Source organism: Massilia aurea (genome assembly GCF_014200505.1).
Classification (GTDB): domain Bacteria; phylum Pseudomonadota; class Gammaproteobacteria; order Burkholderiales; family Burkholderiaceae_D; genus Telluria; species Telluria aurea_B.
This window is the reverse complement of the sequence record NZ_JACHBX010000004.1, coordinates 169387-284729: the sequence shown is the minus strand read 5'-3', so window position 1 is coordinate 284729 and position 115343 is coordinate 169387. Positions and strand designations below refer to the sequence as shown.

The 115343-nt window shown below is 63.1% G+C and carries 97 protein-coding genes, 1 tRNA gene and 1 pseudogene (2 of these 99 only partly in view); 49 read left to right on the top strand and 50 right to left on the bottom strand.

Annotated elements, in window-relative coordinates:
• The 3 genes from HD842_RS18335 to HD842_RS18325 all read left to right on the top strand — a co-directional run.
• On the top strand, positions 1–164 hold the end of the coding sequence (locus HD842_RS18335) for a hypothetical protein (RefSeq protein WP_183556193.1). The gene continues 304 nt to the left of window position 1, outside the view; the window shows 164 of its 468 coding nt (coding positions 305–468); the start codon falls outside the window, past its left edge; it ends in the stop codon at positions 162–164.
• Positions 165–273: 109 nt separating this feature from the next.
• A tRNA-Leu gene (locus HD842_RS18330) sits at positions 274–358 on the top strand.
• Positions 359–1032: 674 nt separating this feature from the next.
• Entirely contained in the window at positions 1033–1338 is a 306-nt protein-coding gene (locus tag HD842_RS18325) for a hypothetical protein (protein WP_183556192.1), read from the top strand.
• Between the two features lie 6 nt (positions 1339–1344).
• Here the strand turns inward: HD842_RS18325 and HD842_RS18320 are convergent, their stop codons facing one another.
• On the bottom strand, positions 1345–2397 hold the full coding sequence (locus HD842_RS18320; RefSeq protein ID WP_183556191.1) for a hypothetical protein: 1053 nt from the start codon (positions 2395–2397) through the stop codon (positions 1345–1347).
• Between the two features lie 323 nt (positions 2398–2720).
• Here HD842_RS18320 and HD842_RS18315 point away from each other — a divergent pair, with 323 nt between their 5' ends.
• Positions 2721–3686: a hypothetical protein gene (locus tag HD842_RS18315; RefSeq protein ID WP_183556190.1), complete on the top strand. Its 966-nt coding sequence runs from the start codon at positions 2721–2723 to the stop codon at positions 3684–3686.
• 336 nt (positions 3687–4022) lie between these two features.
• On the opposite strand, the gene HD842_RS24485 is transcribed toward HD842_RS18315, so the two are convergent.
• Positions 4023–5273, bottom strand: a complete 1251-nt coding sequence (locus HD842_RS24485; protein WP_183556189.1) for a sensor histidine kinase — start codon at positions 5271–5273, stop codon at positions 4023–4025.
• Entirely contained in the window at positions 5270–6811 is a 1542-nt protein-coding gene (locus tag HD842_RS18305; RefSeq protein WP_183556188.1) for an ATPase domain-containing protein, read from the bottom strand. Before HD842_RS18305 ends, HD842_RS24485 begins: the two co-directional genes overlap by 4 nt.
• Positions 6812–7045: 234 nt before the next feature.
• On the opposite strand from HD842_RS18305, the pseudogene HD842_RS24170 reads away from it, so the two are divergent.
• The 3 genes and pseudogenes from HD842_RS24170 to HD842_RS18295 form a co-directional block, all read left to right on the top strand.
• Positions 7046–9076: pseudogene (locus HD842_RS24170) on the top strand (O-linked N-acetylglucosamine transferase, SPINDLY family protein); the annotation flags it as partial.
• Between the two features lie 138 nt (positions 9077–9214).
• Positions 9215–10381: a DegT/DnrJ/EryC1/StrS family aminotransferase gene (locus HD842_RS24165; RefSeq protein WP_370660861.1), complete on the top strand. Its 1167-nt coding sequence runs from the start codon at positions 9215–9217 to the stop codon at positions 10379–10381.
• An 18-nt stretch (positions 10382–10399) separates the two neighbouring features.
• On the top strand, positions 10400–11584 hold the full coding sequence (locus HD842_RS18295) for an FkbM family methyltransferase (RefSeq protein WP_183556186.1): 1185 nt from the start codon (positions 10400–10402) through the stop codon (positions 11582–11584).
• On the opposite strand, the gene HD842_RS18290 is transcribed toward HD842_RS18295, so the two are convergent.
• The 8 genes from HD842_RS18290 to HD842_RS18255 form a co-directional block, all read right to left on the bottom strand.
• Entirely contained in the window at positions 11581–12231 is a 651-nt protein-coding gene (locus tag HD842_RS18290; protein ID WP_183556185.1) for a hypothetical protein, read from the bottom strand. The genes HD842_RS18295 and HD842_RS18290 overlap by 4 nt on opposite strands.
• On the bottom strand, positions 12221–13369 hold the full coding sequence (locus HD842_RS18285; protein WP_183556184.1) for an aromatic ring-hydroxylating oxygenase subunit alpha: 1149 nt from the start codon (positions 13367–13369) through the stop codon (positions 12221–12223). The genes HD842_RS18290 and HD842_RS18285 overlap by 11 nt, the downstream gene beginning before the upstream one ends.
• On the bottom strand, positions 13369–14016 hold the full coding sequence (locus HD842_RS18280) for a PglD-related sugar-binding protein (protein ID WP_183556183.1): 648 nt from the start codon (positions 14014–14016) through the stop codon (positions 13369–13371). Before HD842_RS18280 ends, HD842_RS18285 begins: the two co-directional genes overlap by 1 nt.
• The gene (locus HD842_RS18275; RefSeq protein ID WP_183556182.1) at positions 14007–14759 is read right to left on the bottom strand and encodes an SDR family NAD(P)-dependent oxidoreductase; all 753 of its coding nucleotides are present in this window, start codon (positions 14757–14759) and stop codon (positions 14007–14009) included. The genes HD842_RS18280 and HD842_RS18275 overlap by 10 nt, the downstream gene beginning before the upstream one ends.
• Positions 14756–15502: an SDR family NAD(P)-dependent oxidoreductase gene (locus HD842_RS18270; protein WP_183556181.1), complete on the bottom strand. Its 747-nt coding sequence runs from the start codon at positions 15500–15502 to the stop codon at positions 14756–14758. Before HD842_RS18270 ends, HD842_RS18275 begins: the two co-directional genes overlap by 4 nt.
• 7 nt (positions 15503–15509) lie before the next feature.
• Positions 15510–16547, bottom strand: coding sequence for a ketoacyl-ACP synthase III (locus tag HD842_RS18265; RefSeq protein WP_183556180.1), 1038 nt, complete (start codon positions 16545–16547; stop codon positions 15510–15512).
• 4 nt (positions 16548–16551) lie between these two features.
• A complete protein-coding gene (locus HD842_RS18260) occupies positions 16552–16776 on the bottom strand; it encodes an acyl carrier protein (RefSeq protein ID WP_183556179.1) in 225 nt (74 codons plus the stop codon).
• A gap of 114 nt (positions 16777–16890) precedes the next feature.
• The gene (locus HD842_RS18255; RefSeq protein WP_183556178.1) at positions 16891–17646 is read right to left on the bottom strand and encodes a substrate-binding periplasmic protein; all 756 of its coding nucleotides are present in this window, start codon (positions 17644–17646) and stop codon (positions 16891–16893) included.
• 253 nt (positions 17647–17899) lie between these two features.
• Between HD842_RS18255 and HD842_RS18250 the strand changes: the two genes are divergently transcribed.
• Positions 17900–21262, top strand: a complete 3363-nt coding sequence (locus HD842_RS18250) for an MHYT domain-containing protein (RefSeq protein WP_183556177.1) — start codon at positions 17900–17902, stop codon at positions 21260–21262.
• Complete coding sequence (locus tag HD842_RS18245) at positions 21259–22254, top strand: response regulator (protein ID WP_183556176.1); 996 nt, start codon at positions 21259–21261, stop codon at positions 22252–22254. The genes HD842_RS18250 and HD842_RS18245 overlap by 4 nt, the downstream gene beginning before the upstream one ends.
• 382 nt (positions 22255–22636) lie before the next feature.
• On the opposite strand, the gene HD842_RS18240 is transcribed toward HD842_RS18245, so the two are convergent.
• From HD842_RS18240 to HD842_RS18220, 5 genes are all read right to left on the bottom strand, one after another.
• Complete coding sequence (locus tag HD842_RS18240; protein ID WP_183556175.1) at positions 22637–23815, bottom strand: glycosyltransferase family 4 protein; 1179 nt, start codon at positions 23813–23815, stop codon at positions 22637–22639.
• A 12-nt stretch (positions 23816–23827) separates the two neighbouring features.
• Positions 23828–24967 (bottom strand): glycosyltransferase family 4 protein, encoded by a 1140-nt coding sequence (locus tag HD842_RS18235; RefSeq protein ID WP_370660852.1) that lies wholly within the window; start codon positions 24965–24967, stop codon positions 23828–23830.
• Complete coding sequence (locus tag HD842_RS18230) at positions 24964–25893, bottom strand: GDP-mannose 4,6-dehydratase (RefSeq protein WP_183556174.1); 930 nt, start codon at positions 25891–25893, stop codon at positions 24964–24966. The genes HD842_RS18235 and HD842_RS18230 overlap by 4 nt, the downstream gene beginning before the upstream one ends.
• 1 nt (position 25894) lies before the next feature.
• Positions 25895–26935, bottom strand: coding sequence for a GDP-mannose 4,6-dehydratase (gene gmd / locus HD842_RS18225; protein ID WP_183556173.1), 1041 nt, complete (start codon positions 26933–26935; stop codon positions 25895–25897).
• 288 nt (positions 26936–27223) lie between these two features.
• Positions 27224–29536 (bottom strand): NADP-dependent malic enzyme, encoded by a 2313-nt coding sequence (locus HD842_RS18220; RefSeq protein WP_183556172.1) that lies wholly within the window; start codon positions 29534–29536, stop codon positions 27224–27226.
• 148 nt (positions 29537–29684) lie between these two features.
• On the opposite strand from HD842_RS18220, the gene thiL reads away from it, so the two are divergent.
• Together thiL and HD842_RS18210 are read left to right on the top strand one after the other, a co-directional pair.
• Positions 29685–30653: a thiamine-phosphate kinase gene (thiL, locus tag HD842_RS18215; RefSeq protein ID WP_183556171.1), complete on the top strand. Its 969-nt coding sequence runs from the start codon at positions 29685–29687 to the stop codon at positions 30651–30653.
• 119 nt (positions 30654–30772) lie between these two features.
• Positions 30773–32653 carry a hypothetical protein gene (locus HD842_RS18210; protein ID WP_183556170.1) on the top strand — a complete coding sequence of 627 codons (1881 nt, stop codon included), beginning with the start codon at positions 30773–30775 and terminating at the stop codon, positions 32651–32653.
• Here HD842_RS18210 and HD842_RS18205 read toward each other — a convergent pair.
• Together HD842_RS18205 and HD842_RS18200 are read right to left on the bottom strand one after the other, a co-directional pair.
• On the bottom strand, positions 32643–35270 hold the full coding sequence (locus HD842_RS18205) for an EAL domain-containing protein (RefSeq protein ID WP_183556169.1): 2628 nt from the start codon (positions 35268–35270) through the stop codon (positions 32643–32645). The two genes, HD842_RS18210 and HD842_RS18205, sit on opposite strands and share 11 nt — an antisense overlap.
• Positions 35267–37303: an ATP-binding protein gene (locus tag HD842_RS18200; protein ID WP_183556168.1), complete on the bottom strand. Its 2037-nt coding sequence runs from the start codon at positions 37301–37303 to the stop codon at positions 35267–35269. The genes HD842_RS18205 and HD842_RS18200 overlap by 4 nt, the downstream gene beginning before the upstream one ends.
• Before the next feature lie 401 nt (positions 37304–37704).
• On the opposite strand from HD842_RS18200, the gene HD842_RS18195 reads away from it, so the two are divergent.
• From HD842_RS18195 to HD842_RS18180, 4 genes are all read left to right on the top strand, one after another.
• Positions 37705–38187 carry a CinA family protein gene (locus HD842_RS18195; protein ID WP_183556167.1) on the top strand — a complete coding sequence of 161 codons (483 nt, stop codon included), beginning with the start codon at positions 37705–37707 and terminating at the stop codon, positions 38185–38187.
• Between the two features lie 165 nt (positions 38188–38352).
• On the top strand, positions 38353–41187 hold the full coding sequence (locus tag HD842_RS18190) for a M16 family metallopeptidase (protein WP_229424825.1): 2835 nt from the start codon (positions 38353–38355) through the stop codon (positions 41185–41187).
• A gap of 93 nt (positions 41188–41280) precedes the next feature.
• Positions 41281–41631, top strand: coding sequence for an ArsR/SmtB family transcription factor (locus tag HD842_RS18185; RefSeq protein WP_183556166.1), 351 nt, complete (start codon positions 41281–41283; stop codon positions 41629–41631).
• Positions 41628–42626 carry a cation diffusion facilitator family transporter gene (locus HD842_RS18180; RefSeq protein WP_183556165.1) on the top strand — a complete coding sequence of 333 codons (999 nt, stop codon included), beginning with the start codon at positions 41628–41630 and terminating at the stop codon, positions 42624–42626. The genes HD842_RS18185 and HD842_RS18180 overlap by 4 nt, the downstream gene beginning before the upstream one ends.
• A 41-nt stretch (positions 42627–42667) precedes the next feature.
• Here HD842_RS18180 and HD842_RS18175 read toward each other — a convergent pair whose 3' ends face one another.
• Together HD842_RS18175 and tcdA are read right to left on the bottom strand one after the other, a co-directional pair.
• Positions 42668–43195: an FKBP-type peptidyl-prolyl cis-trans isomerase gene (locus tag HD842_RS18175; protein WP_183556164.1), complete on the bottom strand. Its 528-nt coding sequence runs from the start codon at positions 43193–43195 to the stop codon at positions 42668–42670.
• 48 nt (positions 43196–43243) lie between these two features.
• A complete protein-coding gene (gene tcdA / locus HD842_RS18170; RefSeq protein WP_183556163.1) occupies positions 43244–44128 on the bottom strand; it encodes a tRNA cyclic N6-threonylcarbamoyladenosine(37) synthase TcdA in 885 nt (294 codons plus the stop codon).
• 86 nt (positions 44129–44214) lie between these two features.
• On the opposite strand from tcdA, the gene pdxH reads away from it, so the two are divergent.
• Positions 44215–45447, top strand: coding sequence for a pyridoxamine 5'-phosphate oxidase (gene pdxH / locus HD842_RS18165; protein ID WP_183556162.1), 1233 nt, complete (start codon positions 44215–44217; stop codon positions 45445–45447).
• Between the two features lie 104 nt (positions 45448–45551).
• Here the strand turns inward: pdxH and msrA are convergent, their stop codons facing one another.
• Positions 45552–46091 carry a peptide-methionine (S)-S-oxide reductase MsrA gene (msrA, locus tag HD842_RS18160; RefSeq protein ID WP_183556161.1) on the bottom strand — a complete coding sequence of 180 codons (540 nt, stop codon included), beginning with the start codon at positions 46089–46091 and terminating at the stop codon, positions 45552–45554.
• A 154-nt stretch (positions 46092–46245) separates the two neighbouring features.
• Here msrA and HD842_RS18155 point away from each other — a divergent pair, with 154 nt between their 5' ends.
• Together HD842_RS18155 and HD842_RS18150 are read left to right on the top strand one after the other, a co-directional pair.
• Entirely contained in the window at positions 46246–46758 is a 513-nt protein-coding gene (locus tag HD842_RS18155; protein WP_183556160.1) for a flavin reductase family protein, read from the top strand.
• Positions 46759–46850: 92 nt separating this feature from the next.
• Positions 46851–48044 (top strand): acyl-CoA dehydrogenase, encoded by a 1194-nt coding sequence (locus tag HD842_RS18150; protein WP_183556159.1) that lies wholly within the window; start codon positions 46851–46853, stop codon positions 48042–48044.
• Positions 48045–48081: 37 nt separating this feature from the next.
• Here HD842_RS18150 and HD842_RS18145 read toward each other — a convergent pair whose 3' ends face one another.
• Positions 48082–48987 (bottom strand): LysR family transcriptional regulator, encoded by a 906-nt coding sequence (locus HD842_RS18145; RefSeq protein ID WP_183556158.1) that lies wholly within the window; start codon positions 48985–48987, stop codon positions 48082–48084.
• A gap of 84 nt (positions 48988–49071) precedes the next feature.
• On the opposite strand from HD842_RS18145, the gene HD842_RS18140 reads away from it, so the two are divergent.
• The 4 genes from HD842_RS18140 (at position 49072) to HD842_RS18125 (ending at position 53796) form a co-directional block, all read left to right on the top strand.
• The gene (locus HD842_RS18140) at positions 49072–50031 is read left to right on the top strand and encodes a 3-hydroxyacyl-CoA dehydrogenase family protein (protein WP_183556157.1); all 960 of its coding nucleotides are present in this window, start codon (positions 49072–49074) and stop codon (positions 50029–50031) included.
• 2 nt (positions 50032–50033) lie between these two features.
• Positions 50034–50726, top strand: a complete 693-nt coding sequence (locus HD842_RS18135) for an aspartate/glutamate racemase family protein (RefSeq protein WP_183556156.1) — start codon at positions 50034–50036, stop codon at positions 50724–50726.
• 52 nt (positions 50727–50778) lie between these two features.
• Positions 50779–51744, top strand: a complete 966-nt coding sequence (locus HD842_RS18130) for a Bug family tripartite tricarboxylate transporter substrate binding protein (RefSeq protein WP_183556155.1) — start codon at positions 50779–50781, stop codon at positions 51742–51744.
• A 90-nt stretch (positions 51745–51834) separates the two neighbouring features.
• Complete coding sequence (locus HD842_RS18125; RefSeq protein ID WP_183556154.1) at positions 51835–53796, top strand: phosphatase PAP2 family protein; 1962 nt, start codon at positions 51835–51837, stop codon at positions 53794–53796.
• An 81-nt stretch (positions 53797–53877) separates the two neighbouring features.
• Here the strand turns inward: HD842_RS18125 and HD842_RS18120 are convergent, their stop codons facing one another.
• Together HD842_RS18120 and HD842_RS18115 are read right to left on the bottom strand one after the other, a co-directional pair.
• Positions 53878–54225: a hypothetical protein gene (locus HD842_RS18120; RefSeq protein ID WP_183556153.1), complete on the bottom strand. Its 348-nt coding sequence runs from the start codon at positions 54223–54225 to the stop codon at positions 53878–53880.
• Between the two features lie 69 nt (positions 54226–54294).
• Positions 54295–56571 (bottom strand): hypothetical protein, encoded by a 2277-nt coding sequence (locus HD842_RS18115; RefSeq protein ID WP_183556152.1) that lies wholly within the window; start codon positions 56569–56571, stop codon positions 54295–54297.
• A gap of 276 nt (positions 56572–56847) precedes the next feature.
• Here HD842_RS18115 and HD842_RS18110 point away from each other — a divergent pair, with 276 nt between their 5' ends.
• On the top strand, positions 56848–58944 hold the full coding sequence (locus HD842_RS18110; RefSeq protein WP_229424824.1) for a putative bifunctional diguanylate cyclase/phosphodiesterase: 2097 nt from the start codon (positions 56848–56850) through the stop codon (positions 58942–58944).
• Positions 58945–59045: 101 nt separating this feature from the next.
• Here HD842_RS18110 and HD842_RS18105 read toward each other — a convergent pair whose 3' ends face one another.
• The 11 genes from HD842_RS18105 to HD842_RS18055 form a co-directional block, all read right to left on the bottom strand.
• Complete coding sequence (locus HD842_RS18105; RefSeq protein WP_183556150.1) at positions 59046–59729, bottom strand: OmpW/AlkL family protein; 684 nt, start codon at positions 59727–59729, stop codon at positions 59046–59048.
• 69 nt (positions 59730–59798) lie between these two features.
• The gene (locus tag HD842_RS18100) at positions 59799–61160 is read right to left on the bottom strand and encodes an SGNH/GDSL hydrolase family protein (RefSeq protein ID WP_183556149.1); all 1362 of its coding nucleotides are present in this window, start codon (positions 61158–61160) and stop codon (positions 59799–59801) included.
• Between the two features lie 259 nt (positions 61161–61419).
• Complete coding sequence (locus tag HD842_RS18095; protein ID WP_183556148.1) at positions 61420–62451, bottom strand: L-threonylcarbamoyladenylate synthase; 1032 nt, start codon at positions 62449–62451, stop codon at positions 61420–61422.
• 2 nt (positions 62452–62453) lie between these two features.
• Positions 62454–63653, bottom strand: coding sequence for a 5-(carboxyamino)imidazole ribonucleotide synthase (locus tag HD842_RS18090; RefSeq protein ID WP_183556147.1), 1200 nt, complete (start codon positions 63651–63653; stop codon positions 62454–62456).
• A 4-nt stretch (positions 63654–63657) separates the two neighbouring features.
• Positions 63658–64155 carry a 5-(carboxyamino)imidazole ribonucleotide mutase gene (gene purE, locus HD842_RS18085; RefSeq protein ID WP_183556146.1) on the bottom strand — a complete coding sequence of 166 codons (498 nt, stop codon included), beginning with the start codon at positions 64153–64155 and terminating at the stop codon, positions 63658–63660.
• A gap of 3 nt (positions 64156–64158) precedes the next feature.
• On the bottom strand, positions 64159–65055 hold the full coding sequence (locus HD842_RS18080) for a phosphoribosylaminoimidazolesuccinocarboxamide synthase (protein WP_183556145.1): 897 nt from the start codon (positions 65053–65055) through the stop codon (positions 64159–64161).
• Between the two features lie 275 nt (positions 65056–65330).
• On the bottom strand, positions 65331–66395 hold the full coding sequence (gene fba / locus HD842_RS18075) for a class II fructose-bisphosphate aldolase (protein ID WP_183556144.1): 1065 nt from the start codon (positions 66393–66395) through the stop codon (positions 65331–65333).
• 110 nt (positions 66396–66505) lie between these two features.
• Positions 66506–67954: a pyruvate kinase gene (pyk, locus tag HD842_RS18070; RefSeq protein WP_183556143.1), complete on the bottom strand. Its 1449-nt coding sequence runs from the start codon at positions 67952–67954 to the stop codon at positions 66506–66508.
• A gap of 52 nt (positions 67955–68006) precedes the next feature.
• Positions 68007–69221: a phosphoglycerate kinase gene (locus tag HD842_RS18065; protein WP_183556142.1), complete on the bottom strand. Its 1215-nt coding sequence runs from the start codon at positions 69219–69221 to the stop codon at positions 68007–68009.
• A 38-nt stretch (positions 69222–69259) separates the two neighbouring features.
• Complete coding sequence (locus HD842_RS18060) at positions 69260–69604, bottom strand: AzlD domain-containing protein (protein WP_183556141.1); 345 nt, start codon at positions 69602–69604, stop codon at positions 69260–69262.
• Positions 69597–70355: an AzlC family ABC transporter permease gene (locus HD842_RS18055; protein WP_183556140.1), complete on the bottom strand. Its 759-nt coding sequence runs from the start codon at positions 70353–70355 to the stop codon at positions 69597–69599. Before HD842_RS18055 ends, HD842_RS18060 begins: the two co-directional genes overlap by 8 nt.
• A 222-nt stretch (positions 70356–70577) precedes the next feature.
• On the opposite strand from HD842_RS18055, the gene HD842_RS18050 reads away from it, so the two are divergent.
• Genes HD842_RS18050 through HD842_RS18040 form a run of 3 tightly spaced genes read left to right on the top strand, consistent with a single transcriptional unit; the run spans position 70578 to position 72395 of the window.
• A complete protein-coding gene (locus HD842_RS18050) occupies positions 70578–70772 on the top strand; it encodes a zinc-finger domain-containing protein (protein WP_183556139.1) in 195 nt (64 codons plus the stop codon).
• A gap of 47 nt (positions 70773–70819) precedes the next feature.
• Positions 70820–71803, top strand: a complete 984-nt coding sequence (locus HD842_RS18045) for a YheT family hydrolase (RefSeq protein ID WP_183556138.1) — start codon at positions 70820–70822, stop codon at positions 71801–71803.
• Between the two features lie 4 nt (positions 71804–71807).
• Positions 71808–72395 (top strand): DUF2946 family protein, encoded by a 588-nt coding sequence (locus HD842_RS18040; protein ID WP_183556137.1) that lies wholly within the window; start codon positions 71808–71810, stop codon positions 72393–72395.
• Between the two features lie 205 nt (positions 72396–72600).
• Here HD842_RS18040 and HD842_RS18035 read toward each other — a convergent pair whose 3' ends face one another.
• Positions 72601–74139 (bottom strand): M48 family metalloprotease, encoded by a 1539-nt coding sequence (locus HD842_RS18035; protein WP_183556538.1) that lies wholly within the window; start codon positions 74137–74139, stop codon positions 72601–72603.
• 124 nt (positions 74140–74263) lie between these two features.
• On the opposite strand from HD842_RS18035, the gene moaC reads away from it, so the two are divergent.
• On the top strand, positions 74264–74770 hold the full coding sequence (moaC, locus tag HD842_RS18030; RefSeq protein WP_183556136.1) for a cyclic pyranopterin monophosphate synthase MoaC: 507 nt from the start codon (positions 74264–74266) through the stop codon (positions 74768–74770).
• Position 74771: 1 nt separating this feature from the next.
• Here the strand turns inward: moaC and HD842_RS18025 are convergent, their stop codons facing one another.
• On the bottom strand, positions 74772–75704 hold the full coding sequence (locus tag HD842_RS18025) for a MerR family transcriptional regulator (RefSeq protein WP_229424823.1): 933 nt from the start codon (positions 75702–75704) through the stop codon (positions 74772–74774).
• Positions 75705–75871: 167 nt separating this feature from the next.
• On the opposite strand from HD842_RS18025, the gene HD842_RS18020 reads away from it, so the two are divergent.
• Positions 75872–76327, top strand: coding sequence for a fasciclin domain-containing protein (locus HD842_RS18020; protein WP_183556134.1), 456 nt, complete (start codon positions 75872–75874; stop codon positions 76325–76327).
• Positions 76328–76483: 156 nt separating this feature from the next.
• Positions 76484–78550 (top strand): S9 family peptidase, encoded by a 2067-nt coding sequence (locus HD842_RS18015; RefSeq protein ID WP_183556133.1) that lies wholly within the window; start codon positions 76484–76486, stop codon positions 78548–78550.
• 66 nt (positions 78551–78616) lie between these two features.
• Here the strand turns inward: HD842_RS18015 and HD842_RS18010 are convergent, their stop codons facing one another.
• From HD842_RS18010 to recA, 6 genes are all read right to left on the bottom strand, one after another.
• On the bottom strand, positions 78617–79087 hold the full coding sequence (locus tag HD842_RS18010) for a pilin (protein ID WP_221290711.1): 471 nt from the start codon (positions 79085–79087) through the stop codon (positions 78617–78619).
• 306 nt (positions 79088–79393) lie between these two features.
• Complete coding sequence (gene sucD, locus HD842_RS18005) at positions 79394–80275, bottom strand: succinate--CoA ligase subunit alpha (protein ID WP_183556132.1); 882 nt, start codon at positions 80273–80275, stop codon at positions 79394–79396.
• A 19-nt stretch (positions 80276–80294) separates the two neighbouring features.
• Entirely contained in the window at positions 80295–81464 is a 1170-nt protein-coding gene (sucC, locus tag HD842_RS18000) for an ADP-forming succinate--CoA ligase subunit beta (RefSeq protein ID WP_183556131.1), read from the bottom strand.
• A gap of 66 nt (positions 81465–81530) precedes the next feature.
• The gene (locus HD842_RS17995; protein WP_183556130.1) at positions 81531–82094 is read right to left on the bottom strand and encodes a DUF2889 domain-containing protein; all 564 of its coding nucleotides are present in this window, start codon (positions 82092–82094) and stop codon (positions 81531–81533) included.
• A 440-nt stretch (positions 82095–82534) separates the two neighbouring features.
• Positions 82535–82999: a recombination regulator RecX gene (recX, locus tag HD842_RS17990; protein WP_183556533.1), complete on the bottom strand. Its 465-nt coding sequence runs from the start codon at positions 82997–82999 to the stop codon at positions 82535–82537.
• Positions 83000–83073: 74 nt separating this feature from the next.
• Complete coding sequence (recA, locus tag HD842_RS17985; protein ID WP_183556129.1) at positions 83074–84147, bottom strand: recombinase RecA; 1074 nt, start codon at positions 84145–84147, stop codon at positions 83074–83076.
• Positions 84148–84448: 301 nt separating this feature from the next.
• Between recA and HD842_RS17980 the strand changes: the two genes are divergently transcribed.
• The 5 genes from HD842_RS17980 (at position 84449) to HD842_RS17960 (ending at position 91242) form a co-directional block, all read left to right on the top strand.
• Positions 84449–85189 carry a response regulator gene (locus HD842_RS17980; protein ID WP_183556128.1) on the top strand — a complete coding sequence of 247 codons (741 nt, stop codon included), beginning with the start codon at positions 84449–84451 and terminating at the stop codon, positions 85187–85189.
• Positions 85186–86736 carry a sensor histidine kinase gene (locus tag HD842_RS17975; RefSeq protein ID WP_370660851.1) on the top strand — a complete coding sequence of 517 codons (1551 nt, stop codon included), beginning with the start codon at positions 85186–85188 and terminating at the stop codon, positions 86734–86736. The genes HD842_RS17980 and HD842_RS17975 overlap by 4 nt, the downstream gene beginning before the upstream one ends.
• A complete protein-coding gene (locus HD842_RS17970; protein ID WP_370660850.1) occupies positions 86726–87040 on the top strand; it encodes a DUF4212 domain-containing protein in 315 nt (104 codons plus the stop codon). The genes HD842_RS17975 and HD842_RS17970 overlap by 11 nt, the downstream gene beginning before the upstream one ends.
• A complete protein-coding gene (locus HD842_RS17965) occupies positions 87037–89103 on the top strand; it encodes a sodium:solute symporter family protein (RefSeq protein ID WP_183556127.1) in 2067 nt (688 codons plus the stop codon). Before HD842_RS17970 ends, HD842_RS17965 begins: the two co-directional genes overlap by 4 nt.
• A 120-nt stretch (positions 89104–89223) precedes the next feature.
• Positions 89224–91242, top strand: a complete 2019-nt coding sequence (locus HD842_RS17960) for an alpha/beta hydrolase family protein (protein WP_183556126.1) — start codon at positions 89224–89226, stop codon at positions 91240–91242.
• A gap of 15 nt (positions 91243–91257) precedes the next feature.
• Here HD842_RS17960 and tssK read toward each other — a convergent pair whose 3' ends face one another.
• Positions 91258–92589: a type VI secretion system baseplate subunit TssK gene (gene tssK, locus HD842_RS17955; RefSeq protein WP_183556125.1), complete on the bottom strand. Its 1332-nt coding sequence runs from the start codon at positions 92587–92589 to the stop codon at positions 91258–91260.
• A 196-nt stretch (positions 92590–92785) separates the two neighbouring features.
• Here tssK and tssE point away from each other — a divergent pair, with 196 nt between their 5' ends.
• From tssE to HD842_RS17910, 10 genes are all read left to right on the top strand, one after another.
• A complete protein-coding gene (gene tssE / locus HD842_RS17950) occupies positions 92786–93268 on the top strand; it encodes a type VI secretion system baseplate subunit TssE (protein ID WP_183556124.1) in 483 nt (160 codons plus the stop codon).
• A gap of 20 nt (positions 93269–93288) precedes the next feature.
• Positions 93289–95130, top strand: coding sequence for a type VI secretion system baseplate subunit TssF (gene tssF, locus HD842_RS17945; RefSeq protein WP_183556123.1), 1842 nt, complete (start codon positions 93289–93291; stop codon positions 95128–95130).
• Positions 95130–96200, top strand: coding sequence for a type VI secretion system baseplate subunit TssG (gene tssG, locus HD842_RS17940; RefSeq protein ID WP_183556122.1), 1071 nt, complete (start codon positions 95130–95132; stop codon positions 96198–96200). Before tssF ends, tssG begins: the two co-directional genes overlap by 1 nt.
• 112 nt (positions 96201–96312) lie before the next feature.
• Complete coding sequence (locus HD842_RS17935) at positions 96313–99081, top strand: type VI secretion system Vgr family protein (RefSeq protein ID WP_183556121.1); 2769 nt, start codon at positions 96313–96315, stop codon at positions 99079–99081.
• A gap of 33 nt (positions 99082–99114) precedes the next feature.
• A complete protein-coding gene (locus tag HD842_RS24160) occupies positions 99115–99861 on the top strand; it encodes a hypothetical protein (RefSeq protein ID WP_229424821.1) in 747 nt (248 codons plus the stop codon).
• Positions 99862–99933: 72 nt separating this feature from the next.
• Complete coding sequence (locus HD842_RS24155) at positions 99934–101142, top strand: phospholipase D-like domain-containing protein (protein WP_370660849.1); 1209 nt, start codon at positions 99934–99936, stop codon at positions 101140–101142.
• A gap of 83 nt (positions 101143–101225) precedes the next feature.
• The gene (locus tag HD842_RS24150; RefSeq protein ID WP_183556120.1) at positions 101226–102773 is read left to right on the top strand and encodes a tetratricopeptide repeat protein; all 1548 of its coding nucleotides are present in this window, start codon (positions 101226–101228) and stop codon (positions 102771–102773) included.
• A 42-nt stretch (positions 102774–102815) separates the two neighbouring features.
• A complete protein-coding gene (locus HD842_RS17920; RefSeq protein WP_183556119.1) occupies positions 102816–104444 on the top strand; it encodes a tetratricopeptide repeat protein in 1629 nt (542 codons plus the stop codon).
• 41 nt (positions 104445–104485) lie between these two features.
• On the top strand, positions 104486–105628 hold the full coding sequence (locus HD842_RS17915) for a tetratricopeptide repeat protein (RefSeq protein WP_183556118.1): 1143 nt from the start codon (positions 104486–104488) through the stop codon (positions 105626–105628).
• A 197-nt stretch (positions 105629–105825) separates the two neighbouring features.
• Positions 105826–106083 (top strand): PAAR domain-containing protein, encoded by a 258-nt coding sequence (locus HD842_RS17910; RefSeq protein ID WP_183556117.1) that lies wholly within the window; start codon positions 105826–105828, stop codon positions 106081–106083.
• 169 nt (positions 106084–106252) lie between these two features.
• Here the strand turns inward: HD842_RS17910 and cysC are convergent, their stop codons facing one another.
• Both cysC and purM read right to left on the bottom strand, forming a co-directional pair.
• Positions 106253–106864 (bottom strand): adenylyl-sulfate kinase, encoded by a 612-nt coding sequence (gene cysC, locus HD842_RS17905; RefSeq protein ID WP_183556116.1) that lies wholly within the window; start codon positions 106862–106864, stop codon positions 106253–106255.
• A 5-nt stretch (positions 106865–106869) separates the two neighbouring features.
• The gene (gene purM, locus HD842_RS17900) at positions 106870–107913 is read right to left on the bottom strand and encodes a phosphoribosylformylglycinamidine cyclo-ligase (RefSeq protein WP_183556115.1); all 1044 of its coding nucleotides are present in this window, start codon (positions 107911–107913) and stop codon (positions 106870–106872) included.
• A gap of 190 nt (positions 107914–108103) precedes the next feature.
• On the opposite strand from purM, the gene hda reads away from it, so the two are divergent.
• The 5 genes from hda to HD842_RS17875 all read left to right on the top strand — a co-directional run bounded on the left by hda (position 108104) and on the right by HD842_RS17875 (position 112003).
• The gene (gene hda / locus HD842_RS17895) at positions 108104–108787 is read left to right on the top strand and encodes a DnaA regulatory inactivator Hda (RefSeq protein WP_183556114.1); all 684 of its coding nucleotides are present in this window, start codon (positions 108104–108106) and stop codon (positions 108785–108787) included.
• Positions 108784–109458 carry an HAD family hydrolase gene (locus HD842_RS17890; RefSeq protein WP_183556113.1) on the top strand — a complete coding sequence of 225 codons (675 nt, stop codon included), beginning with the start codon at positions 108784–108786 and terminating at the stop codon, positions 109456–109458. Before hda ends, HD842_RS17890 begins: the two co-directional genes overlap by 4 nt.
• Positions 109451–110914, top strand: coding sequence for a polynucleotide adenylyltransferase PcnB (gene pcnB / locus HD842_RS17885; RefSeq protein ID WP_183556112.1), 1464 nt, complete (start codon positions 109451–109453; stop codon positions 110912–110914). Before HD842_RS17890 ends, pcnB begins: the two co-directional genes overlap by 8 nt.
• Complete coding sequence (gene folK, locus HD842_RS17880; protein WP_183556111.1) at positions 110911–111384, top strand: 2-amino-4-hydroxy-6-hydroxymethyldihydropteridine diphosphokinase; 474 nt, start codon at positions 110911–110913, stop codon at positions 111382–111384. Before pcnB ends, folK begins: the two co-directional genes overlap by 4 nt.
• A 79-nt stretch (positions 111385–111463) precedes the next feature.
• Positions 111464–112003 carry an NUDIX hydrolase gene (locus HD842_RS17875; RefSeq protein WP_183556110.1) on the top strand — a complete coding sequence of 180 codons (540 nt, stop codon included), beginning with the start codon at positions 111464–111466 and terminating at the stop codon, positions 112001–112003.
• 568 nt (positions 112004–112571) lie between these two features.
• Here the strand turns inward: HD842_RS17875 and HD842_RS17870 are convergent.
• From HD842_RS17870 to HD842_RS17855, 4 genes are all read right to left on the bottom strand, one after another.
• Positions 112572–113675, bottom strand: coding sequence for a S41 family peptidase (locus tag HD842_RS17870; RefSeq protein ID WP_183556109.1), 1104 nt, complete (start codon positions 113673–113675; stop codon positions 112572–112574).
• A 277-nt stretch (positions 113676–113952) separates the two neighbouring features.
• Positions 113953–114480, bottom strand: a complete 528-nt coding sequence (locus HD842_RS17865; protein WP_183556108.1) for an SMI1/KNR4 family protein — start codon at positions 114478–114480, stop codon at positions 113953–113955.
• Positions 114481–114683: 203 nt separating this feature from the next.
• Complete coding sequence (locus tag HD842_RS17860; protein WP_183556107.1) at positions 114684–115082, bottom strand: ASCH domain-containing protein; 399 nt, start codon at positions 115080–115082, stop codon at positions 114684–114686.
• A gap of 224 nt (positions 115083–115306) precedes the next feature.
• Positions 115307–115343, bottom strand: the 3' portion of a protein-coding gene (locus HD842_RS17855) for a GNAT family N-acetyltransferase (RefSeq protein WP_183556106.1). 452 nt of this gene lie beyond the right edge of the window; the window shows 37 of its 489 coding nt (coding positions 453–489); the start codon falls outside the window, past its right edge — the gene reads right to left on this strand; it ends in the stop codon at positions 115307–115309.

The following is a 115343-nucleotide window of genomic DNA, read 5'->3' as shown; positions in this document are numbered from 1 at the left end:
ACCGGCGCACGGCCGCTGACAGCACCAGCATCCGTTACTTCCGTCCACGCCCCTGGCTGCGTGGGCAGGAAGGCGCGATCGATGTCGCGGTGCGCGAGCATGTGCTGGAGATTGTCGGGCCGATGGGGAGCTTGCGGTTGTTGCAGCATCGGATGACTTGTTAGCCAGCGTGCGCTTGCCGCTGGAGTGTCCATCTGGCAGCCCGCACACCGAATTTCGCGGCGCACTGGCCAGCTGAGCAATCGATGTGCTAAGATGCCCGCCTGCGATTGGGCCTCTGTGGCGGAATTGGTAGACGCACTTGACTCAAAATCAAGCGCCGTAAGGCGTGCCGGTTCGATTCCGGCCGGAGGCACCACCTACTCGCATCACGCATTCGTAGTACGCTAAAAACCCGCAATCTTCCCAGGAAGTGCGGGTTTTTTGCTATCTGGCCTTGGCATCACACAAGCGCCGTCAGCCTAGCGCACCCCTACCGGCAATCGAATTGCATGGCACTGTGGGGCATGGCCTTCTGGGGCACCCACTCTGGATCAGGTCTGACATTTGGACACCAATTCTGATGTAGTCAACTCATTCGCTTTTCAAGGCGTAGCTGAGGAAATATCAGCTTTTCCAAGTGACGTCACCTAGCATTGGAGCCGGGGCAAAACATAAATCCAGACTCTGCACTTGACTCATACAAAGCTGAGGCTGTGTCCAAATGTAAGACCTGACACCATCACGCTTGACAAACCAAACTACCAATTCGCCGCAGCAGTCGCTGCGCACGCTGATCGCAGACGACGCGTACGTCGCAGGGTTCCAGACGGTGGGGTAGTACCGCCCTGCCCTACTGCAGCAAGCCGATGACGACGCAAAGGACGCTGTGCGCTATCGCTGGTTACGAGACAAGAGCGAGCCGGGGATCTGCGCCTTCTACATGTCTGTTGGGCAGGCGTTCAAGGGCGTCAAGTTCGCGCGAGAGACGGTGGACGAATCTATAGACGCAGCGCGTGCCGCCCAGATCAATAACAGCCAGGGAGAAGATGCATGAACACCTCAATCACCGCAGGAAGTGCGTCAATGTACAGTGACAGCGATCTGATCACTCGACTTGCCGCCGAGCTGGCAAAGCAGCTTCAGCCGACTCTGCCAATCGAAATCGACTTGTGGGACATCGCGACCATCGCGACGTATCTGAAACGTAGCGAGTCAGTCGTGCGCGAACGCATGGCCTGCTTACCCGACTTCCCGAAAGCTATTCGGCTACCCTCAACACGCTCCGTGCGCGGACAGGCGCTATACCGGGCTAAGGAGATCATCCAATGGGCATCCCGGTACCAAGACAAAAACTGATTCGAATTAAGGACGTTTAGAATTTTTCCAGTTCAGATCAGGGATGCGAACGATTGTGGACAGTGAAGAAAGTATTTCATCTAAATACGGGACTGCATCCAACTCGTGCCTATGGTCGTCTGTGCAGAATTTTGCCCAGCATGGTAACCCTTCCGACTTCAACTCCTTGCCAACACGCCATGGCGAGGAATCATTAGTGACGATCATGCCAACACATGGAAAGCCTTTCTCGCTCCAAGATTTTCTATCAACGCGTTTCCAAGCTGCGTCGATCTCTCTTTCAAGAGTGGGCTGCATCTCTTCAACTCCATGCGGCACATTTGCGTCGATAAAGATAAGTAGCGGGTCAATAGGATTTTTTGCCAAAGCCCGAGAAATTAGATGTGAGAAATCTACTCTAAGTGGTACTGAAGAGACAGATTCGGAACCTTTAGCTAACACCCCTTCGCGATGACGGCTTTTTGCTTCCACTGCAAATCTTTGCCCGGTATTAGAATGTGTCGCGATAAATTCTACATGCTTCCCACTTCCGTCCGGTTTTAACCAGTCAATTTTATGTCCCGTACAGATCATCATTGCCGCGACTTGAATCTCATAGCGAGCTCCCTGAAACTGCTTTGAATCACGTAATCTTTGTAACAAATCAGGCGGTATGGAAGAATGTTCCTCAAGGATATATAACTGATAAGCCAACATTGCCCACGCTATAGACTCGCCAGATTCAGAATTCTGACCGCCAGCATTACGGCTAAGCAAAGCGTCCCAAATAGAAAGAGGATGCCGATCTCCCATTTCAAGATTTCTTTGGTTGTCAAAGAATTCTCGTGTAACCAATTCAAATAAGAAATACGAAACAAACTCCCGAAAAGAGATTAGAAACTCGTGTGTATAAAAGCTTCTCCCAATACCTAATGCTGCATTTCCAGTTACCAAAACTGTCAAACTTGGTACATTAGTAAAACCATAATGTCCACTTATATGCTTTTGGATAAATTCATCCCAACCATTAGGCTTCTGATATGGCCCTACAGAGTACGGTGGGGTCGATGGGATGGTCATTCTCTGCATGTTATCCTAGCCAGCAAGCATATAAAGTTGCTTTAATGAAATTATCTTGATAAATTCGTGAGTGCCAGTGTACTATAACCTACATAACATCCCCGGAAAAAGCTTCATTGTTTCTATGAAGCGCTATTCATCATTATGCATATATCGCAAATATATTATTTTTATAAAGCAACACTTCCGGCCGCATACACCTCAGCCGACCGGTATTCGCGAAGAGTGTATGCCCCCAGAGGACGCTAAAAAAGGGCGTTACTCGGCTCGGTGCCAGCTGCAATAGCAAAGGCTTCTCCAACCTTAGACCTTTCGATCACGTCATGAACATCACGAAACGCAACCATTACAACCCTTGTTTTTGGACCGCGCTCTGGAATCTTACATACTACGAAAAGTCCATCGCAGGTACTATTTCGGAAGAGTCCGCGCGCAAGCAGGTTGTTCACGTGCTTAACGCCAAGTCGCAGAAAATATATCCTGCAAGCGTTGAGGTCGTTCACTTTGATAAAAACTTGGGTGTCGCTGAAATATCCAAATCTGCTGCAGAGGATTTCGTGCGGCGCCATCACCCAAATCGGTATAAGCAGTTTATCTCTGAAAATGCGACAGCGTCTTATCCGATAAAAATTGATTTCGAGAACGTTTTTTCCGGGATCGAAGCAACGCCAGCGTACCCAACTTTGATCAAGGTCGCTACCACACAGACGGTCAACAATTTAATAGAGAAGTGCTACCTCGCGTCATTCGTTGTATTACAAAATCTTCGTAGTCACTCAATGATGAAAGCCATGATTGACTTCCACGAAGCGACTGGACGCGAGAAATTTGAGCATCTCATCACGTTTAAGTGGAAGCTGGGTGACTCCGATTTCCTATTCGGGTTAGTTCACCCGTTAATCAACTCTCAATGGAACCTTTACACATCTCCCGACCACTGTCTTCCCCTCTGTGACTCTCCAATTCTTGTGGAACCAGGGAGCGTGATGGTTGCTCTCTCACCTCGATTGCTGCTTGACATTCGAACTGATACCCCAGCGGCAGAAGGCATGATGCCTACCTCTCAAAGAATCGACAGTTCTACACTGGAGGAATATCGTTTGCGAACTATCGGCAACACCTTTCGAGAAATCATTGGAGAGCCGAAGCAGCTTGAGGCGTGGAAAGCAAGTGTTGATTTTCAGCGCCGCAGTGAGATAATCAAGGACATTAAGCTGTACAACGCAATGGTTCAAGCCACGGACAACCGAGAACTGTGGCACCTGAATGCTTATGGCAATCGTCGATAGCGGAGACGCCTAGGCACTGTGATACTACTGCTAGCTAATGTACCCAAGCTGCCTTTGGCGGCTCGGCATCAACGTTTATGTCCGCTTAGGTCAAAGTCAGACGTTGGTCGCTATAGCATTAGAAGAGTGTATGGATCTCACACTTCTTTCGCGGCTTACTGCATTACACATAAATTACGCAATCAGCGCACAACCCATTGATTATAAATATATTTGGATTCCGGCCGGAGGCACCGCCTACTCGCATCATGGGGTCGTATCACCGATTGGTACCGCTTTTAAACCTGTCCTTTTCTCAGGAAGCGCGGGTTTTTTTACTATCTGCCGTCAAGACTCTCAGGCGCGGGCAATGCAGTCCCCCCCAACCGGCAACCGAATCGCAAACGTCGCCCCGCGTCCCCGCCCTTCACTACTGACACTCAGCGTCCCCTCATGCAGCTCCACAATCCGCCGCGCGATATACAGGCCCAGTCCCAGCCCGGTCGCATTGTCATGCTGCTGCAGCTTGAACGCGCCAAACACATGCGGCAGATCGTCCGCCTCGATCCCCTGCCCTGAATCGGCGATATCGATCTCGACCCATCCGGCACTGCGCCGGATGCCGATGCGAATCACCCCGCCCACCGGCGTGAACTTGACCGCATTGAACAGCAAATTCCAGCACACCTGCTGCAGCCGCTGCCCATCCGCCTCGAAGCGGATGTCCGCGCCGTAATCGGCGGGCGTCACCTGCATCAGTATCTGCTTGGCATGCGCATGCGGCTCCACCGTGGCGATGGCTTCGCGCAGCACTTGCCCCAGCACGATCGGCTTGCGCACGATGGACATCTGCCCGGTCAGCGTGCGCGCCGCGTCGATCAGGTCGTCGACCATGCCGGCTTCCTGGCGCACGTGCACGCGCATCGATTCAAGGCCGCTGACGGCCTTCTCTGGCAGGTCGGGGATCGTGCGCAGCATCAGCTCGATGCGCATCGACAGCGCCGACAGCGGCGTGCGCATCTCGTGCGAGACGGTCGCCAGGAACAGCTCGCGCGTGCGGTTCACGCGCGTCAGGTCGTCGATGGTTTCGCGCTGCCGGTCGAGCGTACTTGAGAGCGTGAGCAGCAGGGTTTCGTACGTGGCCATGCGCTGCGCCGATACGGGCGCGTCAAGCCGCACTTCGCTCCACAGCAGGTGGCCCGACACGCCGATCTGCCGGCCGATGCGCTCGCAGGCCAGCGGGGAGCTGAAATCGGCAAAGCGCCAGCCGAACACCAGCACCCCGTACACGTCGCCATGCAGCAGCAGCGGCAACGCACGCACGCAAAAGCCTTCACTGAATTCGCTCACCGCCGGCGTACCCTGTCGGCAGACGTCGCGCGCCAGGCTGCGCTCGAGCGCCGTGCCGGGACCGTCCTCGGCCCACAGCGTCGACTGCTCGGCGAGGAAGGTCGACATGCGCGAGCCGGTCAGCGGCCCGATGCGGCGCTTGCCGGCCGCATCGTACACCGACGTCACCAAGCCGGTCGCCTCGGTGTACTGGCGCAGCGGCGCGCGCCAGTCGTCCCAGTCGATGGGCGGCTTGTCGGGCAGGTCGACGGTGATCACCGGTCGGTTTCAGCCGGCTGGTGGGTCGACTCGGGCATGGGGTCGCCATGGGCGACGGCTTCCTCGATCATCGGACTCTGGCGCGATGGTGAACGCGACAACAGGCCGTAATACGACGAGAACGGCAGTTGCGGGACGGCCTGGTTATTGTTGTCGCTTTCGTCCAGCAGACTCAGGCCGCCCACGCCGATCGTGTATTCGCGCGTCACTTGCAGGTTGCGGCTACCGCGCACTTTCGGCACCGCCAGCGCACGGCGCAGCACGGTGGAGATTTCAACGTAATTGAGCAGGATGATGTTGTCGACCAGGTGCGAGCCCTTGAGCTCTTCGCTGATCTGCGACACGCCCAGCAGTTCGGGGCTTTCGTAGTTGAACAGCGTCGTGGCCAGCCTGTTCTTGAAAAAGCTCGCCAGTGCGTACAGGTAATCGGCCACTTCGCTGCGGCTGGTCATTTCATACACGGCAATCGAATCGAACACGACGCAGTCGATGCCTTCTTTTTCCACGAGTTTGACGATGCGGTCGAAGTGCACGTCCAGCTCGAGTTCGAGCGGCGACTCATAATGGATGAACAGGTCGCCCGCATCGACCAGCGCCTGCAGGTCGAAGCCGAGGGGCTTCGCGTTGCGCATCAGCTGGCGCGCGTGTTCGTCCAGGCTGACCAGCAGCGCCTTGTGGCCCTTCTTGATCGCGTCGCTCAGGAACTGCACGCTGAGCACCGTCTTGCCGGTGCCGGAAATGCCGCTGACCAGCGTCACCGAGCCCTTGTAGATGCCGCCGTCCATCATCTTGTCGATCGCGGGCGAGCCGGTCGACAGGCGTTCTTCCGAGGTCGGCTGGTCGGGCGAGATCACCGGGCGCGACTGGGCGCGGCGGTACACGTGCACGCCCTGGTGCGCCTCGATGCGCATGGTGTGGCTGCCGCCGATGAAATCCTGGCCGCGCGACTTGGCCACCGTCAGGCGGCGATGCACGCGGCGGCGCGCTTCTTCGAGCGTGAGCGAGATGATGGTGTCGAACACGAAGCGTTCATGGGCCAGCACGCCGCCGAGCGATGCGTCCTTTTCGGCCGTGACCATCGTCGTCACGCCCAGGCGCGTGAGCCCCTCGATCAGCAGGTGAACGTCTTCGCGGAACGGGATGTCGTTGCCTTCGGCGTACAGGCGCAGTGGCGTCAGGCCGTCGATCAGCAGGCGCTTGGCGCCCATCGCCAGCAGCGCCGCCGAGAATGCGCCGTCGCTGCTGCGAAATTCGCTCATCAACACGGCCGGACTGGTCTGGATGATCTTGATCCGGCCCTGGTCGATCATGCCCTGCAGGTCCCAGTCGAAGCCGGCGGCGTCGCGCAGCAGCTTGGCCGGGTCGAGCTCGAACGAGACGATGGCGCCCGGCTCGTCGAAGTCGACGGCGCCGCGGTAGATGAAGCCCAGTCCCAGCGTCGTCTTGCCCGCACCGGGCGGCCCTTCGACGAGCAGGTTGTTATTGCGTGGGATACCACCGTGCAGGATCTCGTCCAGCCCCACAATCCCTGTCTTCACCAACCCGCTCATGAACTCACCTTTTTTGCAGAATGAACCAGCTTATCATGTGTACAAGCTGCGCTCCAGCAGTAGCGGCACGTGGCCGATTCTTGACCCTGGCAAGCCCATGATCTATTGTGTCGAATGATGCTGTAGAACAATCCTGCCTGCGCTCTCTACTACCCCGCGCCGGTCGTCATATCCGTACTTCCTGTACGCTCTCCCGATACGCAAAGGCCGCCGCTCGCATCCATGGAACAACAGCACACTCCCCTCAGCGACGCGGTCCGGCACATCGTCGATGAAGCATTGCAGGCCGCCGCACATGAAACCGCCGCCGGTCAGCCGGCGCAGGCCGAGGCGCTGTACCGCGCCGTGCTCGACCTTGCTCCCGGCTATCCCGATGCCCACTTTGGCCTTGGCATGCTGGCGCGCCACGCAGGCGACCTGGCCACCGCGATCCCGCACCTGACCGAGGCCCTGCAGGGCGCCACGGACGAAGGCCGCTACTGGCTCGCCTACATCGAGGCGCTGATCGCCGCGCGCCAGTTCGCCACGGCGACCGACTTGATCGCCCTGGGGCGCAGCCATGGCCTGGCCGGGCCAGAGGTCGATGCGTTCGAACAGCAACTGGCGACGACCGGCACGCCAGACCCCGACACCATCGACGCCGCCACCGCGCTGTTCGCATCCGGGCGCCTGGACGAAGCCGGCTATGCGGCGCAGTTTCTGACCGAGCAGTTTCCACAGCATCCATTCGGCTACAAGCTGCTGGGCGGCATCCACCACTTGCAGGGCAATCTGCAGCAGGCGCTCGAGTCGATGGAAGTCGCCGTGCAGTACGCGCCGGACGACGCCGAGGCGCTGAGCAACCTGGGCTTGCTGCTGCGGGGCGCAGGCCGGCTGGCCGACGCGCAGGCCGTGCTCGAACGCGCCGTCGCACTGCGGGCCGACGATGCCCACGCCCACAACCACATGGCGCTCACGCTGCTCGACGCTGGGCGCCTCAACGAAGCCCATGCCAGCGCCAGCACCGCGCTCGCGCTCGATCCAGCGCATGCGCAGGCCGGTAATACCCTTGCGATGATCCTGCAGCACCAGAGCCGCGCCCTCGAAGCGGTAGAGGCTTACCGCAGCGTGCTGGCACGTGATCCGCACAACACCGATGCGCACAGCAATATGCTGTTCTGCATGAGCCAGGTGAGCAGCATCGGTCCCGATGCCCTGTTTGCTGCGCACCGCGCGTTCGGGCAGCAGCTCGAAGCGCGCATCGGCGCGTCGCGCACCACCTGGGACAACACGCCGGACCCCGAGCGCCCCCTGCGCGTCGGCCTCGTCTCGGGCGACCTGCGCAACCATGCGGTGGCCGCATTCATCGAACCGCTGCTGGCGCGCCTGGCGGGCCGGCCCGGCCTGGCGCTATACGCCTATTACAACTATCCGGTGCACGATGTGGTCACGGCGCGCCTGCGCGGCCACATGGCGCAGTGGCACGACGTGGCGGGCCTGGACGACAGCGCGCTGGACGCGCAGATCGTCGCCGATGGCATCGATATCCTGATCGACCTGGCTGGCCACACGGCCCACAACCGGCTGCCCGTGTTCGCGCGCAAGCCGGCGCCGCTGCAGGCCACCTGGATCGGCTACCCGGGCACCACGGGGCTGGCAGCGATGGATTACTACCTGACCGACCGCTTCATCCTGCCGCCCGGCCAGTACGACCACCTGTTCACCGAAAAACTCCTGCGCCTGCCGGTCTCGGCGCCGTTCCAGCCGGCCGCTGGCGCGCCCGATGTCGTCGCGCCCCCGGCGCTGGCCAATGGTTACATGACGTTCGGCAGCTTCAATCGCCTCAGCAAGATCAGCCGCGACGTGGTCGCCGCCTGGGCCGGCCTGCTGCGCGCCGTACCTGCTGCGCAGCTGCTCGTGGCCGGCCTGCCCGATCACGGCCACGAAAGCCTGCTGCCATGGTTCGCCGAAGAAGGCATCGCGCCGGAGCGCCTGCGCTTTCATGGCCGTACCGGCATGCACGACTACCTGGCCCTGCACAACGAGGTCGACATCTGCCTCGATACCTTCCCGTACTCGGGCGGCACGACGACGCTGCACGCGATGTGGATGGGCGTGCCAACGCTGACGCTCGCGGGCGAGACCGCTGCCGGCCGCCAGACGGCCTGCATCCTCGAACACAATGCGCTGCCGCAGTTCATCGCGCACGACGCCGCCGCCTTTGCCGCACAGGGCGCGGCCGCGTGCAGCGACCTGCCCGCACTGGCCGCGCTGCGCGCCGGCATGCGCGACCGTTTCCCGCCCACCACGTCCGGCCCCATGAACCGGATCGCCGACAGCGTCGAGCACGCGCTGCGGCTGATCTGGCGGCGCTGGTGCGCAGGCGAGCCGGCCACCAGCTTCGACGTGCCGATGCCGCCGAAGCGCAAGCCGCCTCAGACGCTGAATGCGCAACCGGAGAATGTGCCGGTGCCGGCCGCAACCCTGATCCGCGTCACCCAGCCCCACCTGCCGCCGCTGGACGATTTCATCCCCTACCTCGAGCAGATCTGGGAGAGCAAATTCCTGACCAATGGCGGCCAGTTCCACCAGCAGCTCGAGGCGGCACTGTGCGAGTACCTGGGCGTCGCGCATATCTCGCTGTTCGCCAATGGCACGCTGGCCCTGATGACGGCCTTGCAGGCGCTGGGCATCGAGGGCGAGGTGATCACCACGCCGTATTCGTTCGTCGCCACCAGCCACGCGCTGCTGTGGAACGGCCTGCAGCCGGTCTTTGCCGACATCGACCCCGTCACGTTCAACCTCGATCCGGCCCGCATCGAAGCGGCGATCACGCCGCGCACCACGGCCATCATGCCGGTGCACTGCTACGGCATCCCGTGCGACGTGGCGGCGATCGAGCGCATCGCCCGCAAGCACGGCCTGAAGGTCATCTACGACGCGGCCCATGCGTTTGGCGTGCGCCAGAATGGCGCCAGCATCCTGCGCCACGGTGACCTGTCGGTCCTGAGTTTTCATGCGACCAAGGTATTCAATACCTTCGAGGGCGGCGCGATCATCTGCCACGACGCTGCCACCAAGCGCCACATCGACCTGCTCAAGAACTTCGGCATCCAGGACGAGCAGACGGTCGTGGCGGCCGGCATCAACGGCAAGATGAACGAGGTCAGCGCCGCCTTCGGCCTGCTGCAACTGCGCGGCATCGACGCCGCGCTCGCAGGGCGCCGCCAGATCGCCGCGCACTATCGACGCCTGCTGGCAGCAGTTCCCGGCATCGATCCGATGCCCGACCTGGGCGACGAGGCCAACAACAGCTACTTCGCGGTGCTGGTGCGCGACAACTACCCTCTCAGCCGCGATGCGCTGCACCAGAAGCTGCACGACGCAGGCATCCACGCGCGCCGGTATTTCTACCCCCTGATCAGCCACTTTCCGATGTACCGTGCCATCCCGTCTGCGGCGCCCGCGAATCTGCCCCACGCCAACGTGATCGCACATCAGGTCATCTGCCTTCCCATTTATCCAGCCCTCGCCGCGCAGGACGTCGAGCGCATCGTCGGCCTGCTCGCTTCATCCTGACGAACCACAGGACACCCCATGACCATCCAGCCATTTCGCCATGCGACGCTTGCCGACTTCAACGCGCTCTCCAGCCACGCCGATACCGCCTTCGACGATCTGCATGCGTTCGACGAGGTCTACTTCCTGGGCGACCATACCGGCAGCTTTGCGCTGCGCGCCAACACCATCGCCAGATCGCTGGCCAATTTTGCCGGCATCGCCGTGTTCTCGGTCTCGCCCGAAAAGCGCACCCGCATCGCGCAGCAATTGCCGCTGAGGGTCAACTGGGGGTTCATCGAGATCGCCGACCTGGTCGCGCGCGCGGCCAGCAAACGCATCGTCGTCATCGATTTCAACGACAACCTCACCGGCAAGCAGGTCGGCGCGAAGATCGCGGCGCAGGGCGTGCCGGTGCGCGACTGCCTGTACGCGATGCACCAGCTGGATAACGTCCACACCTACCAGACCGTACGCGAGGAGCGCGAGCACGTGGTGGCCAACCTGGCCCACTTCATCGCGCTGGCCGGGCGGTTCAGCGACGACTGGTCGCGCACCACGCTGCTGGCGCGCCTGCGCGCGTTCCTGACGCTCGATCGCCGTCCGCTGATCGAGGCGGCCTTCCCGCTCGGTGAATTCATGAACAGCTTTTCCACCCAGGCCGGGCTGAAGGTTGGCACGGACGACATTTTCATCGATGCCGGCGCGGCGCACGGCGACACGGTATCCCACTTCTTCCATATCGCGCGCGGCCAGTACCGCGCGGTGCATGCGTTCGAGCCCGACGCCACCAACTTCGCGGCGCTGCGCAACCTGGCTGCGCACCTGCCTGACGTGCACCCGTATTTCGCCGGGCTGGGCGCAGAAGATGGCGAAGTCGATTTCTACGAAAACCCGGACAACCGTTTCGGCAGCAACTTCGCCGGCGGGGGCATCAAGACCACGATGAAGATCATGACCGTCGACAGCGTCGTCGACGAAGCCACGGTCATGAAGATCGATGTCGAAGGCTGGGAAGCACAAGTTCTCAAGGGCGGCGCGCGCACGATCGCCGCCTGCAAGCCGGACATGACCATCTCGGCCTACCACTATGCGAAGGATATCCCGGCGCTGCTGGCCACGATGGACGACATCACCCGCTACCAGCATGTGGCGCTGCGCCACTACTCATCGAGCCTGTACGACACGCAGCTGCTGTTCTCGGACCGCCAGGACTTCAGTTAGGCGCCGATGATCACGATCGGCTGGGCGTGGGTCGCATGGAGGAACGTCTTGGCGGCGATGTCCTGCTCGATGCGCCCCGCCTTGTCGACGATGCACAGCTTGCCGATCTGGCGGCCATGACCGACGATCACGCCCAGGCCGAGCGTGACCTGGGCGCCGATGCGCGCACCGCGCCCGATCACCACGCCCTCGTCGATCCAGGCCGAGTGGCCGACCGTGACGCCGCTGCCGACGATGGCGCCGGCGCCGATCACGGTGTTGAAACCAATCCGGCTGCCATGCTGGATGATCGCGCCAGCGCCGATCCAGCAGTTGTCGTCCATCCGCACACCAGCGGCCACCAGGGCGCCCGGTTCGACCAGCGCCGGCATGGCGATGCCGCGCAACCGCAGGCTTGCCATCAGGTCCAGGCGCATGCCGTTCAGGAAGCGTGCGTCGAGCGCGACGAAGGCGCTGGCGCCCTCGTCGTCGAGCCCTTCGAGGCCGTCCAGCGCTGCCGCCAGCGCCGCCTGGCTGGCTGCCGGGTCGAGTTCCAGCGGCCGCAGCTCCAGCACCGCCGCGGGTACCGACGACAACGCAACCGAACGCCACGCCGCCAGTGCCCGCGCCAGTTCCGGCCCATGACCGATCACGTGCTTACAAGGCAAATTTCCCCTCCATCAGGTCCAGGTACCAGAGTTCCAGGCTGGCGTTGATGAATTCGTAGTCGCCCAGATGGGGCGAGCGCGCGCCCGGGTGCAGCGTGCGCTGGATCTGTTCCATCACCGCGATATCTTCGCGCATGACGACATCGGCGCCCATCATGTGCGCATGCAAAACGGCAGCCGACGACGCGTACGGCTGCTTCTTCTTCGCCGTCAGGTAGTACACCACCAGGTCGGTGCGCCCGGCGGCGACGGGAATATGGTGCTCGATGATGAAGGCGTGGCCGCCATTCGCCGACGCGATGTGCAGGTTCGGGAACGCCAGCCAGTTGTAGTACCAGTCCTGGTCGCGGTAGCGCTCGACGTGGGCGTGGTACGGCTCGTCCGGGGGCGCCGCCATTGGCGCATCGCGCCCGCCGCCGCTGAAGCTGCGCATCAGGCCCAGCGCGCGGGTGCGGTCGGCAATGCCGGCTTCCTGCAGGCGGCGCAGGCCCGCCACGCCCTCTTCGCTGATGCTGGCCTCGAACTTGACGTCTTGGTACAGCGAGCGCGCATGCAGGTAGCGCGGGTGGTGGCCGTCGCGCAGGTTTTCATAGGCCAGCTTCCAGTTGAAGTGGCCCTCGTAGGTCGTCATGATCACTTCGCTGTCGTAGGCCAGCGACGACGCCGTCAGCGAGGCAAGCATCGCCGCGCCGAACTGCTGCCTGATCGGCAGGGGCGTTTCGGCCAGGCACACGAACACCAGGTTGCCAACGACTTCCAGCGCAAAGCGGCGCAGGTGGATGCAGGCCCGCTCTTCCTGCGGAAAGCGGTACAGCGCGTCCTCGTGCGGGATGCGCGTGGCGCCTTCACGGTCGAAGCTCCAGCCGTGGTAGCCGCAAAACAGCGGCCGCACGCCATGCGGCTGGACCTGGATCGGATTTTGGCGATGCGGGCAGATGTTTTCGAATGCGCGTAACTCGCCATGAAAGTTCTGGACCACGACCGGGATGCCAAACAGCGTGCGCGTGATGAACGCGTTGTGCTTGTCCAGCATGACCTTCAAACCCACGAACTGCCACAACGGCTTGAACAGCAGTTCGCGTTCGCGCGCGAACCAGGCCTCGTCGATGTACGCCTGTGGCGGCATGCGTGAGCGCATTACTTGAACCTGAAGATCTTGGCCGGATTGCCGATCATCGTCACGCCCGGCGGCACGTCGGCCATGACGACGGCGCCGGCGCCGATGATCGCGCCATCGCCCACCGTCACGCGCGGCAGGATGGTCGCATGCGGGTGGATGATCACGTCGCTGCCGATCCGCGCGCCGCCGCCCACGAACACGAAACTGCCGATCGTCGTGTAGTCGCCGATCTGCACTTCGTAGCCGATCACGCTGGTCGACTGGACGAACACGAAGTCGCCCAGGCGCGTGTCCACGCCCATGCGCACCTCGGGCTCGAACAGGCAGCCGGCGCCCATCTCGACGCCGATCGCCTTGTGCAGGCCGGTGCACAGGCTCATGAAGGTCGCACCCTGCGCAAGCAGCGGCGCGGCGAAACGGCGGCGCTGGGCGGGCTCGCCCAGCGCGCACAGGAATTCTTCGTGCGGGCTCGCCTGCCAGGTCAGCGGGTCGCCCAGCACTGGCAGCGGCGTGCTGGCCGCCAGGTCGCCGCGGTTGTCGAGAAAGCCGGTGACGGCCCAGTCGACGCCATTGGCAATATCGCTTTGCATGATGTTGTAGACGCTGCGGCCAAAGCCGCCGGCGCTGATGATCAATGCGTCCTTCGGGCGCGGCGTCACGTCCATGGGATGCCTCCATCCAGGTGCAGCTGCGTGCCTGTCACCTTGCGGCTGATATCGGCCAGCAGGTAGATGGCGGCGTAGGCGACGTCTTCGGGCTTGCCCAGGCCCAGTGGGTACATCTTGGCCTTGTCGTCGAGCCAGGCGCGGTCGTCGTTCACGAGCGGCGTATCGACCAGACCGGGCGCGATGGCGTTGGCGCGCATCGCGCGCGGTGCGATTTCCAGCGCCAGCGGCCGGATCATGCCTTCGAGCGCCGCCTTGGATGCCGAATACGGGCCCACACCGACGGTGCCGGTGTGCGCCGCAATCGACGACATGAACACCAGCGAGGCACCGTTGCGCAGCGTCTTTTTGGCCAGCAGCTGCTGGGTGAGCATCAGCGGCGCGAGAAAATTCGCGTCGAGCACCGTCTGCATGAAACTCTGGCGCAGCATGCGCAGTGGCGTCACGCCATGCACGCCGGCCGCATGCACCACGCCATCGAGCTCGCCGCATGCGGCCACCAACCGCGCCATCTGGGGCGGATCGGTCAGGTCGGCCACGCACGCCACGTGCTCGAGTCCTGCTTCGAGCAAGGCAAACGTATCGCCAAGTCGCGCCGAATCGCGGCCGTTGATGATGACGCGCGCGCCGGCGCGGGCGCATTCGACGGCGACGGCGCGCCCGATGCCGCTCGACGCGCCGGTGACCAGCACGGTCTTGCCGCGCAGGTGGAATGGATGCTGGAACAGGGTGTCGTCGTTCATCGCACGTGCAGGGTCAGGCCCGAGTCGATGACCAGGGAAGTTCGTGATACCCAGCGGCTGGCCGGCGCCAGCAGCCAGGCGATGGCGCCGGCCACGTCGCCCGGTTCGATCATGCCCAGCGGTGCAAGGGCTGCCTTGTCGTCCGTGCTCATGACGTTTTGCAAGCCGTCGAGCATCGGCGTGGCGACGTAGCCGGGCGAGACGCAGTTGGCGCGCACGCCCTGCTTCGCGTGTTCGACCGCGATCGTGCGCACGGTGGCAGTCAGCGCTGCCTTGGCGCCGGAATAAATGCCGGTGGCGTGCGGCGCGACGTGTTCGGCCACCGCCGTCACGTACACGAGCGACGCATTGGCGGCGACCTTGCGCCTGGCCAGCAAGGCTTGCGTGAGCAGCACGGGCGCGTCGTAGTTCACGGCAAACAGCTGATCGAGGTGGCGCTGGGTCACCATGCGCATCGGCGCGAGCTGCGCGGCGCCGGCGCTGAACACGCAGCCGTCCAGGCCGGGCGCGGCATCGACGAGCGCCTGGCGCGCGGCCGGATCGGTCAGGTCGCCGATGATGGTCTGGTGGCCTGCGCCGGCCAGGCCGGCAACGACATTCGCCAGGCGCTCGGGATCACGGCCGCAGGCGAGAATGCGCGCGCCCATGGCTGCGCACAGGCGGGCCGTGGCTTCGCCGATGCCCGACGATGCGCCGGTGATCAGGATCGTCCGGCCCGCAAGGCTGAACGGCGATGCATTCATGATCGACTCACGATTCGACCAGCGCCGGGAACACCGCGCGGTCGATGTCGACGATGCAGCTGCCCCACGACAGGCCGATGCCAAAGCCCGACATCAACACCTTGTGCTTGCCGCTCTGGAGTGCGTCGCGGATGCGCGCCGTCATCGTCACGGGGATCGAGGCCCCGCTGGTATTGCCGAAGTCGTGCAGCGTCGATGGCACCTTCTCGACCGGCAGGCCAAGCTTCTTGCGGATGGTGTCGTTGATCATCCGGTTGGCCTGGTGGAAGATGAAGTAGTCGACAGCCTCGATCGGGCATTCGGCATACGCCAGCAGATCGCGCACGGCGGGCGGCACGCGCTGGGTCGAGAAACTCAGCACCGCCGGGCCGTCGAGCACCAGCGCGGCCGGACTGCGCAGGATCCCGTCTTCGTCCTTGTAGGGCACCAGGTGCTGCAGGCCGATCGGTTCGCGATGCCCGCCCGCCGGCAGCATGATGGCGCGGTAGCCGCTGCCGTCGCTATTGAGGTCGAAGTACATCGGCGGCGCAGCCGGATCGTATTCGAGCGCGGTGGCGGTGCCCGCATCGGAGAACAGCGGCTCGACCACGGTGGCGGCCCTGTCGCCCACCAGCAGCAGCGCCTTCTTGATGCCGCCCGAGGCCATCATCGCACCCAGTACGTGCAGGCCAAAGGCGTAGGCCGAACAGCCCAGGTTGATGTCGAAGGCGATCGTGCCGGGCTTGAGGCCCAGACGGTCCTGCAGGATGATCGCAGTGGCAGGAATCAGGTAATCGGGCGACTGGGTGATGACGATCAGCGCGTCGATCTCGTCCTTGTTCCACTGCAGCTCGGCCAGCAGGCGCTCAGTGGCATCGAAGGCCAGGTCCGAAAAGGTTTGCCATTCGGGGCAGATGCGGCGCGTCTCGATGCCGATATTGCGCACCACCCGTTCGCGCGCGCTCCTGATCTGCGGCGGGCAGTCGTGCAGGTTGGACAGGACACGCCGTGGCACGCAGGACGCCATGCCGGCGTAACGGACATTGCGGATGGTCGCCTGGGCCATGAGATCAGCCGATCAGTTTGTAGACGTCGCTCACGAGCTGGCACCCGACCAGGTCCTTGCCGGTGATGGCCTTGTCGTACTCCATGTCGAACATGATGATTACGCCCAGCGCCGCCAGCGAATCCCATTCGGCCAGCGTCTTGAGATTGGTGTCGCCGGTCAGGTGCACATCATCCTGGAAGTCGACCGCGTTCTTGAATTTTTCGACGAATTGCTCGAGTGTGTCCATTGCTGCCTAGTGAAATCGTGTACCTGCAAAAGTAGCGTCAACAGCGTTGTGAAAGACAATTTCGCTTGATTGACGACAATCATGACGCACTATAAATCAAAACGAAAGGCCCTGTCACCGTGAACTGGCACGCCGCTCGTAGCGCCGCTCAATGGCGCGTGCCGTGCCGTCGCGCTCGATCGTTTCAAACTCCGCATTCAGGCGCTTGACCAGCGCGTCGGGCACCGCCAGATTGCAGGCCAGGTAGACGGCGACGCGGTTGAACACGAACACCGGCACGATCTGCTTGTCCCAGCCATTCCTGACCAGCACGTCACTGCCCGCGCGCCAGCTGGCGGCCCACAGGTCGATGCGGCCCTGCAGGAGCTTGGGCGGATTGAGCATGTCATGGGGCGACGTATCGACGACATGGCCCCGGCTACGCAGATAGGTGTCACGCGCGTCGCCGGCATAGGTGCCAATGCGCAGGCCGCGTGCATCTTCCAGGTTCGTGATGCGCCAGGCCCGGTCGACGCGGCCCATCAGGACCCACTGCGCCTCGTCAGTCGGCCCGACCCATTTGAACAAGGCTTCCCGTTCGGGCGTGCGGGTGGCGGAGTACACGCAGCCGTTGGCCTGCTGCAGTGCAGCCGCGTACGCGCGCTTCCAGGGCAGCAGCGTGATGTCATGGGTGACCCCGGCGCGTTCCATGACAACCCGGATCTTGTCGGTGGCAATGCCGACCACGCGCCCGTCCTCGAGCATGCTCGACGGCGCCGAGCTTTCGGTGGTGATCGACAGGTAAGGCGCGGCTGGCGGCGCTGCCCGCGTCGTTGACGACAGGCTGCCCGACAGGATGACAAGGCCAATGCAGAGTTGCCTAAATCGCATTTGATTCTCTTGGGATGACCGCCACGGGCACGGCGCACAAGGGCGACGGGAAGTTGTTGACTGCGCCCCCAGCATACCAGCGAGCATGATTTTTACGCAATGAACAGCCTGAGATGGTCGCTTGGACGCTACAGAACACAACAATTCGTCCAGCAATCTCACGTACGCCAACACAGTAAATTCGGAAAATGCGATACTCTGAATTAATGCTCCATGGAAGTTTTTTTTACTTTAGTACAACTCTGCCTTCACTATGCTGCCATCGTTTGCCGTTCCTGAAGATCCATCCCTGCTGACGTACGGGATGTACGACCCCACCCTGGTGGTGCTGTCGCTGCTGGTGGCGATCTTCTCGTCGTGGATGGGGTTGCAGGTGACCGGCCAGGCCAGCGCCCATCCGTCGCACCGCGCCATCGCGCTTGGCACGGGCAGCCTGGCGCTCGGCGCCGGGGTGTGGGCGATGCACTTCATCGGCATGCTTGCCTTCGACCTGTGCACGCCGGTGCATTACGACCACTGGACGACGCTGCTGTCGGCGCTGCCCAGCATTGGCGCGTCGTGGGTGGCGCTGAGCCTGATCTCGCGTCCCGAACTGCGATTGTCGCATTTGCTGGTGGGCGGCGTGCTGGTTGGCGCCGGCATCGGCGCGATGCACTACGCCGGCATGGACGGCATGCGCATGCGCCTGTCGCTGCACTACGACCCGTTCACGTTCGCGGTCTCGATCCTGGTGGCCGTGATCCTGGCCACGCTGGCCCTGAGCGTGCGCCACGGCCTGTCGCGCTTCCAGTCGGTGTCCGAATCGCGCCGCCTGCTGCTGTCGGCCTGCGTGATGGGCTGCGCGATCGCCGGCATGCACTACACCGGCATGGCCGCTGCGCGCTTCTCGGGCACCGTCGATCCGGGCGGCGCGGCCGATACCAACAGCGGCTTTCTGGCGCTGTCGATCACGGTGACCACGGTGGCCCTGTCGGTGGCGGTGCTGGGCGTGAACGGCCTGCTGCGCTATCGCCAGATGTTCCAGGACCTCTCGCGCAGCGAAGCCTGGATGCGCGCCCTGCTCACCACCACGGTCGACGGCGTGATCACGGTCGGGCGCGACGGCATCATCACTGAATTCAATGCATCGGCCGAGCGTATCTTCGGCTGGCGCCGGGACGAGATCGTCGGGCGCAGCATCGCGCTGCTGCTCACCGAGCGCGGTCGCGCCGCCAACTTCAACGTGCTGACCGTGCTGGCGCGCGGTAGTCTGGAAGGCATCAACACCAGCACCGAGACCTGGTGCCTGCACAAGGATGGCCACGAAGTCCCGGTACGGGGCGCGATCGGCCATGCGCGGCTGCGCGAGCAGGACCTGTTCGTCTGCTTCGTCACCGACATCAGCGAGCGGCGCGCGATGGAAAGCGCGCTGCAGGCCAGCGAGCAGCAGTTCCGCTCATTGATCGGCAATATTCCCGGCATCTCGTACCGCAGCGCGCTCAATGAAGAATGGCCGATGATCTTCATCAGCGATGCGGTCGAACGCGTCACCGGTTACCCGGCGCGCGACTTCCTGGGCAGCCCGCCGCGCCGCGTGTTCGGCGCGATGATCCACGCCGAGGACCGCCTGCGGGTGGGCAAGGAAACCAGCGCCGCGATGCGCGAGCACCGGCCGTACCTGGTCGAATACCGCCTGCTGCATGCCGATGGCAGCGTGCGCTGGCTCTGGGAAAACGGCACCGGTGTGCACGACGACGCAGGCAACCTGCAGTACCTCGACGGCGTCATCCTCGATATCACCGAGCGGCGCGAGATGGAAGAAGCGCTGCGCTGCGCCAAGGAGAAGGCCGAGCAGGCTGCGGCCGCCCGCGCGACCTTCGTGGCGAATATGAGCCACGAAATCCGCACGCCGATGAATTCGATCCTGGGCTTTACCGACGTGCTGCTCGATGGCGAACTCAATGTCGAGCAGCGCCGCCACCTGGACACCGTGCGCAGCGCGGGCCGCGCCCTGCTGCGACTGCTCAATGAAATCCTCGACACGGCCAAGCTCGAAAAAGGCGCGGTCGAACTCGAACAGAACGACTACAACCTGCTGTCGCTGATCGATGAACTGTCGTCGACGCTGGCGGCCAATGCGCGCGCCAAGGGCCTGCACCTGGATATCCAGTACGACCCGGCGCTGCCCACCGGCCTGCGCGGCGACGAACTGCGCATGCGTCAGGTGCTCACCAACCTGCTCGACAACGCGATCAAGTTCACCGCCACCGGCGGCGTGACGCTGACCGTGAGCGCCGATGTCGACCAGCTGTGCATCGCCGTGATCGACACCGGCATCGGCATCGCGCCCGATCGCCTGGCCGCGATCTTCGATCCGTTCACGCAGGCCGACGCGTCGATGACGCGCCGCTTCGGCGGCACCGGGTTGGGCACCACGATCAGCAAGCAGCTCGTCGAGCTGATGGGCGGACGGATCTGGGCCGAGAGTACGCCGGGCCAGGGCGCGACCTTCCACGTGCGGGTGCCGCTGATCCTGGCGCGCTTTTGCAATCACGCGCCGCGTGTGCGCAGCGCCGCCGTGCTGCCGCCGCTGCGCGTGCTGGTGGCCGACGACGTGCCGCAGAACCTCGAACTGATGCAACTGTTGATGACGCGCCGCGGACACACGATGACGGCCGCGCGCGACGGCGGCGCGATCGTCGAACTGGCCACCAGCGGCGAGTACGACGTGGCGCTGATGGACTTCCAGATGCCGGTGATGGATGGCCTGGACGCGACCCGCGCCATTCGCGCGCACGAGGCGCGTCACGGCACGGCGCGCCTGCCGGTGATCGCGATGACCGCCAGCGTACTGGCCGAGCACCGCCAGGCCAGCGTGGACGCCGGCATGGACGGCTTTGCCAGCAAGCCGGTCGACTGGTTCGCCCTGTCGCACGAGATCGCGCGCGTGCTCGGCCTCGAAGGTGGCGTGCCGGTCGAAGCGGCCGCTATTCCGACGGCGCCACGCGAAGTGCTCAACCGGCGCGCCGGCCTGCACCGCTGGAGCAACCGCGAAGACGCTTACGCCGAAGCCCTCGATCACTTCAGCCGCCAGTACGCGCAGCTGGACGGCGCAATGCGCCTGCATGCCGCCGGTGGCGATCACGTACAACTGCGCATGCTGGCGCACAAGGTGCGCGGCGCGGCCGCCAACGTCGGCCTGGAGCGCTTGTCCGACGCGCTGGCCACGCTGGAACAGGCGACCAATGCAGTGCCGACCGACGAGCGGCACGCGGCCGAGGCGCTCGGCGTGGCGGGACAGGCGCTCGAGGCCGCGCTGGCCGCGATCGGCAATGTCGCCGCCACGCCAGCGCCGGCCACGCCAGGCGCCGGCATCGACCTGACACGCGCGCGGCGCGCCGGCGGCGTGCTGCTCGAAGCGCTGCGCCGCGGCGCCCTGAACGACGGCGCCATGACCAGCCTGGCCGTGGCGCTGGCCGCCCACCCGGCCATCACCCGCGTGGTCCAGGTGCAGTCGGCCATCGCCGATTTCGACTTCGATCTCGCCCTCGATCACCTGGAAGCCGTGCTGGCGATCCTGGGGGCCGAGTCCTCTGACGGCGCGCCTGGCGACGCCACCAACGATCCTTCCGCATGAACCAACCGAATACCCGACCGCTGATCCTGGCCGTCGACGATGAAGCGAGCAACCTGCAACTGCTGCGCCAGATCCTGCAGGACCACTACCGCCTGCTGTTTGCCAAGGATGGCGCGCGCGCGCTCGAACTGGCGCGCCAGGAGCAGCCCGACCTGGTCCTGCTGGACGTGATGATGCCGGGGATGTCCGGCTACGAAGTGTGCGCGGCGCTGAAAGTCCATCCGGCCACGGCGTCGGTGCCGGTGATTTTCGTGACCGCCCTGACCGAGACCGCCGACGAAGTGGAAGGCTTCGAGGCCGGCGCCGTCGACTACATCACCAAGCCGGTCAGCCCGCCGGTCGTGCGCGCGCGCGTGCGCACTCACCTGTCGCTGGTGCGCATGGAAGCGCTGCGCGCGAGCCGCCTGGAAATCGTCCAGCGTCTGGGCCTGGCGGCCGAGTACAAGGACAACGAGACCGGCCTGCACGTGATCCGCATGAGCCATTTTTCGCACATCCTGGGCATCGCGGCCGGCCTGAACGAGATGGAAGCGGACGACCTGCTGCACGCGGCGCCGATGCACGACGTGGGCAAGATCGGCATCCCGGACCGCATCCTGCAAAAACCGGGACCGCTCGACCCCGACGAGTGGAAGATCATGCAGAGCCACGTGACGATCGGCGCCGAGATCATCGGCGAACACACCAGCGGCATGCTGGCCCTGGCGCGCCAGATCGCGCTCACGCACCACGAAAAATACGATGGCAGCGGCTACCCGAACGGCCTGGCCGGCGAAGCGATCCCGCTGGTGGGCCGCATCGTGGCCATCGCCGACGTCTTCGATGCCCTGACCTCGCTGCGACCGTACAAGAAAGCCTGGACCGAAGAAGACGCAGTCGCCTTCCTGCACGACCAGAAAGGCCGCCACTTCGACCCCCAGCTCGTCGACCTCTTCACCACCCGCCTCCCCGCCATCCGCGAAATCCGCACCCGCTGGGCCGAAAAACCCTAACTCCTCCCCAAAAAAACAATGAGGGTCAGAGTCGATTTAATGGGCAATTATCGAAAGTTGTCAAACAATTCGACTCTGACCCTAATTGTTTTGGGGGCTTTTTTGATGGTGCGCGGCGTTTCTGATGCCGGCTGTAATTGAATTTATTCGGAGCATCAAATTACACGCCAAACTGGCAAAAATTAATTAGGGTCAGAGTCGATTTATTGGGCAATTCCTCAAAGTTGTCAAACAATTCGACTCTGACCCTAATTGTTTTTCAAGGGTTTTTGGGCATGGATTTGTGGGGGTGACAGCGACTCAGGCGGGGATTGGGATGCGATCGGCGTTGCCGATCGCAGGGTGATGTGTCGTCTCAGACTTTCGTCTGCGATGCGTCGTCTCAGACTTTTGTCTGCGACAAACCTGCTTCCGTTTGCTCAAGCGCTGCTGTGCTTGAGCCGGTGGCGCGGCGGGCGATCAGGTCGTGGTAGAGCGCGGTGTAGTTGGCGGCCATTTGTTCGGACGTGAACAGCTCTTCGAAGCGTGCGGCGGCGCGGCGGCCCATCGTGCGTGCCAGTTCGGGGTTGTCCCATAGCGTACGCATGGCGGCGCGCAAGGCCAGCGCGTCTGATGGCGGGACCACCAGGCCCGTGTCGCCATCGATGTTGATGTACGTGGTGCCGGTGCCGATCTCGCTCGAGATCATGGGCTTGCCGTACATCGCGCCTTCGAGCAGCGAGATGCCGAAAGCTTCCGAGCGCAGGTGCGACGGGAACGAGACCGCGTAGCACAGCGTCAGCAGCGCGGCTTTATCGGGTTCGTCGATTGCGCCGACGAACAGGACGTTCTTCAGGCCCAGGCGCGCGGCTTGTTCCTTGAGCTCATGCTCGATCGGTCCCGCGCCGACGATGACGACCGGGTAATCGGTACCAGCCGCCGCCTCGAGCAGGATGTGCAGGCCCTTGTAATAGCGCAGCACGCCCACGAACAGGAAGAACTTGGGGCCGACCCGCTCGCGCCAGTGCGCCATGCGATCGGGGTCGGGCTGCGGGTAGGTGGTGCGGTCCAGGCCGAACGGGATCACGCTGGTCTTGTCCGGATACCGCGCCAGCACGGTCGACGAGCCCAGGTAATTGGGCGAGGTCGCGACGATGGCGTCGACGCTGCGCAGGAAGCGGTGCTTGAGCGGCTGGTACAGGCGCAGCAAGTGGCGCTGGCGCACGATGTCGGAGTGGTAGGTGACCACCGTCGGCTTGTTCACGCGCGCCATGAAGTGCGCCAGGTCCATGAACGGCCATGGGAAGTGGTAGTGCACAACGTCGGCTTCACGCGCCAGGCGCGCCAGCGCGCCGATCGACTGGATCGAGATGGCGTTGGACGCGATCTCGGCATTGAGCGGGACCCGGTGCACCATATGGCCTTCGAACTCGAACGGTGCGAGGTTCTGGTGACGCGACAGCGACAGCACGGTATTGGTCACGCCAAGGCGCCCGGTGCCCACGGCCATCTGGCGGATCACCTGTTCGACGCCGCCGACCGAATCCGGGTGGTAGGTCTTGTAAAAATGAAGGACGCGCATAATCAACTCAGCTTACTGCGAAAGTACGGCTCGGTACACATTTGCCGTCAGGCGTGCGGTGTTTTGCCATGTCAGTTGTTCGGCACGTGCACGCCCGGCGGCGATACAGCGCGTGCGTGCAACGCTGTCCTGTGCCAGTGTGCGCATGGCCTCGGCCAGCTCGCCCGCCGACAGCGGATCCACCAGCAAGGCCGCATCGCCCGCCACTTCGGGCAGCGAGGTCGTGTTGGACGCCACCACCGGCACGTTCGATGCAAACGCTTCAAGCACCGGAATCCCATAGCCCTCGTACAGCGAAGGGAAGACGAACACGCCGGCGCCGGCATACAGGTGGCGCAATTGTTCCTGGTCGGTCAGGCGATCGAGCCAGACGAGGTTCTCGCCGGCCGCGCGCGCCGACTGCATGCTGGCCACCAGGGCTTCGCTGCGGCTGCCCGGCGCGCCGACGATCACCAGCGCGCGTTCGGCGCGCACGGCCGCCGGCAGCAGCAGCCAGGCGGCCAGCAAGCGCTCGACGTTCTTGCGCGGCTGCAGCGTACCCACAAACAAAAAATAGCCCGGCTGCAGCTGGTGGGCTGCCAGCGTGGCGCGCGTGGCCTCTGGTGCGGGCGGCGTCAGCCAGCTTTCGTCGACGCCGCACGGCACCACCGTCACGCGCCGTTCGTCGACGCCAAAGCACTCGACCAGTTCGGGGATGGCAAAGTGCGACAGTGCGATCACATGGTCGGCCTTGCGCGCAGCCTTGGCCTGCAACTGGTTTTTCAGACCGCGCAAGCGCGGATTGCACCACTCCGGGTGCTTGATCGGCAGCGCGTCGTGCAGACTGGCCACCACCGGACAATCCATGCGCACCACGCGGTAATCGGTCACGTGGAACACGTCGAGCGGCATATGCACGCGGTGCGCCGCCGGCGTGACCAGGTCGAGCAGCGTAGCGGCTTCGAATGAATAGGGAAACGCCTGGCCGACACTGATGCCGGCAGCCCCGCCGCGCGCACGCGGCCAGGACCACGGCGTGACGGTGCAGCCGGTGGCCGGCAGGTGGCGCAGCAGTGCATTGGTATAGACGCCGATGCCATCGAGGCGTCCGCCCGTCAGCCCCGGTTCGATCATGGTCGTCCCAAGGCCGACGTTGATCGCTGCAGCGTTCACGCCAGGTACATCCAGCGCAAGGTCTCGTACAGCGGCGTCGGCGCCAGGTCGCCCACCACGGCAGTCAGCTTGCGATTGCTGCCAGTCAGTTGCAGCACGTCGTTGGCGCGCACGAAGGCCGGGTTGACCTGCACGTCGATGCGGTAGCCGGCGATCTCGCCCATCATCTCGATGACGTTCGACAGCGAATGCGGCGTCCCCGAGCAGACGTTGAAGGCTTCGCCGGCAGGCGCTGCCGCCAGGATGCGGCGGTAGGCACGCGCCACCATGCGCACATCGGAGAAATCGCGCGCGATGGCGAGATTGCCCAGTTCGATGCGCGCCTCGTGGCGGCGGAAATGCGAGACGATTTTCGGCAGCAGGAAATTCTCCGCCTGCCCCACGCCGGTGTAGTTGAACGGCCGCACGATCGTGATCGGCAACTTGTCCATCCACAGGCGCGCCATGTATTCCATGGCCAGCTTGCTCACCGCGTAATCGTTGGCCGGTGCCGGCGGCACGTCTTCATCGATGACGGGCACGCTGGCATTGCCATAGATATTGGCCGACGACGCCAGCAGCACGCTGGTTGGCCGGTGACTGCCTGAAGCAAGCGCCTCGAGCAGATTGCGCGTGCCGACCACGTTGACGCGGTAGATCGCCTCAACGTTGGCGTGGCCGACAAACGCAATACCGGCCAGGTGCGCCACGACATCGGGCTGCACCTCGGCCACCATGGCAGCGACGGCATCGCGGTCGCACAGATCCACCGCGATCATGTCGGGGCCGACCTCTTCGCCCGGCATCACGGTGCCGAACACGCGGTAGCCGGCGGCCGACAGTTCCTGCGCCAGGTAATACCCGGTAAAGCCGCGCAGGCCCGTGATCAGGGCGCGCCGCCCTTCCCCTTCACGTAGCAGGGTGTCGTCCGTGGCCAGGCGCGTCATATCAGAACGAGAAGCCCAGTTTGTTGCGACGCAGGTCGGCATCGACCATCATCTGGCACAGCTCTTCGAGCGTGGTCTTGGGTTCCCAACCCAGCTCGCGCTTCGCCTTGGCCGGATCGCCAATGAGCAGCTCGACTTCGGCCGGACGATAGAACTTCGGCGAGACGCGCACCAGTTGCTTGCCGCTGGTGGTGCAGTGGGCCACTTCGTTGTCGCCGCTGCCGCTCCAGTCGAGCGTCACGTCCACGGCCTTGAAGGCCATGTTGACGAAATCGCGCACGGTCTCGGTGCGGTTGGTTGCCAGCACATAGGTGTCAGGCTTGTCGGCCTGCAGCATGCGCCACATGCCTTCGACGTATTCCTTGGCAAAACCCCAGTCGCGCTTGGCGTCCATATTGCCCAGCTCGAGCACGTCCTGCTTGCCCAGCTTGATCTTGGCGACGGTATCGGTGATCTTGCGCGTGACGAACTCACGGCCGCGCAGTGGCGACTCGTGGTTGAACAGGATGCCCGACGAACCGAAGATGTCGTACGACTCGCGGTAGTTGATCGTCATCCAGTGCGCGTACAGCTTGGCCACGCCGTACGGGCTGCGCGGGTAGAACGGGGTTTCTTCGATCTGCGGGATCGCCTGCACCTTGCCGAACATTTCCGACGTCGACGCCTGGTAGAAGCGGATCTTCGGGTTGACGATGCGGATCGCTTCGAGCAGGTGGACGGCGCCCAGGCCGGTAATCGATGCAGTGGCCAGAGGCTGGTCGAACGACACGCCAACAAAACTTTGCGCTGCCAGGTTGTAGACCTCGCCTGGCTGCGCCGTTTCCAGCAGGCGAATGCTCGAGGCCAGATCGGTCAGGTCGTATTCGACCAGTGACAGGTTCGGATGCGTGGTAACGCCGAGCTCATCCATGCGCCAGAAATTCACTGAGCTCGAACGGCGATACGTGCCGGTGACGTGATAGCCTTTTTCGAGAAGCAGTTGCGCCAGATAGGCGCCGTCCTGGCCGGTGATGCCGGTGATGAGGGCTCGTTTGTTATGCATATGATGGATGATTTGAAGTTGGTCTTGCAGGCGTAACGTGATGAAAAAGGCGCCCGGCCAAACGAAGATTGTAACAGAGGAGGTCGCCAGACTAACTCGCGCTCCGGAGTTTAGTGCAATTCAGACAACGCTTACCCGGTCAATTATGACGCGAAAATGACGCGGTAAATGGCCTGCTTACGGTTTGTTACGAGTGTCCCCGGGCCGCGACAAAGGGCGACAGCCCGAGACAAAGCAGGACGGCGACGCGCGGACGGCCAGGCCATCCACGCTTTCTTTGCCCCCTGCTCAGCGTGGCGAAACCGCCTCGACGACAGCCAGCGCCGTCATGTTGACGATCCGGCGCACGGTCGCTGACGGGGTCAGGATGTGCACCGGTCGTGCGCAGCCCAGCAGCACCGGGCCAATGGCGATGCCGTTACCGGCCGCCGTCTTGACCAGGTTGTAGGCAATATTCGCGGCGTCGATATTCGGCATCACGAGCAGGTTGGCGTCGCCCTTGAGTGTCGAGTTCGGCATGATCTTGGCGCGCATCTTGGCGTCGAGCGCCGTGTCGCCATGCATCTCGCCATCGATTTCCAGGTCAGGCTTCTTCTGCTGCACGAGGGCCAGCGCGGCGCGCATCTTTTGCGCCGATTCCGAATTGGCACTGCCGAAGTTCGAGTGCGACAGCAAGGCTGCACGCGGGACGATGCCGAAGCGTTCCATCTCTTCGGCCGCCATCACCGTGATCTCGGCCAGTTGCTCGGCGTTCGGGTTTTCGTTGACGTGGGTATCGACCATCGCCAGCTGGCGCTCCGGCGTGATGACGAAGTTCATCGCCGCATACACCTTGGCGCCGGCGCGCTTGCCCAGCACCTGGTCGACGAATTCCAGGTGCATCTGCGTGGTGCCGTAGGTGCCGCAGATCATGCCGTCGGCTTCGCCCTTGTGGATCATCATCGCGCCGATCAGCGTGTGACGACGGCGCATGGCCAGCTTGGCCAGGTCTTGCGTGACGCCCTTGCGCATCACCATCTGGTGATAGCTCTGCCAGTAATCGCGGTAACGCTCGTCGAAATCGGGGTTGATGACATCGAAGTGCACGCCGAGTTTCAGGCGCAGGCCGAATTTCTCGATGCGCTGTTCCAGCACGGCCGGACGGCCGACCAGGATCGGACGCGCCAGCTTTTCGTCGACCACCACCTGCACGGCGCGCAGCACGCGCTCTTCTTCGCCTTCGGCGTAGACGATGCGCTTGAGCTCATCCGGCGCGCTCTTGGCGATCGTAAACAGCGGCTTCATGAAGGTGCCGCTGCGGTACACGAACTGCTGCAGGTTCTCGGCGTAAGCCGCCAGGTCCTCGATCGGGCGGGCGGCAACGCCGCCGTCCATCGCGGCCTTGGCCACGGCTGGCGCGATGTGGGTCAACAGGCGCGGGTCGAATGGCATCGGGATCAGGTATTCCGGACCGAACGACAGGTTCGAGATGCCATACGCCGAGGCCACGATGTCCGACTGCTCGGCGTGCGCCAGGTCGGCAATCGCGTGGACGACGGCAATTTCCATTTCGCGCGTGATCGTCGTCGCGCCGCAATCGAGCGCGCCGCGGAACATGTACGGGAAGCACAGCACGTTATTGACCTGGTTCGGATAATCCGAACGGCCGGTAGCGATGATCGCATCGCTGCGCACGGCCTTCACGTCTTCGGGCAGGATCTCGGGATTCGGGTTGGCCAGCGCCAGGATCAGCGGACTCGGGCCCATCGACGCGACCATTTCCTTCTTGAGCACGCCACCAGCGGACAGGCCCAGGAAGATGTCGGCACCCGGGATGACCTCGGCCAGGCTGCGGTGCGGCGTGTCCTGCGCGAAGCGTTCCTTGTCCGGGTCCATCAGTTCGACGCGGCCCTTGTAGACCACGCCGGCCAGATCGGTGACATAGATGTTTTCGATCGGGAAGCCCAGGTCGACGATCAGGTCGAGGCAGGCCAGCGCGGCCGCGCCGGCGCCAGACACCACCAGTTTGCACGACGTGATGTCCTTGCCCACGACTTTCAGGCCATTGAGGATCGCAGCGCCAACGATGATCGCCGTGCCGTGCTGGTCATCGTGGAAGACCGGGATCTTCATGCGCTCGCGCAGCTTGCGCTCGATGTAGAAGCACTCGGGCGCCTTGATGTCTTCGAGGTTCACGCCGCCAAAGGTCGGCTCGAGCGAGGCGATGATGTCGACCAGTTTGTCGGGATCGGTTTCGTTGATCTCGATGTCGAACACATCGATGGCGGCGAACTTCTTGAACAGCACGCCCTTGCCTTCCATCACTGGCTTGGAAGCCAGTGGGCCGATATTGCCCAGGCCCAGCACGGCCGTGCCGTTGGTGATGACTGCCACCAGGTTACCGCGCGCCGTGTACTTGTAGGCGTTGGCGGGATCCTTGACGATTTCTTCGCATGGCGCCGCGACGCCCGGCGAGTACGCCAGCGCCAGGTCGCGCTGGTTCAGCAGGCCCTTGGTGGGCGTGACGCTGATCTTGCCGGGACGTGGGAACTGGTGATATTCGAGCGCTGCTTGGCGCAATTGCTGACGCAATTCTTCTTTTTTGTCAGATGACGAATCCATGCTGAAAGGCCTTCCTGGTGCGAAACGGGGCTTTCGATTCTATCAGAGAGGGTCTTGGCAACGACTACGTATTTTCAACATGATTATGTGCGGTTGCAGCAAAAGCGCCCGGGCTGGCTGGCCTTGGCGCCACGGTACAATCGCCGCCATGCTCTCCGAATTCGACCTCATCAAGCATTACTTCAAGCGCGACCGGCCTGGCCGCGCGCCCCTGGGCATCGGCGACGACTGCGCCCTGCTCGCCATCACGCCGGGCCGCCAGCTTGCCATCTCGTCCGACATGCTGGTGGAAGATCGCCACTTCTTTGCCGGCGCCGACCCGCGCATGCTGGGCCACAAGGCGCTGGCCGTGAACCTGTCTGACCTGGCGGCAATGGGCGCCCGCCCCGTCGCGTTCACGCTGGCGCTGGCCCTGCCCGACGCCAACCCGGACTGGCTCGCCGGCTTCTCGCAAGGCCTGTTCGCACTGGCCGACGCGCACGAATGCGAACTGATCGGGGGCGACACGACCAAGGGGCCGCTGAACATCTGCATCACCGTGTTCGGCGAACTGTCGCCCGGCCACGCGCTGCGGCGCGATGCGGCGCAGGTGGACGACGACATCTGGATTTCGGGCACGCTGGGCGACGCCCGGCTGGCGCTGGCGGGGTACTGGAACGAGCTCGAACTCGACCCGGCATTGCACGCAGAGGCGGCCACGCGCATGCACCTGCCAACGCCGCGCGTGGCCCTCGGCCTGGCGCTGGCCAGCCTGCCGGTCGCCCATGCGGCGCTGGATATTTCGGACGGGCTGGTCGGCGACCTTGGCCACATCCTGCAAGCGTCGCGCGTGGGCGCGACGCTCGACGTCGATGCGCTCCCGGCCGGGCCGGTGCTGGCGCAGCAGGCGCCGGCATTGCGGCGGCGCTTCACGGCCGCCGGCGGCGACGATTACGAGTTGTGCTTTACCGCGCCGCGCGCTGCGCGCGAGGCCGTGCTGGCGGCGGGAGCGCAGGCCGCCACGCCGGTCACGCGGGTCGGCACGATCGATGCTGCGCCAGGGCTGCGCCTCGTCGATGGCAGCGGCGCAGCACTGGAACTCGGCCTGGCCGGCTGGGACCATTTCAGGAGTGGCTGAGCCCCGATAAGCACGAATGAAGTTGCAAAAAAGCTATAATTGACGGTTGTTATTACGTTGAAACCGTCTCCTTCATGCGTCGCCAACCGGTTGACCGCCCCCACCTGGACAAGCCCCGAATGCGTTTTGCGAAGAATCTTTTTGTTGGACTGGAAAACCGGTTCCAGCGCTATAGCGCCGTGCTGGCGCAGCCCCGCGCGCCTGGGATGGCCGTGTGGCTGGTGCCGGTGCTGTTTGGCCTGCTGTCAATCGGCCTCGGCCAGGACGACAACTGGGACTTGAGAAACTACCACTGGTACAACGCCTACGCCCTGCTCAATGGCCGGCTCGACCTCGACATGGCGCCCGGCCAGTGGCAGAGCTACTTCAATCCGCTGATCGACGTTCCCTACTACCTGCTCAGCACGACGCTGCCCGGCCCGCTGGTCGGCTTCCTGATGGGTTTTGTGCACGGCCTGAATTTCGTGCTGCTGCTGGCCATCGCGCGCCAGTTGCTGGGCACTGGCAGCAACAGCAACAGCAACAGCAACAGCGGCGGCGGCGGTGCGCGCCTGCCGATCCTGCTGGCCGCGGCTGGCGTGTGCGGCGCCGGCTTCCTGTCGCAACTGGGCAATACCATGGGCGACAACCTGACCGCGCTGCTGGTACTGGGTGCGCTGTACCTGGTGCTGCGCGGCTGGGATAGCCTGCACGGCGCGTCCGGCCGCGTGTTCGCGCTGATGCTGCTGTCCGGGCTGGCGATGGGCCTGGGTACCGGACTGAAACTGACCAATGCACCGTACGCGGTGGCCTTGTGCCTTGCCCTGCTGACGACGCCGGCGTCGTGGGGCGTGCGCCTCGCGCTGGCCGTCACGCAGGGCTGCGCGGTGGCTGTCGGCATCCTGATGGCCGCCGGTTACTGGTGGCTGACGATGTGGGAGCGTTTCGGCAATCCGCTGTTCCCCCAGTTTAACAACGTGTTTCGCAGCCCGCTGGCGCAGCAGCTCGGCGTGATCGACAACCACCACATGCCGCACAATGCGCTCGAAGCGCTGGCCTGGCCACTGGTGTTCATGGTCCAGACCGTGCGGGTATCGGAAATTCCGCTCAAGCTGGCGGTGGTGCCGGCCCTGTACGTGCTGGCGCTGCTGTTCGTGGTGCGGTGGCTGGCCAATACAATGCGCAGCCGGCCGGCAGCAGCGGCGCTGTCGCCGCGCGCCCGCTTCCTGATGGTGTTTGGCCTGGTTGCCTACCTGTTGTGGATGAAGCTGTTCGGCATCTACCGCTATCTGGTGCCACTCGAGTTGCTGGCGCCGCTGATGGTCTGGCTTCTGGTCGAGCGCATGGCCGCCCCGCGCCACGCAGCGCGCATTGGCGGCTGGCTGCTGGCGGCGACGACGCTGGCCGTCTTCCCGTTCGTCTCGTGGGGTCATGCCGGCTGGGCGTCGCAGAATGTCAGCGCCCAGGTGCCGCCGCTGGCGCGCCCGGCCGACACGATCGTGTTCACCGCCCATGGCGACCCGCCGATGGGCTGGCTGGCCACGTTCTTCCCGCGCGACGTGCGCGTGATCGCGCTGGCCGGGGGCTTTCCCGAGTCGCCGGCCTGGCTCGAGCGGATCCAGTCGGCCATCGCCGCGCGCCCGGGACCGCATTACGTGATGCTGGCAGCGGCCCGCAGCGGCAAGGAAGACAGCCTGCAGCGCAAGCGCCGGCTGGCCGATTCGCTCGGCCTGACAGTGGATGCGGCAGGCTGCGAACGGCTCGCCTGGTTCACGACCCGGGTACGTTTCCAGGTCGATGTGCGGCAGGTCGATGAAGAGGGCCGCCGCTGCACGCTCGACCTGCAGCAACGCTATGTGAGCGACCTGCCGGCACGCGACCGGGAAACGCTGGACGTGGCCAAGGCCAGCCTGACGCGCTACGGCCTGGCCATCGATGACGGCGCCTGCGAGACCTATGCGGCGGCGATGGGCGCGGAGCCCTTCCCGTTCCGGTTCTGCCCCGTCACGGTCAAGCCGTGATGCTGCCGGGGCGGCCCTGCGGGGTCGCCTCTTGCTCGTCGCCCTCCCGGGGCGCCTTGCGGTCGTCATACGGCCCGTGCGTCATCCAGTAGTGGCGAAACGCCAGCCGGATATTGTCACGCAGCGTCATGTCGTCCCACGGCTTGGTGTAGAAGCGGTAGATGGCGCCGCGGTTGATCGAATCGAGCACCGCCTCCACGCCCGTATCGCCCGACAGGATGATGCGGATCGTGTCCGGGTACATTTCCTTGACCTTGCTGAGAAACTCGGTCCCGCTCATCACCGGCATACGCTGGTCGCACAGGATCACGTGCACGTGGTACAGCGCCAGCAGTTCGAAGCCTTCGGCGGGCGAGCCTGCGGTCAGCACGCGGTAGCCATCGCGCCGGAACAGCCGGTGCAGCGCGGCCAGCACGTTCGCATCGTCGTCGACGATGAGCAGCGTCTGCACATTGTCGACCACTTCGGGTAGCTGGTCGGGACTGGCACGGTTCGACACCACGAGCGTGGCCAGCTGCGCGGCCGGCAGCGCGCGCGAAAAATAGAAGCCCTGGATTTCGTCGCAGCGGTTGCGCCGCAGGTAGGCCATCTGGGCGCGCGTCTCGACGCCTTCGGCGACCACCTGCATGTGCAGGCTGTGCGCCATGCTGATGATGGCCAGCGCGATCGCCGCGTCGTCCGGGTTGGTGACGATGTCGCGCACGAACGCGATATCGATTTTCAGTTTGTCGATCGGGAAGCGCTTCAGGTAGGCCAGGCTCGAGTAGCCGGTGCCGAAGTCGTCGATCGCGATGCGGATCCCCAGCGCCTTCAGGCGCGTGAGCACCTCGGTAGTGCGCTCGGCATTTTGCATCAGCGCGCTTTCGGTCAGCTCCAGTTCGAGCAGGCCCGCTTCGATGCCGTGGCGTTCGAGGGCGCTGCGCACCACCTCTTCCAAGTCGCCCTCGACGAACTGGCGGCTCGAGACGTTCACCGCCACCCGCACGTCGCGCACGCCGGCCGCGTTCCAGGCCGCGATCTGGCGGCAGGCTTCGTCGATGATCCAGTCGCCCACGCGCACGACCAGGCCGGTTTCTTCCATCACCGGCACGAATTCGGCCGGATACACGAGGCCATAGCCGGGCCGGTTCCAGCGCAGCAGCGCTTCGCTACCGGCGATGCGGCCGGTATTGAGCTCCATCTTGGGCTGGTAGTGCAGCACGAACTGGTTGTCCGCCAGCGCGCCGCGCAGCGCCAGTTCGAGGTCCAGACGCGCCAGCACCTGCACGTTCATGCCGGCAGTGAAGAAGCGGTAGCCGTCGCGCCCTGCTTCCTTGGCCCGCACCATCGCCGTGTCGGCATACTTGACGAGCGTGCCCGGGTCGATCGTGTCGTCCGGGTACATCGCGATGCCGATGCTGGCCGTGAGTGCGGCCTGCTGGCCGTGCAGGTCGAACGGCAGGCGCAGCGATTCGCGCACTTCGTTGGCCATGTTCACGGCGTCCTGCTGCTCGCGCGGCATCGTCAGGATCAGGGCGAATTCATCGCCGCCCAGGCGCCCGACCGAATCGCGCACCCTCACGCAGCGCACCAGGCGCGTGCTGAACTGGCGCAGCAATTCGTCGCCCGGCGCCGTGCCGAGCGAATCGTTGATCACCTTGAAGCGGTCGAGCGTGATGCACAGCACCGCCACGCGCCAGTTCTTGTCCTGGGCCAGCTCGATCGTGCCGCGCAGGTTCTCAAAGAACAGCGTGCGGTTCGGCAGGCCGGTCAGCGCGTCGTAGCTGGCCGCGTGGCGCAGCCGCTCCTGCGCCAGCAGGCGTTCGCTGATGTCGCGCGCCACGGCAATCAGCATGCGCTGGGCATTGCGTTGTCCTTGCGGATCCTGCAGCTTCCAGCTGATTTCCACCGGCACCGAGCCTTCGCCGCCGGCGCGCAGCAGGTCGGTCTCGACGATGTCGGGCTCGGGCGGTCCGCCCTGCGCCGCCGCACCGATATGGCGTTCGAGCTGCGAGCGCGAGGCCAGGCCCAGCGCCACCGGATCGATGCGCAGCAGCGCCTCGCGCGAAAAACCCAGCATGCGGCAGGCGCCTTCGGACACATCGACCATCGCCATATTGGCCGTATCGATCAAAAACAGCGCATCGGGCGTGGCGTCCATCGCGCCGCGAAAGCGCGCCAGTTCGGCGGTGCGCTCGCGCACCTGGCGTTCGAGTTCACTGCCGTAGTCGAGGGATTCGCGGTGCAGCAGGCGCACCTCGAGCAGGTTGCGGATGCGCGTCATGACCTCGACCGTGTCGAACGGCTTGCCGATGAAGTCGCGCGCGCCGGCTTCGAGCGCCGCCAGTTTCTTGTCCGGTTCGGCCGTTACCACCAGCACCGGCAGCCACGAATCGCTCTCCAGGGGCTTCAAGGCCTCCATCACGTCGAAGCCGTCCATGCCGGGCATGTGCAGGTCGAGGATGATCAGGTCGAAGCGGTGCTTCAGGTGCAGCGCGACGACCTGGCGCGGGTCGAACGTCGACGTGACGTTTTCGTAGCCGGTGGTCTTGAGGAGATATTCGAGCAGCTGCACGTTGACCGGTTCGTCATCGACGACCAGGATGCGGGCCCGTCTGATGTCGGACAGGGAAATCATGGGTGGTTCCTTTCGCCTGACGCGGCCAGGTCCGGCCCCTCGGCCAGCGTGCTGTTGATCGCTTCAGTGAATTTTTCGATGTCGATCGGCTTGGTCAGGTAGCGGTGGAAACCCGCCGCCACGCCGCGCTCGATATCGCGCGGCATGGCGTTGGCGGTCAGCGCAATCACCGGGATGTCCGCCGTTTCGGGGTCGGCGCCCAGCTGGCGCAGCACCTCGAAGCCGCTCATGCCAGGCAGGTTCAGGTCCATCAGGATGATATCGGGACGGTGCGCCCGCGCCAGTTGCAGGCCCAGGTGGCCGTCGTGCGCCGACAGCAGGCGCAGATCGCGCCGGAACGCCACGATCTCTTCGACCAGGCGCAGGTTGGCCGGATTGTCCTCGACGTACAGCAGCAGGCGCGGTACGAATTCCGAATCCGAAGCAGACGAGGCCGACCCGTCACCCGCGGGGGCGGTGCGTTCGGCCAGGCTGGACGTGCGCGGCGCGGTGCTGGCCAGTTCGATCCAGAACACGCTGCCCACGCCCGGGCTGCTGCTCACGCCGATCTCGCCGCCCATCAGCTCCACTAGGCGCTTGGTCACTACCAGGCCGATACCGGTGCCTTCCTGGGTGCCCGACTCCTGGCCCAGCCGGTTGAACGGCTGGAACAGGCTGGCGACCTGCTCGGGATTGAGCCCGTTGCCGGTGTCCTGGATCGACAGGCGCATGCGCGTCGGCGTGCACTGGTCGCACGTGAGCACCACGGCGCCCTCGTCGCGGTTGTACTTGACGGCGTTCGACAGCAGGTTGAGCATCACCTGCTTGAGGCGCGTGCGGTCGGCCATCACCACGGCGCCGTCGACATCGGGGAACAGCACCCGCACCTTGCGCGTGGCGGCGATCGGCTCGATCATCGTGCGGCACTCGAGCAGGATGTCGGCCAGCGCGACCGGCTCCATCGACAGCGTAATGGTGCCCGATTCGACCTTGGCCAGGTCGAGGATCTCGTTGATCAGCGTGAGCAGGTGGCGGCCCGACTTGAGGATGTGGTTGGCAAATTCCTTCTTTTGCTCGAGCGTCGACGGCAGCGTGTTGGACGTCAGGATCTGGGCAAAGCCCAGAATCGCATTGAGCGGCGTGCGCAGCTCGTGGCTCATCGACGACAAAAACGCCGACTTGGCCTGGTTGGCGCTGCGCGCTTCTTCGTTGGCGTTGGCCAGTTCGGCGTTGGCCAGCGCCAGCTGCAGCGTGCGTTCATCGACGCGCTGCTCGAGCTGTTCGTTCAGGCGCATCACCTCTTGCTGGGCGTGCGAGCGTTCGGTGGCGGTACGCAGGGTGGCGTTGTGCGAGTCTTCGAGCTCGCGCGTGCGGCCTTCGATCTCCGTCAGCATGGCGTTGAACGAATCGGCCAGCTCGGCCGCCTCGTCGTCGCCGATGCGCGGCGCGCGGCGCGAATAATCGCGTGTGGCCACCACGTCGCGCGCCACTTCGGTGATCGCGATGATCGGCGACGTGAGCACGCGCCCGAAGCGGCGCATGAGCAGGTAGGCGATCGCCATCGCGATCAGGGTCACGCCAACAGCGATGGCAAGGTAATCGATGAAGCGCGCCAGCATGCGGTTCTCGGCGCGCATCACGACGGTGCCGACTGTCTCGCCATTTTCGACGATCGGCTGGCTGACGACCATGATGCCGTTGCCGCTGTCCTCGACCTGGTCGAGCCGTTCGGGTACGGGCTGCTTTTCACCGGCGGCCGAATAGGATGCGAACAGCTGGCCACGCGCATCGTAAATGGCGGCGCCGCGCACCAGGGGACTGGCCCGCAGCAACAGCAGGTCTTCGTTGGCAAGGCGCGGGTCGTCGAACGTGAGTGCGGCAGACGTCATGTGGCCGACCAGTTCGGCGTCGGTCGACAGGTCATTGACGAGCGTGCGGTGATAGCTGCGCAGGTCGTAGGCCACCACCAGGGCGATCGAGACCAGCAGTGCGACGAGTGTGGTCGTCATCACCATCGCTACCAGCTTTTTGCGGATCGAGCGCTGGCGGCTCATGCTTCCTCCCCGAGCCGTTTCACGAAACGGCTACGCGTGTGCGCGGGGCGCTGACCCGGTTGGGCTGGCGACTTCACGATCGGGCCAACCCTGGCTGGCCACATGCGATGCGTCCGTACGGCATTGTAAGATCTACGTAAAACAAAAAAGAGGCATCCAGCCACAGAGGCCAGCTGCGTTCCAGCATAGCAGTCCGGCCAAGCCGCATGTCGCACGGAACATCGATCCGGACCCGACAACAAGTTTGCCTTCGATGTGCCCATGCCGGGAGCATAGCATCTTTACGTACGGCAATATGCAACCCGGCACGGCGCTGCCGCCAGCATGCCGTAGCGGCACACTGCGCGCTAGAATGGGATCACCCGGACAAGCCCGTCCGCCGACTGCACAAGGAGACGCACGTGACGCATGAACTTACCGATCTTGCAAATCAGGTCAGCCAGACGCTTGGCGCCAAAAAACTGATGCTGGCCACGGCCGAATCCTGTACTGGCGGGGGCATCGCCCAGGCACTCACCGATATCCCCGGCTCGAGCGACTGGTTCGATCGCGGCTTCGTCACCTATTCGAACACGGCCAAGAACGACATGCTGGACGTGTCCGACGCCGTCATCGCGCAATTTGGCGCCGTCAGCGAAGAAGTGGCCGCCGCCATGGCCGCCGGCGCCGTTGCCAACAGCAGCGCCGACGTGGCGGTCTCGACCACGGGCATCGCCGGCCCGAGCGGCGGCGTGCCCGGCAAGCCGATCGGCACCGTGTGCTTCGGCTGGGCGCGGGGCGAGCATGTGCAGACCGAGCGCCTCGTGTTCCAGGGCGACCGCCAGGCCGTGCGCGCGCAGGCCGTGGCGCATGCGCTGCGCGGGCTGCTGCGCTTCGTCGAATAGACGGGTAATGGCAGCGCCGGCCCACGCCTTTCGTGCGTATCCGCGATAATAGCGTGTTGTGTGAGGCCTGTTCGACGGTGTCCTGCAGCCCCCCACCCTGCCGGCTGGCCAGGGCGTCGCCTGGCCGACGCCGGCGTCGTTGCCAATGAATTATCTGGAGAATGCTTGAATATTCCTACCCTGATGGTCCCGCTGATGCTGGCCGCTGCGCCGGCCTCCGGCCCGGCCCAGGCGCAGCCCCCCGCCCCTGCGTCGTCACCGGCAGCCGCGCCGGTGCCGGCGATCGCCTTTGACAAGCTGGTGCTGCCCAACGGCCTGCAAGTGATCCTGGTCGAAGACAAGCGCCTGCCGATCGTGGCCGTGAACCTGTGGTACCACGTCGGCCCGGCCAACGAGGCGCCCGGCCTGACGGGCTTTGCCCACCTGTTCGAGCACATGATGTTCGCCGCCACCGCGCACATCCCGCGCGGCATGGCCGACCGCCTGCTCGAAGGCGCCGGCGCGACCGACAGCAATGGCGGCACGGGGTACGACAGCACCAGCTACTACGACACCGTGCCGTCGAACCAGCTCGAACTGGCGCTGTGGGTGCACGCCGACCGTATGGGCTACCTGCTCGACGTGCTCGACCAGCAGGCGCTGACCAACCAGCAGGACGTCGTGCGCAACGAACGGCGCCAGACCGTCGAGGGCGAGCCGTATGGCATCGTCGAGGAAGCGCTGGCGCGCACGCTGTTCCCGCAGGGGCACCCGTACGCGGCCTCGATCATCGGTTCGCACGCCGACATCCAGAGCGCACGCCTGGAAGACGTGCGCGCCTTCTTCACCCAATACTATGGCCCCAACAATGCCAGCCTGGTAATCGCCGGCGACATCGACAAGCAAACCGTGCGTGAGCTGGTCACGCGCTACTTCGGCGGCCTCCGGCGCGGGCCGGACGTGGTGCGCCCGCACGTGGTCACGCCCCCGATCACGGCCGAACGCCGCGTCGTCGTGCGCGACCGCGTCGAGCTGCCGCGCGTGTTCATGGGCTGGCTCACGCCGCCGGCGTATCAACCGGGCGACGCCGAGCTGATGGTGGCGGCCACGATCCTGGGCGGCGGCAAGTCGAGCCGCCTGTACAAATCGCTCGTCTACGAACGTCAGATCGCGCAGGACGTCTCGGCCTCGCAAGGCTCGCTCGGCCTGGCCTCGACCTTCGTCATCGACGTGACAGCGCGCGCCGGCCACACGCCGCAAGAGATCGAAGCGGCGATCGACGCCGAACTGGCCCTGCTGCGCACTGAAGGCCCGACGGCGCGCGAGGTCGAACGCGCGCGCAACAGCCTGGAGACGTCGCTGCTGGCGTCGCTGGAAAAGCTGGGCGGCGACGGCCTGGCCGAGCAGCTCAATCACTACAACCTGTACACGGGCGACCCGGGCTACCTGGACAAGGACCTGGCGCGCCTGCGCCGCATCGACGCCGCCGCTGTCCAGCGTGCGGTGCAGACCTGGCTGCCGCAGCAGGCGCGCGCCGTCGTCACGGGCGTGCCGGGCAAGCCGAAGGTGGACGATCCGCGCATTGGCAAGGCCGCCCGCACCGCGGCCGCGCCAACGCCGGTGGCGCCGGTCAACGTGGCCGAAGCATGGCGTGCGACGCCGCCCAAGGCCGGCCCGGCGCCCCGCTTCAGGCAGCCTCGCGGCGAGACCTTCACGCTGGCTAATGGCCTGACCGTCATCCACTACCGCAATCCGGCGCTGCCGCTCGTGTCGAGCCAGCTCGTGGTGCGTAGCGGCGGCGCGGCAAATCCACCCGACCTGCCCGGCCTGGCCGGTTTTACCGCCCAGATGCTTGAAGAAGGCACGGCCACGCGCAGCGCGCCGGCCATCGCCGACGACATCGCCCAGCTGGGCGCTTTCATGGACACGGGCAGCAGCGACGACGTCTCCACCGTCTCGCTGCTGGCCCTGACGTCCACCTTTGCGCGCGCGCTGGACATCGTCGCCGACATCGTCCAGCGCCCGGCATTCCCGGCCGCCGAGATCGAGCGCCAGCGCCAGGACCGCCTTGGCGCGCTCACGCAGCAGCGCGACGACCCGGAAACCGTCGCTGCGCTGGCAGCGGCAGGCGCGCTGTTTGGCGCCGGTCACCCGAAAGGCTATGGCCAGCTGGGCCTGGAACCGGCCATCCGGCGCACGACGCGGGATGACATCGTCGGCTTCTGGCGCCGCCATTACGTGCCGTCGAACGCGGCGCTGGTGGTCACGGGCGACATCACGCGCGCCGAACTGGAAGCGCTGGCGCAGGCGCAGTTCGGTGGCTGGATGGCGTTTGATGCCCCAGCGGCTGCGGTTGGCCCGGCCAAACCGACGGCTGCGCGGCTGGTCGTGATCGATCAGCCGGACGCTGGCCAGACAGCGCTGCAGGTGGCGACGATGGGCCCGGCGCGCGACACGCCCGACTTCCCGGCTCTGCAAATCATGAACGGGGTGCTGGGCGGGATGTTCTCGAGCCGGCTCAACAACAATCTGCGCGAGACGCGCGGGCTGACCTACGGGATCCATTCGCACTTCGACTACGACCGCCAGCCGGCGCCGTTTTCGGTGGAAGCCAGCGTGCAGCAGGACGCGACCGGTGAAGCGGTGCGCGAAATCCTGCGCGAAGTCGCGCTGCTGCGCGACCAGCCGATCTCCGCCGACGAGCTGGCGGCGGCGCGCAATGCGCAGCTGCTGTCGCTGCCGGGGCAGTTCGAGACCAACGCGGACATCGGTGCGAGCCTGACGGAGTTGTTCGTCTATGGTTTGCCGGCGGATTACTACGACAGCCTGGCTACGCACCTGGCGGGCGTTGGCGTCGACGACGTGCAGGCGGTCGCACGCCGCTGGCTCGATCCGGACCGGATGATCGTGGTGGCGGTGGGCGAACGGAAAAAAATCCTGCCGCAGTTGCAGAAGCTGGGATTGGGGCAGCCGGAGATTCGGGATGACGATGGGCAGGTGAGCAACAAGCCACGTCACTGAACCGGTATAGAACCACACCGCGCGCTACGCCGTGCTTGCCCGGCACGGTTCTTTGCACTAACATGTGAACACCTATTCACATGTTAGAGTCTCATGCACGAACACATTCATACGCACCCGGCCGCCCAGCCGATTGCCCCGCCGCCCGAGGAAGCGATCGGCCAACTGGCCGACCTGTTCCACCTGCTGGGTGACGCGACGCGCCTGCGCATCGTGCTGGCCTGCCTGACGCAGCCTACGGCCGTGGGCGACATCGCCAATACGCTGTCGCTGTCGAGTTCGCTGGTCAGCCACCATCTGCGCCTGCTGCGCGCCGCCCGCATCGTCAAGGCCGAGCGCCAGGGCAAACAAGTCTTTTACGCAGCTGCCGACGCCCACATCAGCAGCCTGCTTTCCACCATGTTCGAGCACATCGCCGAACCCGCCACCGGAATGGACGCATGAGCCAACATCACCAGCACGATCATGACCACGATCATGGTCACGAGGACAAGCACGATCACAAGCACGACGACCATGACCACGGTCACGGCTTTGGCCACCATCACCATCACATCCCTTCACTCGACGGGAACGGGCGCGCCTTTGCGCTGGCGATCGGGCTCAACATGGCCTTTGTCATCATCGAATTCGCCTACGGCTTCATCGCGCACTCGACGGCGCTGATGGCCGACGCCGGTCACAACCTGTCTGACGTGCTGGGCCTGGTGCTGGCCTGGGGCGCGGCGGTGCTGGCCAAAAGCGTGCCAAGCGGCCGCTACACCTACGGCCTGCGCGGCTCGTCGATCCTGGCGGCAATGGGCAACGGCCTGCTGCTGATGGTCGCCTGCGGCGCCATCGCCTGGGAAGCGGTGCAGCGCTTCGCCGAACCGGCGCCCGTGGCCGGGGCCACGGTGTCGATCGTTGCCGCCATCGGCGTGCTGATCAACGGCTTTTCGGCCTGGCTGTTCCTGGCTGGCAGCAAGGGCGACCTGAACATCCGCGGCGCCTACCTGCACATGGCGGCCGATGCGGCGCTGTCGCTGGGCGTGGCGATCTCGGGCCTGATCATCATGTTCTGGGGCTGGACCTGGATCGATCCGGCGGTGAGCCTGGTGATCGTGGTGGTCATCGTGCTGGGTACATGGTCGCTGCTGCGAGAATCGGTGCAGCTGTCGATGGCGGCCGTGCCGCCCGGCGTGGATGCCGACAAGGTGCGCGCCTTCCTGCTCGCGCAGCCCGGCGTAGCCGACCTGCACGACCTGCACATCTGGGCGCTGAGCACGACCGAGACGGCGCTGACGGCGCACGTCGTGATGCCCGCCGGGTATCCGGGCGATGCAGCGATCGATGCGATGGTGGACGGGTTAAGCGCGCAGTTCGCGATTCATCACTGCACGCTGCAGGTCGAGGAAGGCACGACCCATCATCACTGCACGTTGCACGGGCAAGCGCACTGAAGAACCGGCGCGGCCCGAAAGCGGGCCGCGCTGTTAAAGCATTACTTCACGTTGAGCAGTTCAACGTCGAAGATCAGGTCCGAGTCCGGCGGAATCATCCCGCCACCCGCGCCACGCTTGCCGTAGGCCAGCGCGCTCGGGATGATCAGCGTGCGCTTGCCGCCCACCTTCATGCCCGCCACGCCCTGCTCCCAGCCCTTGATCACACGGCCCGCGCCCAGCTGGAATTCCAGCGGATCGCGGCCATTGTCGAGCGACGAGTCGAACTTGCGGCCGCGCTGCTGCTTGGCCAGCGGCTTGTGGAACCAGCCCGTGTAATTGACGACGACATTGCTGCCCAGTGATGCTTCCTTGCCGGTGCCGACCACCCGGTCGACGATCTCGACCTGCGGTGCCTGGGTTGCAGCGGTGCCCGGCGGCGTGACCGGGGCAGCAGCAGGCGCGGTGGCTGGCTGCTGCGCTTCCGGTGGCGGCTGGGTCGCTGGCTTGCTGGCGTCCTGTGCGCCTTCCTGGGCCTGGGCGCTGCCTGCCACCAGGAGCAGGGCGATGACTGCGGATCGACGAATCATGTGTGCTCTTCCATCAAAAGGTCGCAACCGGGCGGTTGCATCTGGCACCTATGATAGCAAGGCGGCCTCAGCTTGCACAGTTTGCCCGGCGGCTGCAGTGACAGCCTGCGCCTGGGCATTGGCCCCCTCGGCCAGCCGGCGCAGTACCTGCCCCGCCGTTACCATGCCGAAGGTGGCGGTCACCACCATGCACGAACCGAATCCGGCGCAGTTCAGGCCCGTGATGCCGTTGTCATCGATCTCGCAGGCGTCCCCCGTGTCCGGATACCGCAGGGGCTCCATCGAAAACACGGCATCGATGTGGTACTTCTGCTTTTCGCCGCGCGAAAAACCGTATTGCGCGCGCAGCAGCTTGCGCACTTTTTTCAGCAGCGGTTCCTGCTCGGTGCGGGCCAGGTCGCGGATCTCGACCTTGGTCGGATCGATCTGCCCGCCGGCGCCGCCCACGACCACGAGCGGCATCTTGTTGGCGCTGCACCAGGCGATTAGCGCGGCTTTCGGCTTGACACTGTCAATCGCATCGACGACGTAATCGAAGCCCTGGTTGGCCACCAGCGTCTCGATGTTCTCCAGGTCGATGAAGTCCTCGACCAGGGTCACCTGGCAAAACGAATTGATCTCCGCGATGCGCTGGCGCAGCGCTTCGATCTTCGGCATGCCGATGGTCGATGACAGCGCCTGGATCTGGCGGTTGATGTTCGATTCAGCGACGTTGTCGAGATCGATCAGGGTCAGGTGGCCAATGGCGCTGCGCGCCAGCGCCTCGACCACCCACGAACCGACGCCGCCGACGCCGATCACGCAAACGTGCGCCGCGCGGAAACGTTCCAGCGCAGGCTCACCATACAGGCGTCCGATGCCGCCGAAGCGGCGTGCAAAATCGACATCCTCCGTGGGCGTCGCCGCTGGTGCTTGCTCAAGTAATTGATTCATCCCGATATTGTAGCGGACAGGTGTTTCGCGACTACACTAGAATAATCGTTCGTCAACCAAATAACCTGCGTGTCTCCCACAGAACAATGACCTCTCTCCTGCCCGACACCGCCCCCGATTTCTCCCAGCCGATCGCCGTGCTCAAGCATTGCCATGGCCGCATCCGCAAACAACTGTCCACCCTCGAAAAGCTGCTGCCGCACCTGGCCGAACATGGCGTCGACAAGCAGGCGCGCGACGCCGCCGGCGCCGTGCTGCGCTACTTCGACAAGGCGGCGCACCTGCACCACGACGATGAAGAACAGGACCTGATCCCGATGCTGCGCGCCACCGCGCAGGGCGACGACGCCGCCACGCTGCAGGCGCTGGCGCCGACGATCGTGCAGGACCACAATGACATGGATGCCCTGTGGCAAGACCTGCACGAGCAACTGACCGCCATCGAAGCCGGCACCGGCACTATGCTCTCCAGCACGGCCGTCGAGCGCTTCGTCGCCCGCTACACGGCGCACATGGAACGCGAGGAAAGCACGATGGCGCCGATGGCGATGCGCCTGTTCTCGCCCGAGCAGATGGCGCAACTGGGCCAGGCGATGCAGCGCCGCCGTGGCCTGCTGGCGCCCGAGGCGTTTGACCAGCCGGTGGCATCGGCCACGACGGCAGCCAAGACAGCCGGCGTCGGCCAGGCAGTGGCCGATCTGCGCCAGGATTACGGTCAGGCCAGCCTGAATGAAGACGATGTGCTGGATGACCCGATCGCGCAGTTCACCACCTGGTTCGAGCAGGCACTGGCGGCGCAAGTGAACGAGCCGAATGCGATGACGCTGGCAACCGTCGGCCCGGGCAACCGGCCAAGTTCGCGCATCGTGCTGATCAAGCAATTCGATCCACGCGGTTTTACCTGGTACACCAATTACGACAGCCAGAAGGCGCAGGAACTGCGCGGCAACAACCAGGCCGCCCTGCTCTTCTTCTGGAGCGAGCTCGAGCGCCAGATCCGCATCGAAGGCCGCGTCGAAATGACGTCGAGCGAAGAAAGCGACCATTATTTCCGCAGCCGCCCGCTCAAGAGCCGGGTCGCGGCGATCGCGTCGCAACAAAGCAGCCCGATTGCCAATCGCGCCGCGCTGGAAGCGAATTACGACGCCGTGGCGCAGGCTGCCGGCGACGATCCGGCGCGCCCCGACAACTGGGGCGGTTTCCGCCTAGTGCCGGAGCGCATCGAGTTCTGGCAAGGCCGCCGCTCGCGCTTTCATGACCGGATCGTCTACCAGCGCCAGCCGGACGGCAGCTGGACGCGTAGCCGTCTTCAGCCGTAGGGTGGGCGGCTAGGCCGCCCACGCGGTGATGGTTGGCAGCGAGATCATTCGGCGCGCGATCGGCACCGATATCGATCACCGCGTGGACGGCACAGCCGTCCACCCTACCTCAGTCGTTCCGCAAACGTGGCGCGGAATTTGCTGACCTTCGGCGCCACCACGAACGCGCAATACCCCTGCAACGGGTGTTGCGCGAAGTAGTTCTGATGGTAGTCCTCGGCCTTGTACCAGGTTTCTTGTGGCGATACCTGCGTCACCAGCGGCGCATCCCACACCATGGCCATCTCGGCCATCACGGTGCGCGCGACGGCGTCCTGCGCCGGCGACGTCGTGAAGATCACCGACCGGTATTGCGTGCCAACGTCATTGCCCTGGCGATTCAATGTCGTCGGATCGTGGATCGTGAAGAATATCTCGAGAATGTCGTGGTAGCTGATGACCGACGGATCGAATTCCAGGCGCACCACCTCAGCATGGCCGGTGGTGCCGTTGCAAACGGCCTCGTAGGTCGGGTGAGCGGCATGACCGCCCATATAGCCCGACTCCACGCGCGTGACGCCGCGTGCTTCGAGAAACACCGCCTCGATGCACCAGAAGCAGCCGCCCCCGAGGATGGCGACGTCGCCCGTTGTTTGCTCACTCATGATGAACCTTGTTTCGTAAAATTTCGATAAGCTTAATGTAGCGCAAAGCCCGGCTATCCGCTGTATTGACCCGCTGCCGATACGGCGAGAGAGCATGGCGCGGCAAGCTTGCGCAGGACGGTGGCATAATGAGCGTCACAGTTCCAGGAATACCATGAATACACTTTCTGCCCGCGCGACCACGCGCGGCTTCGATACGACCCATTTCCGCCAGGCGCTGTCGCAGTTTGCGACCGGCGTCACCGTCATTACGACCCGCCTGGCCGACGGCACCTTCCGTGGCCTGACGGCCAGCTCGTTCAACTCGGTTTCGCTCGACCCGCCGCTGGTGCTGTGGAGCCTGGGCGCCGGGGCGAACAGCATGCCGATCTTCAGCGGCAACTCGCATTACGTGATCAATGTGCTGTCCGCCGGTCAGGAAGACCTGGCGATGCGCTTTGCGCGGCGCGGCGAAAACCCGTTCGAGGGCGTCGACTACGAGCTGTCGCGGACTGGCCTGCCGATCCTCAAGGGCGTGTCGGCCTGGTTCGAATGCCACAACCGCAGCCGCTACCCGGAGGGTGATCACGTCATCTTCGTCGGCGAGGTCGAAGAGTGCCAGTTGCAGCCGCAACCAGCGCTGATTTTCCACGGCGGCAAGTTCGGCAGCACGACCAGTCAAAAATGAAAATGCCTGTCGCAGTTTGAAAAGATCGGGCTGCGCCACGTTTCTATAATGGTCAGGTAACTTCTAACCAGAATTCAGAGACAGGATTTCCGATGACCCGTACCGACTCGCCCAAGAAAGCCGCTTTTCACTGGGATGACCCGCTGCTGCTGAACAGCCAGCTGACCGATGAAGAGCGCATGGTGCGCGACGCCAGCGCCGCGTATTGCCAGGACAAGCTGCGCCCGCGCGTGCTCGAAGCGTTCCGTCACGAGTCGATGGATGTGTCGATCTTCCGCGAAATGGGCGAACTGGGCCTGCTCGGCCCGACCATTCCCGAAGAATACGGCGGCCCGGCAATGGGGTATGTCGCCTACGGCCTGATCGCGCGCGAAGTCGAGCGTGTCGATTCCGGCTACCGCTCGATGATGAGCGTGCAATCGTCGCTCGTCATGGTGCCAATTTTCGAATTCGGCAACGAAGCCACCAAACAGAAATACCTGCCGAAACTGGCCACTGGCGAATGGATCGGCTGCTTCGGCCTGACCGAGCCAAACCACGGCTCGGATCCCGGCTCGATGATTTCGCGCGCCCGCAAGGTCGAGGGCGGCTACAGCTTGAGTGGCGCCAAGATGTGGATCACCAACTCGCCCGTGGCCGATGTGTTCGTCGTGTGGGCCAAGGACGATGAAGGCGCGATCCGCGGCTTCGTGCTCGAAAAAGGCTGGAAAGGTTTGTCGGCGCCGGCAATCCACGGCAAGTTCGGCCTGCGCGCGTCGGTCACCGGCGAAATCGTCATGGACAATGTGTTCTGCCCCGAAGAAAACGCGTTCCCCGACGTGCGTGGCCTGAAGGGCCCGTTCACCTGCCTGAACTCGGCCCGCTACGGCATCGCCTGGGGCGCACTGGGTGCAGCAGAAGACTGCTGGCACACGGCGCGCCAGTACACGATGGACCGCCAGCAGTTCGGCAAGCCGCTTGCGGCCAACCAGCTGGTGCAAAAGAAGCTGGCCGACATGCAGACTGAAATCACGCTCGGCCTGCAGGGCTGCCTGCGCCTGGGCCGCATGAAGGACGAAGGCACGGCAGCGCCGGAGATCACGTCGATCATGAAGCGCAACTCGTGCGGCAAGTCGCTCGACATCGCCCGCATGGCGCGCGATATGCTGGGCGGTAACGGCATCTCGGACGAGTTCGGCATCATCCGCCACATGGTCAACCTCGAGGTCGTCAACACCTACGAGGGCACGCACGACATCCACGCGCTGATTCTCGGCCGCGCACAGACCGGCATCGCCGCGTTCTGATCAGGTAGTCCCCACGGCGCGGCAATCGCCGCGCCGTTCAAGAACCATCCGCAATCTGCTCCTGCAACAGCGCCAGCATCGCCTGCGCCGCTGGCGTGGGCGCGCCTTCGCTGCGCCGGACCACGCCAATCGAACGCCGGATGACAGGATCGACCAGCTCGCGCCGCACCAGCCCGGCGCTGGCAATCACATCGGCTGCCAGGCTCGGCAGGGCCGCCACACCCAGCTCTTCGACCACCATGGCGCCGATCGTGGCCAGGTGATCGACTTCAAACGCCGGATAAAAATTGATTCCTGCCTGCAGCGCGGCCGCGTCCACGTACTGGCGCACGCTGGTGTGGCGCGACATCGAAATATGCGGATACGGCAGCGTCTCGGGCAGGCGGATCGGGCTACTGTCGCGGCCCAGCGGATGCCCGGGCGCGGCCAGCAGCACGAATTCGTCGGTCGTCAGCGGGATGTATTCCAGATCCTGGTAGGCCGGATTGGCGGCGGTGATGGCGAAGTCGACACGGCCCTGGCGCACCAGCTCGAATGCCGGTTCGGACAGCGTGTCGGCCAGCGACAACGCGATGTCGGGATGGCGCGCATGAAAGACGCGGAACAGCCGCGGCACGAGCCGCGCCGCCAGCGATGGCATCGCGGCCAGTGCCACCCGGCCCCGGTGCAACGCCGTCACGTCGCGTACTGCGGCGGCCGAGCGCTCGATATCGGCCAGCAATTGCTGCGCGTGCAGAACCAGCACCTCGCCGGCAGCACTCAGGGCCACCGAGCGCGTGGTGCGCGAGAACAGGCGACTCCCAAAGCCCTCCTCCAGACGACCGATGAGGGTCGACAGGGCCGACTGTGACAGGCACACCTGCTGCGCCGCCTTGCTGAAGCTGAGCGTGTCAGCCAGGGCAAGGAAGGCGCGCAATTCACGCGCGGATAGATTTATTTCCATAATCGATAAGTTTATAGAAAAAATGCGTTTCTCAGATAATTTGATGAAGCGCAAACTAAGTTCATTCTCTTTTTGAAAATGATCATGGAAAACTCGACACTTCCCAAGCCTGCGCAAGCGCTGGCCCTCGTTGCAGGCGGCGGCACGATGGGCGCTGACGTGGCGATCGTGCTGGCGCGCGCCGGCTGCCGCGCGATCGTGCTCGAACCTGGCGCCACGCGCCGCGACGCGCTCGACACCTATTTTGGCGACACCCTGCGCAAGCTGGGACTGGAACACAAGCGCGAGCGCATCACGACCTGCGCCAGCCTCGACGAACTCGACTGGCAGGCCATCGACCTCGTCATCGAGTGCATTCCAGAAAAGCTGGCGCTCAAGCAGGCACTGTTTGCCGAACTGGTCCAGCGCGCGCGTCCCGATACTCTGCTGTGCAGCAACAGCTCGAGCTTCCCCATTTCTGCCATCGGCGAACACCTGGAAACAACCGAACGCATGCTGGGCCTGCACTTCTTCATGCCCGCGCATCTGGTACCGCTGGTCGAAGTCGTGCTCGGCGCGGACTCATCAAGCGAGCTGGCCGAGTCGTTGATGGCCTTCATGCGCGCCTGCGGCATGGTGCCGGTGCTGGTCCGCAAGGACCTGCCGGGTTTCCTGGCCAACCGCCTGCAGCATGCCCTTGCGCGCGAAGCGTTTGCACTGATCGACGCCGGTATTGCCACGGCCGAAGATGTCGACGCCGCAGTACGCTTCGGCTTCGGCTTTCGCTACCTTGCGGCCGGCCCCGTGCTGCAGCGCGACCATGCCGGCATTGACGTGCACTACCCGGCAGCGACCACCATGTACCCGTCGCTGGCGGCCAACACCACGCCGGCCCGGGTGCTGGCGCAGCGCTACGATGCCGGTCACTACGGGATGAAAACGGGCGAAGGCTTTTATCGCTGGACGCCGGACACCATTGCCGCCGAGCGCGCGCGTTACGATGGCTTGTTGATGGCCGGGTTGCGCCTGCTGGCGCCTGAACTGCCAAAGATCGAGGACCAATGACCATGCCTGCCACCCTATCGCCCGCGGCCCGCCCGGCGCCGCGCATTGCCCTGATCCACGCCCTGAGCCATTCGGTTGAGCCGATCAACGCCTTCATGGCCGAGCAATGGCCTGAAGCCACACGCATGAATCTGCTCGACGATTCGCTGTCGGCCGACCTGGCGCGATCCGGCCGTGGCCTGGACGCTGCGATGCACAAGCGCTTTGCCGATCTGGCGGACTATGCGCTTGGCAGCGGGGCCGAAGCCATCCTGTTTACCTGCTCAGCCTTTGGCCCGTGCATCGAAGCGGTGGCGCAGCGCTATCCGCACATTCCCGTGCTCAAGCCTAACCAGGCCATGATTGCCGATGCCGAGGCCGGTCAGGCTGCCGGCCCGGTAGGGTTGATCGCGACGTTCGGCCCCACGCTGGCCTCGATGCCCCCCGAATTTCCGGCACGCGTGGCACTGCGCTGCGCGCTGGCCGAAGGTGCACTCGATGCGCTCAACCGGGGCGACGTCGACCTGCATGACGAGCTCATCGCCGACAGCGCACGGCGGTTGATCGACGATGGCTGCGCGACGATCTCACTGGCGCAATTCAGCATGGCGCGCGCACATGACGCCTGTGTCCGTGCAGCGGGCGCGCCGGTGCTGACCACGGTGCACAGCGCCGTGCATGAACTGAAACGGCGCCTGGCGCAGCAGGCACCCTGAACGACAACGTACCACCCCACCAAAACAAAACAAGACAAACCGGAGACAAAGCATGCTCAAGAAGGTACTTCTCGCAACGCTGTTCATGACCCAGGCGCTCGTTGCCGGCGCCGCCGACGTCTATCCGTCCAAGCCCATTCGCTTCGTCGTGCCCTACCCGCCAGGCGGGCCGACCGACGCGATGGCGCGCCTGATCCAGGGACCGCTGCAGGCAAAGTTCAAGGTTCCCGTCATCATCGACAACCGGGGCGGCGCCGGCGGCAATATCGGCACGGGCATGGTGGCGAAGTCGACGGCGGACGGCTACACGATCCTGCTGGCGGCCAGCGGACCGATGGCCGTCAACAAGACGCTGTACAAATCGATCCCGTTCGACCCGGACAAGGATTTCGCCCCGGTAATCCAGATCTCGGCGTTCCCTCTGGTGCTCGAAGTGCACCCTTCGGTCACGGTCAAGAACGTCAAGCAGTTCATTGCCATGGCAAAGGAGCAGCCCGATATGCTGAGCTTTGCCTCGGCCGGCAACGGCACCCCGCAGCACCTGGCGGGCGAACTGTTCAACACTGCGGTGGGCACCAAACTGCAACACGTTCCCTACAAGGGCGCCGGCCCGGCGCTGAACGATGTGCTGGGCGGACACGTCAAGGTCATGTTCGACATCCTCGGCAGCTCGGTCCAGTACATCAAGACGGGCAAGCTGCATCCGATCGCCGTGACGACGGCCACGCGCGTTCCGAGCTTGCCGGACGTGCCGACCCTGGCCGAGTCGGGCCTGAGCGGCTACAACTTCACCGGCTGGCACGGCATCGTGGCGCCGGCCGCCACGCCCAAGCCGGTGGTGATGCGCCTGAATCAGGCGCTCAACGAGATCTTCGCCGATCCGGCCTTCCGCAAGAAATGGGAAGAGCTTGGCACGCCGGTCGTCGGCGGCACGCCGGAAGCGTTCGGGACCCTGATGCGCACCGAATCGGTCAAGCTGGGCAAAGTGGTCAAGGACGCCGGTGTGACGGTCGATTGATGCAGTGCGGGGCGTGGGCGTCATCATGACGTCACACGCACTTCTTATCATCCCTTCAATTTTTCGCCTCACCACCATTGAAGGGTTCACATGCATCAGGTCGTTCTCCGCCGTCTTCCGCTTGCCGTCGCCATCGGCGCGGCACTTGCCCTGTCCGCCTGCGGTGGTTCCGACCACCATGACGACGCCGCCGCCGATGTCGCCATCGTCATCCCGGCCGCGCCAGCGGACCAGGGCGCGGCCGACACGGCGCCGGTGCCGGCAGTGCTTGCTTTTGTCGACACCGCCGCCACCAACCAGCGCGGCGACGCCCGCTACGCCACGCTGGCCACGAATGCCGGCGTGCGCGTGCTGGGCGGCATGCTCGCCATCTGGAAGCCGGTCACCGAACTCGTCGATGCAGGCCAGACGGCCCCGGCCGTCGACGGCTTCCCGGCCGTTGCTGCATCGACCTGGACCGGTGTGCCGAACGACGGCACCAATGGCGGCACGATCATCAACGCCGCCGTGCACAATGCCAACATCGATTACGTGGTCAAGGCCACCGCCAGCCGCACCTCGGAGCAGGCGCTGCTGGCGTACCTGGACGACCGGCGCGGCAAGGGCTACAGCGTCACAGGCGGCATGGGCCCGCTGACCGATGCGTGGCGCAGCGCCTCGCGCGCGACCACCACCATCAACGACATGCCGGCGGATGCCACCAAGGTCAAGTACGAAGACGGCGGCAACAACAACGGCGTCGGCGGCGCCGCCAATGCCGAGTTCGGCAAGGTCGTCGACCTGGTCAATGCGATGGGCGGCAACGGTTCGACCGAGCCGGCCAAGCGCTTCTACAAATACGCGCGCCCTTACCGCTGGAGCAGCGCGGTGCAGGTCGTGCCGCAGCTGGAACCGGCCAAGAGCACGACGCCGAACACCGACGGCGGCTTCACCAGCGGCCACTCGGCCGAGGCGGTGCGCAACGCGGTCGCGATGGCCTATGTACTGCCGGAACGCTACCAGGAACTGGTCGGCCGTGGCCTCGAACTGGGCGAGAGCCGCATCCTGGCCGGCATGCACTCGCCGCTGGACGTGATCAGCGGCCGCGTGCAGGCGCAAGCCGTCGCCGCTGCCAATCTGATCGCCGCCGGCGCCACGACGCGCGCCGCCGCCCGCGAGCAGGCGCAGACCACGCTGATGAAGCTGACCGGCACCACCGCCAGCACCTTCCCGAGCTACGCCATCTCGGGCACGCCGGCGAACGATCGCTTTGCCGACTACGCGACGAGCAAAGCCAACTACCTGCGCCGCATGACCTTCGGCCTGCCGCTGATCGGCTCAACCACCGCGCCGGCCGTCGTGCCAAAGGGTGCCGAAGTGCTGCTGGAAACGCGCCTGCCGTACCTGACCGACGCGCAGCGCCGCGTCGTGCTGAAAACCACCGCGATCGGTTCCGGTTATCCGGTCCTGGACGATGCTGAAGGCTGGGGCCGCCTGAATCTGTTTGCTGCGGCTGAAGGCTATGCAGTCATTACCGGCAACGTCGTGCTGAACATGGACGCGAGCAAGGGCGGTTTTAACGCAGCGGACCGCTGGCGCAACGACATCACCGGCAGCGGCAAGCTGGTCAAGCAAGGTTCGGGTGCGTTGAAGCTGGGCGGCAAGAATGCCTGGACCGGCGGCACGCAAGTGGATGCTGGTAGTCTCGAAGCGTTGTCGACAACGGCCTTCGGCACGGGTGACGTGTATGTCGCCGGCGGCGGCACTGTGATCAGCAACGCACCGGCAACACTGGTCGTGGGCGGCAAGTACACGCAGCTGACCGGCGCGACGCTGGAACTGCGCCTGGGCGCGGCCCAGGGCGGGCGCATGAGCGTGACGGGCGCGGCCACCATCGGCGGCGGCACCTTGCGCATCAAGTTCCAGGATGGCGTCAAGCCGGCCGTGGGCGACACGCTCACCGTCATCAGCGCGGCAAGCCTCAAGGGCAAGTTCGAGACCATCACGGTCGACGGCTTTACCGTGACGCCAACCTACACCGACACCGGCCTGCAACTGCGCCTGGGTTCGTAAGCTCGGCGCAGGTTCTACGAAAATGGGGCCGGGTTCGATGACGAACCCGGCCCCATTGTGTTGCCACGTTGCTACCGCAGCTTATTCGTCGAACTCTTCGGCCAGATTCTTCCAGCCGCGGCTCTTGGCAAACGCGGAAAATTCTTCCGGCGCCTCGAGCACGATCAGGCGGCTCTCTTGCAGGCCCGGGTCGCTGTGGCCGAAATCTGGCCCCTTGTACCCGAGCGTGCGCAGGCGCTCGACGAGTTGACGCATCAGGACGGTGTCCTTGTAGGCATCAGGATCGAGCTTGGCAGCAAACTCCACGTACACATCGATGATCCCGTAACCCTCGTCGAAAATGCGGATCTCTTTGACGTCGAGGGTACGGCCGTTGCTGTCCTTGGCCTGGAAGGCGCCGGACAGTTCAATATCGGTATCAGTAGTCATGGTGAAAGCATAGCACCGAGCCGCAGGTTGCGTAGCGCACGTCAACATCACGACCAGCCCCTTGCCTGGCTACACTTCCCATTGCAGCTTGAAGGTCAGCGACCTGCTCCGTTCATCCACCAGCGGCAGCTTGTCATCGACAATGCCCAGCGACACCGTGCGGCCGTGCCGCCATTGGTAGCGGTACAGCAGCGAGCGGTGTACCTGGCGGTCGTTCCAGGCCTCGAGTTGTGTCACGCCGTCGTCGCGGCGTGCGGCCCAGGTGTTCTGCGCCAGCAGCCGCACCGAGTCGCGAGGGCTGAAATGGACGATGGCCAGCGCGCGCCAGGCCGTGTCGGAAAATGCCGGCTGGCCCAGCGTGCCCTGCACCCAGGCGCGGTTAATATGTTGATCAAGCTCCAGAGACCACCCGCGCGGCAAGGGAAAGCGCAGGCCCACGTCGAGGATCACGTTCCCGCCCGGCCCCACGCGGTCGGCATCGGCGTCCAGCTGGCGCCCCAGCGCCGCTTCCAGCGCGATCTTCGAGATCCACGGCGCGGGCGTCGTTTCGATGCCGACATTGATGACGCGCGTATCGTGCAGGCGGCCCAGGGGCCGTGCGCGCTGACGATCAAAGCCCAGCTCGGCCCACACGCCCGTGCGCCGGGTCGCGGCCAGCCAGACGCCCGGGCGCAGCTTGCGCTCGACCGTTTCGCCGCCGGCCTGCCCCGTCACCCGGTCGGCCAGCGTGCGCATCTCGTGCAGCACCAGATAGGTCTCGAATTCGTACAGCTCGAGCCCTCCCAGGGACTGCGGCCCCAGGATGCGGTTGATCGAGCCGGTGGCGCGGGCGATGCCTGCTTGCGGTACGAAGCCGTTGTCGTTGACGAAGCCGGGCGCGATCGCTTCGACTTCGGCCTCGTACCACCAGCGTTCGGTCTTGTGCAGCGACTTGCCCCACAGATAGCCGCCCGAACGCCCCGCCACCCGTGCCGGCACATCGTCGTCGACAAAGCCCGCCGTCGTGCGCGACACCATCGCCACGCCGGACAGTTGTTGCTGCTCGCCATCCGCCCCTTCGCCGCGCCACTGGGCATCGACGCCGACGACATCGTTGCCGCCGAAACGGTGGTAGTCGCGCTGCGAGGCGAACGCGCCCAGCAGCAAGCCCTCCCCGTGCCAGCGTGCACGCACGAGGCTCGCGACCGTCCGTTTGGTCTGCCCGTATTCCAGCGTTTCGTACGGCTTGCCGCGCAGGATCAGGCCACCCGGCTCGTCGCGCAGGCTCATCGCCGTGGCGTCGGCATGCGCCGCGCGCCAGGTTGCGCGCAGGCCGTATTCGGGATCGTTCACGGTGCGCGAATAAAAGGCCGGCAATGGCAAGCCCAGCACGTCCGCACTCTCCAGAAAGAAGCCGCGCTTTTCGGGCAGCGACAGCGCGATATTGCCGGCGCCCTGCGACACCGGCTCGTCGATCTCGACCTGCGAGTAATCGGGATTGATGGTGGCGTTGAAGACCCAGTCGGCGCGCGGACGGGCATTGATCTCCAGACCCAGTTCGGCCTGACTGCCGCGCGTGCGCGTCCCCGGCATGGCGGCGCGTTCGCTGCGCACCGTCAGTTCGGGCCGCAGCTCCAGAAAGCTGCGGTCGCGCACCGCTTCCACGGTGGCCTCCATGCCATCGATCTCCTGCAGGAAGCTCAGGTGGCTGAGCGCATCGATTCGAAATGGCGCCGTCACCAGCAGCATGCCGTCGGCATGCGGGATGCTGCGCTCGACCATCAGGCGCCAGTTGCGGCCATCGGCGTACGGAAAGCGCAGGCTCGACAGCGGCCAGCGCACTTCCATGCTGTAGCCGTCGGGCAGGATGCTCACGGCCGTCTCGACCGGAAAATCCGGCCCCAGATCCGATTCGTCATCCTCGGCGCGGTGGATGCCGTCGCTGACCACGCCGGTGGTATTGATGCGCACGAACTGGGCATTGCGGCCATGGCCGGCCGGGTCGATCCAGATGCCGATGAAGTCCTGGTCGACAGCGACCTTGTCGCGTCGCGCCAGCAGGCCCCGGCGCAGGTGCGGCGCGTCGTCCCAGGCGCGGATGCCGAACACCAGCGCACCGTCGTCGACCAGCACTTGCACGCTGGTCTTCAAGGCAGCGGGCGCAGGCGCGCCGTCGCGCGGCTGGTGCTTGTGGAAGTCCTGGTAGACAGGTGCGCGGCGCCATGCGGGGTCATCCAGGGCGCCGTCGATCGCCGGCGTGTCGCCCGCCGCGATGCGCAGCGCGCGCAAGCCACTGCCATGCGCATCGCACGCGTGCAGGACAGCACAAAGCAACAAGCCGAGACAGGCAAACGAGGCGGGGGACATGCGCAGCACCATGAAAATCAGCCGCCCAGTCTAGCATGCGACTTGCCAAAGAGAAAACTTTTTGGGGCCCGGAATGCCGTGTTTGGATGACATGTGGCGCCGGTCAATTGTGACACCTTGCCAATGCCGCTTTACCTTGCGTGGCATACCGAATGCATCTGATGACGATTCGTCTTGCCACTCGTACTTGGCACTTGCCAGCGGCCCGATTTGCGCTACCATCGAATGCATGTTGCATGGCCTGCACAGGCTGGCGCATTTCACGGCAGAGGCATGATGAGCTTGACCCACCCCGTATCCGATCCGTCCGCATCCAGCCGCAGCGATGCCTTGTCGCTCGACCTGTTGCTGAGTAATTTGCCGGGCGCTGCCTACCGCTGTCTCAATGACAGCGAATGGAGCATGGTGTTCATCAGCGACGGCGTCGAAAAAGTAACCGGCTATTCGGCAGCCGCGTTCACCGGTCGACCGGGCCTGTCGTTTGCGAGCATCATCCTGCCCGAAGACCGCGACCAGATGCATGCGGCGGTGGCGATCGCACTGGCCCAGAACCAGCCCTTCCAGGTCACGTACCGGATTCGCACTGCCAACGGGCAAATCCGGTGGATCTGGGAACAAGGCGCGCTGAACCGGCAGGCTGGGACGCTCGAAGGTTTCCTGGCCGATTTCACGCGGGTCAAGCATGCCGATCTGGTCATGCTCGAACAGGCGTCATTCCTGCAGCAGGCGCGTGATGCGATCATCGCGATGGACATGGCCTCGCGCATCAGCTACTGGAACCATGGCGCCGAGCGCCTCTACGGCTGGAGTGCGCACGAAGCAATCGGCAAGCGCTTTTGCGAGCTGCTGTGCGACGAGCAGGCCCATTACGAAACCGCGTTCGCGCACACGCTGGCCGATGGCGAATGGTGCGGCGAACTGGCGCACATGCGGCGTGACGGCTCGAAGGTCGACACCGACACGCGCTGGACCTTGCTTGCCCCCGACGCCGTGCCGGGCGCGAGCCAGAAGATCCTGGTGATCGGCACCGACATCAGCGAGCGCAAATCGAGCGAGGCGCGGATCTTCCGGCTGGCGTTCTTCGACCATCTCACCGACCTGCCCAACCGCGCCAACCTGCTCGACCAGCTGCGCCGCGCCCTGCTCGGCAGCGCCCGCAGCGGCAAGTGCGGCGCGCTGATGTTCTGCGACCTCGACAACTTCAAATACCTCAACGACAGCCAGGGCCACGCCGCCGGCGACCTGCTGCTGCAGGCCGTGGCGCGCCGGCTCGAAGGCTGCGTGCGCGAAGCGGACATGGTGGCGCGTCTGGGTGGCGACGAGTTCGTGGTGCTGATCCGGCCCGTCGAGGATTCGCGCGATGTGGCGGCGGCGCAGGCCGAGACGGTCGCCAAAAAGGTGGTCGCAGCATTGGCGGCGCCGTTCCAGCTGGGCGAGCTGCATTACACGTTGTCGGTGAGCGTCGGCGTGGTCACGCTGTGCGGCCTGCACGACACGGTCGAATCGACCTTGCGCCAGGCCGATGCAGCGATGTACCAGGCCAAGGCGGCCGGGCGCAACACGTTTCGCTTCCACGACCCGGCGGTGCAGGCCGCGTGGCTCGCGCGGGCCGAACTCGAAAGCGGCTTGCGGCGCGCGCTGCAACGCCACGAATTCGTGCTGCACTACCAGCCGCAACTCGACCGCTCGGGCCGCGTGATCGGGGCCGAAGCGCTGCTGCGCTGGCACCAGCCCGATGGCAAGGTCGTGCTGCCGTTTGACTTCATCCGCATCGCCGAAGAAAGCGGGCTCATCATCGAGATCGGGGCCTGGGTCATGCGCACTGCCTGCCTCGAGCTGGCACGCTGGCAGCGCCAGCCGGCAACGGCCGGCCTGACGCTGTCCGTCAACGTCAGCGCGCGCCAGTTCACCGAACCGGATTTCGTCACGCTGCTGGCGACGATTTTTGCCGAGACCGGCGTGCAGCCGTCGGGGCTGCGCCTGGAGCTGACGGAAAGCCTGGTCGTGACGGATTTCACATCGACCGCGCAGACGATGGCCACACTGAAACGGCAGGGTGTCTCGTTTGCGCTGGACGACTTCGGCACTGGCTACTCGTCGCTGGCCTACCTGCGCAAGCTGCCGCTGGACCAGCTCAAGATCGACCGCTCGTTCATGCGCGACGTTCTCACCGACCAGAACGACGCCTCGATCGTGCGCTCGATCATCGGGCTGGGCGACAGCCTGGGCTTGCAGGTGATTGCCGAAGGCGTGGAGACGGCGGGCCAGCACCAGTTTCTGGCCAATGCAGGCTGCCATCTCTACCAGGGCTTCCTGTACCAGCCGGCAATGAGTGCCGAACTATTCATGCAGTACGCAACCACCACGCATTAAAAAAGCCCGCACGCGGCGGGCTTGTATCACACACAGCACTGCCAACGATCACCGCGTGGACGGGGAACCCGTCCACCCTACGGCATCGCTGCGCATTGTGCTTAAAACTTGTAACCCACCGCCAGCACGATCGCCACCGGGTCCAGTTTCATGAACTGGGTCTGGCCGGTCGAGAAGTGCACGTCGGTGCGCAGACGCGTCTTGATGACCGTCGCGTCGGCGAACCAGCGCTCGTCGAAGTTCATCGCGATACCGACTTGCGCGCTGTAGGTGAGCTTGTTGTCGATCTTGAAGGTGGTCGGCACGTCGCTGCCAGGATTGGTGATCGAGGTCAGCTTGCCGTTACCGCGTTCCTTCATGAAGTACGCGTAGGTCGGGCCCACGCCGATGAACGGACGGAAGGCCGCGGTCGGCGCGAAGAAGCGGTACTGGAAGAACGCGGTCGGCGGCAGTGCCTCGACCGTGCCCACCGAACCCACGCCGGTGATCGCGCCCGCACCATAGATCTGGTGCTTGTACGGCGTGCCGAGGGCGCCCTCGACCGACAGGTTGTCGGTAAAGCTGTACGACAGGATGAGCACTGGCTGCATGTCGTTGCCGACGTCGGCCTTGGTGCCTGGCAGTGCTGGCGCGCTGATGTCACCGCTTTCGACCTTCGGCATCAGGCGGTTGAAACCGACCTTGGCGGTGATCTGGCCGGCCGATTGCGCCGATGCGCCGGTGGCGAACGCCAGTGCGGCAGCGACACCCGCAACCTTGGCGATACTGCTAAAACGAACTTTCATGACTTCTCCTGATAGATGTGTGAGGGCCCGCCGCCAGGGCAGGCCCGCCGCTCGTTGCTGAGAACCTGCTTACAGCCAGCCCTTGATAGCCATGTCCTTGAAGACGTAGCGGGCGATAAGGTCGTTCTCGAACGGGGTCGGATGGATCCCGTCGGCGAACATGTAGCGGCTCACATCACCTGCCACCGTGTTGTTGGCGGTGCAGATCAGCGAGGTCCCACCCAGCGCGTTGTTGGCGCACGCCGGGGTACTGGTGTTGGTCAAGCCATACGGGCCAGGATTTTTCACCTGGTCGTTGCTGACCGAGTACAGATCGGAGTACAGCACGCGCGCATCGTCGGCGCCCAGGCCGGCCTTGAGCTGCGTGTTGAAGGCATTGACCATCGCGGCGACCAGCGACTGGATCGCAGCCGGACGCGATTTCGCGGTCGGCGTGCTGGCCACGTCAGGCAGGTTGGCGACGATCACGTACTTCGCGCCCTTGGCCAGCAGTTCGTTCTTGACCAGGCCAGCCATCTGCGCACCGGCGGTGCCCAGCGCGGTCACCATCGCGGTGGCGTTGGCAGTAGCGTAAGCGCCGGCGGCGGTGTTGCCGGCAGCAGTGCCGTCCGCTTGCGCGGCGGTCACGAGCGGACCGTACACGGCAGGTGCGGCAACCGCCGAGTTGCCCGGCTGGGTAGCGGCAGCGCGCACGGCGGCAGCGACCAGCGTTGCATCGGTCTTGCCTGGACGGGCATTCTCGGTGGCGATCGCGGCCAGGATTGCCTGGGTGGCGGCTTGCGGGTTGGTGGCGGTGGCGCCAAGGCGGGTGGCCAGGGCACCTGCGAAGGCTTGCGCACCGGCAGCAGTGCCGGCGCTGGTCACGGCTGCCAGTTGCATCAGCACGTCATTGCCGCCCGACAGGACCGTCACGAGCTCGGTGCCGGTGAACTTGTTGCCGGACCGGGCCAGGTGGTTGGCGATCTGGGTGACCATCGGGGTGGTCATTTCGCCGATCGGCGAGCCGGTCGCGGCATTGCCCGGGCCGATCGGATTGACCACGCGCGAACCGCCCTGAGCGTAGTTGAAGCAATTCGGATTGTTGACGATTGGAACCGAGAAGCCGAGCGATGCGTCACCTTGCAGGCCCGTCTGCGCAGCGCATGGCGCCGGCAGCTTGAGCTGGGCAGCCATGAAGTCGAGCCAGATCTTGCCGTTCAGGTCTTCGCTCTTGGCAGTGCTGTCACCGTTGATGGTGAACTTGCCGCCGCCAGCCGCTGCCACGGCGCCGACACGGTAGGTGCCGACGTCCGACAGGCTGTCGCCGAACGAGACCTGCTTGGTGAACGTGACCTTGGTCGCCTGGTCGCCGCCCGCCGGGCTCGTGCCGCCGCCGCACGCGGACAGCAGCGCTGCCGTCAGCACGGCCAGCGCAAAATTGGTTTGACGCATTGTGTCTCCTGAGTTGAATTTTTCTAAACGAACGCTCGTGCTATTCGCCGCTTCATTACTATGCCAGCGTTCATTACCCATGTATAGCAAAATCCATTGCTTCAACAGTTGTTGCGATTCGTACCTAGTAGATCCGATGGGTCTGGCTGTCGGGGTCGGATTATAACCAGCCTTTACATGGCAGAAAGTGGGGAATTTGTAACGGAGGGCAGTAAGTTGCGGCGTACTTACGCCCCGTCAATCGATCCGGTGATGTAAATCAGACGTTTGGTTGAACGTTGAGCAAACCGTGGACGATGCCCGTCGATCCATGCGCGGCGCGGCGCAGGCGATCGTTGACGCCCAGCCACTCGCCCTGCTGCGGCGGTGATTCGACCAGGATGACGTCGGCGCCCTGCCCGTCCATCGCGCGCAGCGCGGCGTACAGCGCATGGGCGAAGCCGGCTGGCCGCGGCGGCAGGCGCTGCCCGGCGTGGGTTTCCGGCATGGTGCTGACGTGGATCAGCGCGACCTTGCGCCCGGCCGCGTGCAGCTGTTCAATCGTCTCGAGCAGTACGGTGCGTTCCTGCATCGCCACCGGCGTATGCGGCGCGTAATGCGATTCGAGCGTGCCCGAAGCGCGCGGCGCCGCCGCATCGGCGGCGGCCGGCATGCGATCGATCACGGCCGCGATCGCCTCGGCGCTGATGTGGCCAGGGCGCAGCAGCACCGGACCAAGTGTGTCCAGGCGCGACAGGTCGACGATGGTCGATTCGATGCCGACCTGCGACGCTCCGCCGTCGAGCACCATCGCCACCGTGTCGTCCATCGCGAATTCGTCGACGACGTGATCGGCCAGCGTCGGGCTGACGTGCCCGAACTTGTTGGCCGACGGCGCGGCGATGCCGCCCTTGCCGCCCTTGAACGCGCGCAACAGCGCCAGCGCCACCGGGTGCGATGGGCAGCGCAGGCCGACCGTGTCCTGGCCGCCGCTGACGGCGTCGGGAATGTTCGGCGCGCGTTTCAGGATCATCGTCAGCGGGCCGGGCCAGAAGGCCGCGGCCAGCGCGCCCGCCTCGGCCGGGATGTCGCAGGCCCAGTAATCGAGCGGGGCTTCCGGCGCCAGGTGCACGATCACGGGATGGTCTTGCGGGCGGCCCTTGGCCGCGTAGATGGCGGCCACCGCGGCTGGATTCTCGGCGTCGGCGCCCAGGCCGTACACGGTCTCGGTCGGAAACGCGACCAGCTCGCCCGCTTCGAGCAGGCGGGCGGCGGTGTCGATGACCGACTGGTCGATCTGCAGGTCGGTCATGATCAGGGTGCGATGCCGAGGATGGCGCAGGCGGCGCGCAGACTGGCCTGCGCTTCGCCCAGGGTCGGCGCAACGAAGGTCACGTGGCCCATCTTGCGGGCGCGGCGCGGGTCGTCCTTGCCGTACAGGTGCAGGTTGGCGCCGGGCAGCGCCAGCACGCGGTCCCAGGCCGGTTCGCGCGTGTTGTCCGTGTCACCGTCAAACCACACGTCGCCCAGGATATTGAGCATGACGCTCGGCGAATGCTGGCGCACGTCGCCCAGCGGCAGGCGCGCCATCGCGCGCACCTGCTGCGCGAACTGGCTCGTGATGCACGCATCGATCGTGTAGTGGCCGCTGTTGTGCGGGCGTGGCGCCATCTCGTTGACGACCAGCGTACCGTCGTCGAGCACGAAGAACTCGATGCACAGCACGCCCACGTAACCCAGCTGGTCAACGATGGCGCGCGCCGCATCCTGCGCCTGGCGCGCGCATTCGGGCGACACATTCGGACCGGGCACGGTGGTGGTAAACAGGATGCCGTCGCGATGCACGTTTTCGGCGATCGGGTACACGACCGAGGCGCCATCAATGCCGCGCGCGGTCAGCACCGACACTTCATAGGCCAGCGGCAGCATCTTTTCGAGCATGCAGGTCACGCCGTCCATATCGTCAAACGCCGCACGTACATCGTCGCGCGTGCGCACGCGCACCTGGCCCTTGCCGTCGTACCCCATGCGCACGGTTTTCAGAATACCTGGCAGCAGATCGTCACCGATGGCGTCGATGTCGGCGTGCGAGGCGATCGTCTTGTGCAGTGCCGGCATCACCTTCGAGGTTGGCGCACACTCGACAAAGAAACGCTTTTCGGCGATGCGGTCCTGGGCGATCGACACGCACGATGCGCCCGGTGCGACAAAGCTGCCTTCGGCCAGCAGTTGCAGGCTGGCGGCCGGCACGTTCTCGAACTCGGTCGTCACGGCGGCGCACAGCGCGCGCAGTTCGGCCAGCGCCGCCGCATCGTCGTAGCTGCCTTCGATGGTGCGATCGGCAACCTGCCCGGCCGGGCAATCGGCACTCGGCTCGAGCACGGCAACCTGGTAGCCCATACTTTGCGCGGCATGCGCGAACATGCGGCCAAGCTGGCCGCCGCCCATCACGCCAAGCCAGGTGGACGGATCGGCCGATGGAAGAATTGGAGAAGTCTGCTGCGCTTGGGTCATCGGATCAAACAGGTAAGGTCATGGCCTGGGCGGCGGCGGTCTGGTCGCGGCGGAACTGCTCCAGTTTGTCGGCCAGGGCGTCGTCATTGGCAGCAAGGATCGCCACGGCGGTCAGCGCTGCATTGGCGGCGCCTGCTTCACCGATGGCAAACGTTGCCACCGGCACGCCTTTGGGCATCTGCACGATCGACAGTAGCGAGTCTTCGCCACGCAGATACTTCGATGGCACCGGCACGCCCAGCACCGGCACGATGGTCTTGGCGGCCACCATGCCAGGCAGGTGAGCCGCGCCGCCGGCGCCGGCGATGATCGCGCGCAGGCCGCGTGCGCGGGCTGTCTCGGCGTAGGTGAACATTTCGTCCGGCATGCGGTGGGCCGAAATCACCGAGGCTTCGAACGGCACGCCGAACTGCTTCAGGATCGCGACCGCGTTCTGCATCACGTCCCAGTCGGACGACGAGCCCATGATGACGCCGACGAGCGGCTTGGATTGCTCGGTCATCGCTTATGCCTTCAGCTTTTCGCCGGTCAGGCGTTCGATGGCCTCGAAATACTTGGCCTGGGTTTTGTCGATGACGTCTTGCGGCAGGTTTGGGGCCGGTGCGGTCTTTGGCCACTCGGTCAGGGTTTCCAGATAGTCGCGCACGAACTGCTTGTCGAACGACGGCGGCGACATGCCCGGCGCGTACGAATCGGCTGGCCAGAAGCGCGACGAATCGGCGGTCAGCACTTCGTCCATCAGGTGCAGCACGTTGTTGTCGTCCAGGCCGAATTCGAACTTGGTGTCGGCGATGATGATGCCGCGCGTGGCCGCGTATTCGGCAGCGGTGGTGTAGAGCTTGATGCTGATGTCGCGCATCTTGGCGGCCAGTTCGGCGCCGATTTTTTCTTCCATCTGGGTGAACGAGATGTTTTCGTCGTGCTCGCCCAGGTCGGCCTTGGCGGCCGGCGTGAAGATTGGCTCCGGCAGCTTTTCAGCCTGCTGAAGACCGGCTGGCAGCGCGATGCCGCAGATGGCACCGCTTTGCTGATAATCCTTCCAGCCCGAACCGATGATGTAGCCGCGCACGACGGCTTCGACCATGATCGGTTTCAGGCGCTTGGCCACGACCGCGCGGCCGTTCACCTGCTCGACCTCGTTTGGCGCGACCACGCTTTCCGGCGCAACACCGGTCAGGTGGTTCGGCACGATGTGGCCGAGCTTCTCGAACCAGAAATCGCTCATCTGGTTCAGTACCTTGCCCTTGCCGGGGATCGGCTCGTTCATGACCACGTCGAAGGCCGACAGGCGGTCGGTGGTGACGATCAGGATCTTGTCGTCGCCAACGGCGTAGTTATCGCGCACCTTGCCGTGACCGAGCAGTGGCAGGGACTGAATGGAGGATTGGTAGAGGCTGTTCATAGATGGGGTATCAGGAAAGCGGAACCGGCGACAAGGGCCGCCGGTTGAGAAAGTCAGGCCATGCAGGCCTGGCCAATGCGATATTTTACGTCAAAACAGGCCGGCGTCGATCAAACGACGGGCCTTGATACACGATCCGCGCCCTCAAAACGTCGTTCCCGCGAAGGCGGGAACCCAAGTCGACACAGCTGCGGCAAACCATGCGCTTGCCGCTGTGCGAAACACATTGGGTTCCCGCCGCCGCGGGAACGACGTGGTCAAGGCGGCGCCGAGGTTTATTGAACGATCTGCGACAGCTCGCCGGCCTTGTAGCGCTCGGCCATCTTGTCCAGCGGGATCGGCTTGATCTTGTCGGCCTGGCCTTCGCAGCCGAACGACAGGAAGCGCGCCTTGCACACGTCCATTGCCGCTTCGCGCGCCGGCTTCAGGTAATCGCGTGGATCGAACTTCGACGGATTCTGGAACATGTACTTGCGAATCGCGGCCGTCATCGCCAGGCGAATGTCGGTGTCAATATTGATCTTGCGAACACCGTGCTTGATGCCCTCTTGGATCTCTTCGACCGGCACGCCGTAGGTCTCTTTCATGTCACCGCCGAATTCACGGATGATCGCCAGCAGCTCTTGCGGCACCGACGACGAACCGTGCATCACCAGGTGGGTGTTTGGGATGCGTGCGTGAATCTCTTTGATGCGGTCGATCGCCAGGATGTCGCCGGTTGGCTTGCGCGTGAACTTGTACGCGCCGTGCGAGGTGCCGATGGCGATGGCCAGCGCGTCGCACTGGGTACGCTTGACGAAGTCGGCAGCCTGGTCGACGTCGGTCAGCAGCTGCTCGCGGGTCATGGCGCCGTCGGCGCCGTGGCCGTCTTCCTTGTCGCCCATCATCGTTTCGAGCGAACCGAGCACGCCCAGTTCGGCTTCGACGGTCACGCCGATCGAGTGCGCAAACTTGACGACTTCTTGCGAGACAGCGACGTTGTATTCATAGCTGGCGACGCTCTTGCCATCGGCTTCGAGCGAACCGTCCATCATCACCGACGAGAAACCCGAACGGATCGCGGCCATGCAGACGGCCGGCGACTGGCCGTGATCCTGGTGCATGACGACCGGGATGTGCGGATAGGCTTCGACAGCAGCGTCGATCAGGTGACGCAGGAAGGCTTCGCCCGCGTATTTGCGCGCGCCGGCCGATGCCTGCATAATCACCGGGCTGTTGACAGCGTCGGCGGCAGCCATGATGGCCTGCACCTGTTCGAGGTTGTTGACGTTAAATGCCGGCAAGCCGTAGCCGTTTTCGGCGGCGTGGTCCAGCAACTGACGCAGTGATACGAGTGCCATGGTAGTACTCCAAAACAATAAAGAAACTTGTCGGGAAGTGGCGCGCGCCGAGCGCGGCATGCTGAGCAATCAGCATGCCGTGAACGCATCAGGCGCAGTGCCCCATCCCCTTAATCATATTCGCCCACACGCACGATCTTGAGCGCATTGGTGCCGCCGGCTTCGCCCATTGGCGAACCCCACGTCACGACGATCAGGTCGCCCTTGCGCACGTAACCTTCATTCATCAACAGTTCTTCGGCCTTGCGCAGCACGGCGTGGCTGCCACCTTCCTGCTCGAGGTGGAAGGCGCGCACGTTGCGGTACAGCGAAGCCTTGCGCTCGGTCGTCTTGAGCGGGGTCAGTGCCAGGATCGGCGTGTCGATGCTGTGACGGCTCATCCACAACGCGGTCGAACCCGACTCGGTCAGCGCCACGATTGCCTTCACGCGCAGGTGATGCGCGGTAAACAGCGTACCGTACGCGATGGTCTGGTCGATGCGGGTGAACTGTTTGTTGAGGAAGTCGACGTCGACCTTGTTGTATTCGGACATCTCGGCTTCGAGGCAGACCGCGGCCATCATCTCGACGGTTTCGATCGGGTACTTGCCCGATGCGGTCTCGGCCGAGGTCATGACAGCGTCGGTGCCATCCAGCACGGCGTTGGCGACGTCCGACACTTCGGCGCGGGTCGGCACGGCGTTGACGATCATCGACTCCATCATCTGGGTCGCCGTGATGGCCAGCTTGTTCGAATCGCGCGCCATGCGGATCATGCGCTTTTGCAGCGCCGGCACGGCGGCGTTGCCCACTTCAACGGCCAGGTCGCCACGGGCGACCATGATGCCGTCCGACGCATCCAGGATCTCCTGCAGCAGCGGAATCGCTTCGGCGCGTTCGATCTTGGCGATCATCATCGGCTTGTGGCCGTACGGCTCGCCGGCGATATTGGCCAGCTGGCGCGCCATTTCCATGTCGGTGGCGCTTTTCGGGAACGAAATGGCCAGGTAGTCGGCCTGGAAGCTCATCGCGGTCTTGATGTCTTCCATGTCCTTGGACGTCAGGGCCGGCGCGGTCAGGCCGCCGCCCTGACGGTTGATGCCCTTGTTGTTCGACAGCTCGCCGCCGACTTTGACGGTGGTGCAGATTTCGTGGCCGGCGACGCGGTCGACGATCAGCACGATCAAGCCGTCGTTGAGGAGCAGCCTGTCGCCTGGCTTCACGTCGCGCGGCAGCGCCTTGTAGTCCAGTCCCACGCGCTCCTGGTTGCCCAGTTCGCCGTTCTCACCCCACTTGGCGTCCAGGATGAACCGGTCGCCATTGTTCAGGAAGATCTTGCCTTCTTCAAACTTGCCGACGCGGATCTTCGGACCCTGCATGTCGGCCATGATGGCCACTTCACGGCCGCATTCGGCGGCGGCGCGGCGTACCAAGGTGGCCCGGTCAATGTGATCCTGGGCCTTCCCGTGCGAAAAGTTCAGGCGTACGACGTCAACGCCGGCGCGGATCATTTTGACGAGAATATCGAAGTCGGTCGATGCTGGGCCGATGGTTGCGACGATCTTGGTGCCACGGTACATGAAGTGTCCTTGTAAAAAACAAAGCGCAGCCACGGCTGCGCTAGGGTCTCATTTATGCTGCAGACTGCGCGCTGCGTTGCAGCAGGATATCGACCGCTGGCAGCGTTTTTCCTTCGAGGAATTCCAGGAAGGCGCCACCGCCGGTCGAAATGTAGCCGATCTGGTCGGCAATCTTGTATTTTGCGATCGCGGCCAGGGTGTCGCCGCCACCGGCGATCGAGAAGCCCTTGGAACCGGCGATGGCCAGCGCCAGGGTCTTGGTGCCCTCGGCAAACTGGTCGAATTCAAACACGCCAACAGGACCGTTCCAGACGATCGTGCCAGCCGTGGCGACCTGCTCTGCCAGCATGGCGGCGGTCTGCGGGCCGATGTCGAGGATCATGTCGTCGTCTTGTACGTCAGCCACCAGCTTGACGGTGGCGGCAGCCGTTGGCGCGAATTCCTTGGCGCACACGACGTCGACCGGAATCGGCACTTGCGCGCCGCGCGCGGCCATTTTGTCGATGATCGCTTTGGCTTCGTTCACCAGATCGTTTTCAACGAGCGACTTGCCGATGTTCAGGCCGACGGCCTTCATGAACGTGTTGGCGATGCCGCCGCCGACGATCAGGTTGTCGACCTTGTCGGCCAGGCTTTGCAGGATGGTGAGCTTGCTCGAGACTTTCGAGCCGGCGACGATGGCCAGCAGCGGACGCTGCGGCTGGCCGAGGGCCTTGCCCAGTGCGTCGAGTTCGGCGGCCAGCAGCGGGCCTGCCGCGACGATTGGTGCAAACTTGGCGATGCCGTGCGTGGTAGCTTCGGCGCGGTGCGCTGTGCCGAACGCGTCGTTGACGTAGACGTCGCACAGCTTGGCCATTTTCTGGGCCAGCTCGTCGTTGTTTTTCTTTTCGCCCGCATTCACGCGGCAGTTTTCCAGCAGCACAACCGAACCCGGCGCGACATCGACGCCGTCGACCCAGTTTTGCTTGAGTTCGACCGGCTGGCCGAGCAGCTCGGACAGGCGCGCGGCGACCGGCGCCAGGCTGTCTTCCGGCTTGAACGCGCCTTCGGTCGGCCGACCGAGGTGCGACGTCACCATCACTGCCGCGCCCGCCTTGATGGCGGCCTGGATCGCCGGCACCGAAGCGCGAATGCGCGTGTCTTCAGTGATATTGCCAGCGTCATCTTGTGGCACATTCAGGTCGGCGCGAATGAAGACGCGCTTGCCCTGCAGGGCGTTCTGATCGATCAGGTCTTGCAAACGGGTGAAACGGCGGGAAGCGTCCATTGGTCAGCGTGGCAATAGTGAAAAAACGTCATTGTACATCAGGGGGTCCCACCAAAAACGTGCAGGACGCGCAGTGCAGTAAAGACAAGCATGCCGAATAAAATCGTCAGCAGCATGTTACGGCGCCATACATAGAACGCAAACGCGGCCAGCCCCGCCAGCAGCTTCGGATTGGCCAGCGTGAACTGCAGCCCGCCCTGCGGATCGATCAGAAAATCGGGCCCGATGATGGCTGCCAGCGCGCAGGCCGGCGCATAACGCAGCATTTCCTGCACCCGTGGCGGAATCGATACGCGGTGGCCGATCAGCCAGAACGAACTGCGCGTGGCGGCCGTGGCCACGCACAGCACGCCAATCACGACCCAGATTTCCCAATCAGCCACGGCGCGCCTTTATTTTGTCCATTGTTTCTTCGATGACCATCGCCGTCACCATCCCGACCAGCACTGCCAGCAGCAAGCCCAGCTTGTAAGGCAACTCGTAGGCCAGTACCGAGACGGTGCCTGCCACCAGCACGCCGCACAAGGCCGCGCGATTGATCATCAACGGCACCATGATGCAGAGGATGGCCAGCGTGCCGGCAAAGCCCAGGCCCCACTCGGCCGGTACGGTGCTGCCCAGGAACACCCCGATGACCGAGCCGATCTGCCAGGCGCCCCAGTTCGGGAACATCAAGCCCTTCAGATACGACAGCTTGCCCACGGCCGGCGTCGGACTCGGATATTTCTGCAAGAACAAGGCGACGGAAATATCGCCCGAGATATAGCCAAGATACAGGCGCTGGCGCCATGGCAAGTGGGCAAAGTGTGGCGCGAGCAGCGCCGAAAAGATCACGAAGCGCAGATTGACGACCAGCGCCGTGGCGAAGATGACCCAGATCGGCGCCTGCGCCGCGATCAGCGGCAGCGACGCCAGTTGCGCCGAGCCGGCAAACACCAGCAGCGTCATGCCCAGCGCCTGCGGCACGGACAGGCCGCTCTTGACCATGGCGATGCCCACCACCAGGCCCCAGGCGGCAATGCCGAACAGCGTCGGCAGGCCGGTCTTGAAGCCGTCGCGAAATGCGTCGCGGTCGGGTGCGTCGCCAATCGTGACCGGGAGCTGGCCAGCCGGCTCGCCCGCGTTCACGGACATGGAAGTGTGGCGTTCGTGCAACTTCCCAGCGGGGAAATGACGGCTGGGACGACAGCGGCGGTCTGGAAACAGAGGGGCATGAAACGCATGGAATGGGTCGTGACCTCTTGAGAAAGGGCACTTGGGCTCAATATGTTGAGCGCATTATTTTACGGTCATTTCGACAATAGAGCGAATCCGTTAGAATCCTGTCTTTGCCCACCTGCCAGACGGAGACACCAGATGACCCAAAAGACGATGCCAATCGTGGAACTCACGGCGAAAGACTTGCCGGCGCACTGCCCGAACCCGGCCATGCCGCTGTGGTCGTCGCACCCACGCGTCTTCCTCGATTTCGACCACCACGGCGAGGCGAAGTGCCCGTACTGCGGTACCGGCTACCGCCTGGCGCCAGGCACAGTGCTCAAGAACCACTGATCGTTCGGGGCGTACGCGACTGCGCGCGCCCCTCTCCTCACTTCTTCATGCCCTACCGCGCACCACGCTGGCTGCCTGGCGGCCATCTCCAGACCATCTACCCGGCGACCTGCATCGCCAAGCCGCCCGTTGCCTACCGCCGCGAGCGCTGGACGAGTGCGGACGGCGACTTCGTCGATCTCGATTTTGTCGACGGCCAGCCGGGCCAGCCGCTGGTGGTGCTGTTTCACGGGCTGGAAGGCTCGTCCGACAGCCACTACGCACGGGCGCTGATGGCGGCGCTGGCCGCGCGCGGCTGGTCGGGCGTGGTGCCGCATTTCCGCGGCTGCTCGGGCGAACCGAATCTGGCGCCCCGCTTCTATCACTCGGGCGACGCCGCGGAAGTCGAGTGGATCGTGCGCTCGCTGCGCGCACGCCATGACGGTGTGTTCTACGCGGCTGGCGTGTCGCTGGGCGGCAATGCGCTGCTGCGCTGGCTGGGCGAATCGGGCCATGGCGCCTCGATTGTCGATGCGGCCTGCGCGGTCTCGGCCCCGCTCGACCTGGCGCGCGGCGGTGCGGCGCTGTCGTCGGGCTTCAACATGATTTACACGCGGATGTTCCTGCAGACGCTCAAGCCCAAGTGCCTGGCCAAGCTCGATCAGTTTCCGGGCCTGTTCGACCGCACCGCGCTGCTCGCCGCGCGCGACCTGTACGCGTTCGACAATGTGGTGACGGCGCCGCTGCACGGTTACCGCGACACCGACGACTACTGGCACCGCGCCAGCGCACGCCACGTGCTGGACGCGATCACCGTGCCGACACTGGTGCTCAATGCGCGCAACGATCCGTTTTTGCCGGGGATGTATTTGCCGACGACAGCATCGGCTGCGGTAACGCTCGAGTATCCGGCCACGGGCGGGCACGTGGGCTTTCCGACGGGGCCGTTTCCTGGCCGGATCGACTGGCTGGCGCAGCGCATCCTGCAGCATTTCGATGGCGTGGCGGGCACGCGCGCGCTGACTGGCGCCGAACTGTGCGATGCTGGCTGACACTATGGACGATATCGTAAAACAGGCAATGGCCAAGTGGCCAAACGTACCGCACTGCTACGGCTGGCTCGCGCTCGATGCGCGCGGCCACTGGCGCATGCGCGACGAAGCGACCCAGCAGGCCGGCTTGCCCGGCGACCGGCTCGAGAACGAGAAACTGGTGGGGTTCATCAATCGCAATTACCTGCACGACGAGCGGGGCAACTGGTATTTCCAGAATGGCCCGCAGCGCGTGTACGTGAATCTGGAGGCCGCGCCGTTCATCGCACGCACCGATCCGCAGCAGGGCTTGTTGTTGCAGACCGGGCAGGCGCTGACGGCTGTCGAGCACGTGTTTATGAGCGATGCCGGCGCCGTGCTGTTCGTGGCCGGCGAGGTCGTGGCGCAGCTCGATGACCGCGATGTGGTGCAGGTGCTGGGCCAGTTCACACTGGATGGCCGCAGCGCATCGGATGACGCCGTGATGGCGTGGCTGGGCGGCGGGGCTGGCACGCTGGCGTTGCCGTGGCAGGGCAAGGTCTTCACTGTAGAACGGGTGGCGGACGCCGACTTGGCGCAGCGGTTCGGGTTCAACAGGATGCCGGCGCCCTGAGTCGGTGATAGTGACCTGGTGATCTGGCTGCCAATCCGCCCATGCCACGTAGGGTGGAAGGCTCTGCCTTCCACGCGGTGATCGTTGCCGGCGCCGATTTCGGGCCGGATGATCTCGCTGTCAACCATCACCGCGTGGACGGGAAACCCGTCCACCCTACCGTGGTGGCCGGTGCCGTTTTTGGGCCGGCTGATCTGGCTGCCCGTCAATCGTCCTTCTCTTCCTTGTCCTTCTTTTGCTGCGCCTCGAGTTCGCGGGCGCGCGCGTCGATCACGGCCTGGTCGTAGAACGATGCGTCGCGCGCCTTGCGCGCCAGTTCCAGCTGCGCCATCGCCGCCGGCGTGGCGCCGGCCAGCACGTACGATTCGGCCAGCGCCATGTGCTGCAGCGCGATCTTGCCCTGCTTTGCGTACGCCTTGGCCAATAGATCCTGCAGCTTGTATTCCTCGCGGTATTGCTGCGACTGGTCACGCAGAAAGCGCGTGGCCTCGTCGAGTTTGCCGGTGGCGATCATGGCGTCGGCGTACTGGTGCGCCAGCGAGCGCGACAGCGGGAAGCGCGCATGCATCGTCTCGGCTTCCTTCACGGCCTCGGCCAGCACTGCCGCCGGCTGGCCCGGCGCCATCTTGATCTCGATCGCCAGGCCCGCATACATCGTCGCGCCATCGCCGATGTTCGACGCCACCGACAACACGCCTTCGCGCGGCTTCATCGTCTCGCGTGATTTGTCGAGCCAGCTCTGCGCGTCAGTCAGGTTGCCCTGCTTGAGCGCCAGATAGGCCAGGCCATACTGCGCGCCGGCCTGCTGATGGCGGTGCGTTTCCCTGAGCTGCGTGTTGAACGCGCTGCGCGTGTTGCGCTGGCCCTGCTCGCTTGGCTCCTGCAGCACGCGGATGCGCGCGCGCACCAGGTGAAAGTCGAGGCTGTCGACGCGCTGCTTCTTGGGCATCTCGCGGATGCGCGCCTGCATGTCGCTGATGCGCTCCTGGGTCAATGGGTGGCTGCTCAGGTTACTCAAACCTGTCGGCAGTTCGCCATACAACTTCGACGCATTTTGCAGGCGCCGGAAAAACGCGACGATGCCGGTGGTGTCGTAGCCGCCCGCCTCCATGATCTGGAAGCCCACGCGGTCGGCCTCACGCTCGGCGTCACGGCTGAAGTTGAGCTGGCGCTGGACCACGAGGCCCTGCCCGCCCATCAGCACGCCCATCGCCGCATCCGAGCCGGCCTTGGCGGCCAGCGCCGCCAGGATCATCGACGCCAGCGGCAGCAGGATATCCTGGCGCTGCTGGCCCAGCATGCGCGCAATGTGGCGCTGCGTGACGTGGCCAATCTCGTGCGCAACGACGCCGGCCAGTTCGGATTCGGTCTGGGCTGCAATGACCAGGCCCGAGTGCGCACCGATGAAGCCGCCCGGCAGCGCGAACGCGTTCAGCGCCGCATCGCGCACGGCAAAAAAGTGGAAGTCGGCATTGGTCTCGCCGCGCGCACCAGGCGCCGCAGCCACGAGGCCATTGCCGAAGTTGTTCAGGTATTCGGAGATCGGTTCGTCGTCGAGGTAATCGCGGTCGCGCCGGATGTCGCGCATGATCTCCTCGCCAAGCTTGCGCTCGACGACCGGCGACAGGTCGACACGCGCGGTGTCGCCCAGCGTCGGCAAGTGGATGTGGTCGGGGCGCTGGAGCGGATCGGACTGGGCGGCCACGGCAAACGCTGCCGTCGTGCACAGGGCAACGGCGGTCAGGACGGGGCGCCAGCGGCGCACGGATGCTGGTCGGACGACAGATTTCACGGTGCTATCATAACCGTATCCGCACGCACCCTGCTGCTCCCAGAACACTTTGTTACCCAACGATACCAAGCCATTCATGACGCCTTCCACCCCGACCGCAGACCATCTGACCCACTTCGACGCCACCGGCCAGGCCCATATGGTCGATGTCGGCGCCAAACAGGACACGCACCGCATCGCAGTGGCTGCCGGCACCATCCGCATGCAGCCGGCCACGCTGGCCCTGATCACGTCGGGCAGCGCAAAAAAAGGGGACGTGATCGGCATCGCGCGCATCGCCGCGATCATGGCCTCCAAGCGCACGAGCGACCTGGTGCCGCTGTGTCACCCATTGCCGATCACGCGCGTGGCGGTCGATTTCGAGATCGATGCGGCCGCCAACAGCGTCCATTGCCGGGCGCAGGTGGAAACCATCGGCAAGACCGGCGTCGAGATGGAAGCACTCACTGCTGTGCAGGTCGGCCTGCTGACCGTGTACGACATGTGCAAGGCGGTCGACCGCGGCATGGTCATGACGAATGTGCGGGTACTGGAAAAGCATGGCGGCAAGAGCGGTGACTGGACTGCGGCCATCGACGCCTGACTCAGTTAAGGACTTTCGGCAACGGCAACCCTTCCGTGATGGCCAGATGCTCCATCGCATCTTCCATCACGACACGCGCGCGGCCTGCCGCCATCTTCAGCCGCGCATGCAGCGCCTCGTCACCCGGATTACGATGGGCGCACTGGTCGCTGTAGCGCTCGAAGCTGGAAATCATCATCAGGATCTCGGACAAGTGCCGGGGACATTCGCAATCGAGGCGGATGCCGGCCGCCGTCATGATGTTGCCCAGCGCTTCCTCATCGAAGCGGGGCGGCGCCACTGGCGGCAGCGGCTGCTCCTGCAGCGGCGGACGGTGGCCCGTCAGCGCCGACTGGCACAGTAACGCCAGTTCGGACAAGTCAGCCGGAATGCGCGCTACCAGGCAGCCTTGCGCGCGTAAGGCGCGAATCGTGGCACTGGAACAAAAGCGGTACAGCACCACGACGGCTGCGACACCGCTGGCCTCACGTGCCGCGGCAATCGGCGCCAAACCAGTATCGTCGAGTTCGGACTGCTCGATCACCAGCACGTCAGCCCCGACATCGCGCGGCAACGCCAGCGCCTGTGTCAGCGTGGCGCAATGCCCGCGCACGTCGAGCCCCAGCGCAGCTTGCCCGGTGGCGGCGATCCGGCGTGACAGCATGGCGCCGACCAGCAACACGCGCGCTGGCGAGGTGGCAATCGCCCTCGCCTGACCATCCAGGCCGAGCATCGATTGCAGCTGTTCACGGTTCAAGCCGGCCAGCACGCCGATCGAATGGCCCTGGTCGACCAGTTGCTTGAGCAAACCGAGGCGCGCGACCTGTTCGGCCGAATACAGGCGCTGGCCGCGCTCCGAGCGCTGCGCATCCGACAGACTGTAGCGGCGCTCCCAGACGCGCAGCGTTTCTACCGGCAAACCCGCCAGACGCGCAGCTGCGCCGGTTCGGTACATGATCGGTTCATGATGTGATCTTAGCGAGTTTTCCATAATATCGTCCCTTGATTGAACCTTTATTATGCTACATAAACGGTGCACACGTTAGACACGGGAACAAAATAAGCCTACATTGGTCTTAACGCGGTTCACACCGAACTGCAAAAACCACATGGAGTCATACGATGAAAAAATTTCTGATCGCACTGCCACTCGCCTTCGCCTTCGGCGCCGCCAACGCAGCAGATATCGTTGATACCGCCAAATCGGCCGGCACGTTCAACACGCTGGTCACGGCTGTCCAGGCTGCCGGCCTGACCGACACCCTGAAGGGTCCGGGCCCGTTCACCGTGTTCGCACCAACCGATGCCGCATTTGCCAAGATTCCAAAAGCCAAGCTCGACGCACTGCTGAAAGACAAGGCCGCGCTGACCAAAGTGCTGACGTACCACGTGGTGCCAGGCACCGTGAAGGCAGCTGACGTCAAGCCAGGCGACGTCAAGACCGTCGAAGGCAGCGCCTTCAAGGTCAAGGTCGCCGGCGGCAAAGTCATGGTCGACAAGGCCACTGTCACCAAGACCGACATCGTCGCCGACAACGGCGTGATCCACGTCATCGACACGGTCATCATGCCAAAATAATCACAACCTTCCTGTGCGTTAGGGAACGTTAAAACGCCCCCGCTGCCCGGCATTGCCGGATAGCGGGGGCGTTGTCGTATCGGCTGGCCTGGCGCGCGTGGTACATTCCCGGCTTGCCTGCGGCACCCGGCCGCGGGACTGATCGACGAGGATGGCATGAAATTTCGTTTGATGACGGTGGCAGCGGCGACCCTGGCCGCCACCACCGCAATGGCCGCGCCGCGCGGCTTCACCGTGGAAGACCTGGTCAATATGGAACGGGTCGGTAGCCCGGCCGTATCGCCCGACGCCACGCGCGTGATTTACACCGTGCGCAGCACCGACATGGAAAAGAACCGCGGCAACACCCAACTCTGGATGATCGACCTGCGCGCCGCCAAACCGACGCCGCAGCGCCTGACCGACCATGCGTCGAGCAGCGCCGATCCGGAATGGTCGCCGTCGGGCGACGCCGTGTACTTCCTGTCCGCGCGTTCGGGCTCGTCGCAGGTTTGGCGCCAGCCGGTGGCCGGCGGCGCGCCCGTCAAGGTCACCGACCTGCCGCTGGACGTCGACAACTTCCGCGTCGCACCCACGGGCGACCGCCTGGCGTTCAGCCTGGCAGTATTCCGCGACTGCGCCGACCTGGCCTGCACCAAGGCCCGGCTCGATGCGAAAGAAAAAGAAAAGGCCACCGGCAAGGTGTATGACCGCCTGTTCGCGCGCCACTGGGATACCTGGAACGACCACCGCAATGCGGTGCTGTTCTCGGCGCCAATCAGCGCCGCAGGCACGATCACCGGCGAGCCGGTCAGCCTGTCGGGCTCGCTCGACGGCGACGTGCCCTCGAAGCCGTTCGGCGACCGCGAAGAATACCGCTTCAGCCCGGACGGCAAGACCGTCGTGTTCTCGGCCCGCATCGCCGGCAAGACCGAAGCCTGGTCGACCAACTTCGACCTGTACAGCGTGCCCGCCACAGGCGGCACCGCGCCGCGCAACCTGACGGCGGACAATCCGGCCTGGGACACAAAAGGCGCGTTCTCGCCGGATGGCCGCACGCTGGCCTACCTGGCGATGGCGCGCCCCGGCTTCGAGGCCGACCGCTACCAGATCATGCTGATGGATGTGGCGACCGGCACCAAGCGCCCGCTGGCAGCCAACTGGGACCGCTCGGCCGGCAGCCTGGTCTGGCGTGCCGACGGCAAGGCGCTGATCGTCGATGCGGAAGACATCGGCCAGCATCGCCTGTTCTCCATCGACGTGGCCGGCGGCAAGGTTACCCCGCTGACGGACACCGGCGCCGTGGGCGCCTTCGATCTGCGCCGCGATACGCTGGTCTATACCCATGCGAACCTGTCCGCTGGTGCGCAATTGTTCTCGATGAAGCTGGGCGCCAAGCCGAAGCAACTGACCACGTTGAACACCGAGCTGCTGAAAGACGTGCGCTGGGGCGAGGCCGAGCAGTTCTCGTTTGCCGGCGCCAATGGCGACACCGTGTACGGTTACGTGATGAAGCCGTGGAATGCGCAGCCGGGCCAACAATATCCGGTAGCGTTCATCGTCCACGGCGGGCCACAAGGCAGCTTCGGCAATAGCTGGAGCTACCGCTGGAATCCGCAGACCTATGCCGGCGCCGGCTACGCCGCCGTGTTCATCGACTTCCACGGTTCAACCGGCTACGGCCAGAAGTTCACCGATTCGATCAGCAATGACTGGGGCGGCAAGCCGCTGGTCGACCTGCAAAAGGGCTACGACGCGGCGGTGAAGAAGTTCCCGTGGCTGGACCGTTCACGCGACTGCGCGCTGGGTGCGTCGTACGGCGGCTACATGATGAACTGGATCGCTGGCAACTGGTCGGATGAGTTCAAGTGCATCGTCAATCACGACGGCGTGTTCGACACGCGCGGGATGGCGTACTCGACCGAGGAGCAATGGTTCACGGACTGGGAGAATGGTGGGCCGTACTACAAGGTGCCGGAGAACCATGAGCGCTTCAATCCAGTTCATCACGTCGCGAAGTGGAAGACGCCGATGCTGGTGATCCAGGGTGATCTGGACTTCCGGATTCCAACGGCGCAGGCGCTTGGGACGTTCACGGCGCTGCAGCGTCAAGGTGTCGAGAGCAAACTGCTGGTGTTCCCGGATGAGAATCACTGGGTGCTCAAGCCAGCGAATTCGGTGCAGTGGCATCACACCGTGAATGGGTGGTTGGATCGGTTTTTGAAAGCGCAGCCAGCGAAGTAACGCTGCAATGAAAAAAGCCCGCTGGGAAGCGGGCTTTTTTACGAGGTAAAGAGCTGAGCTTTACAATTACACGCCAGTGCAGGTGCTGACCGGACCAGCAAGTTTCTGTGCAACGGTGGTTGCGCAAGTCCACTGGCCAGTGTCTGCATCGCGAGTCAGCGTGATCGTCTTGGTGGCAACTCCGGAAGAACCGCCAACAATCGTGGCAGTGATTACACCAGCGGAGGTGGCCGTAGTGACAGCAATCGTCGAATTACCGTTAGTGGCTTGAACGCCAATCGGAGCCGAGCCATCGGCAACGGTGCCGTCCGCACCAGGAATCGCTGGGGTCAAACCATCGTTCAGTGCAACTTCGAAGCCGGTCTTGGCAGGCGAAACTTCAGCCAGCGCCGAAGCAAACTTCGCTTTCGCCACATAATCCTGATACGCAGGGATTGCAACAGCAGCCAGAATACCGATAATCGCAACGACGATCATCAGTTCGATCAGGGTGAAGCCGCCCTCGGCCTTTTTAGTTTGCATTTGCTTGAAGTTCATTTTAAATCTCCGGGTTGGGTATTTCAAAAAAGTGGACCTACGTATCTTGTGCTGCTCACTGCTACGCTTTCTTATATGCAAGCGCTGTGCCAGCCCAAAAATGGCGTAAAACGGTCGATTTTATGAACAACAAACCAACAAATGCCTGTTCCAGAACAAAAAACGGCACCCTGAATGACAAAATTTGTCAGTGCCGTACAGCAATTTTTGTCACGTACGATGCGTATCAACAAAAAGTGTCGCACTAAATAGAAAACGGGGAGCTCGCGCTCCCCGTTTTAGCTTTCGATCACCAGATCGTCAGAATTACAGCATGGCCTTCAGCAGACGCGCCATTTCCGACGGGTTCTTGGTGACGGTGATGCCGCAGGCTTCCATGATTTCCAGCTTGGCTTGCGCGGTATCCGCACCGCCCGAGATCAGCGCGCCGGCGTGGCCCATGCGCTTGCCTGGTGGCGCGGTGACGCCAGCGATGAAGCCGACAACTGGCTTCTTCATGTTGTCCTTGATCCAGTAAGCCGCGTTGGCTTCGTCTGGACCACCGATTTCGCCGATCATGATGACCGCGTCGGTATCAGGATCGTCGTTGAACATCTGCATGACGTCGATGTGCTTCAGACCGTTGATCGGGTCACCGCCGATGCCGACTGCCGACGACTGGCCCAGGCCCAGTGCGGTCAGCTGTGCAACTGCTTCATACGTCAGGGTACCCGAACGCGAGACGACGCCGATGCGGCCCTTGCGGTGGATGTGACCTGGCATGATGCCGATCTTGATTTCGTCAGGGGTGATCAGGCCTGGGCAGTTAGGGCCCAGCAGCAGGGTCTTCGAACCTGCTTTGGCCATACGGTCCTTGATTTCCATCATGTCACGGACTGGAATGCCTTCGGTGATGCAAATTGCCAGGTCCAGCTCGGCTTCGACGGCTTCCCAGATGGCAGCGGCTGCGCCTGCTGGTGGGACATAGATGACCGACACGTTGGCGCCGGTTTCTTTTTTCGCTTCCGACACGGTGGCGAAAATCGGGATGCCTTCGAAATCTTCGCCGGCTTTCTTCGGGTTCACGCCAGCAACGAATGCTTCCTTGCCGTTTGCATACTCACGGCACATGCGGGTGTGGAACTGACCGGTTTTGCCGGTGATGCCCTGGGTGACTACTTTGGTATCTTTGTTGATCAGAATCGACATTTTTTTATTTCCTTAGCAATTAGGCTTGACCGGCAGCAGCGGCGACGACCGACTTGGCTGCGTCTTCCATCGTGTCTGCGGCGATGATTGGCAGGCCCGATTCGGCCAGCATCTTCTTGCCCAGGTCTTCGTTGGTGCCCTTCATGCGCACGACCAGTGGCACTTGCAGCGAAACGGCTTTCGATGCAGCGATCACGCCTTCGGCGATGACGTCGCAACGCATGATGCCGCCGAAGATGTTGACCAGGATGGCTTTCAGGTCAGGATTCTTCAGCATGATCTTGAACGCTTCGGTCACTTTCTCGGCCGTGGCGCCACCGCCGACGTCGAGGAAGTTGGCTGGCTCGCCGCCGAACAGCTTGATGGTGTCCATGGTGGCCATGGCCAGGCCGGCGCCGTTCACCAGGCAGCCGATGTTGCCGTCGAGCGAGATGTAGGCCAGGTCGAATTTCGATGCTTCGACTTCCGCTGGATCTTCTTCGTCCAGATCGCGGTAAGCGACGATTTCAGGACGGCGATACAGGGCGTTCGCGTCGAAGTTGAATTTGGCGTCCAGGGCGATGATCTTGCCGCTGCCTGTAACGATCAGCGGGTTGATTTCGGCCAGCGATGCATCGGTTTCCCAGTAGGCTTTGTACAGGCCCTGCAGGTTCGCACGTGCGTCGGCGATCGAGCCGGCTGGCACACCGATCTTGGCGGCGACGTCGTCAGCCTGCTCATCGGTCAGGCCGACTTTCGGGTCGATGATGACGTTGTGGATTTTTTCCGGGTTGCTGTGTGCGACTTCTTCGATGTCCATGCCGCCTTCCGACGAGGCCATCAGCACGACTTTCTGGCTGACGCGGTCGGTGACGAGCGAGACATACAGTTCTTGTTTGATGTCGGCGCCTTCTTCGACCATCAGGCGACGGACTTTCTGGCCTTCCGGGCTGGTCTGGTGCGTGATCAGCTGCATGCCCATGATCTGGTCAGCGTATTCCTTGACCTGCTCGAGCGATTTGGCGACCTTGACGCCGCCGCCCTTGCCGCGACCACCAGCGTGGATCTGCGCCTTGACGACCCAGACCGGACCACCCAGTTCTTCAGCAGCTTTAACAGCCTCTTCGACCGACATGCACGGAATGCCGCGCGGAACGGTCACCCCGAATTTTCGGAGGATTTCTTTGCCCTGATACTCATGGATCTTCATGCTGGCTTCCCTTCTATCTATTACTGAATTAGAAACGGTTGAACTACAAAAAAAACAAACGACGACTTAACCCGACACGGCCTTGATGGACCAGCGCGGGTAATATTTGGCCACGGCGGGGCCGTCGCTGCGCAGGGCATGGCAACGGTCGAGCTCAAATGGACGGTCGGATGACGTCACGCCTTGCCCGCCTGGGGCATCGACGGTGTCGTCAGCAAAGGCTTGCAGCGCTGCAGTGGGCAGCACCTGGGCCAGTTCGGTCAGATGGGTGCAGCCGAGCACGCCGGACAGGCGGTCTTTCAGATGCAACCGGAAATGGTTCACGAGCGAGAGCCCGATCAACTTCTTGTAGGCAGGGCCGATGGTATCGCAAAAGCCCGGATACGGGACGGCATCGGATGCGGCTTCGGCATCAACGATGTTCAGGTCGCGGTCGATCGTGACGCGCAGCTTCAGGTCGTGCACTGGCGTGCCGCCGGGCCGTTCGCCGGATGCAAGTTCAACAGTGCGTGTTTTCACATCGCGGATGCTGGCATCAAGATCCCACATGCCATCATCGCGCGCATAGGCATCGACTGTGATGGCGCGCGTATGCCGGAGCGAGCGCGATACGGGAAGAGACAAAGGCATAAATACCAGTGCCGTCGAGACGGCGGTTAGTGATGCAGCCGGTGTGCTAGTGCACGTCACCGCAGCTTCTGCGGCAACAACCGCTCATGCGGCGCTGCTTAAACCCGTAAAGTTTAGCACAGCGTCCCGCCCGGCGCATCGCTAAAAGGGGACATCACGGCCAGCCTCGACGGAGATGCCCGGACTTGGCAGGCGCTTGGCAGCGTGTTTAACGCATATGGTATGCGCATGAAGGACAGCAGCCAGAGCCTGCCATTCACGACATGAATGAGAGATATGGATTTTCGTTGTGGACACTGCAGACGTAAAAAAGCGCCAGCGTGCAGCGCCATCGCCCGTTGAGGAATATGCCTTGGCATATCGGGGATGACGCTCCACGCTGGCGCCTGGGGCAGCATAGCGTCGTAACGCGTGACTGCAAGCGACCACGAGAACATTAATTACTCGGGAAACTCGTCATCATCGGGCGCGCCCTGCATCGCCGCACGCGCCGCGCGCTGGGAAAAACCACGCTGCAGCAAGAAGCGCATCTGCTTGGCGCGCGCCGCGGCATCCTCGGCAACCGTACCAAATTTGCGTTGCCAGACTTCAACCGCACGCGCGGTCTCGCTGTCGGACAGCCCGGCTTTGATGTCGACCAGTGCCTCGGTCGTTAATCCATGATTTTTCAATTCGGCCATCACGCGACTGTCGCCATAACGGCTCGCTTTACGGTTGACCAGGGATTCGGCAAAGCGCTCCTGCGACAACCAATTGTTTTTTTCAAGAAAATCGAGCAGGGCATCGACGTCATCCCCCTCTTCCGCATACTTGGACAGCTTGCGGCGCAATTCGAAGCGGCTGTGCTCGCGCTGCGACAGATAGCGCAGCGCGCGGCCCTTGAGACTGAGTACGGGTGCTGGCATGAGTAACGTCAGCCCATCAGCATGGCGCGGGGCGCCGGTGGCAAGCTGCTGCCACCGCACCCTGCGCCGGCTGATTATTCACCAACCGCCTGCAGCTTCGGCTTGTCGTCACCACCGATCGTTGGTGGCAGCTCGCGCACACCCAAGGCGGTACGGACCTTGTTTTCGATCTCGCGTGCCAGGGCTGGACGGTCACGCAGGAACTGACGCGCGTTGTCTTTACCCTGACCGATACGCTCGCCGTTATAGCTGTACCACGAGCCCGACTTCTCGACGATTTTGTTATCTGCGCCGAGATCCAGAATTTCGCCTTCACGGGACGTGCCTTCTCCATAAAGAATGTCGAAGTGCGCTTCTTTGAATGGCGGGGCGATCTTGTTCTTGACGACCTTGACCTTGGTTTCGTTACCGATCACTTCGTCACCCGACTTGATCGAGCCGGTACGACGGATGTCCAGGCGCACCGATGCGTAGAACTTCAGCGCGTTACCACCCGTGGTGGTCTCAGGGCTGCCGAACATGACGCCGATCTTCATGCGGATCTGGTTGATGAAGATAACCAGCGTATTGGTGCGGTTGATCGAGCCGGTCAGCTTGCGCAGCGCTTGCGACATCAGGCGCGCCTGCAGGCCGGGCAGCGAGTCGCCCATGTCGCCTTCGATTTCGGCGCGTGGCGTCAGGGCCGCGACCGAGTCGATGACGACCAGGTCGACACTGCCCGAGCGCACCAGCGCGTCGGTGATTTCAAGCGCCTGCTCGCCGGTATCCGGCTGCGAGATCAGCAGTTCGCTCAGGTTGATGCCCAGCTTTTGCGCGTAGGTGACGTCGAGTGCGTGCTCGGCGTCGATGAACGCGCAGGTGCCACCCAGCTTTTGCATCTGGGCGATGGTTTGCAGCGTCAGGGTGGTTTTACCCGACGATTCAGGACCGTAGATCTCGACGATACGGCCGCGCGGCAGGCCACCGACGCCCAGCGCGATGTCCAGGCCCAGCGAGCCTGTGGAGACCGTTTGTACTTCTTCGACCGGCGTGTTCGCATCCATGCGCATCACCGAGCCCTTGCCGAACTGCTTTTCAATCTGCGCCAGGGCGGCAGCCAGCGCCTTGCCCTTATCAGCGGCGTTCAATGCGGTTTTTTTGTCGTCCATGGTGTACTTTCTGTCGTGGAGTAGGCAAGGTGTGGGCGGTCACGCGCACTTCAAGAGCCAGTACTGTATAAAAATCCAGTGGTTTTTGCAAGCGAAAAGACGTGGTTATCTTACCAACAATCGCTCGGGACTCGCATTGTGACGGTAAATCCAACACAATAGGAGCCGACCGTCATCCCCGCGCAGGCGGGAATCCAGGTCTTGCGCAAGCAGCCTGCGTGAACCGCAACCACAATGCCAGGAACTTGGGTTCCCGCCTCCGCGGGAACGACGTGCTTATAATCAAAACCCGAGGTGCCCCATGCGAATTCTGCTTGCCGAAGATGATAGCGTACTTGCCGATGGCCTGACGCGCTCCCTGCGCCAGTCCGGCTATGCCATCGATTGTGTCAAGAACGGCCAGGATGCCGATACTGCCCTGTCCACGCAGGAGTTCGATCTGCTCATTCTCGACCTGGGCCTGCCGAAGATGTCCGGGCTCGAAGTGCTGCGCCGCCTGCGCGCGCGCGCCTCGCTGCTGCCGGTATTGATCCTGACTGCAGCCGACTCGGTCGAGCAGCGCGTCGAGGGTCTCGACCTGGGCGCCGACGACTATATGGCCAAGCCGTTCGCGCTGTCCGAACTCGAAGCGCGGGTACGGGCGCTGACTCGGCGCGGCGCCGGCGGCGGCGCGGCCGTCGTGCGCCACGGCCCGCTGGTCTATGACCAGGTTGGCCGCAGCGCCTACATCAACGACCAGATGCTCGATCTGTCGGCGCGCGAGCTGGGCCTGCTCGAAGTGCTGCTGGCGCGCACCGGACGCCTCGTCTCCAAGGAGCAACTGGTTGACCACCTGTGCGAATGGGGCGAAGAAGTTTCCAACAATGCCATCGAGGTGTATGTGCACCGCCTGCGCAAGAAGATCGAGGTCGGCGGCGTGCGCATCGCCACCGTGCGCGGCCTGGGCTATTGCCTCGAGAAATTCTCCGAGGCCAGCGCGGCCGCCGCAGCCGCGGCGGCTGCGAACGACGCCCGGATCGCCGCTACCGCCGCCGACAAGTGAACGCCGGCTTCACGCCCGAGCCCGCGCAGCAGCAGCAGCAGCAGTTCGAGCCGCTCTACGTTCCACCCAACCCCGAGCCGGACGAAAACATCCGTCACTCGCTGTTCGGCGAAATTCTCGACTGGATGCTCGCGCCGCTGCTGCTGCTGTGGCCGATGAGCATCGCGATCACCTATCTGGTTGCGAAGTCGATCGCCAACCAGCCGTTTGACGACGCGCTCGAAGACCGGGTCACGGTGCTGGGCCAGCAGATCCGCACCGTGGACGGCAAGACGGTCGGCCAGCTGCGCACGGCCGGACGCGATATCCTGCGCGCCGACGACGTCGACAGCGTGTATTACCTGCTGGCTGGCCCGGCTGGCGAACACCTTGACGGCGACCGCGACCTGCCGCGTCCGCGCGCCAACCGCGCCGGCGAGCCGGCCCGCAGCGGCACGGTCGAATTTCGCAACGACACCATCCACGGCACACCGATCCGCGTGGCTTACGCGTATGTGAATCTGGATCCGCTGCATGAACGGACCGCTTCGCCGACGCCGCCGCTGGCACTGGTACAGGTGGCCGAAACGCTCGACAAGCGCGCCCACCTGGCCAATGAAATCATCAAGGGCGTGATCCTGCCCCAGTTCATCATCCTGCCGGTGATCCTGGCGCTGGTCTGGTTCGCGCTCTCGCGCGGCCTGAGCCCGCTGGCCGAGCTGCAGCAGCGCATCCGCGCGCGGCCGCAGGACGATCTGTCGCCGATCGATCCGCGCCAGGTGCCCGAAGAAATCTCGCCGCTGGTCGGCTCGTTCAACGACATGCTCGAGCGCCTGGGCAAGACGGTGGAGATGCAGAAACGCTTCATCGCCGACGCCGCGCACCAGATGAAAACGCCGCTGGCCGGCATGCGCATGCAGTCCGAACTGGCCCTGCGCGAAGTCGATCCGGCCGAGATCCACCGCTCGCTCGAGCAACTGGCCAAGAGCTCGGAATCGGCCACGCGCCTGATCAACCAGTTGCTGGCCCTGGCGCGCGCCGAGAACCAGCCGCAGGCGGGCCTGGCGTTCGACGAGATCGACCTGGCCGCGGTGGCGCGCGAGACCGTGCAGGATTGGGTGCAGGCGTCGTTCGCCCACCAGATCGACCTGGGTTTCGAGCCGCCCGCCAATGATGACGAGCGGGTGATGATCGCCGGCCAGCCCCTGATGCTGCGCGAGATGCTGTCGAACCTGATCGACAATGCGCTGCGCTATACGCCCGCTGGCGGCAGTGTGACGGTGCGCGTGCGCAGCAGCGGCGAACACGCGCTGCTCGAAGTCGAAGACACCGGCCCCGGCATCGCGCCGACCGAACGCCTGCACGTATTCGAACGCTTCTACCGCATCCTGGGCAGCAATACCCAGGGCAGCGGCCTGGGGCTGGCAATCGTGCGCGAAATCGTGCAGCAACACGGCGCCGACATCGACATCTTCAACAATCCACGCAGCGTGTCCCCGCGCTTTCCGGGCAGCCTGTTTCGCCTGACCTTCCCCCCGCCTGTGGGCGAACCCGACCATGCCGACTGATTCTATCCCCGAACCAACCTCCGACACGATGGCGCGTGCGCACCTGGAACAGGCCCGCGCGATCCACTGGGACCGCACGCGGCGCATGTCGCTGTTGTTGCTGGCCGTCTGGCTCGTCACGGGCTTTGGCACCGTGTTCTTCGCGCGCGAGCTGGCGCGCTTCGAGGTGTTTGGCTGGCCGCTGTCGTTCTACATGGCCGCGCAGGGCGCCGCGCTCGTGTCGCTGACGATCATTGCCGTCTACGCCTGGCGCATGCGCCGGCTCGACCGCGATTACCACGCCGCGCTGGCGCCGCGCCCATGAGCACGAACCCAACGCCTGGTGTGAAGCACGGCTATTTCAAGAAGCTCTCGCGCTACTACCTGTCGTACACCGGCGCCTTCGCGGTGTTTCTGGCGGCCCTCGCCCTGCTCGAGCAGGAAGGCATGCCGCGCCTGTGGATCGGCTATCTGTTCATGTTTGCCACGATCGCGCTGTACGCGATCATCGGGGTGATCTGCCGCACCTCGAACGTCACCGAATACTACGTCGCCGGCCGGCGCGTGCCCGCCATGTTCAACGGCATGGCGACGGCGGCCGACTGGATCTCGGCGGCCAGCTTTATCAGCCTGGCTGGCGGCCTGTATCTGCAGGGCTTCGACGGCCTGGCCTTCATCATGGGCTGGACCGGCGGCTTCGTGCTGGTCGCGCTGCTGATCGCGCCCTACCTGCGCAAGTTTGCGCAGTACACGGTGCCCGATTTTTTAGCGGCGCGCTACGGCGGCGGCGCGGGCGGGCGCGGCGGCCCGGTGCGGGCGCTGGCCGTGAGCGCGACCATCCTGGTGTCGTTCACCTACGTGGTGGCGCAGATCTATGCGGTCGGCCTGATCGCATCGCGCTTTACCGGCGTCGATTTTTCGGTCGGGATTTTCCTGGGCCTGGCCAGCATCCTGGTCTGCTCGTTCCTGGGCGGGATGCGCGCCATCACCTGGACCCAGGTGGCGCAGTACATCATCCTGCTGGTCGCGTTTCTCATTCCGACCATGTGGCTGTCGGTGAAGCACGCCGACAATCCGATCCCACAGGTGGCCTACGGATCGCTCCTGCCCAAGCTCACCGCGCGCGAAGCCGAACTGGCGAAGGACCCGCGCGAAGCCCAGGTGCGCGCCGAGTTCCTGCGCCGCGCCGACGGCTACGCGGCGCGTGTGGCGGCCCTGCCCGAATCGTGGGAAGCCGGCAAGCTCGACGCCCAGCGCCAGCTGGCCGCAGCCCGTGCACGCAACGCCTCGCTGACCGAAGTACGCCAGGCCGAGCGCGCGCTGACCACGTATCCCAACTCGGTCGACGATGCCCGTGCGCTGTGGCTCGAACGGCGTGACGCTAACCTGGCACGGGCCCGCCCGCCCGAGCCGCATGCGCAGCCGTTCCCCGGCGCCACGCCGGAAGAATCCGACGCGCGCCGCAACAATTTTCTGGCTGTGGTGTTCTGCCTGATGTTCGGCACCGCCGCCCTGCCCCACATCCTGATGCGCGCCTACACCACGCCCTCGGTGCACGAGACGCGCGTGTCGGTGTTCTGGACGCTGTTTTTCATCCTGCTGGTGTACCTGACGATTCCCGCGCTGGCCGTGCTGGCCAAGTACGACATCTATACGTCGCTCGTGGGCAGCGATTTCTCGTCGCTGCCGACCTGGATTTCGTACTGGGCCAATGTCGACAAGGCCAATCCCCTCATCAGCGTGGCCGACATCAACGGCGACGGCATCGTGCAGCTGGCCGAATTCGCCATCGACGCCGATGTGCTGGTGCTGGCCACGCCCGAAATCGGCGGCCTGCCCTACGTGATCTCGGGCCTGGTTGCAGCAGGCGGCCTGGCGGCGGCGCTGTCCACGGCCGACGGCCTGCTGCTGGCCATTTCCAACGCGCTGTCGCACGACGTGTATTACAAGATGGTGGAACCGGGCGCGTCGACCCAGAAGCGGGTGACGATCTCGAAGCTGCTGCTGCTGGCGGTGGCCTTCATCGCGGCGTACGCAGCGTCGCAAAAGCCGGCCGACATCCTGTCGCTGGTGGCGGCGGCGTTCTCGCTGGCCGGCTCCACGCTGTTCCCGGTGCTGGTGCTGGGCGTGTTCTGGAAGCGCGCCAACCACATCGGCGCCATCACCGGCATGATCACGGGATTTGCCGTGTGCCTGTACTACATGCTGCGCGCCAGCCCGGTCCTGGGCGGCAATGCGCTGGAGACCTGGTTCGGCATCCTGCCGATGGCGGCCGGCGTGTTCGGGGTGCCGGCAGGGCTGTTCACGGTGGTGGTGGTGAGCCTGCTCACGCCGCGCCCGAGCCGCGCCAGCGCGGGCATGGTCGACTATATCCGGGCGCCCGAATGACACAGACAGGTAAAAACTGAGGTGGGAATTGAAGAGATTTTCCCGGTGACACAAATGCTATTCTGGGCCGCGCCAACATAGGCGAACCATACCAACACCAAGCATTTCACGGAAAACTTCATGCCTGCATTTACCCGCGTGCTGGCGAGGGCCACCTTCGCTGCACTCGTCCTCGTCGCTTCGCCACTGACCCTTGCACAAACCCCGGCAGCACCGCCGCCTGTCTCGGCCTTCTTTGGCAACGCCCCGTTCGGCGACGCCAGGCTGTCCCCGAGCGGACGCCATCTGGCCGTGCGCGCCAGCGCGCCGGGCAAGCGCGACTTTTTGACGGTCATCGACCTGGACACCAACAGCGCCAAGGTTGTCGCCCATTACAACGACGCTGATGTCCGCAATTTCTACTGGATCAACGACCGGCGCCTGGTGTTCGACACGCATGACAAAGGCGTCGGACCGGGCGACCAGCGTTTCATGCCCGGCATGTACGCGGTCGACTTCGACGGCGGCCGTTTCGTTGAACTGGCCAGCCGTAACTTCGTCAACAGCAGCACCGGCACGCGCATCACGCGCCGGCTGCTGCCGCCGTCGAGCCAGATGGCCGGCAATACCCCGTGGGTCGATTCGGATGAGACCTACGCGCTGGCGCCGGTTGGCGACACCCGCAATGAACTGAGCCATGTCGACCTGCTGCAAGTAAACACTGTGTCGGGCCAGTACAAGACAGTACCGCGCCCTGGTGCCACGCGTGGCTGGCTGCTCGACCACAAGGGCGAGCCGCGCCTGGCGATCACCTACAAGGACCTGACCACGACGCTGCAGTATCTCGACCCGGCCACCGGCAAGTGGCGCGAACTGACCAGTTTCCCGACCTTCAAGGAAACTGCCGCGACGATTGAACCGGTGGCATTCGGGCCGACCGGCACGCTGTTCGTAACAGCGCGCGGCAAGGCCGGAACGACCGCCATGCACACGTTCGATGTGAACACCGGCAAGCTCGATCCGCAACCGCTGCTGTCGGCGCCCGGCTACGATATCGACGGTGAGCTGGTGATCAACCGCGACAAGGTGCTGGGCATGCAGTTCCGTACCGATGCGGTATCGAATGAATGGTTCGACGCCGGCATGAAAGCGATTCAGCAGGACGTCGACAAGCTGCTCCCGACGACGGTCAACCTGATGTCGGTGCCGGCCCGGGGTGACTCGCCCCTGCTCGTGGTCACCGCCTATTCGGACGTGGTCGCACCGGTGTTTTTCTTGTACAACAGCAAAACCAAGTCGCTGAACAAGGTCGGCGAAGCACGGCCAGGCATCGATCCGACGCAGATGGGTCGCCAGCAGTTCCTGCGCTACAAGGCGCGCGATGGCCTGGACATTCCGGCCCTGCTCACCCTGCCACCGGGCGCCAAGCGCACCAGCCTGCCGCTGGTGGTGATGGTCCATGGCGGCCCCTGGGTGCGCGGCAAATCCTGGGGCTGGGCCGCCGACTCGCAATTTCTGGCCACGCGCGGCTACGCCGTGCTTGAACCCGAATTTCGCGGCAGCCTGGGCTTCGGATCCAACCATGAACGTGCCGGCTACAAGCAATGGGGCCTGGCCATGCAGAACGACATCGCCGACGGTGTGCGCTGGGCCGTCGACAAGGGGCTGGTCGACCCCAAGCGCGTCTGTATTGCTGGCGCCAGTTACGGCGGCTATTCGACGCTGATGGGACTCGTCAACGATCCGGACATGTTCCGCTGCGGTATCAGCTTTGTCGGCGTGACCGACATCGGCCTGCTGTTTGACAATGGCGCGCACTTCAGCAGCGACACCTCACGCGACGTCAAGCAGCACAGCCTGCCGGAACGGATCGGCGACCCGGTCAAGGATGCCGACCAGTTCAAGGCCACGTCACCGCTGCAGCAGGCGGCGCGCATCACCCAGCCGCTGCTGCTGGCCTACGGCGGCGTCGACCGGCGCGTGCCGATCAACCATGGCACCGCGCTGCGCAACGCCGTCATGCGCACCAACAAGCAGGTGGAATGGATCGAGTACCCGGAAGAAGGTCACGGCTGGGCGCTGGAAAAGAACCGCATCGATTTCTGGGGGCGGGTCGAGAAGTTCCTTGACAAGAATATCGGTAGCGGGGCGGTGCGCTGACATCGCGGTGGTTGATCAGAGCACGACGACCAGGTCGATTTTGAGTCCCGGGATCCCGTCCGGCGCATACACCGCCAGCACGCCTGCCTCGAGTGCCTTGTCGTACAAGGGATTCTTGGTGGACAGCGAAAAATAGTAGGTGTTGGGCCGCACCGGGATCGCCGGGGGCACTTGCGGCATGTGCGCGATCGGTATGCCTGGCAATGCTGACCCGATAATACTTTCCATATTCTCGGGCGCAGCGACCTTGAGCCGGATCGGCACCGTCGCTACCAGGTCAAGGCCCGCCATATCGGCAGTGATCGCCAGATAAAGCTGGCTTTGTTTCGTGACCTTGGCCGGATCCAGGATCGCCTGCGAGAAGGTGCGCCGGCTCTTGTCGGCCACAAATGGAATGATGAGATAGTTGGTGCCGATCGCCGTGTCGACCAGTTCGCGCAGCAACGCGTCGAGCTCGGCGAATGCCTCGCCCATTGCCTCGTGGCGGTAGGCGGGCAGGTCGGCCGTCTTGTAGCGATCGGAAAACGTCATCAGTCCGCCCGCGGCGGCAAGCATTTGCCGGAACATCACCTCGGGATGAAACCCGGGCGATCTGGCGCAGTGCATCAACAGCGCATTGGCCGTGCTCAGGATGTTGAGCATCCACCACGACGAGATATCGCCCGCACCGGCTTCGTACATGCTGTTGTTCGTCATGCGGTGCGTGCGCTGGAGCGATTCGATCTTCGTCGTGATCACACTGCAGAGGCCATCGAGCATGCGCACCAGGCCTGGCGCTGCGCTCACCGTGACGCTCGGCGCAATGAACTCCGGCACCAGCTCGAAGCCCCCTTCCGCTACCCGCCGCAGCCGCACCACCGGGATGCTGGCACGCGCCCCATGCGGCTCGGCCTGCAGCAACAGCCGCACCTGCTTTTTAAGGAACGGCACCTCGATCGCCAGTGCATCACTGAACAGGTCAGTGGTGTCCAGGTCGCAGCGCACGTAGCGGCTGTTGTCGTCGGCATTGCCCCCATGCGGCTTGACCAGGGCCAGGGCTGCGTAGAACGTGAATGATTCTTCCTCTGGCGGCAGGCGCGTGAGATCGACCGGCTCGGGCAGCAGGTCGGCGCCGGGCGCTTCGACGATGTCTCCGTCGGGATAAATGAGCGACATCGTGTTCGCGCTCAGGCGGTTGTGTCCCAATCCGTCCACATTCCACGTCACCTTGCACACCCCCCAACAGTACGGATTGAGGGCCGAAGCGATGCGCTGGAGGCGCGTTTCGTGATAGAGATCCTGACGCTGAAAGTGCTGCGGCCCCAGCGTCAAGCCTTCCGACCACAGGACCTTCGATGTTGCGCTCATGGTTCCTCCCATTGAAGTTTCGCTGGACACATTCTCGGAAGGATGGCGTTGCGCCTGAAGCGCGATATTGATTTCGCGCAGCCAGGGATCGTATCAATCAACCGGTGCATTCCCTTGTGACGGCGCAACATTGCTGAGATTCACGATCCGACAATGGCTGCCGTGGGTGTTGTCCCGCTTTGACGAGAGGAACGCGATGCGCGGCTTTACTTCGGGTCTGTTCGACCGCCTGGACGACACGGGTGAACCTGCATCGGGTAACCGGGGCGATGCCCGTGTGCGCGCTGTCGAGCATGCGCTGCGCAGTGTCACGCGCGATCTGCAGGCGTTGCTCAATACCCGCTGCGGCGTGCACCAGGCGTCGTTCAGCCCGCTCCCGGCGGTAGCGGGTTCCATCCTGAACTATGGTCTGATCGACTTCGCCGGTATGTGCATGAACAGCGATACGGACCGGCAGGAAATCTGCAAGGCCGTTCAGCTGGCCATCCAGCGCCATGAACCCCGGCTGCACAAGGTCCTCGTGTCACTGCGGGGCGCCAAGAGCGCCAGGGGCACCATCAACCGCGTGGAATTCATGATCACTGCGCAGCTGAAACATGCGTCGATGCCCGAGGCGATGTCGTTCAATGCGGTATTTCGCCCCTCGCTCCAGCAGTATTCGATCGAAGGTGCCAACTAGAGGGCGCAAGCGCTGATCCCATGGACGAATTGTTGACAAAGTACGAGCGCGAACTCGTCATTCTCAGGTCGCTGTGCAGGGAATATGCCCAGCGCTATCCCAAGGTTGCAGCCAGGCTGCAAATGGGTGGCGATACCTGCGACGATCCGCATGTCGAACGCCTGATCCAGAGCACGGCCCTGCTCAGCGCGCGCGTGTCGAAGCGACTGGACGATTCGTATCCCGAATTCACTGAAGCCCTGCTCAACCTGCTCTATCCCCACTACCTGCGCCCGTTTCCGTCGTGCGCAATCGTGCGCGTTTCCAGCACACTCGATCGCCCGGATGCGATCCCCGCCATGCCGCGCGGGACGTTGCTGGAATCGAAGTCAGTACACGGCGTGGCATGCCGCTTCAAGACCATCCACGACATCAAGCCGTCGCCTGTCGCACTGCGCACTGCAAGTTTCGAGACCGTCATTCAGGCGCCGGTCGCAACACGCCTGCCGGACGACGTCACATCGTCGCTGACGCTGACATTCCGCGCTGCCGGATGGGGCCAGCTGCCAGCGCCGGATGCGGCGACCGTGCTGCGCGTGTATGCCGATGGCGATGCCTCGTTCTGCGCCACGCTGCGCGATGCCCTCTTCATGCACACGGTGGCAGCGTATGTGCAGCTTGACGAGGACGGCCTGTGGGAACGGTTACCTTGCATACCGATCGCACCGGCTGGATTTGCCCCTGACGACGCCCTGATTCCGTTCGACGCCCGTTCGCATGGGGCTTACCGCATTCTTGCCGAATATTTTGCCTTCCCCGAGAAGTTCAATTTTTTCGACATCGATATTGCCTTGCTGCTGGCACGTGTACCTGCCGGCTGCGCCAGTGTCACGTTACGCCTGGGCCTTGCCGGCATCCGGCCCGACGCCGACAAGGCGCGCATGCTTGCCGGCCTGTCAACACAGCATCTAGTGCAAGGTTGCACGCCCGTCGTCAATCTGTTCCAGCAGCCTGGCGTGCCGATCACGTACGACCAGCGCGCGGCCGACTATACCCTTCTGGCGCACGCCAATTTTCCGCAGGCATATGAGGTGTATTCGGTCGATGCGGTGCACCTGGTGCGTCAGAACGGCAACGACACCTCGATCACGGCATTCCAGCCGTTCTATGCGCTTCGGCACGGTGCAGAATACGCCAGCCAGCAAGGACGCTACTGGTTCCTGCGGCACGACGAGACGCTGGCCTTGTGCAGTCCGGGCCATGAAAAATCGATCACGCTCGTCGGCGCCGATTGCGACCCGTTCGAGATCGAACGAAATATCCTGTCGGTTGAACTGAGCTGCACCAACCGCGATCTGCCCTGCTCACTGGCCATCGGTGCGCCTGAAGGCGACCTGTTCATCTCCGGCGCAACAGGCAACGCAGCGATCCGCATGGTGCGCAGGCCAACCCGCCCTGCGCGCTTGACGAATGACGCAGGCATGCACTGGCGCCTGATCTCGCACCTGGCCCTGAACCATCACTCCCTGATGGACGACGGCGTGCACGGCCTGCGCGAAATGCTGTCCCTGTACGACCTGGCCTCGTCGTCCGTCTCGCGGCGGCAAATCCGCGGCATCATCGCGCTCGACCAGCAGGACACCACGGCCTGGATCAGGCACAGGAACGGCACATCGCTGGTGCATGGCCTGGAAGTGCGCATCACGCTCGACGAAGAAGCGTATGCCGGCGCCGGCCTGCACCTGTTCGTCCAGGTGTTGCACCTGTTCTTTGCGCTGTATGTTCACCTGAACAGCTTCGTCGAACTCGTCGCCCTCTCGCATCAAAGCGGAAAGGAGCTGATCCGATGCGCGCCACGAAGCGGAAGCATGAGCCTGCTGTAATGGCCTTGCTCCTGGCTGAACCATACCGGTTCAGCTTCACCCAACTGGTCAGCATCCTGCTACGCGCGCTGCAACGCCATGGCATCGGCCGCGAACGCGCCTTGCGCACCGTGCTCTCGTTTCGCAACAGTCTGTCGCTGTCGTTTCCTGCCAGCGAAGTCGAAGCGCTCGACGTCGAGCCGGCAACACAGGATCCACTTGGTGCGCTGCGCTCGGGAACGCTACGCCGCGTCCGGATCACGCCTGCATTCATCGGCCTGCTCGGCGCCAGTGGCACCCTGCCGGTACACGATACCGAACGGATTGCAGCGCGCAAGTCGCTTGGGGACGATGCCAGCCAGCGCGAACTGCTCGATGTCATGTCGACCCGGTTGATCGGCCTGTTTTATGAGGCATCGGTCAAGTACCGGGTCGAACACGACCTGGCCATCGGCGACGGGGACCGGTTGCTGCCGATGATGACTGCCTTGGCAGGCACGTGCCCGCCACGGGCCGCAAGCGCCGGGCAACCCGTCAGGCACGTCAGACCGGACACTGCAGCCTGTTTCGCCGGGCTGCTGCGCACCCGCCCGGTGGCGGCCGGCACAGTCGAACAGGTGTTGAGCAGCTATTTCGACGTGCCGGTCAGACTCGAACAATTCGTTGGCTGCTGGGATCCGGTTCCCGAAAACCGGCGTAGCACATTGGGCGTCACCAGGCCCGTGCTCGGCATCAGTACGGCACTGGGCACGCGCCTGTGGCGGCATGACATCTGTGCGCGTCTGCATGTCGGGCCACTGGACGAAGCGCAAGCACGCAGTTTTCTTCCCGGCGGCACGGCGCTGGCGGCACTGCGGGAAATGACAAGGATGTTTGCGGTGCCGACCTTGCACTACGAACTACGGTTGCTGCTTGCACCGCCTGCCATCAAGCCGCTCACGCTGAGCACGAAGACGCCGTCGCGTCAGCTTGGATGGAATACGTTTCTTACCGCGACACCAGGCGTCACGGATCGTCCCGACGTCCGGTTGATGCTGCAGACCCCGATGACTCGAAAAAGAGACAGACAGGAACACGGTGACGTGGCTTAAAAAACGGCGTTGATGCCAGTCAATTGAGGCTACGTGACGGCGGGCTAACGTGGTCGCTGACCATGTCGATTATTTCAACTGCGGCCGTGCAGCGGCCATCGGGAGCAACGCAATGGGCGAGAGCCAGACCATCGCAGCCGGCGCCGCACTATCGGCATTTCGCGGCAACTCGCAGCACAACCGGCTGATGCGACTGGACTTTCCTTTCGAGGATGGGCCGCCCGCGATTTTGCTGCCAAACAAGCTGGTCGCGCGCGAAGAAATCTCGCGCGGATTCCGGTTCGAGGTCGACGTCCTGTCGGACGACCCGCGCATCCCGCTCAAGATGCTGATGGGCCGGCTGGTCACGATTTCGCTGGTGCGCCAGGACGGTTCGCTGCGTTACTTTAACGGGTACATCACGCAACTGTCGTTCTTGCGTGCCGATGGCGGCTTTGCCTTTTACCGGATGGTGCTCGAGCCCTGGCTTGCCTTCGCGCGCCTGCGCAAGGACAACGTGTCGTTCCATGGCAAGAGTGTGCAGCAGATCACCGAAGAAACGCTCAAGCACTACCGCCAGGCCGACTGGCACATGCATGTGTTTGAAGAAGATCCGCCACTGACCGTTGCCAATCAATATAACGAGACCGACTACAACCACCTGCACCGCCGTTGGGAAGCGCGGGGCATGCATTACTGGTACGAACACCGCTTCGACGGTCACAAGCTCATGCTCTCCGACAAGAGCTTCCATAACGAGCCGATCGACGCCACCAGCTATGACGACGTGGACGTCATCGCGTTTCACGACAAGAGCGGTTCGCTCGAAGATGACGGCATTCACCTGTGGAGTGCGAGCCGGCGCCTCGGCTCCGGCACGACCACACTGGCCAGCGTCGACTACAAGAATCCCGGCGCACAGCACGCCACAGGCTATTCAGCCAACCGGCAAGGCGACATATTCGCTTACGAAGTGTACGAAGACAGCGGCGCCTACGGCTTTCGCATGCGCAGCGATGGCGAACGGCTCGCAACGCAGCGCATGGTGGAGCAGGACAAGGATACGCAGACGTTCGATGCCACCAGCAATGCCCGCAGCGTCCAGCCCGGGCGTACCTTCAAACTCGGCGGACATTTCAGCGCCGAGCCGCGCTCGATGGACTACGACCCCGAACCGCGCCGCAGCATCGGTGACCGCAGCTACCTGATCCTGTCTGTAGAACACGAAGCGACCAACAACTATCAGGCCGGCGCAGGCGCCCCGTCGCACTACGAGAACCGGTTCACCTGCATCAACAGGGACATCCGCTGGCGGCCGGGCCGCGACTTCAACAGCGAGCCAGGCGCCTACATGGGCTTGCACACGGCGACGGTCGTCGGTCCGGCTGGCGCTGACATCCACACCGATGGTTTCGGCCGGGTCAAGCTGCAATTTCACTGGGACCGGCTGGGCCAGCACGACGAAAACAGCTCGCCATGGATTCGGGTGCTGAGCCCGGCCGCAGGCAAGGAGTTCGGCCATATCCGCCTGCCGCGCGTTGGCGAAGAAGTCGCCGTTGTCTATCCGAACGGGACTATCGACCATCCACTGATACTGGGCGCGCTGTACAACGGCACGCACATGCCGCCATGGGCGCTGCCGGCGCAATCGGCCCTGGCAGGCTTGCGCAGCCGCGAACTCGGCGGTGGTGCACGCGGCAATCACCTGGTGCTGGATGACACGAAGGAGATGATCCAGGCACAGCTGAAAAGCGATCACCAGTGCAGTCAGCTTTCGCTCGGGCATATCACGCGGATCGAGGACAACGCCGGGCGCAAGGATGCGCGCGGGGAAGGCTGGGAACTGCGTACGGACGGGCATGGCGTCGCACGGGCAGCCAAGGGGCTGTTGATCACGACCGAGGCGAGGCAGGCGGCGCGTGGGGCGATCAAGGATATGGATGAGACGGTTAAACGGCTCGACGCCGCCCACAAACTGCACGATGCGCAAGCGACAGCAGCAATGGAAGGGATGGCGCAGGAAAGCGGCCAACAGGACATCATTGCTGATGCACTCGGGGCACAGAATGACGTAGTGCGCGGCGCTGGTAAAGAATTTCCGGAGCTTGCCCAACCTCACCTTGTACTGGCCAGCCCGGCGGGCATCGAGACGACCACGGCGCAATCAACCCACATTGCCAGTGCCCAGCACACGGCGATGACCGCTGGTCGCAGTGTGTCGATCGCAACTGGCGAGAGCCTGTTTGCAAGCATCAGGCAGACGCTGCGCCTGTTCGTTCACAAGGCCGGCATGAAGTTGATTGCAGCATCCGGAAAAATCACGGTCCAGGCGCATGACGACGACATTCAGGTCATCGCCAACAAGGTCCTGTCGCTGATCAGCCAGTCCGATTGGGTCGACATCAAGGGACGAAAAGGCGTGCGCCTTCACGGCACCGAATGCATGGTTGAAATCACCGACCGCTTGCAGATTTTTGCGCCCAAGCCGGCACTGTTTCACGGCAACCTCGAAACGCTCCCTCCACAAAACCGTCCGCATCCGTCAACGGAGCACAAGATCAATATTGCAGAGCCGACAACGCCGGAAGACCCCAAGCAGCTCGTCTTTACTTTGCTGACGCATTCCAAAAATGGCCGTCCATTTGCCAATGTTCCTTACTCGCTCCTGAAAAACGGGACGAAAGTCGAAGATGGCATCACTGACGATCTCGGCCAGATCGCCGTCGAGCACAAGACGGGAACCAGGGACTATCAGGTTGAACTTCCGAACGGCGAGATCTATGACCTTTCTGCGCTGCCCGAATTCGCGCCGCCTCAGGCACCGGAGTATCTGGAACAGTCGCTTTCCAATAAGGGCGCACGGGCGCTCGATGGCTCGACTGACAGCCGCAAGCATCTCTGACGACCAACACAACCGTTTCCAAAAGGACGCCATATGCCCGATCCGATCAAGCGTGCTGAAAAAGTTTTTATTGATGAGCTAAGTTGCCAGGCGACGAGCACAGTGCAGTGGTTTCTGGAGAAGCGCAGCAAGACCCACCCCATCACCCACAACAACCAATTAGAAGTGTTTGTATGTGGTGAAACAGCGTTTATCGATATCGCAGCGCACATCAAGGCTGCAAAAAAATCAATCGATATCTGTTGCTGGGGGTTCGACCCAGGTATGGAATTGGTACGTAATTCAGGGACATGGCCGCGTGGTGAAACATATGGTGATTTACTGATTGCGGCAGGCAAAAGGCACGTGAGCGTCCGTCTGCTGGTCTGGTACAGCAAGCTTGGCAGCCCGCTTGCCATGAACATGCCCGGATATTCGCATGGTACACATCCGTGGCGCTGTATCACCGGCGGTAACGAAGCTGACAGGATCGGGGCGCCTCGAAGCCTTGCTTTGGCTAAAGAAGCTTTCAGAAAACCCAAATTCACACTGTTTGCATCGGGCTCACCGCTGCGAGGCATGGGCACACCGCGGCCCGCCAACCCGGATTCGATACCATCCATCGCGCGGGAAGAATACTGTCATGGCTGGTACGAGGCGGCGTTCTCGGGCCTTTTCCAGGGGATCAAAATCCTCACCCGCCCCGGAGACGCAGCTGCGATAAAGGCGAACTTGGTCGATGAAAAATATCAACCTGATGGCCTCGACAAATGGGAGGTCGAGCGGCATGGCATGGTGTAGGTTGGCACCCACCACCAGAAAACAATTCTCATCGATTACGACTTCAATGCTGGCGCCGAAGCAGTAGGCTATGTGAAAGGCCTGAACTCGGTCACAGACTACTGGGATACCGAAGAGCATCTTCTGGAGAATCCGAAACGCGAGGCCAGTGGTGCACGCGAAGTCACTGAAGCAGTTCAGGTTGATGCAGGTGCCAAGGCAGATGCCGGCTTCAAGACTTTCAAACCATATCGAGACTATGCGTGTCGCATCAAAGGTGGTGCACTTGCCAGCGTGCAAGCGAACTTCATCCGCGCCTGGGACCGGGCTGGCGGCGATACGCGCTTTGATCACACCGAGATACCCTCTGCCCTGCAGCGCGAGGGTGCGCCAGGCGCAAATTCATCAGTCCAGATCATTCGCACCCAGCCCGATGAAAAGGACAAAACCGCCAAGGAAATGTACTTTGTCGCCACCGACGTGGCCGCAGCAGCGACCGGTTATCTCTACATCGAAAACCAGTACTTCCAATATCAGGAATGGTCGGAACGTTTGATACAGGCGCGCAAGAACGTCATGGCACGGTGGAAGGCCGCCGCAGCCAAGGGCTGCAGGACCAAGGGCGACATGCCACTACTGCACGTATTCGTCGTTATCCCCGTTCCAGAACGTGCCCAGATGGTCCCAAGAACCTATGACGCGCTTGCCGTGCTTGGCCAGCAGAGCGGCATGACTGGGCAGTCGACATTCATCGAGCAGGAGAACAAGAAAACGTACACGGGCGTGATGTGCGACGAGATGGGGAACTCGACCGGTGCCCTGTACACGAAGCCGGCGGTTGTGGAATTCGCAAATGACATCGACAAGCCGAGCGTTGATGCGCTAGAAAAGAAATACGGTCTGAAGGTAGCGGTGGCGATGTTGCAAACATCTGCGCTGGACAAAGGCCGCATGCGTTATCGCGAAATCTATATTCACTCAAAACTGCTGCTGGTGGATGACAGCTTTTTCAGTCTGGGCAGTGCTAATTTAAATCAACGCAGTATGGCGGTTGACAGTGAGATTAATTTGGCTACGAATGATGCGAACAAGGCGGCTAATTTGCGGCAAAAAATTTGGGGGAAATTAAGTGGCGGAACGGTTAAAGGGAAAAGTGGTTCACCAAGTGACATTGCCAAGGCATTCTTTGACTGGATGGAGATCATGAAACAAAACGTCATACGAAAAGAAGGTTCAGAAAGCCTGAATGGGTTCCTGCTACCTCTCCGAGACAACCGTAGCGCCACGCAACGTTTGGGCTAACTGTGAGGACGCATTTACTTCGCAAGCTGTTTTTCATTCTGCTGACAGCGATCTTATTGTTTTGCTCTTTCAGGGGATACAGCGTGGTACATGATCAATACAAAACTAGCCATGATTTTCCGCGCAATGAAGAGCTACCTCTTTTTAATCCACACAGATCCAATTTCAAGTGCGAGATAGAAACGACCAAAGTTCCGCCTGTTGATGCACAGGCCGAAAAATGGTTCTTAGAAGCGCAGGCACTGGACGACCCCGATACTTGGGAAGAGGACCGAAACTACAAAAAAATTGTTCAGTTAACACGTCAGGCTGCGGAGCGGCACCACTGGAAAGCTATGCTCAACTTGGCTAGTCTCTATCTTGAGCATCGCGATCCACCGCATGGAGAGATGGACGCGCTTGCGTTGGTCGAACAGGCGATGCGACTCGGTATCCCCGCCGCCTACGACCGGATGGGTACTTATTACATGAACAATGTTGGTGTAAATCAGGATTCAACTAAAGCCCACGCATTCTGGCAAAAGGCAGCAGAGATGGGTAATCCACAGGCAATGGCCTATCTCGGCAATATGACCTCGGCAACATGGGATAGCCCAATCGATGGATTCTGGGCCAACATCCCGGTTGCGACCAAGATGCTGGAGTGTGCGTTGCTTCAAGGCTATGGCCCTGCTGCATATAAATTAGCAAACCTTCGAGGGAAACCACGTGCACCAAACGGTAAAATCTCAGGGCCACGAACAGCTGAGACTAAAGCGCTAGCACTAACGACTTTGCACAGCGGAGTGAGGCTCGGCTGCTCTGATTGCGCGCGAAGTCTGTCCGTCGAGTTCCGCAACCCACACGACTTAGCCGATATGTTCGTTCCGCATCTCGATCAAGCCCGGTCCGAGCGCTATGCTGTACTTCACAATGCTCTCGAGCTGAATCCCTTGCTGCGTTTTCCCAACCTCGATAAGGTGCTTCCCTTACCGCCTTCACCGCTGTCGCCCTGGGATGGCGACAAACGAACCCTCATTGATGCCGCGAAAGGCGTGACAAGTCCACCCTCGGAGCTAAAATCAAGCGCTGCCTCTCAACGGCAAGGCCGGTACTACCTTGATGCCACATATGATTTGATCCAGAGCGAAGACAAGGCAAGGGGAACCGAAGCGCCATTTGCAGGATACTGGCAAGCCACCGCGCCATCCGAGTCGGCGCAGGTGCAGACTTGGCTCAAAGACATTCCGCCAGGCCTGTATCAGCCGGGAGAGGCGTTCGACCTGCCGCGATATCCGCAAGGAATGGGGAGCAGAGCCATCCCGGAGATAACGTGGCAGCGTTTCCTCACAGTTCGCCACGACAATGTCGTAGTCAACCCAGTCGCCGCTACCGGCATGACGCGCGAAGTCATACGCACACAACCGCAACGGTCCTGCAATGCGCTCAAAACGTGTCCGGTCACTGGTACCTGGCAACCTTGGCTTTCAACAGAACACCCACTTCATCAAGTCGTCAACCAACCGTGGCGCCAGGCCTGGGTGGTCGCCGAGGAACCGTTTCCGCAGTTTGTAGATGGCAGCTACCTTCCCTTCGATCCGGATGAATTGACATGGCATCTGATGGATAGCGCTGCACCAAACCTGGGTTGACCGGGAAAAGCTCCCACCTCTCAATGAGACATCGAGCTGCCAATGACATTACCTCTGCTTCGCAAGATCGCATACGGCCTGCTGACGGTGGTTTTCCTGGTCTGCTCTTTTAACGCGATAAGCATTGTACGAGACCAATACAAGGCGACCCAAGCCCTGCCCCGCAACGAAAAACTGCCCCTCTTTAATCCGCACCGCTCTAGCTTCACTTGCCAGATTGAAGCGACCAAGGTGCCGCCCATCGATGCACAAGCCGAGTTATGGTTCCAGGAAGCCAAGTCGCTGGACGATCCAGATGTATGGGAAGAAGACCGGGACTATAAGAAAATCGTCCATTTGACACGCCAGGCAGCAGAACGGCTCCATTGGAAAGCGATGCTCAACTTAGCCAGCCTTTATTTGGAAAATAAAGATCCACCTCACGGCGAATCCGAAGCGCTGCTTCTGGTCGAGCAAGCGATGCAGCTTGGCGTTCCCGCCGCCTATGATCGCATGGGGACCTTTTACATGAATGGCACCGGGGTTTCCAGAGACATTACCAAAGCCCATGCATTCTGGCAAAAGGCAGCTGAATTGGGAAATCCGCCAGCGATGGCCTATCTCGGAGACATGATATCTGCCACATGGGATAGCCCAAACGATGGATTCTGGGCCAATATTCCTATTGCAACCAAAATGCTGGATTGCGCGCTGCTTCAAGGTTATGGCCCGGCTGCTCTTACTCTTGCCCGGCTTCGAGGATCACCTCGTGCAACAGACGGTAAAATTTCGGGCGAGCAAACATCCGAAGACAAAGCGTTAGCCCTGCTGATTTTGCAAAAGGGTGTGAAATTTGGCTGCAATGATTGCGCGAGAAGGCTGTCAGTTCAGTTCGGGAATCCACATGACTTGGCCGATATGCTAGTTCCGCATCTCGATCAAGCCCGATCCGAGCGCTATGCCGTACTTCACGACGCCCTTGATCTCAATCCACTGATGCGCTTTCCTAACCTTGACAAGGTGCTTCCACTACCGCCTTTACCGCTGTCGCCATGGGATGGCGACAAACGAACGCTCATCGATGCCGCGAAAGGCGTGACAAATCGACCTTCCGAGCTAAAATCAAGCGCTGCCTCTCGACGGCAAGGCCGGTACTACCTTGATGCCACATATGATTTGATCCCGAGCGAAGACAAGGCAAGGGGAACCGAAGCGCCATTCGCAGGATACTGGCAAGCCACCGCGCCATCCGAGTCAGCCCAGGTGCAGACTTGGCTCAAAGACATTCCGCCAGGCCTGTATCAGCCGGGAGAGGCGTTCGACCTGCCGCGATATCCGCAAGGAATGGGAAGCAGAGCCATCCCGGAGCTAACGTGGCAGCGTTTCCTCACAGTCCGCCACGATAATGGCGTCGTCAACCCAGTCGCCGCTACCGGCATGACGCGCGAAGTCACACGCACACAACCGCAACGGTCCTGCAATGCGCTCAAGACGTGTTCGGTCACTGGCACTTGGCAACCTTGGCTTTCAACGGAACACCCACTGCATCAAGTCGTCAACCAACCGTGGCGCCAGGCCTGGGTGGTCGCCGAGCAACCGTTTCCGCAGTTTGTAGATGGCAGATACCTTCCCTTCGATCCGGATGAGCTGACATGGAATTTGATGGACAGCGCTGTACCGAACCTGGGTTGACCGGGAAAGCTTCCACCTCTCAACGAGACATCGAGCTGCCAATGACATTACCTCTGCTTCGCAAGATCGCATACGGCCTGCTGACTGTGGTTTTCCTGATCTGCTCTTTTAACGCGATAAGCATCGTACGACACCAATACAAGGCGACCCAAGCCCTCCCCCGCAACGAGAAGCTGCGCCTCTTCAATCCGCACCGCCCTAGCTTCACTTGCCAGATCGAAGCAACCAAAGTGCCGCCCATCGATGCACAGGCCGAATTATGGTTCCAGGAAGCCAAGTCACTCGACGATCCTGATGCATGGGAAGAGGACCGCGACTACAAAAGAATTGTCCAGTTGACGCGTCAATCTGCGGAACGTCATCACTGGAAAGCGATGCTCAACTTGGCCAGCCTTTATCTCGAAAATCGTGATCCACCTCGTGGCGAAGCGGAAGCGCTCGCTCTAGTCGAGCAGGCGATGCAGCTCGGCATTCCTGCAGCCTATGATCGAATGGGAACTTTTTACTTGAATAGTGTTGGCGTGGCTGGTGACGCTAGCAAGGCATATGCATTTTGGCAAAAGGCGGCTGAAATGGGTAATCCGCATGCGATGGCTTATCTCGGCGACATGATGGCAGCAACATGGGATAGTCCTATCGAGGGCTTCTGGGCAAACATTCCGGTTGCGACGAAGATGTTGGAATGCTCGCTTTCTCAGGGACATGGTCCTGCTGCTTATAGTTTGTTCTATATTCAAGCATGGCCACGTGCAAGTGACGGAAAGATTCTAGGACCGAGAACATTTAATACCAAGACTTTAGCACTCAAGACCCTACATACCGGGGTGAAGTTCGGTTGCTCCGATTGCGCGCGAGATCTGTCCGTAGAATTTCGAAAGCCGGATGACTTGGGCGACATGCTCGTTCCGCATCTCGATCAAGCCCGATCCGAGCGCTATGCCGTACTTCACGACGCCCTTGATCTTAATCCACTGCTGCGCTTTCCTAACCTTGACAAGGTGCTTCCATTACCGCCCGCACCGCTCTTGCCGTGGAATGGCGACAAACAAACGCTCATCGATGCCGCGAAAGGCGTGACAAGTCGACCATCGGAAATAAAATCAAGCGCTGCCTCTCAACGGCAAGGCCGGCACTACCTTGATGCCACATTTGATTTGATCCAGAGCGAAGACAAGGCAAAATGAACCGAAGCGTCATTCGCAGGAAATCAACCGGGAGAAGCGTTCGACCTACCGCGATGTCCGCAACGAATGAGGAGCAGAGCCATCCACTCGCTCTTTCGAGGAAGTGACCGCCATGTTGCAAGACCTTGCCCAACCGCGGCGGCACTGGGCAAAAACCCGATTCCAGATTCTCACTTTGCACACCATAAGGAGCAGTCATGAAGCACATGGGCCGCGGTGTCATTCGCCTGAACGATATGACCGATCATGGCGGAAAGGTCATCGCCGTATCTTCAGGAACCATTGTCATGGGAGTCGAGGCGGCGCTGTCCGCCGACATGACTTTTTGCCCAAAATGCAAAGGTAATTTCGCGATCAAACCTGACGGCAGCGGCGCGCAGCACAAAGGCAAACCATATGCATACGATGGTGACTCAACAGCGTGCGGCGCTCATTTGATAGCGTCCATAAAATAGGCGCATTGGCAGTCAACAAAAGCTGAAGACGTTTATTTGCCAGCACTGAAAGTGCATCGATGCGCGCAAGGACTGGATGTAAGGCCGTCGATCCTGCGCTGCCCTGAACAACATTCAACTTAAGACAGCAACATCAACAAATACGCCAACAAGAAGCTGGGGCAGAAATCTACTCGCCTTGATATTGGGCGGCCTTGATAATCTTCATCTGCCGCAGTCTGGCCAGCACCTTGCCCACCCCATCATCAACCGAAGCCGCAGCACTATCAACAACCACCTCAGCCGCCTCCGGCGCCTCATACGGCGATGAAATCCCCGTAAACTCCGCCAGCTGCCCTGCCCGCGCACGCCGGTACAACCCTTTCGGATCGCGCGCCTCGCACACCGCCAGCGGGCAGCGGCAATAGACCTCGATGAACTGCGGCGCCGGCACCAGCGCGCGCACGCGGGCGCGGTCTGCGCGCATGGGCGAAATGGCCGAGACGATCACGATCTGGCCGGCCTGACAGAACAGGTGCGCCACTTCGCCGATGCGGCGAATGTTTTCAGCACGTTCAGGGAGGGAAAAACCGAGATCGGCGCACAGCCCATTGCGGACCTTGTCACCATCGAGCGCGAATACCTGGCAGCCCAGGTCGAACAGCGTGCGTTGCAGTGCGTCGGCCAGCGTGGTCTTGCCGGCGCCGGACAGGCCGGTGATCCAGACCACGGCGCCGCCGTGGCCGGCCCGCTGGCGCCGTTCCTCGTCGCGAATGGACAGGGACGGCGCCAGGGGTGTCATCGCAGTTAGACGACGATGGTTTGCGCGTCGCCGTCGGCGCGGGCGCGGATTTCGCCGATGCGGTAGACGGTTTCGCCAGCCGCTTCGAGCTGGGCGAAGGCAGCGTCGGCGTTCTCTTTCGAGACGATGACGGTCATGCCGATGCCGCAGTTGAACACGCGGTGCATTTCGGCGTCAGCCACGCCGCCGTGCTGCTGCAGCCACTGGAACAGCGGTGGCATCGTCCACGACGAAGCATCCAGCACGGCCGTCAGGTGATCCTGCAGCACGCGCGGGATGTTCTCGACCAGGCCGCCGCCGGTGATGTGGACCAGGCCCTTGACTTCCATCGACGCCATCAGCGCCAGCAGCGGCTTGACGTACAGGCGGGTTGGCGCCATCAGCACGTCGGCCAGCTTGCGGCCGTGGAAGTCGCCGTCGAGGTCAGGCTTGGCGACTTCGATGATCTTGCGCACCAGCGAGTAGCCGTTGGAGTGGATGCCCGACGAGGCCAGGCCCAGCACCACGTCGCCCGGCACGATCTTGCTGCCGTCGATGATCTCCGATTTTTCGACAGCGCCGACGGCGAAGCCGGCCAGGTCGTATTCGCCGTCCGGGTACATGCCCGGCATTTCGGCGGTTTCGCCGCCCAGCAGCGCGCAGCCCGACTGTTCACAGCCCAGGGCGATGCCCTTGACCACAGCGGTGGCGGTGGCCACATCCAGCTTGCCGCAGGCGAAGTAGTCGAGGAAGAACAGCGGCTCGGCGCCCTGGACCAGGATGTCGTTGACGCTCATGGCCACCAGGTCGATGCCGACGGTGTCGTGGCGGTTCAGCTCGAACGCGAGGCGCAGCTTGGTGCCCACGCCGTCGGTGCCCGAGACCAGGACCGGCTCCTTGAACTTCTTGCTGATTTCGAACAGACCGCCGAAGCCGCCGATGCCGCCCAGTACGCCCTCACGCATGGTGCGCTTGGCAAGTGGCTTGATCGCTTCGACCAGCGCGTCGCCGGCATCGATATCAACACCCGCATCGCGGTAGGAGAGAGAAACATTAGATGGTTGGTTCATGGTATTTGGCAGCGGAGGCGGTAAAATAGGAGGCGACCGGCGAAACTGGTCAATCCACTATTTTAGCAAAACGGCTTCCCCTGTATTCCTTTTATGGGCCGATCGGCGCCGTTTAACGTACATAACAACGAAAACTTATCCTTACTGGCATGCCCATTCCTCCATCTTCCGGCATGAATCGGCCCTCGCGATGAAACAGCTGGTGCTCGATTTAGGCGCCGAACCGGCCCAGAGCCTCGACACCTTCCAGGTCGGGGCCAATGCCGAGCTGACGCACCTGATGCACCTGTTCGCCGAGCGCAGCTCGCGCGAGCATTTCGCCTATCTGTGGGGCGACACCGGCGCCGGCAAGACCCACCTGCTGCAGGGCCTGGCCGCCAGCCCGGGCGCGCGCTACATCCCGTTCGATGCGCCGGCCAGCCAGTTCGTGCATGCCGCCGGCACCACGCTGTACCTGCTCGACGACTGCCATCGCCTCAGTGCCCGGCGCCAGATCGACGCGTTTGCCCTGTTCAACCAGATCCGCGAGCACGGCGCCTACATGGTCTGTACCGGGCCCGTGCCGCCGGCGGTGCTGCAGGTGCGCGAAGACCTGCGCACGCGCATGGGCTGGGGCCTGGTGTACCAGATCCACGGCCTGTCCGACGACCAGAAGATCGAAGCGCTGACGCACGCCGCCGAGGCGCGCGGTTTGACGCTGTCGGCCAGCGTGTTACCCTATTTGTTGTCTCATTTCAAACGCGACATGCGTTCCCTATCGACGATGCTCGATGCGCTTGACCAGTATTCGCTTGAAACCCAGCGGCCGGTCACGCTGCCGCTGCTGCGCGACCTGCTGTTGCAAGAAAACCTGCCGCTCGAATCCAAAGAATGAAAAACCTCGCCCTGTTTGACCTCGACCACACGCTGCTGCCGATCGACTCCGATCACGAGTGGGGCGAATTTCTGGCGCGGGTCGGCGCGGTCGATGGCGACGCCTACCGCGCCCGCAACGACGCCTTCTTCGCCCAGTACAATGCCGGTGTCCTCGATCCAGTCGAGTACCTCGAATTCGCACTTGGCACCCTGGCGGCGTTTCCGCGCGCGGAACTCGACGCATTGTATGCGCGCTATATGCGCGAAGTGATCGAGCCGGCCATCACGCCGCAGGCCCTCCAGCTCGTGCGCGATCACCAGGCAGCCGGCGATCTGGTGGCGATCATCACCGCCACCAACCACTTCATCACGGCGCCGATTGCCGCGGCCTTCGGCGTCGAGCACCACATCGCCGCGATGCCCGAATTCGACGCGGCCGGCATGCTCACCGGGCGCCTGGCCGGCACGCCAACATCGGGCCCCGGCAAGGTCGTTCACATGCACGCCTGGCTCGAACGCCTGGGGCAGCCATTCGACAGCTTCGGGCGCAGCTACTTCTACAGCGATTCGCACAACGACATCCCGCTGCTGTCGATCGTGTCTCACCCGGTCGCCACCAATCCCGGCAAGGCGCTCGCAAGCCACGCGCGCGAACAGGGCTGGCCAACCATCCAACTATTCAATGATTAAAACCTTCATCCGTAAAATCCTGGGTGTGAAAGACCAGCGCGACCCGACCGAGCCGGTCATCCTCGGCCCCGACGAACACGGGATCGACCCGCGCAGCGTGTCGTCCAACGCGATCCGCGTAACGCAGGCGCTGCAGGAAGCCGGCTACCAGGCCTTCGTCGTCGGCGGCGCCGTGCGCGACATGCTGCTGGGCGTCAAACCCAAGGACTTCGACATCGCCACCGACGCCACGCCCGAACAGGTGAAAAAACTGTTCCGGCGCGCCTTCATCATCGGCCGGCGCTTCCAGATCGTGCACGTGATGTTCGGCCAGGACCTGCTCGAAGTGACCACCTTCCGCGGCAACGGCAGCGACAACGCGCCGAAGGACGAACATGGCCGCGTCCTGCGCGACAACAGCTTCGGCCCGCAGCACGAAGACGCGGCGCGCCGCGACTTCACCATCAATGCCCTGTACTACGACCCGGCCAGCCAGCAGGTACTCGATTACCACGGCGGCATGGAAGACATCCGCAACAAGCTGCTGCGCATCATCGGCGTGCCTGAAGAACGCTACCGCGAAGACCCGGTGCGCATGCTGCGCGTCGTGCGCTTCGCGGCCAAGCTGGGCTTCTCGATCGAGCAGGCCACGCTGGCGCCGATTCCCGTCATGGCGCCGCTGATCGACAATGTGCCCGCCGCGCGCGTGTTTGACGAGATGCTCAAGCTGCTCATGTCGGGCCACGCGCTGGCATGCCTGCAGCAACTGCGCTCGGCCGGCCTGCACCACGGCCTGCTGCCGCTGCTCGACGTTGTGCTCGAGCAGCCGATCGGCATGAAGTTCGTGACGCTGGCGCTCGAATCCACCGACAACCGCATCAAGGCCGGCAAGGGCGTCTCGCCGGGCTTCCTGTTTGCCTCGCTGCTGTGGCACCAGGTGCTCGAAAAGTGGACGGCCTATGTCGCCGGCGGCGAGTCGCCGATCCCTGCCCTGCACCTGGCGGCCGACGACGTGCTCGAAACGCAAACCGAGAACCTTGCCCTGCAGCGCCGCATCGCCACCGACATGCGCGACATCTGGGCCATGCAGCCGCGCTTCGAGCGCCGCGCCGGCCGCGCGCCGTACAAGCTGCTCGAACACCCGCGCTTCCGCGCCGGCTACGACTTCCTGCTGCTGCGCTGCGAATCGGGTGAACTCGACATGGAGATCGGCGACTGGTGGACCGATTTCTACGCCGCCGAAGGTGGTGACCGCGAGCGCCTGGTCGAAGTGGCTGTCTCGCGAGAGCGCGAAGGTGGCCCGGCCAAGAAGCGCCGGCCACGGCGCGCGCCACGCAAGAGCGGCGGCGAAGGCGATGTCGGCGGCGCCGTACGCGGCCCGGACCCTGACGACGGCCTGACCGCTGAAGACCGGGCCCGCGACGCTGCCTACGCGGCGCACGAAGAAGCCAAGTACCGGGCGATGCGCGGCAAATGATCGCCTATATCGGCATCGGTGCGAACCTGGGCGACGCGCGTGGCAATGTGCTCGACGCGCTCGCGCGCCTGGCGCGCATGGACGGCGGCATGCTGCTGCACACGTCCAGCATGTACCGCACTGCCCCGATCGACTCGAGCGGCGACGATTACATCAACGCCGTGGCGTGCCTGGATACCTCGCTTGGCGCGCACGAACTGCTGGCGGCGATGCAAGCCATCGAACAGGCCCATGGCCGCGAGCGCCCGTACCACAACGCCCCGCGCACGCTCGACCTCGACCTGCTGCTGTACGGCGACGAGATGATCGCCACTGACAGCTTGACTGTGCCGCATCCGCGCATGCACGAACGTGCATTCGTGATCGCGCCGCTGCTGGAAATCGCACCGGACATCGTCATTCCCGGCCACGGCGCCGCGCGCGACTTCGCGCAACTGGTGGCCGGCCAGACGATCGCCAAACTCGACTGACACCCGTGCGACAGTCACGGCGTACCGGTTGCGGCCTTGCCACCACGGCGCCCACTTTAACGAAGTACCAGGAGCTTTTGTGACGCTGCTGCATACACTGACCCATCCCGGCGTTTCGCTCGAAGGCACCATATTCGAACGGCAGGCCGTGCGCGCCATCATCCTGCGCGGCCGCGACATTCTGCTGCTCTATACCCGTCGTTACGATGACTACAGCTTCCCGGGCGGGGGACTGGATGCGGGCGAAGACCCGATCGACGGCCTGCGCCGCGAACTGCAGGAAGAAACGGGCGCCGCCAACGTCGCTGTCGAAAGTTATGTTGGCTATCTGGACGAACATCGCCCGCCGCTGAAAAGTGGCTACGACGTGCTGTTCATGCGCTCGCACTTCTATCTGTGCCGCGTTGACGGCGAATTGGGCGCGACCTCGCCCGAAGCGTACGAGGTGGCCAACGGCATGGTGCCGCGCTGGATCGATATCGACGCCGCCATCGAACACAATGAGCGGATACTCGGTACAAAGCCGGCGCACATGGGGCTGTCGATTGCGCGTGAAACGTGGATGCTCAGGTACGCGCTGGACATGCTGGCGGCAGGCGCTGCTGTGGGCGGACAATAAAGCTCGACACTAGCCTTGCTATGAGGCGAAAGATGTCGACATGCTGGGTATGCCGATAAAGTTTGACATGGCCTGCTGGTTCCTTCGCCCTATTCGGCCGGTGGCTTTCGACCAAAGCAGATCTCACATAAGCACTGCCGCCGATGAGTATTTCTAACGGTTTGTAAATATCATTCGCACAGCTGCAAACAGCTTGATGGATGCCAGCGGCCAAAAAAGAATCGCTGCGGTCGTAATCATCAGTTCTAGACCGAGCAAATGCTCTGAGCCGGGAACATAGCAGTCGCCATCCTGTGGACAGCCGATTGCTGCGCGATACCCCCGCCAATACGATATTAGAACGAAAGGGAAATACCCAACCGCAGCCCAGTAAACAACAAGTAGGACACCTAGGAATTTTTTATTTGGCTCTGTACTCATCAATTCCCCCTCTTGGCAGGATGCCGCTGTCAGACCAGCATAGCAGGTTGCCAGATTGGAAAACTAGCAGTGGCCGCGACAGGCAGCAACCGACCTGAAGCGGACGTCAGATCCAGATAGCAGGTAACTACCAACGTGCATATTCAGATCAGCCACACGTGATGCGTCCAGTAGTGCGTTCGCTAAGCTGCCCAATGCGCTCATTTAGGCGACCTAGCTCGTCAGGATTGTTCTCCGACGCCGCAATATTAGCCAAGATAGCTAGCTGCGCAGTTCTCAAAGCATCGCTTGCACAGACGCTGATATCGGGCATCACGCCAACGCCTTCCCAATTTGTTTTCGTTACCGGGCTGATTGTGCGGCCTAGTGGCACAAAGAGTGAAAAGTTTGGCAGCAGCCGCTTGTTATCACCCTGATTAGCGCCGCCTCCGGTGGTCTCACCGACGACAGTCGCACGCTTGAGGTTCTTGAGTGCGTAGGTGAAGTCCTCTGCTGCTGAGAAAGTGTCCTTGCTAGTCAGGATATAGACCGGCTTCGTCCCGCCATAGCGCAGGCCGGGGACGACATCGGCAGTCCACCGCTGTTCAGTGCGGTTGCCCTCGCGGTAGTAGAAGTCGTTTAGCTGGGTGCGCTTGTCAAACATATAGCTGGCCAACAGGAGTCCTGCGGCTCCATCGCCTCCACGGTTATTGCGCAGGTCGATAACAAGCGCGTCCGTATGGGCGACAAGCGTCATTGCGGCGGCCAGCGTCTCGGCCATCTCCTTTGCGCGCGCGAAGCGCGCAAGTTCCAAATACCCGATATTGAAGGGTAACCGTTCGATTTTATCTATGCCAAAATTGTTCGACCTCATCATCGCGAGGTAACTGGCGGCTTCCTCGGGCGATCGCTCGTCAGAAGACTTCCTGCCGGCTATCACCGCCTCGCTGTACATCACGCGCAGGTGCCGGTCTTTAGTGGCAGCCTGCAATGCATCGGACAGCACTTCGGACAGTTGCTGTGCGCTAGCAATAGCGTCATAGAATCCGCGCTTTTGCTGATGGCGTAACGATGTTTCGACCTTTTTCGCCATGTCGGGAAAGACGTAGCTGTTGTTGACTTCCTTAATCACGGCGTCTATCAACTGCTGACGGCTCGCGGCGTTCATCTGCATGTCACGCTGGTTAGAAACCCCAGCCGATTGCGCGAAAGCAGGCGAACAAGCGATAGCTGCGACAATAGCGGCGGTACCAATAGAACGCAATATTTTCATTTCTTCCCTTAAAACCTCGATCGGTTTATGTTGTCTGAACAGAAAGGTCGTGTCACTTCTTCAATATCTGGGAAGATTGCTGGTTTTCAATAGTGGCCTACTTACTGTAGAGGTAACGCACCCGATGCGCCGGACCGTCACGACGTCTGCTTTTGGCCAAACCCGCCCTATCGGTCCAGCATACTAGGTTGACAACATGAAAAGCAGGGACCGGCGCGATACGCCGCATCCGACCCGGAGTGACCAGTCGGCGTGCTTGAGCACGGCGCGTTACCGATCATGCGTCGTCCGCGGCCTTGAATGTTGGCGAGTGACTGGGAATGTCATCCGGGAATACGGTACAAACAAGCTCGCCACTAAGAACCTGCGATAGAAACGCTGTCATAGAAAGGTTGTACATTTCCCAATGCGGACCGCGCGCTTCATTCACGACCACCGGCCACAAGTCAGGCTCGCCGTCTGTCTTCCAGTAAAGGGAATCCCCATTGTCGGTAGATCCGAAAGGAAATAAACCGCCCGGCGCTGGAAAATAGAGAAATGGGATCTGTTCACCGCATTGGGCCAACTGTGCAAGGACATCGCCAACGACCTCCAGTTTACGCTCCAGGCTGACATACTGGTTGCGAGTAAACGGCGAAAAAATCCAGATGAAAGAATCAATTGAACCTAACCCGAACGCATCGATAAATGCTTTGTAATCGGCAGGGAGGCGGGTTCCCAGACGTTCCTCGACGCGGGCCCACGCCTGCCAGTCCTCCTCAGCGCAAATCGCAGGTGGCGAAAGTATTTCTTCCAGAGTTTTCATTAACAGTCAGATTCCTTGACGAGCGATTCGCCGGAAGCGCACCGTGAGCATGAATTTTTGCCAGTCTCGACCGGCTGGTTTTGGCCGAACCCGGCCGCTCGCGTCAGCTTAGCAGGTTACCCGGCTGGGAAATTCACGGACGGTCACTACCGGCAGGAACCGACCCGAGACGGATTCTTTCGGTGAGTTCAACGAACTAAACCTTACAACTCATGACTCATCACCTTGACGAGTTGAAAATGCAGGGTGACGAATAGGAAGTCATCATGTAGTTCGTATTGAGGAAGACAGCGGGTATGAACATCCTGGAACTCACGTGCACTTGCAAACCCCTCGCCTCGCCATACTTCCTCTGGGATGTCGCCAAAACGGATCGTAAATACATTGTTCGCACGGATTAGGCAGCGCAGGCGTTGTTTCAGATCGTAAACTTCGATTACGTCCCCAGTCGCGTAACTGCCGTCGCCGTATTCTCCATAGGGCTTGTAATAGTCCTCCACAGTGTCGGCGGTCACTGTCTTTAGGCCAGCAATCACAGCACGCGCTAAGCTGTCGTCATCCTCGTCGGCACCCCAAAACGTCAAACGCTTACGTCTGCCCATATACGTCATCCTTACTGAGGTGTTAGAGATCCGATCCCGCCGTTCTTTTTCCACGCCCGATTTTGGCCCAACTCGGCCCTTCGCGTCAGCTCAACAAGCGCCGGCTGGAAAAGGCACTGACTGTCACGGCAGGCCGGAAGCGACCCAAAGTGGACAGTTGAGATATGCGATTAGACGCTCCTCACATGGTGTTTGAACGCCGGAAAAGCAAAAATCGCACGCCTTCATCTTTGGGTGTCGACTGAATAAACTGGACCATGC

Excerpts from the sequence above, each read along its gene's own strand:
- HD842_RS17920 (WP_183556119.1), top strand. The coding sequence starts at position 102,816 with ATGACATTACCTCTGCTTCGCAAGATCGCATACGGCCTGCTGACGGTG.
- tssF (WP_183556123.1), top strand. The coding sequence starts at position 93,289 with ATGGACGAATTGTTGACAAAGTACGAGCGCGAACTCGTCATTCTCAGG.
- hda (WP_183556114.1), top strand. The coding sequence starts at position 108,104 with ATGAAACAGCTGGTGCTCGATTTAGGCGCCGAACCGGCCCAGAGCCTC.
- HD842_RS18145 (WP_183556158.1), bottom strand. The coding sequence starts at position 48,987 with ATGGAAATAAATCTATCCGCGCGTGAATTGCGCGCCTTCCTTGCCCTG.
- HD842_RS18050 (WP_183556139.1), top strand. The coding sequence starts at position 70,578 with ATGACCCAAAAGACGATGCCAATCGTGGAACTCACGGCGAAAGACTTG.
- HD842_RS18055 (WP_183556140.1), bottom strand. The coding sequence starts at position 70,355 with ATGTCCGTGAACGCGGGCGAGCCGGCTGGCCAGCTCCCGGTCACGATT.
- fba (WP_183556144.1), bottom strand. The coding sequence starts at position 66,395 with ATGGCACTCGTATCACTGCGTCAGTTGCTGGACCACGCCGCCGAAAAC.
- HD842_RS17970 (WP_370660850.1), top strand. The coding sequence starts at position 86,726 with ATGCCGACTGATTCTATCCCCGAACCAACCTCCGACACGATGGCGCGT.
- HD842_RS17965 (WP_183556127.1), top strand. The coding sequence starts at position 87,037 with ATGAGCACGAACCCAACGCCTGGTGTGAAGCACGGCTATTTCAAGAAG.
- tssG (WP_183556122.1), top strand. The coding sequence starts at position 95,130 with ATGGCCTTGCTCCTGGCTGAACCATACCGGTTCAGCTTCACCCAACTG.
- HD842_RS18245 (WP_183556176.1), top strand. The coding sequence starts at position 21,259 with ATGAACCAACCGAATACCCGACCGCTGATCCTGGCCGTCGACGATGAA.
- HD842_RS24160 (WP_229424821.1), top strand. The coding sequence starts at position 99,115 with ATGCCCGATCCGATCAAGCGTGCTGAAAAAGTTTTTATTGATGAGCTA.
- HD842_RS18265 (WP_183556180.1), bottom strand. The coding sequence starts at position 16,547 with ATGGCCCAGGCGACCATCCGCAATGTCCGTTACGCCGGCATGGCGTCC.
- tssE (WP_183556124.1), top strand. The coding sequence starts at position 92,786 with ATGCGCGGCTTTACTTCGGGTCTGTTCGACCGCCTGGACGACACGGGT.
- HD842_RS18095 (WP_183556148.1), bottom strand. The coding sequence starts at position 62,451 with ATGACCGACCTGCAGATCGACCAGTCGGTCATCGACACCGCCGCCCGC.
- HD842_RS18020 (WP_183556134.1), top strand. The coding sequence starts at position 75,872 with ATGAAAAAATTTCTGATCGCACTGCCACTCGCCTTCGCCTTCGGCGCC.
- HD842_RS18255 (WP_183556178.1), bottom strand. The coding sequence starts at position 17,646 with ATGCGATTTAGGCAACTCTGCATTGGCCTTGTCATCCTGTCGGGCAGC.
- tssK (WP_183556125.1), bottom strand. The coding sequence starts at position 92,589 with ATGAGCGCAACATCGAAGGTCCTGTGGTCGGAAGGCTTGACGCTGGGG.
- sucC (WP_183556131.1), bottom strand. The coding sequence starts at position 81,464 with ATGAAGATCCATGAGTATCAGGGCAAAGAAATCCTCCGAAAATTCGGG.
- HD842_RS18140 (WP_183556157.1), top strand. The coding sequence starts at position 49,072 with ATGGAAAACTCGACACTTCCCAAGCCTGCGCAAGCGCTGGCCCTCGTT.
- HD842_RS18065 (WP_183556142.1), bottom strand. The coding sequence starts at position 69,221 with ATGGACGCTTCCCGCCGTTTCACCCGTTTGCAAGACCTGATCGATCAG.
- HD842_RS17935 (WP_183556121.1), top strand. The coding sequence starts at position 96,313 with ATGGGCGAGAGCCAGACCATCGCAGCCGGCGCCGCACTATCGGCATTT.
- pyk (WP_183556143.1), bottom strand. The coding sequence starts at position 67,954 with ATGTACCGTGGCACCAAGATCGTCGCAACCATCGGCCCAGCATCGACC.
- moaC (WP_183556136.1), top strand. The coding sequence starts at position 74,264 with ATGACGCCTTCCACCCCGACCGCAGACCATCTGACCCACTTCGACGCC.
- HD842_RS18180 (WP_183556165.1), top strand. The coding sequence starts at position 41,628 with ATGAGCCAACATCACCAGCACGATCATGACCACGATCATGGTCACGAG.
- HD842_RS18040 (WP_183556137.1), top strand. The coding sequence starts at position 71,808 with ATGGACGATATCGTAAAACAGGCAATGGCCAAGTGGCCAAACGTACCG.
- thiL (WP_183556171.1), top strand. The coding sequence starts at position 29,685 with ATGCTCTCCGAATTCGACCTCATCAAGCATTACTTCAAGCGCGACCGG.
- HD842_RS17980 (WP_183556128.1), top strand. The coding sequence starts at position 84,449 with ATGCGAATTCTGCTTGCCGAAGATGATAGCGTACTTGCCGATGGCCTG.
- HD842_RS17865 (WP_183556108.1), bottom strand. The coding sequence starts at position 114,480 with ATGAAAACTCTGGAAGAAATACTTTCGCCACCTGCGATTTGCGCTGAG.
- HD842_RS24165 (WP_370660861.1), top strand. The coding sequence starts at position 9,215 with ATGCCGCCGAAGCGCAAGCCGCCTCAGACGCTGAATGCGCAACCGGAG.
- HD842_RS18295 (WP_183556186.1), top strand. The coding sequence starts at position 10,400 with ATGACCATCCAGCCATTTCGCCATGCGACGCTTGCCGACTTCAACGCG.
- HD842_RS17870 (WP_183556109.1), bottom strand. The coding sequence starts at position 113,675 with ATGAAAATATTGCGTTCTATTGGTACCGCCGCTATTGTCGCAGCTATC.
- HD842_RS18100 (WP_183556149.1), bottom strand. The coding sequence starts at position 61,160 with ATGCGTCAAACCAATTTTGCGCTGGCCGTGCTGACGGCAGCGCTGCTG.
- HD842_RS17915 (WP_183556118.1), top strand. The coding sequence starts at position 104,486 with ATGACATTACCTCTGCTTCGCAAGATCGCATACGGCCTGCTGACTGTG.
- HD842_RS18240 (WP_183556175.1), bottom strand. The coding sequence starts at position 23,815 with ATGCGCGTCCTTCATTTTTACAAGACCTACCACCCGGATTCGGTCGGC.
- HD842_RS17890 (WP_183556113.1), top strand. The coding sequence starts at position 108,784 with ATGAAAAACCTCGCCCTGTTTGACCTCGACCACACGCTGCTGCCGATC.
- sucD (WP_183556132.1), bottom strand. The coding sequence starts at position 80,275 with ATGTCGATTCTGATCAACAAAGATACCAAAGTAGTCACCCAGGGCATC.
- HD842_RS18115 (WP_183556152.1), bottom strand. The coding sequence starts at position 56,571 with ATGTCCCCCGCCTCGTTTGCCTGTCTCGGCTTGTTGCTTTGTGCTGTC.
- HD842_RS18110 (WP_229424824.1), top strand. The coding sequence starts at position 56,848 with ATGAGCTTGACCCACCCCGTATCCGATCCGTCCGCATCCAGCCGCAGC.
- msrA (WP_183556161.1), bottom strand. The coding sequence starts at position 46,091 with ATGAGTGAGCAAACAACGGGCGACGTCGCCATCCTCGGGGGCGGCTGC.
- HD842_RS18250 (WP_183556177.1), top strand. The coding sequence starts at position 17,900 with ATGCTGCCATCGTTTGCCGTTCCTGAAGATCCATCCCTGCTGACGTAC.
- HD842_RS18080 (WP_183556145.1), bottom strand. The coding sequence starts at position 65,055 with ATGAACAGCCTCTACCAATCCTCCATTCAGTCCCTGCCACTGCTCGGT.
- HD842_RS18320 (WP_183556191.1), bottom strand. The coding sequence starts at position 2,397 with ATGACCATCCCATCGACCCCACCGTACTCTGTAGGGCCATATCAGAAG.
- HD842_RS18105 (WP_183556150.1), bottom strand. The coding sequence starts at position 59,729 with ATGAAAGTTCGTTTTAGCAGTATCGCCAAGGTTGCGGGTGTCGCTGCC.
- folK (WP_183556111.1), top strand. The coding sequence starts at position 110,911 with ATGATCGCCTATATCGGCATCGGTGCGAACCTGGGCGACGCGCGTGGC.
- HD842_RS18155 (WP_183556160.1), top strand. The coding sequence starts at position 46,246 with ATGAATACACTTTCTGCCCGCGCGACCACGCGCGGCTTCGATACGACC.
- HD842_RS18325 (WP_183556192.1), top strand. The coding sequence starts at position 1,033 with ATGAACACCTCAATCACCGCAGGAAGTGCGTCAATGTACAGTGACAGC.
- HD842_RS18205 (WP_183556169.1), bottom strand. The coding sequence starts at position 35,270 with ATGATTTCCCTGTCCGACATCAGACGGGCCCGCATCCTGGTCGTCGAT.
- HD842_RS18185 (WP_183556166.1), top strand. The coding sequence starts at position 41,281 with ATGCACGAACACATTCATACGCACCCGGCCGCCCAGCCGATTGCCCCG.
- HD842_RS18130 (WP_183556155.1), top strand. The coding sequence starts at position 50,779 with ATGCTCAAGAAGGTACTTCTCGCAACGCTGTTCATGACCCAGGCGCTC.
- HD842_RS18025 (WP_229424823.1), bottom strand. The coding sequence starts at position 75,704 with ATGTACCGAACCGGCGCAGCTGCGCGTCTGGCGGGTTTGCCGGTAGAA.
- HD842_RS18010 (WP_221290711.1), bottom strand. The coding sequence starts at position 79,087 with ATGAACTTCAAGCAAATGCAAACTAAAAAGGCCGAGGGCGGCTTCACC.
- HD842_RS18015 (WP_183556133.1), top strand. The coding sequence starts at position 76,484 with ATGAAATTTCGTTTGATGACGGTGGCAGCGGCGACCCTGGCCGCCACC.
- HD842_RS18230 (WP_183556174.1), bottom strand. The coding sequence starts at position 25,893 with ATGACGCGCCTGGCCACGGACGACACCCTGCTACGTGAAGGGGAAGGG.
- pcnB (WP_183556112.1), top strand. The coding sequence starts at position 109,451 with ATGATTAAAACCTTCATCCGTAAAATCCTGGGTGTGAAAGACCAGCGC.
- HD842_RS18090 (WP_183556147.1), bottom strand. The coding sequence starts at position 63,653 with ATGACCCAAGCGCAGCAGACTTCTCCAATTCTTCCATCGGCCGATCCG.
- cysC (WP_183556116.1), bottom strand. The coding sequence starts at position 106,864 with ATGACACCCCTGGCGCCGTCCCTGTCCATTCGCGACGAGGAACGGCGC.
- recA (WP_183556129.1), bottom strand. The coding sequence starts at position 84,147 with ATGGACGACAAAAAAACCGCATTGAACGCCGCTGATAAGGGCAAGGCG.
- purE (WP_183556146.1), bottom strand. The coding sequence starts at position 64,155 with ATGACCGAGCAATCCAAGCCGCTCGTCGGCGTCATCATGGGCTCGTCG.
- HD842_RS18210 (WP_183556170.1), top strand. The coding sequence starts at position 30,773 with ATGCGTTTTGCGAAGAATCTTTTTGTTGGACTGGAAAACCGGTTCCAG.
- HD842_RS17910 (WP_183556117.1), top strand. The coding sequence starts at position 105,826 with ATGAAGCACATGGGCCGCGGTGTCATTCGCCTGAACGATATGACCGAT.
- HD842_RS18315 (WP_183556190.1), top strand. The coding sequence starts at position 2,721 with ATGAACATCACGAAACGCAACCATTACAACCCTTGTTTTTGGACCGCG.
- HD842_RS18120 (WP_183556153.1), bottom strand. The coding sequence starts at position 54,225 with ATGACTACTGATACCGATATTGAACTGTCCGGCGCCTTCCAGGCCAAG.
- HD842_RS18200 (WP_183556168.1), bottom strand. The coding sequence starts at position 37,303 with ATGAGCCGCCAGCGCTCGATCCGCAAAAAGCTGGTAGCGATGGTGATG.
- purM (WP_183556115.1), bottom strand. The coding sequence starts at position 107,913 with ATGAACCAACCATCTAATGTTTCTCTCTCCTACCGCGATGCGGGTGTT.
- HD842_RS18045 (WP_183556138.1), top strand. The coding sequence starts at position 70,820 with ATGCCCTACCGCGCACCACGCTGGCTGCCTGGCGGCCATCTCCAGACC.
- pdxH (WP_183556162.1), top strand. The coding sequence starts at position 44,215 with ATGACCTCTCTCCTGCCCGACACCGCCCCCGATTTCTCCCAGCCGATC.
- HD842_RS18280 (WP_183556183.1), bottom strand. The coding sequence starts at position 14,016 with ATGGACGTGACGCCGCGCCCGAAGGACGCATTGATCATCAGCGCCGGC.
- HD842_RS18260 (WP_183556179.1), bottom strand. The coding sequence starts at position 16,776 with ATGGACACACTCGAGCAATTCGTCGAAAAATTCAAGAACGCGGTCGAC.
- HD842_RS18275 (WP_183556182.1), bottom strand. The coding sequence starts at position 14,759 with ATGAACGACGACACCCTGTTCCAGCATCCATTCCACCTGCGCGGCAAG.
- HD842_RS18220 (WP_183556172.1), bottom strand. The coding sequence starts at position 29,536 with ATGGATTCGTCATCTGACAAAAAAGAAGAATTGCGTCAGCAATTGCGC.
- HD842_RS18150 (WP_183556159.1), top strand. The coding sequence starts at position 46,851 with ATGACCCGTACCGACTCGCCCAAGAAAGCCGCTTTTCACTGGGATGAC.
- tcdA (WP_183556163.1), bottom strand. The coding sequence starts at position 44,128 with ATGAATCAATTACTTGAGCAAGCACCAGCGGCGACGCCCACGGAGGAT.
- HD842_RS18285 (WP_183556184.1), bottom strand. The coding sequence starts at position 13,369 with ATGCGCTCACGCATGCCGCCACAGGCGTACATCGACGAGGCCTGGTTC.
- HD842_RS18175 (WP_183556164.1), bottom strand. The coding sequence starts at position 43,195 with ATGATTCGTCGATCCGCAGTCATCGCCCTGCTCCTGGTGGCAGGCAGC.
- HD842_RS18125 (WP_183556154.1), top strand. The coding sequence starts at position 51,835 with ATGCATCAGGTCGTTCTCCGCCGTCTTCCGCTTGCCGTCGCCATCGGC.
- gmd (WP_183556173.1), bottom strand. The coding sequence starts at position 26,935 with ATGCATAACAAACGAGCCCTCATCACCGGCATCACCGGCCAGGACGGC.
- HD842_RS18135 (WP_183556156.1), top strand. The coding sequence starts at position 50,034 with ATGCCTGCCACCCTATCGCCCGCGGCCCGCCCGGCGCCGCGCATTGCC.
- HD842_RS17995 (WP_183556130.1), bottom strand. The coding sequence starts at position 82,094 with ATGCCTTTGTCTCTTCCCGTATCGCGCTCGCTCCGGCATACGCGCGCC.
- HD842_RS17860 (WP_183556107.1), bottom strand. The coding sequence starts at position 115,082 with ATGGGCAGACGTAAGCGTTTGACGTTTTGGGGTGCCGACGAGGATGAC.
- HD842_RS17960 (WP_183556126.1), top strand. The coding sequence starts at position 89,224 with ATGCCTGCATTTACCCGCGTGCTGGCGAGGGCCACCTTCGCTGCACTC.
- HD842_RS18270 (WP_183556181.1), bottom strand. The coding sequence starts at position 15,502 with ATGAATGCATCGCCGTTCAGCCTTGCGGGCCGGACGATCCTGATCACC.
- recX (WP_183556533.1), bottom strand. The coding sequence starts at position 82,999 with ATGCCAGCACCCGTACTCAGTCTCAAGGGCCGCGCGCTGCGCTATCTG.